Raw genomic sequence first — 115,343 nt, 5'->3', positions numbered from 1 at the left:
CGGACCGAGCGGTTGGCCCGTGAAAGCGATAGCTCTGTCGCTGACACACGTCCTGCTTCTTGCTTTGGCACATTATCGGCAAGTCGCTGTAAATCAGCTTCAGAAGGTATGCCATCAAACAGCGTGAAAGTGGCATCCCATGCTTCTGCAATCACGCGGTCAGAACGCAGTTCATCCGGTAAATCATGGGCGAAAGCGACGAGTGAATAGGTGCGTTTTAGGTTTTTGGCTTGGTAGACTGCTCGGCCTACACCTCGCTCATTCACCTCCCATAAACTGCATTCGAATTGCCAGTTCTCGCGTTTCATGCGACGAAGTAAGGTGCGCATAAAGGATAGGCGGGATTGGTGTGCGCTGCCTATGCGGGAGAGGCGCATGACGGTTTCGAGGGAGCGGTGGAAGCTGTTGGGTTTCCAGTAACATTGTGTTTCGGAATTCAGCATACTTAGACTCCTTAATGTCACGTATTAGACTTGCTTTATAGGTCTATTTCTTAAAAGGTTTTCCGTAGGCTTGGATTGAACCATAGATACCTTTACAGTTTTCTTTTGCTACCTTCACAAGAGAAATGTTTATTTCAGTATTTCCAATGATCACGTCCCCTTTGTTTTTATCGAATGAGTGATTAGATATCCCTATCTCTAACTGATCGGTGCCAAGCCAAGTCAAACACATGCTACTCATAGCACCCGCAGAGCGAAATATAATGTTCTTGCTATCGTCAAAGTCTTCTCCTGTTTCTTGTATGTTTACAAAATCAGTGACGGTTCCTACTGCACCACCTGAACCAACATTGAAGTATCTTGCTGTAAACGTGTTATCAGAATTTGATACTTCGAGGCCTTTTGCTATTTCTTCATTTGAGCAGGATATGAGTAAGAAGGTTATAAAAGGCATATAAAAACAGTAGTTTATATTGAACACTAAAATCTCCTGACTTTCGCTGTAATCAAAACTTACGGATGTAATAATCAGTTACTTCATGCTTAGGGGTGGCTCTTAAATACACTCAATCGAAGCGGCGATAATGTCTAACCGCCCTTTCGTTTTCACGACTGACTGATAATAAAGATTGAACGCAACCTTGGTTTTTCAACTTTTCGGCGATTAACATTTCAGCTTTGTCCGCAACCCCTAAGCCTCTGAATTCAGGAATCACATAGATTAAATGGACGTAACCCGTATTCTCTAAAAACGAGAATGACTTAAATTCCAACTGGCCAATGATCTTTTGTTCGTGCCAGATATGTAGGTAATGCCAGCTTGGGTTATTTAATCGTTGCTGGATTTTTTCTTGGTAGCCGATTACAGACTCTTCATAGCCTTCGTAGGTACCAAAGCTGCAAAAATGGGAGTCGCGACGAAATTCGTAGCATAAATTAAAGTGCCGTTTAAGGTTTACTTGTTTGAAGACGATTTCCATTAACTCCCCATTTAAAGCTTATCAGAAGGCATTCCTGATTAGCGGCAACCGAGGGCTACTTTTGAGGTATTTGATCATAGTGCTCCGGTTCTGAATCAGGAACCTTTGCCATAGCAGCTAAAAATGCATCTTTCCTGCCTTTTTCAGCACGCTTAACCAGATATTCTTCGGTCATCAGTGCAGACATTTTTTCGGCAACAGCTGAAGCAATGAACTGGTTGATTGAAATACCTTCTCTCTTAGAAAGAAGCTTGACCTCTTCATGTAATGAAGTGGCTAGTCTTAAACTTAATATACTCATGATAATAATCCTCTAGTGGTCAGAAACTCATAAGGAGTCATCACTTCAATTCCAAATTTTTCACAACCAACAAAGTCTTTTTTGTTAAAGGTAATAATATATTTGCTCTGTGATTTAACAGCAACTTCAAGTACTAAATCATCTTTGGGGTCTTTCAAAAAAGGCCGCCATAAATAGAATATCTTCTGAATGTTTGATTTACTTAAAAAATAATTCAGGATGTCATTAATGTCTTCTTCTGAGAGGTTCGCGACTAATTCTGTTCTTTTAGCTACAGACTCATATTCAATAAAAAGTGGAACAGATATATTGGCTGTGAAAACACGCTCAGTCAGTAACATCAATAATTTGTATGATGCACCTTTGTTGGACTTGAGTGCGCCAAGTAAAACATTAGTATCGATTGTCACATTTATGTTATCCATTTTGGTATTATATACAATACCAAAATTACTTCAAGGCTACTTGGATGGCTTAAAATTCTCCTCAAAGAACCGATACCAATTATTCCCCATCACCTTATTCACATCCGTCTCATCAAACCCAATCTGCCGCAACCCAGCTTCAATATTCGGAAAGTCCGCATTGCCACCAAACCACTCCGGCATATCCGGGAATCCCGGCGCACTGGCCGAGCCTTCACCATAATCAATCTGCTTAGTCCAACGCCCAACGCGCATCCATTCCACCACAGAATCCGGCTGATCCTGACAAAGATCCGACCCCAATCCGATATGATCCACACCCATTAAATCCGCTGTGCGCGCAATCATTTCGCAGAAGCTTTCCAGCGAACAATCAGTGCTGCCCGCCAAATGATGCGGATACATCGAAAAGCCCAACATACCGCCCGACTCTGCCAAGGCTCGCAACACAGCATCCGACTTATTGCGCAGCGCCGGATGCCAGCTATAAGGATTAGCATGCGTCACAACAATCGGTCGTTCACTAATTTCAGCAGCTTCCAGTGTGGAGCGCTCAGCCGAATGACTCATATCCACCACCAGACCGACGCGATTCATTTCCCGAATCACCTCTCGCCCCATGCGGGTAATACCGGCGTCTTCAGCCTCATAGCAACCGGTCGCGAGTAAGGACTGATTGTTATACGTCAGCTGCATAAACCGTGCGCCGAGTGTGTGTACGATTTCCACCAAACCAATGTCATCTTCAATCGGTGATGGGTTTTGAAAACCAAAGAAAATAGTAGTGCGATTGGTTTGTTTTGCCAGGTCCACATCGGCGGCTGTTTTGCCATGAATAATCAAATTGGAGTGCTTTTCAAACAGTAGATTCCATGCTTCGATATTGGCAACAGTCTCACGGAAATTCTCATGATAAGCGATGGTGACATGAACCGCATCCATGCCTCCCGCGCGCATTTCACGGAAAATTTTCTCACCCCAATTGGCGTATTGCAGGCCGTCGATGCGAAAGTTCATGGCTTACTCCGGCTCACCCGCGCTGATGTAGCTGGTCTTGACGGTGGTGTAGAACTCAGCCGCATATTGACCTTGCTCACGCGGGCCATAACTGGAATCACCACGACCGCCGAATGGGACATGATAGTCGGTGCCTGCCGTTGCCAGATTCACCATCACACAACCGGTCTGCGCATTGTGGCGGAAGTGTGTGGCACGTGCCAGAGAGTTAGTGATAATGCCGGAGGTCAGGCCAAAATTCGTATCATTCACCGTTGCCAGTGCTTCCTCGTACGAGTCCACTTTGATCACACAGGTCATCGGTGCGAATAGCTCCTCGCGGTTCACTCTCATTTGATTGTTAGACCCGATAAACACGGCAGGGGTCATGTAATAGCCTTCGGTATCACGCTCGACACGCTCACCACCACACATCCATTCCGCACCTTCACTTTTAGCCAGCGCGACACTTTCCAGGTTTTGCTGAAGCTGCTCATCACTCACCACCGGGCCAATCTGTGTGCCTTCTTTTAAGGCGTGATCAACCACCATAGCCTGTGCGCCAGCGACTAAACGCTCGACAAACTCATCATGAATCGCGCTGTGAACCACCAAACGGGAAGAGGCCGTACATTTTTGACCTGTGCCACCGAATGCACCACCCAATGCAGCGGCTACCGCGATATCTAAATCACCATCATCCATTACGGCCAAGGCATTCTTAGAACCCATTTCCATTTGCAGCTTGGTGAGATTACCAATTGCCGACACAGCGATGTGCTTGCCGACTTCGACCGAACCGGTAAAGGTAATCGCATCAACCCGTGGGCTTTCAATCAGGCGCTGACCAATGTCACGGCCTGAACCCATCACCAAATTGAATAAACCTTTTGGCAAGCCATTAGCGGTTTGACGGTCGATGATTTCTGCCAATGCAACCGCTGAGGCCGGAACCAAATTCGCAGGCTTCCAGATCACCGCATTACCAAAGGCCAGCGCCGGAGCAATTTTCCACACGGCAGTGGCTGTCGGGAAGTTCCAGGGCGATACAATCGCCACCACACCCACTGGCTCACGCGCCACATGCACTTCAACACCGGCACGAACGGAGTCCGCGGTATCGCCAATTTGACGCAGCACTTCAGCCGCATAATAAGTAAAGAATTGACCCGCGCGGAACACCTCACCTTTACCCTCTGCCAGCGGCTTGCCTTCTTCACGTGCCAGCAAGTGACCCAGCTCAGCGGAACGAGCCATCATCTCTTCACCAATCGCGTGCAGGATGCTCTGGCGCTGCTCTAAACCGACTTTCGCCCATTGCATCTTCGCTTCATGCGCGGCATCCAGCGCCATTTCAAGCTGTGCATGATCCGCTTGAGCATACATACCGATCAGGTCGCTGAGATCAGAAGGATTACGGTTCTCAACTTCTGATGTACCTTTCATCCATTCGCCGGCAATGTAGTTTTGTGTGTTCTGAGTCATAAGCCTTATCTGTTGCTGTATTGGTAAGAATAAATGCAGCATGGACGGTAATTAGGCTTTGTGTCAATCTTAAACTATTGAAGATTATTTCAGATTTAATGAAATTGGCGGTGACTAAATGCTCAATATAAAACCAGAAAACCTACGCACCTTTGTCACTGTGGCAGACTGCGGGACCTTGCAGGAAGCCTCTGAAATACTGGGGCGCACACCCTCGGCGATTTCCATGAGCCTGAAACAACTCAGCGAACAACTGGGCGCTGAACTATTTGAAACCGACCGCAAAGCCAACCTCACCCCAACCGGTCAATTTGTATTGGAAGAAAGCCGTCGCGCATTAAGTAGTTTTGATGAGTCACTAAGTATCATGCAGCGTTACACGCAAGGGAAAATGGGGGTGGTAAAAGTGGCCACCGTGCCTTCCGTTGCCAGTCATTTGCTGCCGGACGTGGTGTCGCGTTTTCAGAAAAAAGCCCCGAATGTGCGTCTGGAGTTGCGCGATACAGACTCGGTAATGGTAGCCACTGCCGTACGAAATGGTAGCGTGGATTGCGGTGTGGCTAGCTTGTCGTTCGCCTCGCAGGACTTGCAGCATCAGTTGCTATTGGAAGAACCATTTGGGCTGGTGTGTCGGCCTGATCATTCCTTGGCTACATCTAAAAAACCGCTGACATGGCAGGCGCTTGAGGATGTGACGTTTATTAGTAATGGCCTTTGTGAGCAGATTCGTGATGAGCAGTTTGTCCGGATAAATAGTAATACCGCGATTCAGGTGCATAACATTGTGACGCTGTTGGGGTTTATTCAGCAGGGTATGGGGGTGACCTTGCTGCCGCGGCTGGCGGTGCCAGATCAGGGGGAGCTGTGCTTTTTGCCGTTGGCGGATAAGGCCGCGGTTAGGCGATTGTATTTTTTAGAGCCTAAGCATCATCGGATTAGCCCGGCGGGGATGGTGTTTAAGGGGGAGGTGGTTGGGAGTTTTATTAGGGAATGAATATAAGTTGTTCTAGTATTTTCATGTTTGCATTTTGATATCACTTGTCATACATTTGATTACATATGGAAAATAAAAGGATGCGATTATGAGTAAAACAGCCATCATCACAACGCGCGTAGAGCCAGAGCTCAAAGCCAATGCTGACCAAATACTTTCTCAGCTAGGCATGACGACCGCTCAAGCCATTAGTATGTTTTTAAAACAAATCGAGCTGAATAGAGGCCTACCTTTCACACCACGTTTGCCGCCACAGACAGCGAATGACCACAAGCCATTTGAAGTCGAAACCTTTAATCTAGGCAGTGACATAATGCCTGATCGAGATGAGTTGTATTCAGAGCGAGGCCAGTAAAGGCATGTATGCCGTTGATACTAACTTGTTGGTCTATGCTCACAATGCTGACTCCGCATTCCATAAGCCCGCAAAAGAGTTTCTTGAGAATATTTTGAATACGCGGGATGACGCCGGTAATTTTCATGTGTGTATACCTGCACAAGTATTGGTTGAGTTCATTAACGTGATTACCTGGTCTCGGTTAGAGTCTCCGCTGCCTTTGCCAGATGCTCTGCGTCTTGTAAAACAGTACCAAAACTCAGGTGTAACAATTTTGCATCCTAAAGCCAGTCAGCTCGACACACTTTTGACGCTGTTTGAGTCAGTGACAACGCGTAAGAAGGTGTTTGATATAGCACTCGTGGCGACGCTTAAAGACAATGGAGTGAACGGTTTATATACGGTTAATACCAAAGATTTTGTCGACTTTGATTTTTTAGATGTGGTTAACCCTCTGGGTTGAATAGTTCAAAATACTAGACACAAACCTTTATAGGATGTCATGACGGATTAGAAAAAATATGAACGCTTCATTGCTAGCTTATGCTCTGAGGAATACAAAGATCAGGACTTTATTGTAATACCCAATGCTAAAATCGAAGGAAGACACAGTGAAGCCTCCAGACAAGTCGATGTACTAATTGACTATCGATTTAACCACGATAAGGAAAGAAGAATTATCGTTGATGCTAAACGATACAATCGGCCCCTAAATGTTAAGGATATTGAATCATTCCATGGAATGATGGAGGACTGTTCTGCTTCGACTGGAATTCTCGTTTGCCCTAAGGGATATACTAACGCTGCTAAAAAAAGAGCTCGGAATTATATAAGGCTTAAGTAACTGTGATAGCCCTTGGTATTGGTTGACTGCAATCGAAGAGGATGAAGATTTAGGTGCTGATAAAAACGCATGTTCTTCAGTCTACTTACTTCTATGTACGCTAACTACCGTACTAGTTGCAGACCATAAACCGTTGAAATAACTCTGAGATTGCTCCATTGGTAAGTTATTCAAATCACAAATCAAACGCTTGCTCCATCCGCCTCTGCTCAGCCCGACTAATCCCAATAGCATCAGCCTTTTGCCTCCACTGACTAACACTTTGCTGAACTTCACTTAAAATCTCTTTAGCTCTTGCTTTTCCGATCCTAAAATAAACAATCACCTCCATCGCCAAATCAAAATCCAAGCGATTATCAAATTCGGTAATATTCAGGTGTAAACCATTAGCAGGAGTAACGGGGTTAAGGTCATAAGCAGGTGATAGCCGCCATCCTTTCTCATCCAATATAAAACCATGATTTCGCAAGTGATCATCGGTATTAGAAACGGCGATACTGAATACGATACGTCGCCAAAGCTGCTCAAGGTCGGCAGGTGCTCGTGAGCCATGCTGACTGATGAACTCAGCCAATTCTATATAGCTGGCTTCATAGTCTCCATCGTAATACCCCAGCTGTGTCATGGCGGAGGTGAAGTGAAGTCTCTGGGAATTCTGACGGTCAAAACGCTTGGTGATAAAGGTATGGTAAGGACTATTAAATCGCTGGATGCGTGACTCAGCCATTTCAATACCTGCGTCCAGAGCTAATTGATAGACTACGTATTCCCATGCACCAATGTCATAGTCATCATAGCGGCTGGGAAATTTAGCAATCCACAATGATTGGTCATCATCTATAACGCAAGCCTTGGGGAGTGCACCGCCAAGCGATGACCCGGGGGAAATCAGCATAAACAACCATTTCAGGTAATCAGGGTCATCTGCTTGTCGGTCATCTTCAACTTTCGATGCGGCATATTCCAGTTCTCGTAATGAGCTCATCGGGGGCGCTGCCAGTTTGTCGTTGTTGTCTAAAAAGTCACCCTCAAGATCTGTTTTAAAGCGAAGCCCGCCCATGCGATATTGGTCATGTACTCCAAGTAGGTAGTCTGTTTCCATTAACACACGTGTTCGACGGCTTTCCAAGTTTGCTATTGCTGCTTCGCGACGTTTCATTAGCAGTCGTCCCCAACGGTCAGGGCATGAATCCAGAAATACGCGAAAGTTATTCTCATTGCTGAACTGACGACCTTCAAATAACTGAAGTTCAGGATCTATCGGTTGTGCGAAAGAGGAGTCCAACCAGCTTGGAGAGTAGGTAAAACTGAAGAGTTCTTTGTTGCGGATGACATTGGAGGTGAGTGTTCCAACAAGCTGAGGTGCGTCAAAGGTTGTGCCATCAGCTACTGCCCAGTCTGCAAACACGTAGATTGTTTTTTCCACCGTTAAGCTCCTTTGTCAGATAGCAGTTTTGCATCCTGAAGCTTCCGCCCAAGTTCATCGTCTAAAGCAACTTGTGTCAGGTCATTCGCAAGTCCTAAAACACCCAGCACACTCAGGTAATGCCCAATAGACACTGTTGGGTCACCATTTTCTATTTTTCGCAGAGTGACGCGACTAATGCCCGTTCGGTCACAGACTAGCTGCTGGGTTAACTGGCGACGTTTACGGGCGAGTTTTATATTTTCACCGAGTACGGTCATTATTTGCTGTTGCTTGGGGAAAATAACGGCTTTGCGGCGTTCTGTTGGATTATTTGTGTTGGACACTATAGTTTCCATTTCCATATAATATGGAAATTATAGTGTTCTTTTTTGATATCTGTGTCAAATTCATTGCTACCAGCTAGCACCTAGGTCTCATCTGAAAAGATGTCTTTTAATCAATACCTTCGCTAACTAGCGGATCAAGATGAAAATAGCTCTCAACCAGCATGTGCACGTTTCGATTACAGTGCTTAAGATCTGTTATCGCTTGTTTGGTCGTTGCTCTAAACATTTTGACATCGGGATCAAAATATAAGTTTGGCGCAATATGGCTAACAGGCTTCTTTGTCATTCTGGTCTACAAAAAATAACTATATACGTAATATATTGTAGACCTTAGGGTGGTTAAGTGAAGCTTCTTTTAGACAGTAGTTTAGCGTCTAGTACACCAAGCACGCTGAGACAGTGACCAATGGATATTGTGGGGTCACCATTTTCGACTTTTCGCAGAGTGACACGACTGATGCCGATGCGGTCACAGACTAGTTGTTGGGATGACTCTGCTGTTCTCACTAGGGCAGGAAATCGCAAGCGATTTCATACGATCATAATGCGGCAGAGCCGCCTCACACACCGTTTGCAAATCATCACTCAAAACAGGCAAGTCTTTCTCAGGGCCAGCAAAGCCTGTCGAGCTATGCACCGCGTTATACCAATGAGCAGCCCAGACACCATCATCCGGATGGCCGCCTTGTGACCAAGCTAACATCGCAGGGTCAAATGGCATTCCAATCGCATCACACAGCTTTGACAACATAGTTTCAGGTTGCTGGCGAATGTCATGACTATCAATAATCACGGCTTTCAAACCACGTGACAACACAGCATCATAGACCTGACTTTGCTGCGCGAATCCGATGTCCTCAAGGGTTGGGTTCTCACGCTTTTGCGAGTAGCTGGCTAACACGCGTGCCGGATGGCGAATCAGAAAAACATGCACCACTTCATCAAACCATGTCTGATCATAATGATCCAGCATGTGATGGGTCATGTGTTTTTGATAGAAATACGGCTCACTGCCAGAAGGGGGTAAAGTACAGTGCTTGGCAACAACTGTGGGGTCTGTTTCTCCAGCATCCAGAATGTCCTCGCGCATGGGATGATTAAGTCCGGTTTGCGCAAGGTAGGCAGCATAAAATGGCTCATCCCACACCGCACAATCAGCGCGTGCGCCAAATGAATACATCATGGCCGTTGATAGGTTTCGGGGGCCAGACCAGCAGGCGATATTCATGGTTGCTTCCTTTGGTGGTCATGCGGTCGCGACCTTAGTCAGCAATATAACTATTGATGGCCAAGGTGCAGGAGTGTCAGGTTTTCAGTAGTTCAAATGATGTTTGTTATTACATCGTTTAAATACGTTTTACCACAAAATGTGCGCGATACACATAGACCCAATACTAAAAAAAGGCACTTTAACCCAATGGCACACCCTGCACCGTAATCCGGTGCATCAACCGCGACTGCCCCTGATAATCCGCTGAAGCATAATGCTGCACCAAACGATTCTCCCAAATCGCTACCGTGCCGGGACTCCAGGTAAAACGACAACAGAATGACGGTTGCACTACGTATTGATAAAGGTATTGCAGCAACGGTTTGGATTCTTCCACAGTCCAGCCTTCAAAGTGCGTGGTAAAAGCATCATTGACGTAAATGGCTTTGCGACCAGTGACCGGATGTTTAATTACCACAGGGTGCAGGGTGGGTTTAGTGATGCCATCGGCTGAGAAGTGTTCATCCAGCACTTGAGCGGCTAGTCCGAAACTCGCATCACTGTGCCAGGCATTGAGGTTTTCCAGTGTGGCTTTCAGGCCTTCTGAGAGGTTGTCGTAGGCTGCGGTTTGAGAAGCAAACAGCGTGTCACCACCGTATTCGGGAATACTCTGTGCCGATAAAATAGACGCCATCGCCGGTGCCGGATCAAAGGACTGATCAGTATGCCAATGCCCACCAATCACGATTTTCTGATCAGGCTTGGTACGCACCTCTGCAATTTGTGGGTAACCTGCCACGGCATTAAAAAAACGGCTGATGTCGATATCGCCCCAGCGTTCGGCAAACTCAATGTGTTGCTCTGGCGTGAGGAACTGATCGCGAAAAAACAGAACGCCGTGTTCATATAAAGCATTTTGGATCTCACCAAAGCTGTAGTCATTGAGGTCAGCCAGTCGGATGTCGCTCACTTCTGCACCGACGTAACCGGATAGTTTTTTTAATGTTAATGAGGTCATACCTTAATCTCTGAAATAGTCATTCGCGTTATTGTTTGCTTTTTACAGTGACACGACCGCTAATACGCTGAATTTGATAAAAAAGATTCAGAAAAAGTTTAGGGGGATTATGTGTCAGTCTGCTTCAGAAAATTAAGGGAGTAACCGGAGTAAAGGATTAAGTGATGCAGGGAAGTTCCGGCTCCGCTCTGTGGCTCAGCAATTCCACACCATCTTCATGGATCAGAATATTTTCCTCATGCACCATGATTTTACCGGGGGAAATAGCCATACTAGGCTCAAGTGTGAGTACCATATTGGGCTTAATAACCGTGTGATCACTGGCCATATGTGACGGCCATTCGGTGAGTTGCATGCCCAATCCATGACCCATGCGCCCTACTCCACCCGCGCCACCGCCCGCCGCTTCAATCACGGATTGCATGGCTTGATAAAGCTCTGAACACGTCGCACCGGGGCGTGCTGCAGCCAGACCGGCTTCGGTTGCTTTATACAAGGTTTTATAGGTTTGTTTGGCTGCATCCGAGGCATGATCAAACGAATAGTTGCGGTCAAAGTCGCAGTAGTAACCGTCGTAAGTAGCACCGGTATCCAGCATGAGAATATCACCGGTTTCAATCGGTTTATCAGACGGAGGTGAAATCACATCGCCATAGCCGCCTTGACCTGCGCCTCCAACCAGATAAGGCACATCGTCAGCACCGTTTTGCAACATCGCGATGCGAAATGCGCGAAACACCTCATCCAAAGGTTGGCCAATATGAAATAGCTCAAGGGCTTGTGAAAACGTCTTTGAGGCAATATTGCAAATATGCCGAATCTTGCTGATCTCAGCTGCAGATTTCACCATACGTAATTTGCGAATCAGTGGTGTGCAATTAACCCAGTGGATGCCGGGTAGTTGCGATTGCAGGCGTTCAAGGTCTTGCAGGGGCATGCGCACAACAGACTCATGACCTTTGGTTAAGCCAATGACCGCTCTGGTGCCGACCATTTCCTGCAGTGTTTTATTGAGTAAAGAAATGCCTTCATCATGCGGTTGAGGTGACGACCAGCAGCGGATATCTTTGATCCATGTATTGCGCATCAGCGCTTCGCCGATGGCCGGAATAACCGCGATGGGCTCGCCATAAGCGGGAATCAGTAAGAACCAGGGGCGGGTGGGACTTTGCCAAAACAGGGTATGAAAACCGGAAAAATAACGCACCTCTGCTTCTGAGTTCAGTAGCAAAAGATTCATGCCCTGCTCTCTCATCAGAAATTGTGCATTTTCTAAACGTTGACGAAACTCATCTTCAGTAAAGCCACGCATCTCCTTCTCCTTTAGTTTTGACTTTTTCCTTAGTTACTCACTTTAAATATTTACTTCAAACACTTACGGTTGCAACCTGCGATTTACGCGCTAGGCTTGCTCTGTGATCAATACCAATACCCGACTTTCTTCGCTGATGCCAAGTTCGGCCCTAATTGAGTCATTTGCTATGGACTGCTGAACAACCGACATCCCTGCGGTGGCTGACGGTGTACTGGCAATGCCGCCTACGGCCAACCAATCGGTGGTTTCCTGTACCTCAGTATCATTAAGCGTGACAAAGAAATCTGCCTCACGTGATAAGCATCCTAAGGCAATATGGGAAGGCTCTTTACAGTCCAAACGCCCCATATTAGAAACAGGGCCTTCACTGACGATTGGCTTACCAGCTTCCACACTGCTCATTACCGCAGGAGCAGCTTCAGGCTCGGCAATTACGATGGTTGGTACATCACCCCAGTATTGGCGAAAATATGCAGTCGCTGCCGCAGCAATGCCACCCACACCCGCTTGTAAAAATATATGCGTTGGAGGTTCGTGATTGCTTAGTTGTTGGCAGGTTTCAGCGGGCACGACTAAATAGCCTTCCATGACTTGCGTGGGGAGTTCGGTATAGCCGGGCCATGAGGAATCTGACAATAATATCCAATCAGATTCATCTGCCTTAGCAGCGGCTGCTGACATGCTGGCTTCGTAATTGTCACCGGCACGAACCACCTCAGCGCCATAGTCTCGTAAGCGAGCCGCAAAGCTTTCCGGGACGGTTTCACTTAAATAAATGACAGCCTTAGCACCGAATACCCGCGCACCTGCTGCGACAGACAAACCGTGATTACCCGCACTGGCACAGACATAAGTCTGCCCTTCGAGCGTTTGGCTTAGTTGTTCCGGTGTAATTGTTTCTCGTGAAACAATCGGAGAGGCATCAATTTTGTTGGCTGCAGCCAATGCGATGACATAAGCGGCACCGAGTGCTTTAAAGCTGCCAAGCCCCATGCGATCACGTTCGTCTTTGATATATAACTGGCTTATCCTCAGGTCATTAGCGAGAGATATGTTATTGAATATATGCAGGGGTGTTTGTTTTGCCACGGGACAGTGCTGCAATAAATCCATGGCTTTAGCGGCGTCGACGCTGACTTGTTGCAATGACATTTCTGCTGTTTGCTCAATGCCTTGTCCGCGCAAGGGATTGCGTAATATTCTCATAAGCGCCTCGTAGTAATCCTCTCCAGATAGTACCCCTCATTGCGAGGAGTACAAACAATGAATTTTTAGGGTATGAGAAAATATTGGCTTAGGTTTCACCATGTTTCGATGGAATCAAACCAATTAAATAAAAAGGCGCACCTGAGACCGGTACGCCTTTGGGGTGATCTAAACGCTTGTCAGAGGTTAACTCTTTTGATTTCCACGAATACCATCACGAATCAATGCTTTAGTTAGTGCCACACACATCAATACCATAACCACAGTGAACGGCAGAGCACCGATAATCATCGCATTTTTCAGCGCATCCAAACCGCCACCTCCTGCGACTAATAGCGTTCCAATTACTGCTGTCATTACTACACCCCAAACGATGCGGTGCTTAATGCCAGTTTCTTGTTCACCGCCAGACATAATCGTATTCATTACCAAAATACCCGAGTCAGCTGATGTGACGAGGAAGGTTAGGATCAGAACCACACACATGATTGTGATGCCAGAGAGTAATGCTGCGTTATCGGCTAGCATGACTTGTAGCGTGGCAAATAGTTTATTGGTGGTCGTCGCAGCGATAATAGAGCCATCGGCGGTCCCACTCATTTCAAGGCTAATTGCAGAGGCTCCGAGAATGGTCATCCATGCGAAACACACCAGAGCAGGTGCAAATACACAACCCACGATGAACTCACGTACTGAGCGACCTTTAGAGATACGCGCTAAGAACAATCCCACGAATGGTGAGAATGCAATCCACCAAGCCCAGTAGAATGTGGTCCAGCCTGCTTGCCAGCCGAATTGACGGCCTTGGGTGCCAGCTTCATAAATACTGGCAGCTAAGGTGTCTGAGTTTTCTAACGCTTTGAATGTTTCAGGTAGCTTTTCCTCAAAGCCAGACAGTGACCCCCAGGCATTAGTTGCACCGCTATAAATAGCGTTTATGTCTGCGGCAGGTAGTGCTTTAACAGCATCCGGCAGAGCCGCTACGAAGTCTGCTTGAGACAAGGTGCCATAGGCGTTAAATGATAGGGAGAAGAAGTGAACGATGTAGTCGATCATGGCACTGCCATAAGTGCTCATGGCAAAACCAAATGATCCGAATACAACAAAAACCGTTAATAAAATCAACGATAATACGAGGTTTAGGTTAGATAGATACTTCACACCACGTCCTACACCAGACACGGCTGAAATAATGGAAAGTACCATAATCATCAATAATGATGAGATCAAACCGACAGTGCTGGGCGTCGGTGCTTTGCCTGAGAGATCCATCAACCAAGCCATATCTGTGATGGCATAGAGCCCGTCAGTTAACTGACTCACACCAAATCCAATAGTAACGGATACCCCCAGAATGGTTGCAACCACACCAAGAATATCAATTATATGGCCCAGAAATCCATTGAGTAACTTACCAAATAAAGGCGTTAATGCCGCACGAATTGTTAGCGGCATTCCGCGAGAATAAGCGTAGTAAGCCAGCGACAACCCTGTGACTACATAGATTGCCCAGGCATGAAAACCATAGTGTAAGAAGGTATAGCGGTAGGCTGAGGTCAATGCTTCCGGTTTATTGGCTTCCACTGCACCGGATAGTACTTCAGGGTTAGAGCCCCATAATCCCATCGGTTCGGCTGTGGCATACACCATTAAGCCAACTCCCAGACCTGCACCAAACATCATGGAGAACCATGAGAAGGTGGAAAATTCCGGCTCGTCATTGTTCATGCCTAACTTACGTTTTCCAATTGAAGGAATCAGCGCCAGTACAATCAGGAAAAAGAAAAAGCCGCCAGCAGCGATGATGTAGAAACCGTTGAAGCCTTTGAGTAGCGAACCGTTCCAGGCCCCGAGTAATTTATTGGCATTTTCAGGCAGTATTAATGCCCAAAGTACCAGTATAACCATTATGCCTTTACTGATAAGCGCAATGGGTATGCTGTTACCCTCATAAAATCCGGAGTCTGATGTTTTGATATCCAGATCCGTAAACGGTGGTTTTATTGACATATCCTATCTCCTATAGAGCCAAGAAGTTGGCACTTTCCTTTTTTTGCTGCTTTTCATCATGGGTGAGTGCTCCTGATTGTGTCAATCTCAAAGGAATGAATGAGGTTTCAATAAAATTGAAGTCTGAGGCTTATGTGAAATAGCCGATATGAGTACTGCATGTGCCCTTGTTCATATGATGTTCGTTTATCATTAGTGAATGACCGACTTAATTCAGAACTCGTCTAATGCATAGTAATAAGCTGCTGGACCTAAGCAATTTACAAACCTTTGTGATGATTGCGGATTCCAATTCGCTCACTGATGCTGCGAAGCGCCTGGGCGTGACGCAATCAGCAGTCTCCCAAAGCCTGAAACAGCTGGAAGCAACCTTAGGAGCGGAATTGGTTGTTCGCCGTACCCAACCTGTTCGGCTGACAGCTGCCGGAAATGTCCTCAACAATGGCGCAGCGAATATCCTCGGACAATTGCATCGATTGAATGCGCAAGCACGTGATGCCGCGAATACCGCTTAGTGCAATGCCGTATCGGCATGGTGAGTTCTTGCTCAGAAGTGTTTAGTGGCAAGTTGATTGAGAAACTCAGTATACAAACCGAACAATTCACTATCCGCAGCGGCACTAGCCCAATACTGCTCGAAGCGTTTATGAATCGGGAAATCGATATCCTGGTTAGTGATGAACCACTGTTGTCGGAGAGTGGAATGCAAAGGTTTAAACTGTTTCGTGATCCAATGATCGCTTTGGTGGAAGAAACAGAGTGTTCTCCAAGCTCATTACCGGCTTTAGGAAAATCATCCCCTCTAACTACTCATGAAATTGCCGAACATAAGCCAATGGTTAAGTTCAGCCGTAACACACATATGGGTGCATACAGCGAAGTAGTACTGCGACGCATGCATTTATTCACACAAGTACAGAACGAAGCTGATGATACTCACACACTCACCAGCTTCGTGAAACAAGGCAATATGTGGGCCATGTTGAGTGCACTAAGTCTTGCACAAGTGCTTGATCGCATGCAGGGTTTACAGCTTGTTGAACTCGATAAAAGCCGTCATTCCAGAGACTTATTCTTGGTTTCACGAGCCGGAGAAATGGGTGAGATTCCTAAACAACTTACTGAGTCCTTCAGGAGCATATTTCTTAAGACAGTATTGCCTCAATTACAGAGACATGCGCCATGGCTTCATGAAAGCCTTTTTGAAATAGCGCCTTCAGCGGATTAACAGTCACCGCTTTCATATACAAATCAAAATATTCCTCCGTCCTAAAATAAGCCCCAATAAACTCCAACATGAGTCTCGCTAATAAGCAGTGCTAAGAATTGACACCACCAATCCAGAGGAAGATGCTTGTAGTTACATGAGTAGCCCTCGTAGTGTGGTGTTTTCTTCAACGAATCAATTCAGCGGAACGCTGTGTGAGTGAAGGAAACACCACACTATGAGGGCGGCACTACAACACAACATCAAGGAAACGAAATGGCAATTCCCACCCACTCCCCTTATGTCATCGTTGGCGCAGGTATCCACGGCTTAAGCACTGCCTATCATCTCGCAATGGAACTAAAAGCCCGCAACAAAGGTTCCGGCGCTGACATCATCATCCTGGATAAATCCGGTATAAGTGCTGGCGCAACGGGTATTGCCTGTGGTGTTATCCGTAACAACTACTTCCAGCCTGCCATGCGCGAACTCATGGCGCACAGTGTATCCGTCTGGGAAAGCGATCCTGAAGCCTACAGCTACCATCCTGTTGGCTATATGCAAATCAGTCCGGAAAGTATGCATGCCGATGTCGGGTCAATCTATGAGCAACAACAAGCAATTGGCTATGACTCCACCTTTATCGAAGGCGAAAAGGATTGTATGGACTATATGCAAAACATCCTGCATGACTGGCAAGCACAAGGCATCACCTCGGTATTGCACGAAAAGAAAGGCGGCTACGCAAACAATACCAAAGCAATGTACGGCTTGGCCAAAAAAGCAGAAGCAGAGGGCGTGCGTATTATCAGCGGTGTGACTGTGACAGGCTTTAATCAGGATGCTGATGGTGCGATAAAATCTGTTGAAACTAATAAAGGAATAGTAGAAACCGATTATGTGGTAGTCGGGGGCGGCCCCTGGGCCAAACAGTTCTGGGAAATGCTGGAACAGCCCAAAACCATCAGCATTAAAAACCCTGAAACCGGCGTTATCACTCACGATATTCCGATGTGGATTTACTGGTCGCTACAGGAAGGCACGTTGGGGGTTGATCCGAATATGCAAGTCACTAACGATGGCAAAATGCCACCTGTGATTCATGTGGATTCTGATGCGCCGCTTTACTCCGATGCAGATGGATCGTTGATTACCGAAGACATGTGGGGAATCTATTACAAACCCGACTTCCATTTCGGTGGTGTACAGGGTGGAGCGGCTCCGTTTATTGTTGATAAACCCGCAGATGAAGTCGCCGTTGATCCCTACGGGCCGATGTCACCTGAATTTATTGTTGGGCCAGAGTTTGCACATATGTGGGTGTCGGCTTTGGCGCATTGTCAGAAACGCTTTTCCGGCACATTGGAGAAATTTTCTAAAGAGCCATCAGGTGGTATTGGCGCGTTTACGCCGGATAGTTTCCCCGTATTTGATGTGTTCAAAAAGAATTGCTATCTGATTGCTGACTCAAATCATGGTTATAAAATGCTGGGGGTAGGTCAGCTGGTGGCGAAGGATATTTGTGGCGATGAATCAGCGTTATTAAAGCCGTTTAGGTTTTCGCGTTATGCCGAAGGCAAGTTGCATCCGGTGTCGAATAGTCCGTTTCCGTGGAGTTAAATTTGACGCCAACAGTACTCGTGTCAATCAACAGGTGCTTGCAGTTGCAACTAAATAGCCCTTAGGACGTGGTGTTTCCTTCGATGAATCATTACGTTGTATGAGTGAAGAAAACACCATGTCTTACAGACGGTAATGCAACCACTTAGTCGATAACCTGTCCAAGGAGTTATAAGCCACTATTTGTAGTGCTTATACCGGACTATTGCCATGAAGTAGTAGTGCGAATGGCGGGGGCTGTCATGGTTGTGATTATCTGTATTGTGGTATTTTTAGGTGTGTTGATCGCGGCCGGGGTTGAGGTTGCGCGTACCTATGATGATAACTTTAAGGACTAATACTTAGTCACCACAGATCGGGTAACTAGTTTATCTCATTGAAAGAGATGATGGTTTTCGTACAGATATAATTCTAATACTACCAGTACATTTTATGAACTCTCTTCGGGTCGTCATGATCATGAGCTCTACCGCAATGTTTTTCATTGCTGGCCAGTGTACTGTTCGCAGGCTATGTTGCAGGCATGTGGTGCAATCATGCCATTCTTGCTATTGTTGGCAGTCCTCAGAAGTATCTGCTGGTTGAATACTTCCACCACCATCAAAGCAAATATAATCGTATGAACTACCTACAACGTCAATCACTTCAAGTCTGCCCTCATCCTGCCGCATTAGATGGTAAAATAACCCTGCCAGGATCCAAATCCATCACCAATCGAGCCTTATTATTGGCCGGTTTAGCAAGTGGTGACAGTCTTCTGTCCGGTGCTTTAAGCAGTGATGACACCAAATATATGGCGGCTGCATTGCGTCAGTTAGGTGTTGATGTCGAACAGACTTCAGCAACTGAGTTTTCGGTGAAAGGCAATGGGCGACTAACCAGTAGCGATGAACCCTTGTTTTTGGGTAATGCGGGAACGGCAACCCGCTTTTTGACGGCAGCAGCTCTGCTGATCGACGGTGAAACGGTTGTTGATGGTGATGAGCACATGCGTGAGCGCCCTATCAGCGGTTTAACCAATACTTTACGTGATATTGGTGTGTCAGTCAGTGATACCAACGGTTGTCCGCCAGTGAAAGTGACCAGCAACGGGCATTTTCCTGCGCAAAAGGTTTTAGTCGATGGCAGTTTGTCCAGCCAGTATATCTCTGCAATTTTGATGGCTGCTGCGTGCAACGACCAGCCGGTTGAGGTTGAAGTAATAGATCCAAATATGGATGCACGCGGTTATATCGATATTACCTTAGCAGTTATGCGAGCCTTCGGTGCACAGGTTGAAGAAACCGCAGCCGGAAAATGGCAAGTGAGTAATACGGGGTATCAGGCTCAAACATATCAGGTAGAACCTGATGCTTCTGCTGCGACCTATTTGTGGGCCGCAGAGCGCCTGACTAAAGGGCGGATAGATTTGGGTGTTAACCCTGAAACACTGACCCAGCCTGATGCTAAAGCCTATGCAGTGATGCAGCAGTTCCCGGATATGCCAGCCGAAGTCAATGGCTCTCAAATGCAGGATGCAATCCCAACTTTGGCGGTGCTGGCAGCGTTTAATAATACGCCAGTGACATTCACGCAGATTGCTAATTTACGAGTGAAAGAGTGTGACCGTATTCATGCGCTGGCGACTGAGTTGAACAAGATTAAACCGGGACTTGCCTCTGAAGAACACAGCAGTTTGACGGTGCATGCTTCGCCGGATTTAGTGGGTCAAAACCTGCCGACTGAAATTCATACCTATGCGGATCATCGAATTGCCATGAGTTTTGCATTGGCTGGTTTGATGATTGATGGCATCACTATTTTAGACCCGGGTTGCGTAGCCAAAACGTATCCTGCGTATTGGCAAGATCTCACTGGACTGGGTGTTGAGCTGGTCTAAGGTGATTTGTTGATTATTTATGCTTGAGTAAAATAGCTCCGCGCCTACTTTAAGTGCAGAGCTAGTTCAACTAAATCAGCTAATCATGACGTGTTGTGGTCATGCGATATCGGGTTCGCGGTGCTGGTGGCGTCACTGCTCCACCGGCAAAACATTGCGCGATAGCCATCCATTGTGTGGCAATATCACCGCTAACGTGTAACTGTGTATCGGCGATATTACGTGTTTGGGTAACCACTTGAGCAAACTCGACGGCATCACCTTCTATTAGTCCTGCTTGATCTGTTTGTTGCTCAAATGTAAGTAGCTTGCCTGACGGTAACGTCAGTTTAAGTCGTGGTCTGGTAGACGGCACTGCCCGCTGATGCGTTTTAAACGACCACGCGAAAGTGTTAACCCCCATTACCACTACATTAGCAATTCGATCATGCGAATCACGTTCTAAGCCAAGTACATCGTAAATAGCCTGAGCATGTGCCCAGGTTTCCATTTGCCTTGCAGTCATGGCAGAGCGTACCGACATTTCCGGCCCGGCCCATTTTACGCGTTGCTTAGGGTCTAGCGTTAACCAGCGTGCTTGCATTGCCCGATAAGTGTCTTGCCATGCGGCCAGTAAATCAGTCCCACGTTCACTGATTTGTTCGTCTTCCGTGGTACGAAAGCCTCGCGACATAATCGACGGTAACACCTCATTTTGCATCTTATCGATAAACTGCTCCGGATCAGTTAGCGATAAATCAACCTGCAGATTCCAGAAGTGTAGATGTGTGAGGATGTTATTGATCGTCCACTGCTCGAATTGGGTTTTACGCTCCCAGTCCTGTGCTTGCAAAGAATCAAGCAGGCTGGAGAGTTCGGCGCATTCGTTAATAAAGTCGCTGGTTTGTTGCATTGTCTTAACTCGATACTGGTTAAACCTCAACTCGCTCACCGAGTTCGGATGAGCGATAAGCAGCATCAATCAATCGCTGATTTCGTACCGAGTTCTCAAGGCTAAACAACTTCGAAGCATCTCCCGTACTAACCGCCTGCGCCAAAGCCTCCCACTGTAGGCGATACTGATTTACATTGGGAAACGTGATTTCCTGTTCCAATGTATGACTTTGGTTAAACACACTTACTCTGGATATATCGTAAAGTCCCGCATTAAATGGTGCGGATAGTTCAATATAACCCTCATCCCCATGAAACCGCATCGCTTGCTTGGCAGCCATGGTCGTGGAGACGTAAAAATTCAAATCAAACCCTTCAAAAGCGGCATGAACATTGGCATAGATGTCAGTATTAAATACCGGATCAAACTCCACGTTTGCGCTCACAGAGTGTGGTTCCTTGCCTGTTGCGATTCGTGTTGTCACGGTAGGATAAACCCCGATATCCGGTAATCCGCCACCACCTAATTCCGCCTGATTACGCATATTGTCAGGGTCACGATTATAATAGCTGAAGACACCCTGCACATTGCGCAGTCGACCAATACGCCCCGTCGCCAGTTGCTCGCGCACAAAGGCCCATTGTGGGTGATAGTGCACCATAAAGGCTTCTGTGATGATGACGCCATTGCGATCACGGGCATCAATGACAGTTTGAATATCGTCGGCTTTCAGGGCCAGCGGTTTCTCAACCAGCACATGTTTGCCAGCATCAGCTGCACGAATCGCCCATTCAATATGTTGAGACGTTGGTAGAGGAATATATACTGCGTCAATATTGTCACTCGCCAGCAGTTCATCATAACTCGCAAAGCTTTGTGGGATTTGAAAGTGCTCAGCCAGTGCCTGAGCGGGGGCCAGTGAGCGACTGGCAATGCCCTGAATACAAACGCCCTCTGCCGCCAGTCCCGCCGGTATTAACTGTTCACGGCCAATTTTTGCAGTCGATAAAATCCCTACCCTAAGCATTTCCATTCTCCATGTTGTTTGATGTGCTGCCTTGTCACGACCAGGCTGAGCCTGCTAATAAATTAGATTACACTATTTTGCCTTTGCCAAAAATACAGTGCACCCAGTAGTGCGACTACCCCAAGAATCAGACCACTAGACTCGCTGATGAGTTGGTAAATGACTTCCCACTGCGAGCCAAAGGCATAACCTAGCCCGCCAAACAGCAACAGCCACGTTGCTTCGCCGGCCAAATCATAAGCCAAAAAGCGCCGGTAAGGATAACCGGTGCTGCCCGCGATTAAGTTGGTTGGAATGGCCAGTGGGGTAATTAAGAACCGTGTGAGATAGATGGCGATGCCACCGCGTTTTTTGAAAGTTGCACGGGCGCTGTGAAAGTTCTCATTATCGCCAAACTTACGTTCCACCCAGCCCTTGGCGTAATGCCCCATGGCATAGCTGATGCTATCGCCTATCACGACTGCCATTAACCCCAGTGCCAATGTGGGAGCCAGATCGATGATGCCTTGGCGGATAAATGCACCGGCCACAATCACCATCAGCGTGCCGGGTAAGGGAATACCCATGCCACCAATCAATAAAGCCAGTGCAAGAATACCAGCGCCATAATTCACCATTCCCGTGAGAAAGTAATCCGAAACGTTGAAATCCATTTGTCAGAGCTTCCCGGGATCGTAGTCAGCGATAGCACGTTGCACGGCTAGTAAAATGGCCTCTAAATCACCGTCGTAATAGTTTTTACGAAGGTAGCGCAGGCTGCGTTTATCGTTGTCTTTAGCAGGGACGTTGATCGCTTGGTACAAGTAGTCCTTGGGGATGTTATGGGTTTTAGAAAGGTAAGGGATGGTCATCCAGCGTTTGAGTTTGACTGGCTCCTCAATATTCGCTTCAATGGTGCGGATGATGAGGTAAGTTTTGACTGCGCGCCCACCGTAATAAACCGTCAGTATCAAACCGATACCGAGAAGTATAATAGCGAGTGCTTTTTTCATTCATCATCCTGCAATAGCTAGCTGTATCTGCCTAGTTTACTGCAAATAGACTACATCAAACAGCATTATGCCGGCCTGATAGCACGTTGTATTAATTGCAGGCACAAAAAAGGGGCAGACCCGAAGGTCTTGCCCCTTATACCTTATGTAAGCTAACCGAAGCCTGCCTCAGCAGTGCTCCCGTTCAGGAAAGCTTATACAGGTGTGATGTTCTCAGCTTGAGGACCTTTCTGGCCTTCAGTCACTGTGAATTCAACTTTTTGACCTTCAGTCAATGTCTTGAAACCTTCACCAGTGATAGAACGGAAGTGAGCAAAAACGTCTGGACCAGACTCTTGCTGAATAAAACCAAAACCTTTAGCTTCGTTGAACCACTTAACGGTTCCAGTTGTTGTATTTGACATAGTATTCCTATTAACTCAATTGTATAAATTTGTCTGCCAGGCAGACGATATGCTGTATGTATTTTTATTGCTGTAAAGCACTTATGGATAACAGGACGAGCTACTAAGAGACAACGAAATGGTACATAAAATAAAACATGAACATGCAAGCAGGGCGAACTATATACGCATTAGGCGGTGAGTCAACGCTTATTTACAGAAAAGATGTGACTGTTTGATTGTCGGGCGTCTGTTTGCCTGTTTGTGGGCACCTGAAGCAGCACGAAACTTGACCTGTATCAACTAAGCGCCACAAATTCCCTAAAACACGACAAACATGCCTGTAAAATTCCACACGCAGGAGTACTCTAAAGTTATGGAAAAAGCTGATGAGGGATAAGCCCATTAGTTGTTATTAACCCAACGACAGTTAGCTGTCAGGAGGAGTACCATGTTAGGTCTTCACGATATTATTGGTATGTGTGAGTGCACAGAAGAGGAGATTCGTGCTGTTGCAATGCACGAGAATATTCCGGATGCAATCGCTACTGAACTGGCGGAATACCTGATCACCAGCGAAGACGGCGTTCCTAAGATTCGTAAGATTATTGTGGAGGACATTCGTATTGCGAAGCGGGCAGGTAATACGGAAAAAGAGATGCAGTTAAATGAGGTTCTCAAGCACTTCATTGCCACTCATCCGGAATACCCTACAACGGGCTGAAAACCGAGGGGTGGCATAACGGGCCACCCTTCCCAGTGCTATACTTGCTACAAATAATTACATAAATAGGCTGGGATCATGCCTCAGTTAAATGAGAATATCCTTTCGTTTGATAGCAAACAAACGGTCAATGAATTGCTTACGGCGTTGCGTACGATTACCCCTGAGTATGTGGTACTAAGACGCAGTTATCCTGAGCAGGAAGTCGTGGAATTCTATGTCTTCCCCACCCCATTCTTGCGCAACAGTATACTCAGTGAAATCGGCTTTCTGAAGCGCCGTGCTTCGTTGGTCAGTGTGATGCCGCAGTTGATTAGCGATCATCAGGCTCCACAATTAAACTCCGACCACCGCCTGCACCTATGGAATGATGTGTACGAGGAAGGCCCGTGGCAATGCGCCTTATACCCGGTCGCCACTTCCTATGAATATGCCATTGGCGTGTGGGAGCCTGATGCTAATGATCAGTATTACTCTCTACCAGAGCCGGCAGTAGAGTATTCAGATATAGACTCGGATGTGCAACTATCCGGCCCAGAGCAAACAGTTGACGAGTTGTTTGAGTTGGATCATGTCAATGCACCAAGACCAACCGCAGAGTCTGTCGATGTTAGCCCTCTTGAAGAGCGTTTTCCGCAGGAATCCCTGACTGAAAGCGAGCTGGAAATAGCTGCAGATGAAGTAGATAGCTTGCTCCAAAACCATACGCTGTTTCCGAATATCGAAGCCTCTAACCTGCATCCTTTTGTTGAGGAATCTGTGCACATCACGGTGTCATTGCAGGCTGAGCAAGTCAGTGAGATTACCGGCTCGGTAAACCTGCCTGATGTCGGTGATGAAGATTACGTTTACGGGCTTAAAGTGCATCTACTGTGCGGTGAGGAGTCTTACTGGGATACGCTGCAATATGCTCAAGGTAAGGGCATGTTGAAAAATGCAGAGTTTCAACTCACTATGCCAGATATGCCGTTGGATCTTGCAGGGAATTATCCTGACCGGCACAAGCTACCGCTTCGCGTTAATTTCTACTTCAAAAGCCGGTGGTGTGGTGAAGGAGAACGTTATCTGGACTTACGTTTGGATGAGCACGTCGAGCCGCTGAGTCGTATTCCACCGCCGCCGCAGAGTGAGTGGCGCAAGCTCATCAAGTTAGAACCCATCAGCGAGGCACCTGATTTGTTAGTGCGTATAGCACATCGTCCGGGCACCACAGCTTATCATTGGACTTGTTTGTCGCCCCATCTGGAGTTTGACACGGCGGATAACTCTGTCATGACATTAACAAGCAGTGCTCAACAATTCGTGAATGATCTGTTTGAGCCGTTTGCCACGGTTGAGCTGGATGAATTAAAGCGGGCGACCTTGAAGGGGGTCTGTGAAGAGATTTATGACAGTACGCCAGAGTGCTTTAAGCAGGCTTATTGGTTGCTATCAGAGGCGGCCAACACCGCACCATTTGAATTCAAAAGCATTCTGTTCATCAGTGATGAGTCTTATGTCCCGTGGGAACTGATGCGCATTACTGATCCGGAACTGGAGGAAGAGGCAGGCATACTGTCAACCAGCCATTCCGTGGGAAGATGGCTGGCCGGTAGCTCTAATCACCTGTCACAACAGATCACGGTCAACCGTTTTGCAGTGAGTGGTTCTGACTATATCGACCAAAAACACATTCCTAACCTACCGCATGTTGATACTGAGCTGGCGCACCTCAGCCAGCGTTATCAGGCTGAAGACATTCCGTTGACCAGCCATGACGTATTAAGCTTTTTGCAAAATGGCAGTGCGCAAGCCATGCACTTTGCCTGTCACGGCATGATGTCGGTTAAAACACCGTATAAGAGTCAGTTATTGATGGAAGATCATCCGCAGTCCATTACACCACCGGCTGTTTCCTCGTATGAAGTCGAGACCGGTTTAGGTGCAGAACATCCGCTGATATTCCTCAATGCTTGTCAGGCTGGTGCGACAGCGGATCAATTATCTTTAGTGTCCGGCTTTCCGGCGGCATTTTTAAAAGCAGGAGCCAGTGCGGTGATTTGTCCGTTATGGACGGTGGATGATGAGCAGGCCAGCATTATTTCAAAACTGTTTTACGGTGCGGCATTTGAGCAGCCCGGTATTACGCTGGGTGAGATTATGCAAAAGATTCACCAACGCTGGGAGTCGGAGCAGCATCTCACTTATCTGGCCTATGTATTGTATGGCGATCCACAGACGCGCGTGACATTTGTACCGGAGATACAGACAGAGACACCAGACAGTCTGGCAGTGGATATTGAATTCGAATAGAAATAGCAAAAAATAGCGGAATTTATGCTAGAGGCAGCGTATTGACTGTGGCATATTTAGAGACCGACATAAACGATTACGAAGTAACTCGCATGGCTAAAGCATTTGGAACAGAATTCATGCCAGAAATGGCAATTAGTTGGTTTAATGGTAGCTCGTGGAGCACACCGGAAATGGTCCCTAGTGATTCATTGCCGTTGCACCCTGCTACGCATGCCTTGCACTATTCAAGTACTTGTTTTGAAGGCTTAAAAGCATTCCGTCAGGAAGATGGTTCGGTGAAAATTTTTCGCATGGATCAAAACATCGCTCGCTTCGCTCAAAGTAGCCGTTTATTGGCATTGCCGGAGATTGATGAGGCAGCAACTCGTCAGATGATTCTGGATGTAGTGGCCAAGTTTAAAGATGACGTTCCGCCTGCGCCGGGTTCTATGTATATCCGCCCGACGCACTTCGGTACTGAGCTTAGCATCGGTAAAGCGGCTGGCGCGTCTGACACCTCAGTACAATTTGTATTATTATCACCCGTGGGTGATTATTTCGCTGGTGGGGCTGCAGCCTTACGCGTCCTGATTGATGATCAAGGCATGCGCTGTGCGCCGCACATGGGTATGATTAAAAGTGGCGGAAACTACGCCAGCGCACTCAACCCAATTATTAAAGCACGCGCTGATTATAATGCTGATCAGATTTTGTTTGCACCGGATGGTAACGTTCAGGAAACCGGCGCGGCTAACTTCCTGTTAATCGACAATAACGAGATTATCACTAAGCCGTTGGATGAATCATTCCTGCACGGCATAACACGTGACTCCATTTTGACCTTGGCGCGAGACAATGGCCTGACTGTGAGTGAGCGCGAACTGCCAGTTAGTGAAGTGCTTGAGCGTTCTCAGAACCCGACGTGTGAAGCTGCTTTGGCCGGAACTGCCGCGGTATTAGCACCTGTGGGCACCTTCATTTATCAGGACAAAGAGTACTCGGTCGGTAGTGGTGAGCTTGGCCCGATGACGCGTCGTTTAAAGAATCAGCTAAATGCAATTCAGTGGGGGCAAGCGGAAGATACACATGGATGGTTGACTGAAGTTTAATGTCAGACCCCCGCGAATATCACATTATCGTTACGGTTGACGGCGCACTAGCCGTCGACTGCCTGCAACAAGAAACCGGTCTTTCCAAGCAAAAGCTCAAACAGATCATGCAAAAAGGCTGCGTGTGGCTGGAGCAATCCAGTGGGCCACGCAAGGGAAAATCAGCACAAGCTGAGGCTGGTCTTGGCAATCCCTATTACGCCAAAATGCTCGCAAATGTTGAGAAGGCTGAAAACACACAGTTTATTCAGCGGCTCAGACGTGCCAAAAAAGCGCTGAAAGTAGGCGACACCCTGCACTTCTACTACGATGAATCCGTATTATCTGCTGAGCCATCCGCCGCGACGTTAATCAGTGATCGTGGTGATTATTCCGTGTGGAATAAACCCTCCGGCATGCTGTCGCAAGGCTCGAAATGGGGCGATCATTGCACCATCTATCGTTGGGCTGAGAAACATCTGATGCCTGAGCGCCCTGCTTTTATTGTGCATCGTTTGGATCGTGCGGCTAGTGGATTGATTTTATTGGCTCATAAAAAAGCCACTGCAACTGCCTTATCCAAACTTTTCGAACAGCGTCAGATTGAAAAGCATTATCGGGTCTGGGTGAACGGTGATTTTCGTCAGGCATTGAGCGAAGGCGAAACGGTTATAACCATGCGTGATGAAATTGATGGTAAGTCCGCTTGTAGTCATGTGGAATATCTTGAGTTTGATGCGGAGAAACAGCGGTCATTGCTGGATGTGAATATCGAAACAGGGCGTAAGCATCAGATACGTAAGCACTTGCTTGCGGTTGGTTATCCTGTGGTGGGAGATCGCTTGTATGGTGAGGGCGAGCATACGGGAGACTTGCAGTTGACGGCTGCTATGCTGAAGTTTGTTTGTCCGGTGTCAGGGGAGACAGTCGAGTTTAGCCTTGATTGCTAGTCCTTAGCGGCCACTTCAATATGTTTCAGTAGTCGGGCACCAATACCACACTTTACCAGGTTGGCCAAAACTTCAGTCCTTGACCAGCAAGTGGCCTGTAAGCCGCATGCAGCAGTTCAGTGATCATCTCTAGGGCACGAATTTCCAGGTCATCTGGGTCCATATGCGCTAATTTGCTCCGAATAGATAAATGGCTCTGTTGTGTTTAACAGTACGGCTTATACCTTTAGCGTTTTCGTTATCTTAGGTCAACTTAGGTTCCGGTTATGAGTTAACTGTTTTAGTTTATGAGTCTAGCAGATTTGTAAGCTGTGTAGGCGACAAGCGGTGTTGCGAAGTCATGCACGAAATACTATATTGATGTTTTGATGATTCATATGGAGACATCAAGATGCGAACTACGTTAACCATTGATGATGCACTTGCAGAGGCACTAAAAAAGAAAGCCTATGAAACCGGTAAGTCCTTTAAGCAAATCGTCAATGAAACACTGCTAAATGGACTGTCGGGCGGCGAACCACAGCAAGCAAAACTCTATCAATTAAAAACCATGCGTATGGGAACGGTATCCGCTGGTTATAACTTAGACAAAGCGCTGGACCTTGCGGATGAGTTAGAAGATATGGCTATTAAAGCAAAACTGGAACTGCGCAAATGATACTGGTGGATGCGAACTTATTGATTTACGCCATCAATGAAGATGCACCGTTTCACCGTGAAGCTAAAGCATGGTGGGAGAATGCGCTGTCGGGTAACAAAGTTGTGGGGATACCTTGGGTAGTCAGCTTGGCTTTTTTACGAATTACTACCAATCCACGCATATTTGCGTCACCTTTATCGCCTGAGCAGGCCATCGCCTATATGGATGAATGGCTTGAGTGCCCATTGACTAAACTGGTGTCACCGGGGGAGCAGCATTGGTATATCCTGCGTAACCTGTTGCTCAACTCTGGTATGGCTGGGAATTTAACCACCGATGCCCATATTGCAGCGTTAGCTTTGGAGCAGGGTTACACCGTGTATTCAGCGGATAATGATTTTAAGCGGTTCGCTGGGATTCGACATGTGAATCCATTGGCGGTTGAGGGCTCTGATCTTATTCATGATGCGGCTGGAAGGTATCGGAAGTAGATGAACTATGTAGTTTAAGACCTTCATCACTTTCCGGCACTTCAAAATACGATGAATCCATAATCCCTAAAACCTAAATGCAGTTCAGGGGTGCTGCGAATTCTCGCCTATGGAGTCAGTAATATTAAGTACTCCCTTAAACTGGAGCAGACGTTTTGTCGATAAGCCAATATATTCGAACAATCAGGTCGTCCAACCTATTCATGTCAATATTTTGCGTATCCTGATTAAAAAGGTGTACCGGTGGAAGATGAGTGAAGCCCTCAGGTAACTCGGTGTCATCAAGTTGTGCCAGCAGAATTTGCTCCGGAAATTGTTTAGCACTCATGCTGAGTTCGTATTTAACCCATTCGCATTCAGATGCTGCTTTACCCCAGAATACAACAACATAGCCTCCCTGCTGAAGCCTGGAAGATACCCCGTGATCAATGGACTCTGTAATATTGTCCCCCGGACTGATGTCTTCATAGTCGATGAACAGGTCGAAATACCTCTCGTCTTTCATTACTCTCAGTATCCGGTCAACTTGCTCCTTGTCGCTTCTCGAATAGGTCGGAAAGACAGGCATATCCATGGGGTTTGATCGGTCACGGGTAAAGAGATTTTTAACTGCATCAAACGAATAGACAGGTTTATTTGTGCGTAATGCATAGTCTTTTTCAAGTGTGACCCATGGCGAGTTAATCGAGTGATCGCCAGTAAGGTAAACTAAAGAGTCACAGCCATCGATCGCTTTCAGTAATTGATTGCTGACCATTTGTTTGGGTGACACGGTGATTTTTGGAAACACAAAAAGGTCGACTGTTGATTTGATACTTGATCTTAGTGCCGACAGTTCCGTCTCATCGCTGTATGAGTGAGAGACAAAGCATTTTCCGTGAGGGTGATCCAATATAATACAAACCGTAAATGCATAAATAATATACTCTTCTAGGGTTTCTTACCACTGCCCAAAAACAACCCCCTCACATCCACCCGAGCCTTCAACTTCACTCCCAACAAATAAAGCCCACCCAATTTCCGGTGCAAAAACAGCGCATCTGCCGGTGGCGTATGCCAATACTCTTGCTCCATACTCAGCTTCATTCCCGCATCTCTGATCCGCTCGGCAATTTGTGCTTGTCCAAAGTCGTACACACCCTCATAAGCCAATGGCTCGCAGGCTGTTTCGAACAAATCAATCACTGCTTCGCGTTGTTCCGGTTTGATGTCTTTTTCAAAGAAGCCAATTTTATCCGCTGCGAGGTGCATGGACTCGCGGTCGCCTTGTGTGCCTGCTGTCATCATTTGGTGATAGGCGTCGGCGATGTCGATGGGGTATTCGCGGGTTGCGCCGAAGTCGAGCAGAATGAGTTTTTTCGTCTCGCTGTCGTAGTGATAATTGGCGAAATTAGGGTCAGTTTGGATTAGTTGGAATTCAAATATCTCACGGAATAATAAAGAAATTAACAATGATACTGCGCGATCACGATCTTCCTGCGGTGCGTGCTCCAGCGTTTCGATGGGGGCGCCACCGACAAATGACATAGCGAGTATATTGCTGGTGGTCAGGTCGTCATAGACTTCCGGCAGAACAAAGTCGGTTTCGTCAGCGAGGAGTTCGCGATAGCGTTTCAGGTAGGTCGCTTCACGCTCGTAGTCAGCTTCGGTATGTAGTTGTTGTTTGGCTTCTTCCAGCAAAGGTTTGAAGTCGAGTGTTTTGGGAATGAAGCCGGAGACACGAAGCAGGGTGGCGACATTATCCACGTCGCTGTCGATGCTCTCCCGCACGTCGGGATATTGCACTTTAAGCGCGAGGTGGCGGCCATCTTTAGTGTGTGCGGAGTGCACTTGTCCGATGGAGGCGGCGGCTACGGGTTCAAAAGAGAATTGTTTAAACTTGAGATTCCAGCCTTTGCCCCAGCCTGCTTCCAGTACCGTATTGAGCTGACTGAGCGGCATGGATTTAGCATCGGAGCGCAAACGCGCCAGTATATCGGTCATTTCTTTGGGGAGCAGGTCGCCAGTGTCCATCGACATAATCTGCCCGACTTTCATGGCCGCTCCACGCAGTTGTGCTAGCTGATCAGCGATGCGTTTAGCATTGCCGGGAGTAAGCAACATGTCACTGGCTTTCGGGCGGTTGCCCTTGGCAATTTGGCGTGCGCCCTCTGCCAGCATACCGCCTGCAACGCCGGTAGCCAGTGAACCGAGTTTGGCAAATCGCGATAGCCTGCCGCTTGGCACTGCTGAGGTATTGTTTTTCTTGCTGTTGTTATCTGATTCGTTAGTGCTCATTGTGTTGCCTTTGTGTGAGATTCATCGCTTTAACGCATCGTTTGATAGTTATTCTCAATTCACGTGCAATATCCGGCCAATAAATTACCACTTGTCGGTTTGCATGAACAATTCTCTGCCTCAGAATCACTACCTAAATAAGCGACGTTATTCCTGCAATGAGTAAGGATCGCTAACCAAAAAAGGTACTCACCGCTAAGAGTGAGATCCTAAGTCTTAGGGCTGCGAAGCAATTCGTGGCCTTAATTTTTTGTCGATACCCTTATCATTACGTCATTTATTATTGCTTGTACGCTGTTCAGACTACTCAGTCAAAACCCTTTATAAACACTAAGTTTTAGTGAGATTTTAATGCGAACAGGCTATGCAGGACGCCCTGTGTATAAACTTGTGCAACTTCCTTAATAAACTTAGGAAAATCAATGTGCGCATCGTCATTGGCAGCGTCTGAAATGGTGCGAATGACTGAAAAAGGCACTTCAAATGCTTCACACACCTGAGCAACAGCAGCCCCTTCCATTTCCACGCAAGCCACGCTAGGCAAGCGTTCCCGCAGGTCTTGTACATCCTGATCGCTGGAAATAAACTGATCGCCGCTGGCAATATCAGAAACAATTACCTGAGGTTTGTGCAAAGAGAATTCATTAATGATTTCTGTGGATAACTTTGTGTGTAAATGTTGAGTAACGAAGTCCTGAGCGGCTTCAAGCAGTTGTGGGCGACGTTGGTGATCACTGTTAATGGTAGCCCTGCCAAGCAGGGGAATCTCATGTCTTTCGATGATTGGGCTGGCGTCCATATCATGCTGGTACAACTGCTCTGCAATCACGATATCACCGACGTTTAAGTTCTGATCCATAGCTCCCGCGACACCGGTAAAAATCACTTCATCGACGTTTAATTTGGCGATTAGGTAGGTGACGGTGCTCGCTGCAGCGACCTTTCCCCAGTGAGAAAACACCACAACCACGTCCTGACCCCATAATAATCCACGGTGATAGCGTCGTTTACCGGCTTCGATAACGGTAACGTCGCTCATTTGAGATACTAAGGAGGCGTTTTCCTCGGCCATTGCGCTTATTATTGCGATAGTCATTGAGTTGTCCTGGTTTGGCTGTTTAATCGATGAGAAGGCGCTGATGTAGCAGTCTGCAAATAATAACAGGAAATCTTGGAGGACAGTTTTATGAGTTTGCAGTCAGGTAATCGGGATTGCCAGCGTCTCTTTAATTGCCTCCATCACTACAATACTGGTGGATTCCTGCACTGCGGGGACTGATAGCAACGATTCTTCTAAAAAAAGCCGATATTGTGCCATATCAGCAAGTCGGGCTTTAATCAGATAGTCAAAGCTACCTGAGACCAGATAACACTCCTGTACTTCGGGGAGCTCTAACACGGCTTCTTTAAACATGGCGAAGGTGTCTTTAGAGGTGCGGTCGAGGCGAAGTTGTACAAAAACAATTAAACCAGCATCCAGCTGCTCGGCATCGACGACGGTGCTGTAGTGCTTTATATAGCCATTTCGCTCCAGTCTGCGTACCCGTTCTATACAAGGAGTCGTGGTCAGCCCAACGCGACGGGCTAGTTCGGCGTAGGTGATGCGACCATCATCCTGCAAGATTCTCAGAATATTTTTGTCGATATTGCTCAGTGTGTCTTTACTAGTTTTCATTTTATTAGCAGTGTATTTTTCTGAGTTTTAATAATACACAGAATAAAACACTAAATTTAGTTAATTTTACAGATATAAAACTAAGCGATTCTCCTTATACTATTGATAAATCTAAACAAACATTTCCAGTCAGACCACAATGAGGAAATCAACATGTTAATCGGCGTACCTAAAGAAATAAAGAATCATGAGTACCGTATCGGTTTAAGTCCTGCTTCGGTTCATGAGTTAGTGAAAAATGGCCATCAGGTGATGGTTGAGAATAACGGTGGCGCAGCCATTGGCTTTGATAATACGCAGTATGAAGCGGCTGGTGCTGAGATTATTGATGACGCTAAAGCAATTTTCGACCGCGCGGATATGATTGTAAAAGTAAAGGAGCCGCAGCCTCAGGAATGCGAAATGTTGCGTCCGGGTCAGTTGCTGTTTACCTATCTGCATCTGGCACCAGACCCAACGCAAACGGAGTTACTGATTAAGTCCGGAGCCAGCTGTGTGGCGTATGAAACGGTGACGGATAACAACGGTGGTTTACCGCTATTGGCACCGATGAGTGAGGTGGCAGGTCGTATGTCGATTCAGGCAGGCGCGCATCACCTGGAGAAAGCACAAGGTGGTTCGGGTGTGTTGCTGGGCGGCGTACCGGGTGTAGCACCGGGTAAAGTGACAGTAATTGGTGGCGGTGTAGTGGGTACTCATGCCGCTGAAATGGCGGTTGGTTTAGGGGCTGATGTGACGATTTTGGATCGCTCGCTGCCTCGTTTACGTCAGTTAGATGAGCAATTCAAAGGTCGTGCTAAATGCGTCTATTCCACTTCCCATGCGATTGAGGCTTGTGTAACCGATGCCGATTTGGTGATTGGTGCGGTACTGATTCCGGGTGCTGCTGCACCAAAACTACTGACGCGCGATATGCTTCCAAAAATGCGTCCCGGATCAGTGGTAGCGGATGTTGCTATCGACCAAGGTGGTTGTTTTGAAACCTCCAAAGCGACCACACATGCCGAGCCAACTTATGTAGTGGATGGCGTGGTGCATTATTGTGTGGCGAATATGCCCGGTGGCGTCGCCAGAACCTCTACGCTGGCACTGAATAACGCCACCTTACCGTTCGCATTGGCACTGGCAAATAAAGGCTTGAAGCAAGCACTGGCCGATGATGCCCATTTGCGTAATGGCCTGAATGTATACAGCGGTATGGTGACCTGTGAAGCGGTGTGTGATGCACTGGGTTACGACTATGTACCAGCTGAGCAAGCCCTACAAGAATGACCCTGCCCCTGTCTTGTCCATAGCGAGCAGGGGTGTTTTACAGTGTGATCTGTACTTTATGTGTTCACTCAGCGGTGGATTCTGGAAAGCTTCCACCGATTGCGACTATCATTGGTCTCATGATAAAAATACTAATGATCTCTGCCTGGTTGCTGCTGGTGCATACCATTGCACTGTTAGCCATCTTTGATACCGACCTGCTTTACCGGATTGACCGTAAGCTGGGAACGGGCTTACTGAATCCGCCTGAAATCACCCAATACCATGAAGACATGTTAGGCAGTCAGCTGCAGCTGGATAGCAGTGTGGAAGCCGGTTCAGTGATTTTTTTGGGCGATAGTCTGACGCAAGGCTTAAATGTCGCCGCGGTGACTCATCCGGCGATTAATTATGGCATTGGCATGGATACCAGCGCCGCTTTGCTGGGGCGGATTGGTCAGTATCAGTCGCTGACCAAGGCATCGGCTATAGTGGTTGAGATTGGCATTAATGACTTAATCCGGACCTCACGCAGTAATGCGCAGATCGTGGAAAATATCCAACAGATTCTAGATAGCCTGCCTGATCAGGTTCCTGTGATAGTGCAGTCGGTTTTTCCTGTAGATGAGCGGTTTGGCATGACCGGATTTAATCAACGAATTCGGACATTGAATGCCGCCATTGCTGATCTGGCGGCGAGCCAGTCGTTTGAATTTCTGGATCTGCATGATGCCTTTGCGGATGAAGATGGGAACCTTAAAGATGAGTTGCATACCGGAGATGGTATCCACCTCAGCGCAGCGGCTTATCAGCAATGGATAAGCTCACTGAAAGAACGCTTGTAGGGGCTGAGCTTGCTAATCTCACGTGATTAAGCGACCTTAAGCTGTCCTGTTCTTTCTGCCCAAGGCTGTTCTTTAATTGGCAGGTGAATCAAGGCTGATAACAGACCAAAGCCTACACCAATCCACCACACCAAGGTGTAATTGTTATACATGTCATACATTGCTCCACCCAGCCATACACCAAGGAATCCACCTAACTGGTGCGAGAAAAAAACGATACCGTAGAGTGTGCCCATATAGCGCAGGCCATAAATCTGAGCGACTAAACCCGAGGTCAATGGTACGGTTGCCAGCCATAAAGCGCCCATTGAAATTGAAAACAGGATGACTGTTTCTGGCGTAATCGGGAATAAAATAAACAAGGCCGCGACAATGGTACGCAGCATATAAATGCCCGCTAACAGATACTTGCGGGAGTAGATATTTCCCAAATACCCTGCCAGCAGCGTGCCACCAATATTGAATAATCCAATCAGCGCAATGGAGATTGCACCGAGCGTTGAGGTTGAGGAAACGCCGAGTGATTTGATAATGCTGCCTGGTGCAATCGCACTACACATTTCTGTGATAAAGGCTGGGAAGTGCGCAGTAATAAAAGCGAGTTGATAACCGCAGGAAAAGAAGCCGAAGAAGATAAAGATAAATGTGGGATCTTTGAGTGCACGTCGTACTACCGTGCCCATTTGTTCATCGGTCTGAGGGTTGGTTTTTGGTGCCGGTGGCACGCGCATCATGGTTAGCGCGAGTAATGAAAGTACGATAAGTCCCGAGAACACCAGAAACACTTGCTGCCAAGGCATATTGTGCAGTAGAAACTGCGCCACCGGTGGCCCGACGATTTGTCCGGCTGAGCCTGCAGCAGTTGCGATACCCAGCGCCATCGAGCGGTTTTTATCAGATGCTGAGCGTCCGACAACCGCAAGAATAACGCCAAATCCCATGCCAGCAATTCCGCAGCCAACGAATATTTCGAGTAACTGATGTTGACCGGGTGTAGTGGCAAAGGAAGAGAGCACAAGTCCTGTCACATAGCAGGCGGCACCAGCAACGATGGCTTTGCGGTCGCCGTACTTTTCAGCGAGCGCACTAAAGAATGGTTGGCTAATTCCCCAAAACAGGTTTTGAATAGCGATAGCAAACGAGAAGGACTCACGTGGCCAGTTAAACTCCTCGGCAATCGGTATCTGGAACAGCCCAAACGTCGCGCGGATGGAGAAACTGACCAGAATAATAATGCAACCCGCGATAAGTACGGGGTTCATTAGTGCGCTGTAAGTACCGTTTTCGGTGGTGGTATTTGCCATGAGGTTAGCCTGTAAAATCTGTGATCTGGCGGCACAATTACCGCACCGCAGATCACATCATAAACTAAGGCTGGTCGCCAGAGATAAAATTTTGGCTAAAACCATTAACGGAATCACAGAAGCCATATTCAAAAGACTGGGGGCAACCTAACAACGAATCTTCTTATTCTCCGGATCATAGAATGTCCCAAGATTCGCCGTCACTTTATACCGCTTCTGCGCCACCTCAATCTCATAGCTCCCTGCATTGATCCAGTCCGCAGTAACACCATCCTCATTCTCAACATAGCCCATGGCCAATGTCGCCCCCAAGGTATGCCCGAACATGCCAGCTGTCGTCCGTCCCACCAACTCACCATCACGCCAAATCGGCTCTTCGTGATAGCAAAGTGGTTCGGGGTCCTCAAACAGGAATTGCACAAGGCGTTTTTTGACGCCCTCCGCTTGTTGCTTGAGCAGCGCCTCTTTACCGATAAACCCATCCGGCTTTTTAAAGCTGACGGCAAAGGTCAGTCCAGCCTCAACAGGCGTGTCGTAATCCGTAATATCATGTCCCCAATGGCGATAGCCTTTCTCCATGCGCAAGGAGTTGAGGGTGTGATAGCCACAGAGCTTGAGGCCGTGGGTAGGGCCGTGTTCCATGATTTTGTCGAATACCGCAGGCGCGAACTCAGTCGGTACATAAAGCTCCCAACCCAACTCGCCCACATACGTCAGACGTGATGCCCGAACCTTTGCATAAGCTAAATCGATCTCACGAGAACTACCGAACGGGAAAGCGGCATGACTCATATCAGCATCGGTTAACTCACTGATCAGTGCTCGCGAGTTAGGCCCCATCAGGGTAATCACGGCATAAGCCGAGGTGACATCAGAGGCATAAGCGCGTGCGTCTGCCGGGATGTTTTTCTTTAGCCAGTCCATATCGCGGGTTTGTGTTTCAACACCGCTGACAATCAGGAATTGGTCTTCTGCAATGCGCGTCACGGTTAAGTCTGCTTCAATGCCTCCGCGCTCGTTTAGCCACTGGGTATACGTGATTTTATCCACTGGTTTATCAATATTATTGGCGCAGATTTGGTTCAGCACTTTGCAGGCATCCGGGCCTTGTAGCAGGTATTTTGAGAATGAGGTTTGATCGAATAATCCCACCGTTTCCCGCACGGCTTTATGCTCCGCAGCGTTGTATTCAAACCAGTTCTGACGGCCAAAGGAGTATTCATATTCCGGTGTGACGCCTTCAGGTGCAAACCAGTTGGCACGTTCCCAACCGGCAGCTTCACCAAAACATGCGCCGTGGGCAGCTAAGCGGTCATGCAGAATGCTTTTGCGCACGTTACGCGCGGTTTCATATTGACGGAATGGGAAGTGGTTGGCGTAGAGTAAGCCTAAGCCTTCTTTGGTGCGGTCAAACAGGTAGTTTTTATTGCCCTGGAATTTGCCATTACGACGAATATCTACATCCCATAAGTCAGTTGGCGCGTGTCCGTTGACGATCCACGACGCCAGCATTTTTCCTGCACCACCAGCGGATTGAATGCCCACCGAGTTAAAGCCTGCGGCGACAAAGAAATTCTTTAGCTCAGGCGCTTCACCTAAGTGGTAACGGTCATCTGGCGTGAAGCTCTCCGGGCCATTAAAGAATACCTGCAAACCGACATCGCCCATGGATGGAATACGGTGCATGGCAGCTTCCAGATAAGGTTCCAGATGCTCGTAATCTTCCGGTAATTCATCAAAACTGAAGTTATCCGGAATACCGTCCATACCCCACGGCTTTGCATTGGGCTCGAAAGTACCGACCAGCATTTTACCGGCATCTTCTTTGTAGTAGTTGAATCCATCAGGATCACGCAGGATAGGCATATTGCGGCCTAGATCACTCATTGGCTCAGTGACTACGTAGAAGTGTTCTGCTGCATGTAGAGGTACGTTAACGCCCGCCAACTTACCAAACTCGCGGGCCCACATACCGGCACAGTTCACTACGTAATCCGCACTGATATTGCCGTGCTCGGTAGCGACACCGGTGACTTTGCCATTCTCTTTGAACACGTCAGTGACTTTGCAGTGTTCAATGATAGTAGCGCCGCCCATTTTTGCGCCTTTAGCCAGCGCTTGTGTGGTGTCGATTGGGTTGGTTTGTCCATCGCCTGGTAGGTATACCGCACCTGTTAGGTCGTCGATATTGAGTAGCGGCCAGTGTTCTTTAGCTTGCTCAGGCTCAATTACTTGTACTTCAAAATCACAGTAACGTGCCATGGATGCGCCATGTTTAAGCTCCTCCATGCGCTCCATTGAAGTAGCGACGGTCAATGATCCATTGCGTTTAAAGCCAGTCGCCTGACCGGTTTCTGCTTCCAGTGATTCGTATAAGCCAGTGCTGTATTTTGCCAGCATACTCATATTGTAAGTGGCGCGAAGCTGTGGCACTAAGCCCGCTGCGTGCCAGGTGGTGCCGCAGGTGAGTGTTTTACGTTCCAGCAACACCACGTCTTTCCAACCGAGCTTGGTGAGGTGATAAGCGATACTACAGCCGATAACGCCACCACCAACGATGACAACTTGGGCATGAGAAGGGAGATTGACTGACATAGCGAATTCCTGTGTTAGATGAGACGACGAATAGCGTGGAGCGGTCATTGATCAGCAGTCACTGGAATGTGATGTTGGGCGCTGAATCACTAAAATGAAAATATATTGATTTTTTTCATTTTTAGCAAACACATTCTGAAATTCTCAATCACTTTGTTATTTTAAGTGGCTCTAAGTGGGGTGGGGTATGGGTTGATAAGTGCAAAAATTAATTATTTATTCGTGGTTTATTGCTTTATTCTTGTTTGGTTTAGCAGAAACTCGCAGGGAGTGTGGTTTTTAATAAACAGCCGGATTGTGAACTAACTGTAATTTCTGATAACTAATCTAGACTAATCACACACATAAGAATCTATTATAAATGGGCAAACACATGGCGTTACACAAGGCACTGCGGTATTTCTTTATTCTATTTGCGTTGGCATTTCTTACCGCTTGTGGCGGCGGAGGAGGCGGTAGCAGCACACCTGCGTTGAAATCTTCGGACATCACTTTAGATGGCAAACCGGTTCAAGGGCTAAATTTCAGCAGTACTGGTGGGACCACAGATAGCGGCGGGACGACTGCATCAGATGGTAAGTTCAGCTATGCAACTGGTAGTCAAATCGCAATCAGTGTGGGTGATATTGCGATTGGAACGGTGAGCGCAGCGGATTTGAGTGATGGCGGTACGCTGACACTGGAATCTTTGCTGGATGATTACAGTGGTACTGATCCTCTGATTACTGACCTCGCGACATTATTGCTTGAGAATACAGACCCATCCAGTGGTGTAGTTGTCGCGCCATCAGAGCTTGCGGCTTTAAATCCGGTGATTACAGCCATTCTCACAGTTAACGGTAAGCCTGCGGTCAATGCGGATTACAGTACGGTTGTTGATTCATCCGTAACCACCAATCGTACAGTGTCATTAACCAGTGGTGCTACCAATAATGCGGGTCGTTTTAGCTATGACTCACTGAGTGTGGTGACGTTTAAGATCGGTAGCATTGAGATTGGTAGTGTCCGGGGGCTTGATATTCCGGATACTGGCACAGTAAGCATTGAGTCACTCATTGCCGGAAATCCTGCAGCAGCCAGCAACCCAACTCTGCAAAATTTACCAACAATACTTGCTGAAGATCAGGGAGGCAGTGTGGCGCGATATACCCTGCCAGATAATCTGGCGTCTTTAGATGAAGTCGCTGCGACGATTCTAACCTTAGGCGGAAAACCTGTTTCAGGCGTTGATTACGTCTCTGGTTCAATGTCTGGTACCACCTCGCAAAACGGTGTTTTCCAACAAGACGGCTCGCAGGATATTAGCTTTCAGGTGGCTGGTTTAGACTTAGGGCCTGTGACCACTGACGAGTTGCCAACCAGTATCGAAGCCTTGGTTGCTGCAAGCACAAGCACTAACCCATTGATACAAAATCTGACTGAGTTGCTGAAGGAACTTAATGACCCTGAAGCCAGTAACCCAATCGCTTCATTTCGCTTATACGATCTGGAGCAGCAATTACTAAAGCCCTCATCGGTGCCGCAAAACCGTGTGCTGGGTATGAATCTGGAAACGCCTCAGGCAGAATCCGATCACATTAATCAGCCATTGATTACCGCCGATATTTTCCGTGTGGCTCGCCCATTTCAGGAGTCTTCATGCCCGGATATTGTGTATACAGCAGCGGGTTGGCCAAAAAGAATTCCGGCGAGTTGTTCGGAGGCTGACACCGCAAACGGCATCAGTAAATATGCTTTTACCCGTATTTTGCAATTTGCACCGGGGTTGTCATTCCCTGAAGGCCGATACACTGTGCTTTATGAGGGTACAGGAAATATTAGTTACAGCGGAATGGGTTGTGATGTCGTGCGCGTCGCAACAAACCATGACACGATTGATGTAAAAGCAGCAAATGCCTGCCCGGATTCCGATGGTTCAGGAGCGGGTGATAATTACAACAATAAGCGTGGACTGGAAGTCAGTATTACTGCGACAGATCCGACTGACCCGGTGCGTAATATCCGTATCATTGCGCCGGGCGGTATCTGTAAAGGTAATCCGTTTGATCGCGTAGCATCAGCGTCGAGTTGTGGCAGCGAGCCATTTGTGTCATTTGTAGAATTACTTAAGCACAACCGTAATGCGATTGTGTTTAACCCTGATTATCTGAAGTTTGCCCGTGATTTCCGTGTATTGCGCATGATGAATATCATGGAAGCATCGCCACGTCGCCCTGAGTCTCAAACTTATGATCCATGTGACGGTTTAACTGAATCAACGACACCGACTTACGAGTCTTGTTTATTAAAAGCAGCGTCATGGAATGACCGCCCTACGATGGATAGCCCTTACTGGGGTGGTTCTTACAAAACCAGCGTTTTGAATCGTCAGGGTGTACCATTGGAGCTAACCATTGCACTGGCTAATCAACTACAGGCGCATCCTTGGTATACCATTCCTCACAATGCGGGTGATGGCTACATGAGCAAATATGCCACCTTGATTGCTGATGAGTTGGATGACAGCTTGGTCGCTCATATTGAGTACAGTAATGAAGTCTGGAATGCCGGCTTCTGGGGACATCATTATGTGCAACAAAAGGGTTACAACGACCCTGTGATTAGTGCGATGGAGGATTACCCTTTCCGCAACACCGATTACTCAGTGCGTACCCGTTACTATGCCAAGCGTGCGACTGAAATGTTTAAGATCTTTGAAGCAGAGTTTGCTGATAACAGCCGTTTGAAGCGTATTCTTGGTGGTCAGCATAAATTCCATTCGCTCGCGCAAAATTTACTGGATTACGAAGACACCAGTGAACATACCGACGCGGTGGCGATTGCGCCTTATTTCCATGGATGCTGGTCGCGTGAATTCGTAAATGGTGCTGGTGATACGGTTGATCATTCCAGTTGTTATAACACTGACACTGTACCGATGACGATGTCTGAAGTGACGTCATTGGAACAGGTGTTTGAAGTCATGGATGGTGACTATGATGATTCCGTGACCGATGCGTCATTACGCGGTGATGCGGATAATGTTGAAGCAACCATTAAGCTGATTCAGCCACAAATTGACGTCGCCAATAGCCACGGTGTTGAGCTATATGCTTATGAAGGTGGTGCGCATTTGACAGTAAATTGGGGTGATACTTTAATCAGTGACGAACGCAAAGAAAGTCTCTGGGATTACTTCGAAGCAGCCAATCGTGATGACCGTATGGGCGCTTACTACACGCGTTTATTAGATGGCTGGAAAGAAGCAGGTGGTAAACAGTTTGTATTGTTCACTGCGCCTCAGTCCTTTAATCGTTATGGCTTCTTTGGAATAAAAGAGCATTTGGGTAAAACGCGTGAAGAGTCGCCTAAGTATGATGCGGCATTGACATTTCAGGAGGCACTATTGGGTTGCTGGCCTGAGTTTGTTGAGGACGGTTGTTAAAGGGCAGTAGCTCAAAAACAGACACAGTGACAGTAAAAGGCCCGAAACATTATGTATTCCGGGCCTTTGTTTTATTCGCAGCCTGCTAACTCAACAAGCTCATCCGTTGTATTATTAACGACAAACAGTTTTGACTGGTAAGCGTTAGAAAAAAATGGGCCGGGGTCGAACGCATCGGTAATTATAAATAGGCGCCCTCTGTCTTCAACAAACTTACTAATCACCCCGCCAGTACTCTCTAGAACAACACCGTTGTCACTTTGTTTGATAGTGTGCTCCCAGTTGCTTGAGGTGAATTGCACACCATCACGAGTACCATCACTGAAAAAGTACTTATAGTAGTCCAGTCCGTTAAAGTAATAAAAACTGCTATTACTCTCATTTTGATATGAATTAGAGCTGGAGTAAGTTGTCGTCGTTTGAATTTTAATTGGCTGACTACCGGTATCTTCACTTATCCTTAAATAAGTATATTTGCGGATTGGGGTAGCCCCATCGGTTGGATTAATGAGATTGAGTACTTCCAAGTGTAGCGCGTCGCCAGCTCCGCCACGATGTTCAGCACCCCAGGTTAGGTTAGTGGCAGCATTGATATATTCACTATCATCAGGAGTGTGGCCATCTTCATAGGTGTAAAAATTACCAGCACCAAGGTCTAATAAAAGATCACCTAAATGAGTTAATTTACCACCATCGTGAGAATATAAATGGCGACCTTCCTGAACAAAGTAAAATGCACCCTGATAACTGGCAAGTGGATTGAATGGTTGGCCTTCAAAACCATTAGCAATTGAAGAGACACGACTGACTGAGCCATTAACTTTCATCCAAAGCACAGATTCGGAATCCGTTCTTTCTGTGTAATAAGCTCGTTCGTCAGTTACCCAACTCGAAATGCGGTTGCCATCCTCATCCGTAAAATATGAGTATTGATAAATAGTGGAGGGGTAACTAACAGGTGCTAAAGGAGATGAGTTGCTCAGTTGTGTATTTGCTTTTGTTCCATCCGTTTCATAAGTATTGTCGCAGAACTCAACCACTGACTTTTCTTTATTTTCAGTGACTTCTACATCTACTCTTGCACTATTGGTTCTGCCTTGATTGTCTACAAACACATACCAGAAACTATCTGTTCCGGAAAAATTAGCCGGAGGGGTGTAGCGAATGATGTCGCCTATAATCCGCGTTTTTCCTCCATTTTGAGACCACTCATTAGTTGCTTCGATTTTTAGCTCATCACCAATATCATTCTCAAGAACCGGAATATTCACGCGTAGGCCATTGTTTGCTACTGCCTCATCAGGTGTCGCGGTTGGCCATGCAGTGCTTGCTTTTTCCGTGAGTGAAACAATCACTTTGGCAGAATTTTTTCGTCCCCACTGATCTTCGAACACGTACCAAAACTCATCTTGCTGCTTACCACGTGCTTCACCGTATTGCTGATAACTGATTTCATTATTTGAACTGATCCATGCCTTTCCTTGGTTAACAGACCACTCGTTGACGCTGATAACTTTCAAATTAGTGCCGATGTCATTATCCAGAACAGGAATTTTTACAACTTCATCATATGTTGCATCAACAGAATCCGTTTTCGCTTCAGGCCAGACACTTGAAACGACTTCAGCAACAACCTTTGCTGCATTTGTTCGTCCCTGATCATCTTTCAGGACATACCAAAATTCATCTGTACCGACGAAATTATTTCGTGGTTTGTAGTTAAGCGATTGTTTGTCTTCACTGAGCGTGATGCTGCCCCATGCAACAGAGGTCGCATTAAAGTCTGATATTTCTAAATTATGACCGATATCGTTATCAAGCACAGGAATGGAGATAGTCCAGTTTTGAACGAGTGATACTTTGTCATCTATGCCTGTTGGCCATGGACTTGCAACTAGCTGGTTTGCCCATAGAGTGATGGCAAGCGTGCAAAGTGATTTTTTGAGGAGTTTCATTGCTATACCTAGTTATTTCATATAACAAGATATTTAGCAGGAATAATAAGACGTAAGCTATGAGGGGAAAATAAGTGGTTGTTATCTCCTGACAAAGAGACAATGTAGTATTTATGCTTGCTCTACCTCAAACCCCACAATATTTCGATTTTCTCGACTAAACTCCACACCAATCAAATGAATAGGTTGATTCAGTGCACGATACTTATCCGCATACTGCTTGTCTTTGATTTGCTGCAAGGCTGTTCCATTCGAAGTGAGTTCGACCACTTTGAACTCAAACAAATAGACCTGATTTTCAAATTTCAAGACCATGTCTAAGCGACCGTGATTGGTTGAGTCTTCGACGACTACATCCAGGCCTAACGCTGCAAAGTAGGAGTAGAACACACTCGCGTAATATCCTTCATAATCCGCAATATCATTTTTGGTATACCATTGGTGTGGAATGCTGGCAAAGAAGGCATGAAACAGCGCTTTAAGTGCTTCTAAAGTTCCCGTTTGTAAAATACGCAACAGACTTAAGCGGTTTTTTAATACCTTGCTTTCATCGCACCCGTAAGCACTTAATAAACTGGTATTTAAGCTACTCTTTACCTCTAAATTGGGATAACCCAAGGTATAAATCCAATGACCCAATAAGGGCTGTTGAGTATCGTGGATCGTCAAATAACCTGTTTGAAATAACAGCGCTTCATTACTGATATGTTCAATATCAAAGGCGGAGAGTAGCGCAGCATCTGACTGTAACGCGGCTAAGTCGGGGCTAAAAAAATGATTTTTAGCGAGATGATCAACTAAAAAAGTAGGTGTGCCTGTTTCAAACCAGTAGCTCTTAAATTCTCGGTTATCGAATAGTTGTAAAATATCAAAGGGGTTGTAAACCCCACCACCAAGCCAATTATAACCGTTGTACCAAGTGCGAACATCCTCTCGATTAAGTCCCGCTAACTCAGGTTTAAAGACGGTATCGATATCATTGTCAGTATAGCCACAGAGTGTTGAGTAGCGATGATCCAGTGTAATGTCTTTTAAGTTATTAAGGCCGGAGAAAAGGCTGACTTTAGAAAACTTACTGACGCCAGTTAAAAAGGTGAACTTAATGTGTGCGTCATTATCTTTGATCGTGCCATAAAATCCGCGCAGGAAGTCACGGTTTTGACGGGCAAGTGCCGGGTCTTGTAGGGCATCTAAGATGGGTTTGTCATATTCATCAACCAGCACTACCACGGGTAAGCCGGTTTGTTGATGCAAATGGCGAATTAAATATTGGAAACGTTCTGGGCAGGTATTATAGCCAGACTGTGAGCCAGCCTGAGTTTCAAGAGTATCCAGTTGCGCCATTAAGTTTTGGTGTAAGTAATTCGGTTCGGTGAAATTCCCGATACCAAAGCTAAAACGTAACACGGGATATTTGACTGCCCAATCCCATTGATCATGTATTGCTAGGCCCTGAAATAGTGGCTCATTGCCTTCAAATAGTTCTTTTAGGGTATCTAAAAATAAACTTTTACCAAAACGACGCGGCCTAGAAAGGAAGTAGTGCGAAGCCCCCTCGATTAATTCCAAAGCCAATGCCGTTTTGTCGACATAATAATAGTCATCACTGCGGATTTTAGCGAAAGATTGGATACCAATAGGTAATTTAAGTCGTTTCATGGTTACCAAAGAATGTGTGACTGAGTGGTTTAGTCTAGCATGAAATGAGACAGTGCTGTTAAAGCGGCATGTTTAAACTATGTTTAAATATCAGTATGATGGCGGCGTAATCACCCAAACAATCACCGCATCTTCCTCACTGGAATTATGACAACGGTGTGGCTCATCCCCAACCAGTGAAAAGCTATCACCTGCCTCCAGTTGAAAGGTATTTTCACCAATCTGCAGTTCCAGAGAGCCTGATTGCAAATAACCCGCTTCCTCACCATCACGACGGCGTGCATCCGGCCCGGTGGTTGCACCGGGTGCAATGGTTGTGAGGATCAGCTGTAGTTGCCCGCTAAGGCGCGGTGACAGGAGTTGTTCGGTAATGCCGGAGCCAGACAGATCCAACGAGCGCCGCAGATTGTGCCGCACAATATAATCCGCCTCCTTGCTATCAGCTTCCTGACTGGCATGAAAAAACCAGCTGATCGACACGCCAAGGGCATCGCTGATCGACTGAAGCATCGACAGCTTCACCTCTGAAACACCGCGCTCGACCTGACTCATATAGCCAACAGACCGACCAATCGTCGTCGCCAATGTGCTTAAGCTAATGCCTTTAGCCTTGCGTAAGTCCCGTATTTGTTGACCGATACGGTGTTTGTCTTCAATCACTTAGCGTTCCAGATATTGCAATTTATCCTTCACGCCGTCCCACTCTGCGGCATCTTCCGGGTGAGGTTTCATTTCACTGATGACGGGCCATTCAGCGGATAAGTCCGCATTAATTTTAATGAAATGTAGTTGATCTTCCGGTAAGTCTTCTTCCGCAAAAATAGCTTCTGCGGGACATTCAGGTACGCATAAGGAGCAATCAATACACTCGTCTGGATCAATCGTCAGGAAGTTGTTACCCTCATGAAAGCAATCCACGGGGCAAACTTCAACACAATCCGTGTACTTGCACTTGATACAGTTATCGGTAACGACAAAGGTCATGAGTTATTTCCAGGTTATTAAATTGATGAAATAGTGTGAACTTTAAGCCCTGTCAGAGGCCACTGATGTGTAACACATTATCCAATTAGTGTATCTGAGGTTGCAAGTGCTGCGTTCACTACTCCATAAAATGAAGAATTATTATAAAGTTATAAGCACCCGGCTACATCGTTTATATGACAAGCTGAAGGTGCGTGCACTACCACGCTTTCAACGATTCCGTCCGCGCCCGCGAGATATTGAAGTTCCTGATGACACAACGGCAGTTGATGGTCCAACGCCCGAAGTGGTTGTCTCGACACCCTCAGAACCCTTTGAAGAAAGCTTGCTCTTGGCTGCAGAGCGCCAATCCAATCCTGATTATTTGCCATTGGGAAACACTCATGAGTTAAGCAGTCCTGCAGGTTTATATCTGCTGTCACAAGCGCGTGATTACATCGTTTACACACCATCCGGATACCGGCTGGATGAGGAGCTGCCACTAGTAATGGTGTTGCATGGTTGCAAACAAACCCATCTGGATATTCGTGCGGCCTCCGGCTTTGATGAGGTAGCGGATCGCGAGCGTTTTATCGTGGTCTATCCCTTTGTGACGCGCTATATCGGCATGCGGAATTTGAATTGCTGGGGATGGTGGCAGCGCTTTCATGTGCGTTCAGGCACGGGTGAAGTAGAGGATTTAAACCGTATTATCGAGCAGGTACAAGGCGAATTTACGGTGGATAAAGAACGTATTCATATCACCGGATTGTCCTCAGGTGCGGCCATGAGTGTGGCGGCATTGGTGGCACATGGCAAGTTGTTTGCCTCCGGCGCGAGTGTCGCGGGTGTTGCTTATGGCGAGTCAGCGCGAGCTGTGCGGATTAATCAATTCTTATCGGTGAAATATCATAGTATTGCCAACACAGTGAGGCGTATGAAAACTCAACTAAAAGGCAAAGGCAAGCTCGCGCCCTTATTGATTATTCAATCGCAAAATGACCAAACCGTTGAGCTGCAATCAGCGCTTAACCTGCGTGACAGCTGGCTTGAGGTCAAGCGTGCCCGCAAAGAGCGTCCTGATCCCATCGCTCATAAAACGCGTGATATCGGCTGGGAATATCGCCTGTATCAACGCGGGAGCACCAGCACACCCGTAGAAACTTTATTGGTAGAAAAGCTGAAGCACGGCTGGATTGGTGGCAACCCGGCTAAATACAGCGAGTCGCGTGGTCCGAATATTTCTGAAATAATATGGCTCTTCTTCAAGCGACACCCACGCTAACCGAGAGCCTGACTATGAATACCTTTCCCACACCATTAATCACTGCCGAACAACTTTCTCATCGCCTTGATACTGACAATCTAGTGGTGCTGGATGCCAGTTATTTTATGCCTGCTATGCAACGTGATGGACGCAGTGAGTGGCAACAACAACGCATAGATAATGCGCAGTATTTTGATTTTGATCAGGAGATTTGTCAGCAAGGGGCCGAGTATCCACACATGATGCCGACCCCTGAGCTGTTTTCAGATGCGGTGCAGGCGTTAGGTGTGAACCAAAACAGTGACGTGGTTGTATACGATTCCTTGGGGATGTTCTCAAGCCCGCGAGCGTGGTGGATGTTCCGCGCAATGGGACATGAGGCGGTAGCGATTTTAGATGGTGGCTTACCCGCATGGCAGTCTGCCGGACTCCCTTTGAATACAGATGCACCGGAGCCGCCAAAAAACGGTAATTTTGTCGCCAGCTATCAACCCGACATGATTTCTGACGTTGATGCTGTCCTGCAAGCATTGGATGATGACTCAGCTGTCGTGCTGGATGCCAGAGCGGCCAGTCGCTTTGATGGTACTGAGGCAGAGCCGCGTGAAGTCTTACGAAGTGGCCATATGCCGGGTGCTAAGAATTTGCCATTTATGGGATTACTGAATAATGGCTTCCTCAAATCCACTGAGAAATTAGCACCATTATTCAGCGAGTTAGCCAATAAAGATCAACGCCTGATTTTCAGCTGTGGCTCTGGTGTGACAGCCTGCCATTTGGCACTTGCCGCGCATGTCTGTGGGTATCCTGACTTGTCTGTTTACGATGGTTCATGGAGTGAATGGGGGGCTCGTGAGGATTTACCACTAGCCACTACCGCTTCAAACGCCTAAGAGAGGCAGACAATGTACGATTACATTATTGTCGGTGGTGGCATTGTGGGTGTTTCCACCGCCTGGCAACTCAAACAACGCCAGCCTGATAAATCTGTTTTGCTGCTGGAAAAAGAAGACGGCTATTCCAAACACCAAACCGGTCACAATAGTGGGGTTATTCACGCAGGTATTTATTACGCCCCCGGTAGTTTAAAAGCCGATTTTTGCCGTCGAGGGGTTGATGCAACCATTGCCTTTTGCGAGCAGTATAACATTCCGTATGACCAATGTGGCAAGTTGCTAGTAGCGACTAATGAACTGGAATACCAGCGCATGCAGGCCCTCTATGAGCGATCTGAGCAGAACGGGCTGGATGTGGAGTGGTTGTCTGAAGAGCAACTCAAACAACGCGAACCCAATATCACCGGCATCGGTGGTTTGCTGGTAAAAACCACTGGTATCGTTAACTATCAGCTAGTGACTGAGAAGATGGTGGAAGCCTTTGTAGCCGCAGGTGGCGAGGCGCGATTGCAGCATGAAGTGATCGGTTTGATGGAAACGCCAGAGCAGATTGATGTGATGGTGAAAATACGGAATCAGTATGCTAGCAGCAACGAGACTCAACTAAGTACGCGTTATTTGATAACTTGCTCGGGCCTGATGGCTGATCGAACTACCAAAATGCTGGGCATTGACACTGACTTTCAGATTATTCCGTTTAGGGGGGAATACTACCAACTCCCTGCGAAGTACAACGGCATAGTCAATCACCTGATCTATCCCATTCCTGATCCGGATTTGCCGTTTTTAGGGGTTCATCTCACCCGCATGATTGATGGTAGTGTGACAGTGGGCCCTAACGCTGTGCAGGGCTGGAAGCGTGAGGGCTATGGCAAGATTAATATTAGCTTGCAGGATATCTGGGATATGGTGCGCTTTCCCGGATTTTGGAAAGTGTTACGGGACAACTGGAAAACCGGTCTGATTGAAACTAAGAATTCTTGGTATAAGCCGGGCTATTTGAGGCAAGTACAGAAGTATTGTCCGCAATTGAAACTGGAAGATTTGCAGCCCTATCCGGCAGGGATTCGGGCGCAGGCGGTAATGAAAGATGGCTCATTAGTGCATGACTTTCTGTTTGCGGAAAGTGCGCGCAGTTTGCATGTGTGTAATGCGCCTTCGCCAGCGGCAACATCAGCGATTCCAATTGGTGAGTATATTTGTGAGCGGGTATTGGGTGAGTAAAGCTATCCTGACAGGCGTCACTATGTAATGCTGATTAGCTTAGTCATTTAGAAAAAATACCCTTGGTGGGATAATAGCGAGTTGCCATGATAAGAATTAACCCGAAAAAATTACTCAATAGCAAATGGACGGCTGTCACGCCTAAAAACCGTGAAAAGCATTTTATTATCACTAAGGTGGAATTTGATGAGGAGGGCTTGGTTGAGTCTTGCATTCTGGAGGCGATTCTATCGAAACGTGCAGAGTCCATAGACTGGACGGAGCTTAAGAATGAGGCGCAGTGGATTCAGGGTTGGCGGTAACGGATTGTAGGGGTTAGGTTTTCTAAACTCTTTATTGAGTTTTAATCAATTGTTGCAGAGCAGCAAAATAGATAATATTTAACCCGTAAGATGATTTCCTCCTCCTCAACCAATCGGAGGTAGTTAACGAAAGCCACTTTGTTAGCTATCTCCCTTTGGTTTTTTAATGCCTGTAATTTATGCGCATTATCTCAGGTTCACACTCTCTCCTCAGTTAAAATTCAAACTTCGTCACCGCTGCATTCAGTTGTTACTCCGATAAGTTACATCGCATTAAGCCAAGCAATGCAAAGACTTTCAAAACATTGGGAATTATTACCAATCATGCAATAATCGATTCGGGCACTCGTACTACCTTTCTTACGTCCGTTTTCACGAAGCGACTATTTATGACCGAATCGAGCACTTCTCCATTACTACGTCTTTCTAAAATGACCCGCACATTCCCCGGTGTGATTGCCAATCAGGATGTCGATCTAACGATTCATGCTGGCGAAATTCACGCACTTCTGGGGGAAAACGGCGCGGGCAAATCCACCTTAGTTAAAATGATCTACGGCATTCTTGCACCTGACTCCGGACAGATCGACTGGCAAGGCAACACGGTGAGTATTCCTAACCCTGCGTTTGCCCGAGAACTAGGCGTGGCAATGGTGTTCCAGCATTTCTCTCTCTTTGACTCCTTGTCAGTGCTTGAAAACATCGCATTGGGCATGGACAGCAAGGTGAATCGCGCCGAGCTTAAATCACGCATTCTGGAAATCTCAAGTCGTTATGGTCTGCCATTAGACCCAGACCGCCACGTTTACACGTTATCGGTGGGTGAAAGGCAACGCATTGAAATCATTCGCTGCCTATTGCAGGAACCGAAACTACTGATTATGGATGAGCCAACCTCGGTGTTAACGCCACAGGAGGTGTCGCGACTGTTTGAAACATTGCGTCGCTTATCCGAAGAGGGGCTGGCAATTTTATATATCAGTCATAAGTTGGATGAAATCAAAGCACTGTGTCATCGGGCGACCATTCTGCGCAATGGTAAGCGTGTAGATGTGGCGGATGTAAACGATGAGAGTACCAGTAGTCTGGCAGCCATGATGATGGGCGAGACACTAGAAACCACTACACCACGCATTGGAAATCAGGCCGGCGAGCTACGCTTGTCTGTGAAAAACCTTAGTCTGGAAGCCGCTGACGAATTCGGCATTCCACTGAAAAATATCAACTTAGACGTGCATTGCGGCGAGATTGTGGGGATCGCTGGTGTGGCGGGTAACGGTCAGGATGAATTGCTAATGGCGCTGAGTGGTGAGTCGGTCAGCACTCAAAGTGATAGTTTATTCATTGATGGCAAAGCCTGCGGACAGCTTGGTCCGAATAAACGTCGTGCGCTGGGTGTGGCGGCTATTCCTGAGCAGCGCTTAGGACATGGTGCAGTACCTGAAATGAGTCTGGTCGATAATACTTTTTTAACTGCTTTTCAGCGTCTTGGCTTGGTCGGTGGTGGCTTTATTAAAAACTCAGTTACCCGGCAATTCACCGAAAAAGTGATTGAGAATTTCAATGTCAAAAGCAACGGCAGCAAAGCGTTTGCTTCCAGCTTGTCTGGCGGTAATTTACAAAAATTCATTGTCGGTCGGGAGATATTGCAAAACCCAGGCTTGCTGATTGTATCCCAGCCAACCTGGGGCGTGGACGCGGGAGCCGCGCAAACCATTCATAAAGCACTGCGGGATTTGGCAGATAGGGGCGCAGCAGTTTTGATTATTTCACAGGATTTAGATGAGTTGATGGCAGGAACTGATCGCATCGGAGCGATTTGTGCTGGTGAGTTATCCGACATCTATGACACGGCGGCGCTGAGTATTGAAGAGGTGGGTCTGCTAATGGCGGGTAGTGCATTGGATGAAAAAAGTCTGGCAACCGGAGGGCTGAATAATGTTTAAGTTAGTTAAGCGCCCTGAACCGTCTCGTCAAATGGTATTAGTATCGCCGCTTTTAGCGTTACTTCTAACCTTATTAGCGGGAATTATCTTATTTTTGTTCATGGGCGTATCGCCTACAGAAGCGCTGTATGCCTTTTTCGTTGAGCCGTTAACCAGTCTTTACGGGTGGGCAGAGCTGGGGGTTAAAGCGACTCCGCTGGTACTGATTGCGGTCACCTTGTCAGTCGGCTTTCGGGCGGGTATCTGGAATATCGGCGCAGAAGGTCAGCTGACTTTGGGTGGGATCTGTGGTGGTGCGGTTGCCCTGTTGTTTTACGAAGTGGAATCGGTTTGGGTGATCCCGCTTATGGTTTTGGCAGGTATCGCAGGCGGTATGTTCTGGGCAGCTATTCCCGCGTTTCTACGTACCCGCTTTAACGCCAATGAAATACTCACCAGTCTTATGCTCACCTACGTGGCGGGTCTGCTGTTGAGTCTGTTAGTTCATGGGGTGATGCGTGACCCTGATGGCTATAATTTTCCGGAGTCCCGCCTGTTTAGCGACTCTGCATTATTACCCATCATCCTAGAAGGGACGCGTTTACATGTCGGTTGGCTGATGGCCTTAGCCGTAGTGGTTGCAGCTTGGATTATGATGGCGCGCACCTTGATTGGTTTTGAAGTCAAAGTATTGGGTCAGGCACCGGCAGCTGGCCGTTATGCCGGTTTTAGTCAGCGCAATATTATTTGGTTTAGCTTGTTGCTAAGCGGTGGTGCAGCCGGACTTGCCGGAATGATTGAAGTGTCTGGCCCGATTGGGCAGGTGCTACCCACCATTTCACCGGGTTACGGATTTACCGCGATTATCGTGGCATTTGTGGGGCGTTTGCATCCGGTTGGTGTGTTGTTAGCGGGACTTTTGTTAGCGCTTTCCTATCTTGGTGGCGAATCCGCCCAGATTTCATTAAATCTGCCATTAGCGGTGACCGGTGTTTTCCAAGGTATGTTGCTATTCTTTTTGCTGGCATGTGATGTGTTAATTCATTATCAGATCGTACGAAAGACGGGTCCCGTCTCTGCAATAGCCGATCAGGATACAACGCAGGCCACCACCAATACTGCAACGGAGAGTAAATAATGGATATCTTAATTCCAACGATTTTAACCATTATCACCGCTGCAACGCCGCTGTTATTTGCCGCTTTAGGCGAGTTGATCACCGAGAAATCTGGTGTGCTGAACCTTGGTGTGGAAGGCATGATTCTGGCAGGTGCTGTGTGTGGTTTTGCAGCGGTACATTTTTCCGGAAGTGCCAGTTTTGGCGTTGTCGCGGGTGCGGCGGCGGGAGCTTTGTTATCGCTGATTTTTGCTGCGTTAGTCTTAGGTTTTCAGGCTAGTCAGGTGGCAACCGGTTTGGCATTAACCATCTTTGGTGTCGGGCTGAGCGCATTGATCGGGCAGGACTTGGTCGGTGTTGCTTATGACGGTTTGCCAAAAGTGGCGATCCCTTTTTTATCAGACTTACCGCTGATTGGCGAAGTGTTTTTCAAGCATGATGTGCTGGTATATGTGTCCTTATTAATGGTGCCTTTGGTGTGGTGGTTTCTGACGTATAGTCGCGCAGGTTTGGTGCTGCGGGCAGTGGGTGATTCGCACGATGCGGCGCATGCGATGGGCTATCCGGTGGTTCGCATTCGTTTGTTTGCTATCTTGTTTGGTGGCGCGATGTCGGGCATTGCGGGGGCTTATTTGTCGCTGGCTTACTCCCCGATGTGGATTGAAAACATGAGTGCAGGGCGTGGCTGGATAGCGCTGGCCTTGGTGGTGTTTGCGACCTGGCGTCCTTGGCGTGTGTTGCTGGGTGCGTATTTGTTTGGTGGTATTTCGATATTGCAGTTACATGCACAGGCGATGGGGATTGGGATTCCGTCGCAGGTGATGTCGATGTTGCCTTATTTGGTGACAATTCTGGTGTTGGTGTTGATTTCGCGGGATCAGAATAAGATTAAGTTGAATTCGCCTGCGTGCATTGGGAAGCCGTTTCATCCTACTTCGTAGGTTTCCGCAAGCCTTGGGTATTTACTTTGCTCATTCAAGCTTCGCTTGAAATGATTTGCCGCAGCAAACACCCAAGGCTTGCTGCATCTTCGAAAGTGCGGATGTATTTGTAAGGTGGTGGCGCTTGAATCGATTCGCTGCACCTAATACCCAACGCTGGTGGCGCTCATATTTAAGGATTGCTGCATTTTGTGTGGGTGAGCATAGTAAACACTCTGGGCGATTCTGCATAGATTGATTCGTCAGACAAAAAAACATAACATCTCCGTTCTCTTCAGGGCGGGGCGAAATTCCCCACCGGCGGTGAATCATTTTTTGACAGCCCGCGAGCGCCTGTTTACGAACAGGGTCAGCAGATCAGGTGTAACTCCTGAGCCGACGGTTAGAGTCCGGATGAAAGAAGATAGGCGAGCCATTCTCTTGTGGACTGGGTGACTCCGTCTGTTCTCCCCTGATCCTTTTTACTTTTTATAAGGATCATTTCGATGAACAATCCAACATCAACGTTTTCACTGTCTGAAAAACGTATCTGTTTTATTCATGCCACTTGGCACTCTGACTTAGTCAATAACCTGAAAAACCATTTTCTTGAGCGTAGCGCGACGTATCAGTTGTCGGCGGATCAGGTTGATATGGTGGCGGTTCCGGGTAGTCTGGAAATTCCTCTGCAAGCTAAACTGCGCTTAAAAACAGGTCGTTACGATGCCGTTGTGGTGGCAGGTTTGGTGACTGACGGCGGAATTTACCGTCATGAGTTTGTGGCTCAGGCGGTCTTAGATTCGATTATGCAGCTGCAGATGGAGTTTGAAACGCCGATTGTTTATGCGGTGCTGACGCCTCATCATTTTCATGATCACGCCGCGCACGAAGGCTTCTTTGCTGAGCATATGAAAGAGAAGGGTGTGGAGACTGCGGAGGCTTTATACAAAACGCTGGCGTGTTGCGACGAAGTTTCACAACTCACTGCTGAATAAAAGGAATTCAATCACAAGCCCAACACATTGATGCTCTTGGGCTTGTGTTAGGTGTGTGGTTCAGGCTGTTTTAGCGACGCGCTGCATATGTCGTTTAAACTTAAAATACACATCAAACACTTCAACGCTATCAGTGGCAGTGTCTTTTACCACAAAGAATGGCGCACGTTCCATTTGATATTCACTGGCCAGTTTCAAGCCTTCTGACTCGGGATCATTGACGTCAGCAACCACTGTCTGGTCGATAAATTGCGCGGTATTATCTTTTTCCAAACGCGCTGCTACGTCGTTACACTTCGGGCACCAATCACCGTTGGCGAGTTTCTTTTTTACAAAGGTTACGTGTGTCATTGTCGGTATTCCTTTTTGTTATTAATGTTCTACGGCCAGTGTGTGTAGTCCACATTCACGGTGGGCTTGTGCTTTGGTGGGGTCGAAGTATTCGGTTTCATTGGGCAGGTCGAATGCATCGATGTACTGCTCCATATCGTCTTGCGTCCAGTCTAGTAGTGGGGCGACTTTGCTTAAGCCAAATGGCCCTGCTGACACATAATCCATTGAGGCGCGGACTTTGGTTTGCTCGCGTCTAACAGCGCTAAACCAAGTGCTGCCTTGGTGTTCCTTCATGGCGCGTTTGAAGGGCTCTAGTTTGAATTGTTCGGTAAAGTCTTCGTGACGTGATTCATTGAGGCCAGGTATTCCACCCATCACGGCTTCTAAGCGTGCTGCTGTGATTCTTGGCGTATAGATTTTGATATTCAGATCTAGCTCTTCGATGGTTGTTTCGGCGAATTCATAGGTTTCAGGTTTATTCAGGCCTGAGTCGATCCACACGACCGGAATATCCGGTTTAACTTGCGTGAGCATGTGCAGCAAGACACTTGAGTAAGGGCCAAAGTTGGTGGTGATAAACGCATTATCATTGGCTTCAAGCGCTTGTTGAATAATTTCCTGAGGCGCTTTTCCCGCAACTAATGAGTCGAGTTGTTTTATATCAATAGCCATAAATCTGCTTCCGGAAACGAATATTAATCGATAAAGCAGATACTACTTAGTTATTTGTATCTATTAAAATGATAATAATAGATGTATAAATCAAATTTAGGCATAGATTAATTTTACTTATTACAAGCTAAAAACAAAGCAAATATCAGCTGTGCCAAGAGCGGAGCGGCAGATATAAATATTGCTTGTAGCTTGAAATAGTAGTCAGAAACAGCGATTAACTTCGAGCGACAACGAACCGTGTTTCAGCACCTTCAGCAGGATTCTCCGGCACCATTCTCGCTAATACTAATGAAATTGCCGCCATCCCCGCGCCTGCGTAAAAAACGATTGAGGGCGAGTGAAGCCAGATCAGCCCAAAACCAATCGGTACAACAATCGCTGCTATGTGGCTGATGGTAAAGGAGATTCCGGCGGTGGGTGCAATATCGGCGGGTGAAGCAATTTTCTGGAAGTAAGTTTTCATGGCGATGGCCATGGCAAAAAACAGGTGATCCAGAATATAGAGTGCCACTGCCCAAGCGGCAGATTCCACGACTGCGTATCCCACGAACACCAGTATTAATCCGATGTATTCGATGGTCAGCGTTCTGCGTTCACCGATATAGCTGATAAGTCGACCGATTTTAGGGGCTATATAAATATTGGCGACCATATTGGCTAGGAACATCAGCGCAATCTGCGAGGCGGTGAATCCGAACTTTTCGACCATCAGGAAGCCAGCGAACACCACGAAAATTTGTCTGCGTGAGCCGCTCATAAACACTAATACGTAATACAGCCAATAGCGTTTGCGTAGGACCAAGTGTTTATTTTGCTCCACTTTAGCGGGGAAGTGCGGGAACTGAGTCCAGGCGAATACAGCCAGCAACATGGTCACTCCGCCACCAATAATATACACGCTCATCATGGATGCACCGGTGTATTCCAGTGCGATATACACCATGCTGTAGGCTAATAAAGAAGACATAGCACCCACTGAAATCAGCTTACCCAGCATTTCGGGGGCTTCTTTTTTATCTAACCACTGTAGCTGTAGTGACTGATTGACGGCTTCAAAATAGTGGAAGCCAATCGACATGATCAACGTGGTAATACACAGCCCCCAGAAGCTGGGTAACATGCCGGTAATCACGACACCAAAGCCCATCACCAGCAAAGCAACAACGGCTAGGGTTTGCTCCCTGAAGATGATCAGCAGGAATATCACCGTAAAGGAGAGGAAGCCCGGGACTTCGCGTAAGCTTTGTAGCGCACCCATGTCAGCGCCGGTAAAAGCTGCTTGCTCAATGGCAAAATTATTGATGAGTGCGGACCAAACGCCAAATGAAAAAGGCATGGCAGCAGCCATGATATAAAGCATGGTTGAGGGTTGGCGCCAGCTACCTGAGCGGAATGTTGCGAGGAGGTTTTTCATAGTCTTCGGCCATTGGGCAAAAAACTATTGTAGGCGAGTTATCGGGTTTTAGGCGTATTATGTTTTCAACAATTACTACTCCATCAGCTGCAAAATCCTTATGTCAGGTTTTACTCATTAAGGACTGCAATGACATAGGCTTATCCAGCATCCAGCCTTGCAAGCGTTCAGCCCCAAGGTTGGTAAATAAATCAATCTGCTGCTGGTGCTCGATACCTTCGACCACAATCCGCATATCAAGGCGTTTGGCAAGCTCAATGATGGTTTCAAGAATGGCGTAGGTGGTCTGCTCACGGTACAGGTCGGTGTAGCTCTTATCGATTTTTAACTCATTAGCTGGCAGTTTCTGTAAGTAAGCGAATGAGGCATAACCCGAACCAAAATCGTCAATGGAAATTTTAAATCCACGTTTCTTAAGGTCTTCAATAGTGCTCAACACACGAGAATAGTCATCGATGAGCAATGATTCGGTAATTTCCAGTGTCACAAACTCGCAGTACTGCGCGAACTGATCACTCAGACTATCGATGTAATGAACCAAGCGATCATCCATCAGATCCTGCGGCGATAAATTAATTGAGACTTCCAGCCCGGGATGCTTCTCGTGGAGTAATGGAAGCTGGTTAAAAACCTCACCAATCACCCATTGAGACAAATCACAAATCCGCTGTGACTGCTCTAGTGTGGTAATGAATTCTTCCGGAGAAATTGTCCCGTATTGCGGGTGGTGCCAGCGTGTCAGTACCTCTACCCCAGATAGTTTTTTATCTCTAGTTCGATACTGAGGCTGCCATAACAGGTAAAACTCATTGTTGTTTAACGACTCGGTAAAGCCATTAACCAGAGTGACACGCTTCTGCTCGTCAAAACCAATTTGCGGGTTGTAGTACTTGAATTTTTTATTATTTTTGATGCCGTAGGATAGCGCGAGCAGGCTGTTTTTCACCACGGTTTCAAAGTCGTTTACATCGTAAATGTAGTCGTGCGCACCGATGACCAGATTAAACTGTAAGCTCTTGTGATGAGACCGTCCAATCGACTCAATGCTCTGCGAGATTTGTTTCTGAAGTTCATGCCGGGTATTTGCATCAAGAGACTTACACAGCAGTGTGAATATATTTTTGTCAGTATGAAATAAAGGAAATGAGCCTAGCTGTTTATCCGCCAATGGAATCAGCAAAGCATTGTGCTGCAAACGCCTCTGTATTTGTAATTTTATTTCACTAATAAAGTGCTTATAAACATCCGAACCAAATGCCACTTCCAGCTTATCGAGCCCTGAGATCCAGATTTGAATCAGGGTTTGTTTGCTGTGTGCACTACTCTCCTCAAAATGTGACTGAAGTGCACGGCCATTTGGAAGATTGGAAACCGAGTTGAAGAAGAGTTCTTTCTTAAAATCATCTTTGCTTTGGCGAACCGCTACAAACAGAATCAATGACACTAATACCACTTCCACAAATGTGGACATGAACAGAATAAAGTCGTTGTGCCAGGCAACATCAATGACGCCTAAACGATTCAGCATATACAGAGTGACAGAAGGGGCTAATGTTATGAGAAGCACTCTCAGAATGCGCTGATGTGTCTGGTCGCTCTTACCAAAGTGTTTTTCACGATAAATGGAATTAAATATGCCGGCAGCCACAGCAATCAGCACCTGTGCGGACAGCATGCGTATCACATACTCGTAAGGCAGAATGAAGGTCAATAGTAGTAGTAAGTAACCACCTGAAATCAAGAGTTTATTGATTCTTGAAATGATGACTGACTCCGCATTGACTTCATTCATTGTGTCGAAGAAGTACACGATCGATAGGTATGCGCCGACTAAGCTAAACGCCGTTAGCTTTTGAAGGATAAATACATCATAGATGCCTAACCAGTTTGATAGATAACCATAATCATTGAGTAAGTAGCTTGTGATACAGGCGACATAGCAAACATGAAACAAAAATGCTTTATTGAGTGTGGACAGATAAATAACGAAGTTATAGAAAGACAACAGCAAAATTAGCAGGAGAAACGTAGTGATCCATTGGGTCTGTTTCTGTACTTCTTGTGATAGTGTGTTGCTGTCAGTAACACGAAATCCTCCGACCACCGGGTTGTCACTGTCTATGCCAAGCAGAATTGAATAGCGTTTGTCAGGCTGTAAATGGATAACCGCATGATTGAGATTACTGACGCCTTTGAGGTGGTGTGGACCCGGTGCAGTTCCCCTGCCAAGCTTAAAGTACTGGGTTGCGCCTCCTTCGGTGGTGACCTCAAGTTGCATATGATCCATAACCTGATGAGTCTGTAGCACGATTTCACGCTCAGTTTGACCTACCGTCCTCAGGGTTGTTTTTATCCACAGCGGGCTGCTCATAAAGCCCCGGCCAAACTGTTTACCACTGAATTTTTCCCACTCATGATCGCCTAAGCGTTTGATATTGCTAAGTGTTAAAGAGCCGGTTGTGTCGACATGATAACGGCTGTGGGGCAGTACCTGAGCGTCAACTTTCTGGTCTAAGTCTAATACTAATTCATTCGCAGACACTAGGGTCGTCAACGAACTGAGTAGTAATAGAATGAGCAGAAACGCTTTATGCATACGGGGAATACTTTATTTCTTATTGTGATAGTCAGTATATGGAGTTTGGTTCAGTCTAGCCTGAAAGGCAGGGAATCCCTATCGCTATTAGATGGATGGGGCAGCTTCTAAGGTGGTAACTGACGAGCTGTCGGTTTGCAGGGCTGTTGATAGACTGAGTAGTCGGGTTTGAGTCTGGGGGGCGTTGTGGTTAGTTTTTTTCTTCAGCTTCCAGCTTTACCACTAATTCATCGAGTAGTTCGTAGAGTAATTCCAGTTTGCCGTAGCCGAAAGTTTCAGTGATATGGGCATATCTGGCCTCTGATTCTGGCGCGATAATTTTCACCAGTCTGATCCCTTCCTTTGCCAGTGAAATAATTGAGCGGCGCTGGTCAATATCTGAGGTTCGGCGACTGATTAATTGTCGTGACTCCAGGTTTTGTACAATCCGGGATAAGCTTGGCATCAGCAGGAAACATTGCTCAGACAAGGCTGACATTTCTAAGCCTTCGGTTTCATACAAAGCCCGCAAAACCCGCCACTGTTGCGGTGACAGGTCATGCTCACGCAAGTGCGGGATGAATTTCTTCATCACCGACTCGCGTGCTTTTAGCAAAGACATTGGTAGTGAGCGTTCAAACTCGCGCATGGATTACAATACCTCGTCTGCGATGCCGTTGCTGAGTTTACCGACACCTTCTACATCAACTTCTACAATGTCACCCGGTGCCAGATATTTCGGTGGATCAAAACGTGCACCGGCACCATTAGGTGTCCCTGTCGCAATGATATCACCGGCCTTCAATTGATAGAACTGTGACAGGTAACTGATGATATAAGCAATAGGGAACATCATGCTAGCCGTTGTGTCATTTTGGCGAACCTCGCCATTAACGGTAGTGGTCACTCGCATATCTTCATAATCTGCGGCTGTAAACTCATCAGCACTTACCATCCAAGGGCCAACAGAACCTGAGTGCACAAAGTTTTTACCCTGCGTCACATTGAATTTTGCATGACGCACCCAGTCACGCAGCGTGCCTTCATTCATAATGGTCAAACCCGCGATATGACTGTAGGCATCTTCTTCTTTAATGCGGCGCCCACCTTTACCAATCACCACTACGATCTCACCTTCATAGTCCAGTTGGTGTGACTCGGGCGGGCGAATCAAAGGCAGATTATGACCAGTTAGTGAATCCGGAGTCCGCATAAATACACTGGGAAATTTGGGTGCTTCCGAGCCATCTTTATATTCTGCATTACGATTCGCATAGTTCACGCCGATGCAGATGATTTTTTCAGGTGTGGTGATCGGAGGGAGGAGTGTGACATCATCCAATGCCAACGTAGCGATGCTTTCATCAATGGTTAGATCATTTAACAGATCCTGCTCAATGGCCGCTTTTAGTGAATCTGCTTTGTTACTTAAATCCGCCACTGTTAACTGGCCATTGCCAGTTTCAACAACCGCTCCCCAACTAACAACATCTGCTTTTTGATAAGTAATGAAACGCATGCTTTTCCATCCTGTAGAGTCTTAAGAATTACGGTCAGATTATAGTTAACGTGTTAAATTGTAAAGTGTTCTATTGTGCAAAGATAACTTACGCATGAGTATTTCAAAGCAGATTATCTCTCTATTTCATGGGGGTTGATTTTACCGAAGTGATAAATTGACGAAAAATACTTAACCTGTTATGTTGTTTTTAAGTAGTTATTTTTTGGGAGACAGCATCATGTCCGATTTGGAACAGAATCAAGCGGTAGCCGCGAAGTATTTGCAGCGTTTTAAAGATAATGTCACCGGGCATTTCATTAATGGAGAAATGCTTATCCCTGAAGGAGCGAAAACCTTCGAAAACCCAACTCCGATTGATAACAGCAGCCTTGGCAGTGTTGTAGAAGGCACAGTTGCTGATATCGATGCAGCCTGTGATGCCGCGCAAGCAGCCTTTGCTGACTGGCGTGATATGCCGGGGGCGGAGCGTAAAAAGGTACTCCACAAGTTCGCTGACAAACTGGTCGATCGTGCTGAAGAAATTGCACTGGTCGAGAGTGCTGACTGTGGTCAACCGTTGCGTTTTATGAAACAGGCCGCAGTGCGTGGCGCAGCTAACTTCCGCTTCTTTGCCGATAAAGCGGTTGAAGCGAAAGACGGCCAAGGCTTGCATCAACCGGAACATACCAACTTTACCGTACGCTCTCCGATTGGTCCGGTGGGTGTAATTACCCCATGGAATACGCCGTTCATGCTATCGACATGGAAGATCGTCCCGGCACTGGCAGCGGGCTGCACCATCGTGCATAAGCCTGCGGAGTTCAGCCCCTTAACCGCGGCAATTCTGGCCGAAGTGAGTGCAGAGGCAGGACTTCCAAAAGGTGTGTGGAATATGGTGAACGGTTTTGGTGAGGTCGTAGGTAAACGCCTGACCGAGCATCCTGCGATTAAAGCCGTGGCCTTTGTGGGTGAGACCACAACGGGTTCTCGCATTATGTCCCAAGGTGCGGCGACACTGAAACGTGTGCATTTAGAGTTAGGTGGTAAGAATCCGGTTATTGTATTTGATGATGCTGATTTTGAGCGCGCCTTAGATGCAGTTGTCTTTATGATTTACAGCCTGAATGGCCAGCGTTGTACTTCTAGTAGTCGCTTGCTGATTCAGTCAGGTATTCGTGACAAGTTCCTTACTGCACTGGAAGCGCGAGTTAAGAATTTACGCGTCGGTAACCCTCTGGATTCAAGCACCGAAGTTGGCCCACTGATTCACCCCACGCATTTTGACAAGGTCATGAGCTATATGGAGTCAGCACGCAGTGAAGGCGCAACGATTGCAGCGGGTGGTGTGCGTCGTGATGACTTAGGCGCGGGCAACTATGTGAGTCCGACCTTATTCACCAATGCAACGAACCAAATGAAGATTGCCCGAGAAGAAATCTTCGGCCCTGTGCTAACCGCGATCTCATTCGATACAGAGGAAGAAGCGATTCAGATAGCCAACGATACGGATTATGGTTTGGCGGGTTACATCTGGACCAATGATCAGGGTCGTGCCATGCGTTTATCGCACAAAATTGAAGCCGGTATGTTGTGGATCAATTCTGAGAATAACCGTAACTTACCGTCACCATTTGGCGGCATAAAAAGCAGTGGTATTGGCCGCGATGGTGGTGACTACAGCTTTGAATTCTATATGGAAACTAAAAATGTCTGTCTGGCACACGGTACGCATCGTGTACCGGTGATGGGGCGTTGATATGAGTCTGTATTTCACACAAAAACTACTCTACGAACTGAATCGTGATCCGTCATTACAAGCGGCATTTTTAGAAGATAAAGAAGCGGTATTGAGTCAGTACCAGCTGGATGATGAAGAGCTGGAAGCTCTACGCAAGCCAGATATTGGCATGTTGTACATTCTCGGTGTGAATGGGCAGATTCTGATGCACTACGCGGCGATGTGTGGCTATGCCTGGCCGGAGTATATTCAGGCAATGCGTGATGCATTGGAGGTTCATGGCAATGTGCGTGCGGGTATCTATGCAACAACGGATGGTAAGGGGGCGATATGAGTTTAGTGTTTGCAGGTGTCTGTAGCCATGGGCCGGGTATCACGGGGCGAGCTGATATGGCAGATCCGGATGATAAGGCCACCTTTTATGCCGCAATGGATGGCATGCGTGAGCAGCTTGAAGCGGCGAAGCCAGACGCTATCATCGTAATTGCCGCTGAGCATTTTGCCAATTTCTTTATGAATAATATGCCGGCGTATTGCATGGGCATGGGTGCAGAATACACCGGTCCGATTGAAGATCCGCAGTGGTTGGGCATTGAGCGCGTCACGGTGCCGGGTAATCCGGATTTATCCCGTCGTATTATTGAAACAGTGATGAATGATGTGGATGTGGCGTATGCGGAGGAGTGGAAGTTTGATCATGGCATCAGTGTGCCGTTGAATTTCCTGACCCCGCGTTATGATCTCGATGTGATTCCGGTCAATATTAATTGTCAGGGGCCACCGTTAACGCCGTTGCACCGAGCATATGCTTTTGGTCAGGCCTTGCGTAAAGCCTGCGATGCCGTCCCTGAGCGTATTGCTATCGTTGGAACCGGCGGTATCTCACATTGGCCTGCGACACCAGACTCCGGAAAGATTAATCGCGAATGGGATGAAAGCTTCCTGAAAGACTGGGCTGCCAATGATAAGGAAGCTCTGTTGCGTTTTACCGATGAAGAAACCTTACGTGATGGCGGCCAGGGTGGTTTTGAAATCCGTACCTTTATTGCTATTTCCGGCGCAACAGAGGGCCTGAAAGCAAACGTAGATTACTACCGTCCTATCCCCATTTTCGCCGTGGGTTGCACGGTGGGAACGGTCGATCTAAATCAGTAGGAGAATGATGTGGCACATTTTGTATTGGAATATTCCGACAATATCGAGAAGGCTGATTTAGCCCTGCAAGAGTTGTTTACGCAATTGCATCAGGCAGCAGATGAGACAGGCTTATTTCCGTTAAAAGGAATTCGCAGTCGCGCTTATGCTTGTCATGATTACCGCATGGCTGATGGCAATCCTGAGCATATGTTTGTGCATCTGGAAGTGAAGCTAGGTGCAGGTCGGACGATGGGAGAGCGCGAAGCGGCAGCTAAATCATTTTTTGAAGTACTTACTCAGCACTTTGCTGGCAGCTTTGAACAACGCGGTGTCGCGATGTCGTTTGAAATGAAAGAGCTGGAGCCGGTGCTTAAGTACAATAAAAACAACATTCAGGACTATCTATGATTACCCTAAGTGATGCAGAGATTCAGGCTGCAGCGGAGGTCTTATACGATGCTGAAGTCAACCGTAAGCAAGCCAATGCACTGACCCTGACACATCCTGATATGACCATGGATGATGCTTATGCTGTGCAGTCGGCTTGGGTGAAAAAAAAGCAGGGTGCTGGCGATAAAACCATTGGCTATAAAATCGGCCTGACCTCGCGCGTGATGCAGCGAGCAATGAAAATCGACGTGCCGGATTATGGAGTATTGCTGGAGTCGATGAATTTTGAAGATGGTTCCGAAATTTGTGCTGCAGACTTCACTGACCCGCGTATTGAAGTTGAGTTGGCCTTTGTGCTGAAAGAGCGTTTATTCGGCGACAATATCAGCATGATGGATGTGCTGAATGCAACGGATTATGTAGTGCCAGCTTTGGAGTTGATAGCTGCACGTAGTCACCGGGTAAACCCTGACAATGGTTATGTTCGCACTGTGTTTGATACCATTTCTGATAATGCAGCCAATGCAGGGATTATCATAGGCGGTCGTCCCATCAAACCTAATGACATGGACTTACGCTGGTGTGGTGCGATTTTATATAAAAATGCCGTGATTGAAGAGACTGGTTTGGCGGCAGCGGTGTTGAATCACCCTGCCAATGGTATTAGTTGGATTGCTAAACGATTTGCACCGCATGGGGTTGGGTTGGAGCCGGGGCAGGTGTTGTTGTCCGGTTCTTTTACGGCGCCGATTCCGGTTAAGGCGGGTGATACGATTCATGCTGATTATGGCCCGCTTGGGAATGTGACGTGTCAGTTTGTGTAGATTTTCTCTGCTAGTGCCGCGCTTTCGCCTGACACAACGTTTACTTCGCCGACTCCCAAGCTCGTAAGGACTGCGTAATCGTTGTGTCAGGCGAAAGCGCTAAACCGGAGCAGTTAAAATACTTGGGTGGACGGTAGTCGTTTGTTTAACAATGTTTCACTATCTTTGAATAATAGTGCTGAATCCGTAATCCGGCCCTGACCAATTAATTTCATGAAAAAGAGCCCAGAAATAATTTATGAAAATCCCTGAAAACACATTCAAAAAAGCCCTACTCGAAGGCAAGCAGCAATACGGCTACTGGTTGGGATTATGCAATCCATTGTCAGCTGAACTATGCGGACACGCCGGATATGACTGGTTATTAGTTGATGGTGAACACGCCCCCAATACACTGAGTTCTACCTTGGCTCAGTTGCAGGCTATTGCTGGTACACCTGCACATCCTGTGGTTCGTATTGCTGAAGGTACTACCTCTGTGATCAAACAATACCTGGATGCCGGAGCGCAAACACTGCTGATTCCGATGGTGGAGACCGCTGAACAGGCGCGAGAGTTAGTGCAGGCTGTGCAATATCCGCCGAAAGGCGTAAGGGGTGTCGGTACCGCATTGGCGCGGGCTTCACGTTGGAATATGGTTGATGACTATTTCGGGACGGTTGACGCTGAGATGTGTTTGTTAGTGCAGGTCGAGTCAGTGACGGCGCTGGAGAATTTGGATGAGATCCTTGCCGTTGATGGGGTGGATGGTGTGTTCATTGGCCCCGCTGATTTAGCAGCGAGCATGGGGCACCTGGGAAATCCCGCACATCCGGAGGTGAAAGCTGCAGTGGAAACGGCTACTCGCAAGATCCGTAAAGCAGGTAAGCCAGCGGGTACTTTAGCCACTAGTAAGGCGGTTTCTAAACACTATGAATCGGTGGGCATGCAGTTTATTGCATTAGGCGTTGATACTATGGCCTTGGCTGCTGCGGCTAAAAATAGCTTAATTAATCATCTGGCTGAGGATGGTGAGAGTAGTATGGTTCCTGAAGGGAATGGTGCTTACTAAGCCTTCACTATTCACTCGGCGGTTGGAGGCGCATGTTGTCTCTCAATAAGACAGGGTCTCTGTCTAATCCAGTTAAAGTAAGAGTAAAACTAAAGGGCTCCGGGTTCATAGTGAATCCGGAGCCGGTTTGCTGGTAGCGTATTAGCTAACGGGGATTAGCAGTTTACCAGTGTGTTATTGCCTGAGCCGCCGTTACAACCATTGTTGCCGACACCACCGTTGATGTAGTCAGAACCTGGTCCACCGTTTAGGCTATCGTAGCTTGGGCCACCGAACATTTTGTCTTTACCTTTACCGCCATACATACGATCTTCACCGTGCTGGCCGTATAAACGGTCATTACCACGGTTACCATTGATAGTATCGTGACCACTACCACCGAAGATTTTGTCGTTTCCGCCGTTACCGTTCAGCGTGTCATTACCCGAACCTCCACAGATAATGTCGTTACCACCACGTCCATCGACACGGTCGTTTCCGCCACCGGCATAGATCACATCAGGACCCGGTGTACCGACAATGTAATCACCACCAGAAGTCCCCCACATGGTGACTGGTCGACCTTGGCAAGTCATGACGCTAAGACGCTTGATAGAGCGCTGATTTTTGATAGTGATAAGTTTCAGCCCCGGAATTGCACGAATCTGATAGTCATCTGCGCTGACTGATTGAAATGTTGCCACTGTTCCGATTGCGCTAACAAGAATGGCTGCTGCTGTTGATTTTAAAGTAATTGATTTCATTGTGTTTTTCCCTAACAAATATTTTTGATTAAAATAAAGAGCAATCAGTGCTCTCAATTTGTACAGCGCAAAAAAGATAGTTAGTGGCTCATTTTTTTTATAAAAAAGTTTAACCTAAGCTGAATGGATCGGTTTGAAAGCTTATATCAAGACAATGATATTAGGATTTTAGGTACTTAAAGACTTATTCTTGTTCTTGCTAATAAAGTGCGCTAATTGATTGATTTACATGCATTATTTTTGAAATCAAAGTAACGATTTAACTTTATCAGCTTGCACTTTACCAAGGGCTGTGCGCGGTAAGGTATCAACAAATTTGACACGTTTGGGATGTTTGAATCGGGCAAGCTGATTATTAAACGAGGCAAGAATTTGTTCGGTTAATTCGTGATCAGTTCTGGGATCAGCGGGGTCACGAACGGCAACTACAACAGCTACTTCGCCCCATTTTTCATCTGGCGCACCCACGATCACCAGTTCCTGAAGACCGGGAAAGTCACGGATCACACGCTCAAGTTCGGCAGCGTAGATGTTTTCACCACCGGAAATAATCACATGTTTGAGTCGGTCAGCGAACCAGTAAAAACCATTTTCATCGCAACGAGCCACATCACCGGAGCGAAACCAGCCATTCACAAGACTGCTGTTGGTCGCCTCGAGGTTGTTCCAATAGTGCTGCAATATATTATGGCCTCGTACCCAAATCTCACCATTGTCACCTTGAGGTACATCATTTCCATCACGATCAACCAGACGTATCTCGCAGTATTGGCCGCATTGACCGATAGAACCTTCACTGTCAAAAGCGTTGTTTTGTCGTTGATAGATCGCCAGAGGGCTTGTTTCCGTTGTCCCGTAAACCTGCAGGAGTGGGATATTTATTTGATGTAAGGCTTTGATCAGGGCGATCGGTACATCAGTAGAACCAATCGACATGGCGCGTAAGTGCTGTAGCTTTTCTTCGTGCCAGTCCGGATGCGCTAACAGCGTTTGTAGAATGGTCGGAACGGTCAGTGTCAGCGTGATGTCGCCACTATTTAATTGTCGTACCGCCTCATTAGGGTCAAACTTTTCCAGTAGCGTGGTGGTTGCACCTAATGCTATGGCTGGCAACATTTGGATATTAAAACCACCCACATGAAACATCGGGAGGAAGCTGAGAATATGGTCGTCAGCACTCATATCATGCATGTGCCAACTCATCTTAGCATTGCACTCAAAGCTGGCTTGGTCGAGCACCGCACCTTTGGGGTGACCACCAGTGCCTGATGTGTAAACGATCATGAGCGGAGTAGCTGCGCCGATATTTTCTGAGTTATCCGCTATCGCAGTTTTTGTGGTTTGAGTGAATTGCTGATGTTGTTTAGCTTCAATCGAAACACCCTGACAATCAGGCGTTGCTGTCAGTAGTGTTGGAATATTCTCAGTAAAATGCTTATCAAAAAATACCACACGTGGTGCACAATCTTTCACGATAAAGCAGATTTCAGGTAAGGCCAGCCGCCAGTTCAGTGGTACTAAGATCAGACCACAACGTGCTGCTGCAAAGAGCAGAACCAACATCTCAGGATTGTTCATGCCATACCAGGCAATCCGGTCACCTTGTTTGAGCTGGTAGGTCTGCTTGAAGCGCAATACTTGTTGCTCAATAGCAAGGTCTAATGCGGCATAAGTCCATGTATGGGACTTCGCGTCCTGAATAAAATGGATGGCTGCTTTATCCGGTGTGTTTGTGGCGTGCTGACTAACCCAGTACTGGATATTCCCTGATGTGTTAGTGGCTATATTCTCTTCAGGGTTATTGCCTGTTTTCTCGCTCACGCCTCGTCTCGCTCTCCGGATTCATACAAAGCACCTTTGCCTAACATCTCGAGACACAGCTCAGAGGTCCAAGGCAACATGAGCGAGCCGCAGCGACTATCGCGGTATAAACGTTCCAGCGGTAAGGAGCGCAGCATCGATTGGCCACCACAGGTGCGGATGGCTAGCTGAGAAATCTCATTGGCATTTTCCATGACGGTGTATTGGGCGGTCCATGCCCGAAGTAAACTGTCTTTGCTGGGTTTGGGGCGCGCCTCAGAAATACACTGAAACCATAGCGCCTTAGTCTGTTCCAGCATCACCCGCATCTGAGCAACCGCGAGTTGTTTGGTGGGATACATGCGACGTTTTATTGGTGGCATGCCTTCGATTTCACCACGTAAATATTTCACCGTGAAGTCATAAGCTGCCTGAGCGATGCCCATATAACTCGGCGTCAATGTCGTAAACATATGCGGCCAGTTTTTGGCGGCGCTGAAGTACACACCACGCGGCATTAATTGCGCATCAAAAGGTACAAATACATTATCAAAAATCAGTGTGCGTGACACTGTGCCACGCATGCCTAATGGATCCCAATCACCCTCAACCGACACACCTTCTGCATCTGCAGGGACGGCGATATACATGGTATTGGCGCGGGAAAGTTCATCCTGCTCACTGCGTATTTCAGTGCATAAAGCGCCGTAATAATTAGCGTAGCCTGACAGTGAAGCGAAGATCTTTTTACCATTAATCAACCAGCCGCCGTCAGTGACTAAAGCGGTGGTGCCAAAGGCTTTTTTACCAGCTGCTGCATCGCCACCTTCTGAGAAAGGCTGGGCATATATAGCCCCATCCTTGATGATGCGCTGGTAATGAAAAGCACGCATAGTTTCATGTGAAACACGTGTTTCCTCATCCATTTCCAGTTGATCGGCCAGTGAGCCTGTCCACAAACAAGAGCTTACGTGCATGTTAAAGGTCAGGGCGGTGGCACCGCAGTAACGACCAATTTCTGAGGCCATGAGCATATAGGTTTTCAGATCAGCTCCACGCCCGCCATGTTCCTCTGGTACACAGACTCCCAGCAAACCTGCTTTATGTAGATCCACATAATTTTCGGCGGGGAAAGTCGCCTCACGATCATAACGAGCCGCCCGATCAGCAAACACCGTTTGGCCTAGCTCGCGTGCTTCACTGCAAAGTTGCGCTTGTTGCTCGGTCAGGTTCCAGAGTTCAGGCTCAAAAATAGGTTTATCAGGTGTTCTGGTCATTATTAAGCCCTGTGTAGAACGAGTTGAGGATTTGGTTGCAGCGTTTGGGTGCTTCTAAATTAATCAAGTGTCCGACTTGTTCCAGCTCATAAAAACAAGCATTGGGAATTTTAGATGCCATTTTGTGCATGGTTTTTGCGGGAGCATTGTTGTCTTCTGAGCCAGCGATCAAGCAACAAGGTTGGCTGATGAGTCCGCTATCGGCGTATCGGTCAAACTGAATCAGGCATTGTAATATGACGCGATAAGCTTCCGGAGTGACCACGCGCATGGTGTCAGAGGCGGCCTGCATCATTGCTTTATCAGCCTGACTCCCCACAATCTGCGGAACAAATTCATCCGCAAGTTCACTCATGGTTTGGCCATCATCCAATGGCTTGAGACGAGCCTCAAGAAAGCGTTGTTTAAAGCTATCATCACGCCCACCAAAAGAGGGGGTAGTGCCTAATAGTGCTAAGGAGGCGACTCTGTCTGGATTGGTCAGTGCCACTTCTTGCGCAATCATTCCGCCAATGGAGTGACCCAGAATATGTGCTTTTTCAATCCCGAGCTCATCCATAAACCCAAGCAGTGCCTGAGTTAATGTTGTAAAGCTTGTGGTTTCCAGTAGTGCCGATTCGCCATAACCCGGCATATTCCAGGCGATAGTTCGATGTGAGTTGCTGAGCGCCTCTAGCTGTGGCAAAAAACTATCCTGACTACCGCCGATACCATGCAGGCAAATGATCGGAATGCCTGTGTGCTGCTCACCGCGTTCGGTATAACTGATTTGATGAATTTGCTTCATAAGCCCAGGCTAACTCGCTTGTCCTCACCCCGCCATATTCGGCAATAACAATGAGATCGCCGGAATCGATGCGATCAGCAATAAACGAATAATATCGGCAATCCAGAACGGGGTAACACCTTTAAAGATGGTTTTGAGTGATACATCCGGCACTACCGCTTTCAGCACGAATACATTCAATCCCACCGGAGGTGTGATTAAGCTGATCTCCGTCACCACAACCACCAAAATACCAAACCAGATCAGGTCAAAACCCATGGCCTGCATCATTGGGTAGAAGATGGGCACGGTCAGCAGAATCATTGACAAGCTTTCCAGCACGGTACCCAGCAGCAGGTATACCAAAATCAGCGCTAAAATAACCATGATAGGGCTGGCATTCATGCTCAGCACCCAATCACGCAACTCATCCGGCAAACCAGCGATATTCACAAAATTGGAAAACATCACCGCACCAATCACCAAAAAGAATAGCATTGAGGTGGTTTTGGCGGTGTTAACCAAAATCTTATACGTGCTGGCAAAGGTCAGCTTACGTTTAAACAGAGCGATCAGGAATGCACCGGTTGCCCCAATGCCCGCAGCCTCGGTTGGGGTAAAGAATCCCGCGTAGATGCCACCCATGACAATGGTGAATAAAGCAGCCACTGACCAGATACCCAAAAAGGCATCGATACGTTCACGACGGGTGCTTTTAGGACCAGCTGGCCCCGCTTCTGGTTTACGTTTGACCGTCGCCCAAACTGCGGCCATATACAGCAAAATACCCAGTAGTCCGGGCAGGATGCCAGCCATAAATAATTTACCAATGTCAGTCTCGGTCAGTATGCCGTAGATAACCAAGATAACACTGGGTGGAATCAGAATACCCAGCGTGCCGCCTGCGGCAATAGAGCCGGTGGCCAAGCTGTCAGAATATTTGTATTTACGCATCGATGGCATGGCGACTTTAGACATGGTCGCAGAGGTAGCCATAGAGCTACCGCACACAGCGGAAAAGAAGCCACAAGCCAATACGGTAGCCAGTGCCAAACCGCCTTTTAAATGCCCCAGAAAAGCATTGGAAGCGCGATAAAGTTTTTCAGAAAGACCGGATTCGGTAATGAAATTCCCCATCAAAATAAACAAAGGAACTACTGATAATCCGTATGATAAGCCGGTGTCAAACGCCACCTGCGGAATCATTTTTAGTGCCGCATCCCAGCCCCGGGGATTCTCAAAGACGTGCAGTTGCACCATTGCAAAGCCGACGACACCCACTGAACCCATCGCAACGGCCAGCGGGATACGCAGAAATATCATTACCAACAGGCAAGCAAAGCCAATTAAACTGTATTCCATAATGTACTAGGCCTGATATTCGTTGTCTTTATTGGTTAAACGGCTGCGACTTGTGAACAACATGACGATCAGCGCCAGTGTTGCTAAGGTGCAGCAAACCGCCATTAGGAAAGTGAGTCCCGCATAGGGAATTTCCAACACAGCCGTTGTGTCGTTGTATTTGTAAGTACGAAACGCAAATTGCCACATCAAATAGCTCAGTAAGCCAATCGCGCCGATATTCACCAGCCCAATTAAGACGCGTTGAAACGACTTAAACCAGTTAGGAATGACTGAATCCAGCAAGTCAACTTCAACATGCCCACCTTCAGCGGTGACCAAAGGTAGCCCTAGAAAAATCAGCGATGCCAGTAAAAACTCAGTGATTTCAAAACCACCAGGTACGGGGTGGTCAAAGCCCCGACCGACTACATCAACAAAGGTCACCATCATCATGGTGAACATCACCAACGCAGCCGTAAAGCCGAGCAAGCGATTGAGCCATTGCCCAATCACTGCTCCGCGTGGCTCGTCAGTAGTAACAGACGATACCTGTGACATCTTTAATCGCTCTCGTACTCAGTAACAATTTTACGCAATTCAGCCAGTGCCGCTGCGCCATCAACGCCTTTCTCCGCCACTTCTTCAACCCACTCTTTTTCAAGATGAGCAGTACGGGCTTTGATGTCAGCAATGAAAGCCTCATCAGCCGTTGTTAGGCTGTTGCCGTTTGCTTTGATAGCATCAATACCAACCTGATCCGCAACATCCCATGCTTTACCAGCAAGCTTAGCAAAAGCCTCACCAGACACCTTGTCGATGGCAGCCTGATCCGCTTCACTTAAACCAGCAAAACGATCTTTGTTCATCACAAGGAAGAAACTGGTGTTATACAAACCACCCGGAATCAGAGTGGTGTGCTTAACTAAGTCTGTAATCTTGAATGAAGGAATAGACTCGGTTGGCAGGAAAGTACCGTCAGCAACACCGTGTGAAAGCAGCTCATAGTTCTTAGACGCAGGTTTTAACAGAGGGGTAGTTTCCAGTGATTTAGCCACTTCACTCACGATACCGCCACCCACACGAATCTTCATGCTCTTAATATCAGCAGCGGACTTGATGTCTTTCTTGCTGTTATGGATTGCGCCGGGGCCGTGCGAGAACACACCCAATAGCTTTACATCTTTATGTTCTTTAGCCTTTGCCAGATGGCTTTGGTGCACTCTCCAATAAGCAACCGAAAGCGCTTCAGCAGAGTCACCCATAAATGGTAATTCAACCGCTTTGGTCATTAAGAAACGACCCGGTGTGTAGCCGTGTACGCTGTACGTGACGTCAGCTGTACCATCACGCGCAAGATCATAATGCACCTTTGGATGCCCTAAGCCTTTTGCCAGAATCTTGATTTCAACGCGACCTTCTGTGGCTTCTTTGACGTTATCAATCCACGGTTGGATCATATTTGCCACGATAGGGTGGCCAGCAGGTAGCCAGGATGACAGCGTCATCTTTGTGCTTTCAGCCATTGCCATTGATGAACTCAAGCCGATAGCCAGACCGGTTGCCATGGTTAGTAATGTACGTTTCATTTCTTCTCCTCGTGTTACGTGTAAGTCTCCAACTGCACCCTAGTGTGCTCGTGCCAGTTATGAATTGTCCATATCTTTTATTGGTAAAAGCATAGATCTGTCAAAAGCCGATTTGCACGCTTAGGTGATACAACGGAGTGCCTCAAGCTTAGCATAATGTATTACACGATTTTCATTTTTGTTAGAAATCATGTATCACATCTGTTTTCATACATTTAGTCAATGATGTAAGATATTTGAATGGATATTCAATAAAAACAGAATTACTATAATCTTATAACCAGACTATCACAATCAGAGGCAGGCAATGGTCAAGACGGATCAGTTTTACATTAATGGCGAATGGGTAAAACCACAACAAGCAGCGGCTGACTTTGGTGTAATCAATCCCGCTACAGAGCAGGTCATTGAGTCCTTAGCAATGGGCGGTGAAGCCGATGCCAATGCCGCAGTGGCAGCTGCTAAAGCAGCCTTTGCCAGCTACTCACAATCTAGCGTTGAAGCGCGCGTAGCCTTATTGGAAAAGCTACTGGCTGCTTATGACCGCCGTTACAATGAAATGGCTGAGCTAATGACTTTGGAAATGGGCGCACCAGTGGATTACAGCCGTGAAGTGCAGGCGGAGTCCGGTCGTGGCCATATCGAGCAAGCCATTAAAGAGCTTCAGAAGTTCAAGTTTGATACGCGTATGGAAGATGACTGCACCTTAATGCGCGAGCCCGTAGGTGTGTGCAGTATGATCACACCGTGGAACTGGCCGATTAATCAGGTCACTATAAAAGTTGCACCGGCACTGGCGGCAGGTTGCACCATGATCTTAAAGCCTAGTGAGTTATCACCGCTGTCAGCCCTGTTATTTGCAGAAATGATCGATGAAGCAGGTTATCCGCCGGGCGTGTTTAACTTGATTAATGGTGATGGCCCAAGCGTAGGCGCACCATTGTCTTCTCATCCTGATGTGGACTGTGTGTCATTTACTGGCTCAACCCGTGCAGGGATTCTAATTGCTTCCGCCGCAGCGCCGACAGTAAAGCGTGTAAGTCAGGAGCTAGGTGGTAAATCACCGAATATTATCCTGCCAGATGCAGATTTAAAAACGGCAGTAGAAGGCGGTGTCGACTTCTGTTTTGGTAATGTTGGCCAGTCTTGTGACGCACCGACTCGTATGCTGGTGCAGCGTGATCAGTATGAAGAAGCCGTTGAAATTGCCCGCCAGTTTGCTTTGGGAGTGAGCGTGGGGGACCCGCAGGAACATGGCACGCACATGGGGCCGGTAATCAGTCAGACACAATTCGACAAAATTCAGGGAATGATTCAAACGGGAATTGATGAAGGTGCACGCCTTGTCGCTGGTGGTGTCGGTAAGCCGATGGGCTTTGAGACTGGCTACTACGTGAAACCGACGGTATTTGCCGATGTGAATAACCAAATGTCGATTGCCCGCGATGAAATCTTTGGTCCCGTGTTGGTGATGATTCCCTATGATACGGTGGATGAGGCGATCGAGATTGCTAATGACACAGTGTATGGCTTGGCTGCCTGTGTATCAGGGACGGACAAAACACAACTGGAATACGTGATTCGTCGTTTGCGCGCCGGTAGCATCAGCGTGAATGGGCATTATCAGGGCTATGTATCGCCATTTGGTGGTTATAAGCAATCTGGTAATGGCCGCGAGGGTGGTGTATTTGGTCTGGAAGAATTCCTCGAAGCTAAGACGGTTGCGTGGGTGTAATACTCAGCTGAGTGCATAACCAATTCTTAAACAACTGAGCCGCCTGTGATAGTGGGCGGTTCTGGTTGTAGCTCAGATAATAGCTATCAACTGTATCCACATAGTTTGAAAATAACGGTACCAAATGTCCGGCACTGACTTCCAGATCCAATAGCTCGTCATACCCCAAACACACCCCACCGCCATGTTTTGTCAATGAAACCGCAGCCGCTGCGGTATCAACCTGATGACGCACACCGGGTATAGCTGATTCACCTTTGAGGCCGACACTGCTCAACCAATCATTCCATTGCTGGTGGTTGCCTAACACATCAATCAATGCGACTTGCTGTAGGTCTTTCGGTTGCTGGACTTGTGCTGCGATTTCTGGTGTACCAAAAGGTCGTAGGCGAGGGTTGACCAAACAAAGTGCGGAATGATCTGTCCAGTCCCCACGGCCATGGCGAATCGTCAAGTCAGTCGACATGCCCGAATAATCATTATCCCAATTGATACTGCTAAGACGCAGCTCAATGCCAGGATTCAGACGATTAAACTCAGGCAGTCGGGGTGTTAACCACAGTAATAAAAAAGCGGTATTTACCTGTAGTGTCAACACGCCATATTTAAGCGGAGAAAAGATGTCGTGAGTGGCGCGTTGCACCAGTTCAAGCGCTTCCTGCACCGCAGGCAGATAAGCCATGCCGCTATTGGTTAGCGTAAGCTTTTTGTGCTGACGATTAAATAGCTGCCGTCCCAAATGATCTTCCAGCAAACGCACTTGCTGACTGACTGCAGATTGCGTCATATTCAACTCATCAGCCGCTGCGGTGAAATTAAGTAGGCGAGCCGCTGAAGCAAAGGTTTTTAACCAGTTTAATGGTGGTAGGGGCGATTGTTTATTTTGCATTAGCTCTACTTATCATGAAGTCTATTATTAGTCATTTAGTAAGGCTTAGCTTATTGCATTACAGTAAACAATATCCATCCCTTCTTATTGAGAGAGTTCGCATGTCAGCCGCCTTTGATTACCACCTCGTTTTACAGTCCGCCTCCAAACTTGATCACGCACTGGAGTTGGTTTGGAGTGACGGTAAAACATCCACCTTCCATTACTTATGGCTGCGGGATAACTGCCCGACAACCCTGCATCCGGATACCAAGGAGCGCACGTTTGATTTACTCAGCGTATCGGCAGACATCGAGCCACTGTCATTTAGTGTGGACAATGACAGACTGATGATTGAGTGGTCAGAGGGTGATCATCACAGTCAGTTCAGTGGTGAGTGGTTGCGCGAGCATGCTTACGCCGGAGACTTACGCCCGGCAAATAAGCCCCGTGCGCGAAGCTGGGATGCGCAATTCTTAAAAGATATGGGGAGTGCGTCTTTTAATGATTTAACTACTGACGATGCAGCGTTATATAGCTGGATGAAACAGTTAGATCAGGATGGCATTATTTTGGTTAAGGACATGCCAGCGACTGAACAAGCATTGGATGATGTGGCACATCGTATTGATTACCAGCGACAAACAAACTTTGGTGTGACCTTTGAGGTGCGCTCAGAACCCAATCCAATCAACCTTGCTTACACAGCATTAGCCTTGCCATTACATACTGATCTACCGAACCAAGAGACGCCTCCGGGCTATCAATTCCTGCATTGCCTGGCCAATGACACACAAGGTGGCGAGTCAGTGTTTGCCGATGGTTTGAGAGTGTTGGAGGATATGCGGGAACAAGCGCCAGAGCATTTTGAGCTGTTAGCCACGGTCGCTATCCCGTTCCGTTTTCATGATGAGACGCATGATATTCAGCATCACCATCCGATGATTAATCTGGATCATCAGGGCAATATTGTCGAGTTGAAATACAATGCACACATCGCCAGTGTTTTTGACCTGCCGGAAGCAGTGATGCATGACTACTATCTAGCGTATCGTGATCTGATGGGGCGTATGCGCCAAGCAAAATACCGCATGCAATATCGCCTAAAAGCTGGAGAGATGGTGGTGTTTGATAATCGTCGGGTGCTGCACGGCCGTACTGAGTTTGAACCAACCGGGCATCGTCATTTGCGTGGGTGTTATGTGGATCGCACGGAGTTCCAAAGCCGTTTGCGAGTATTGGCGAGACAACACGACTAAACAAATTGTAAAGAATGGTTAGTGTTGTGTAAGGATATGTAAAGAGTGACCCGATAAAAGGAGTGGCTGCGCCTAAATGTATGTAAGACGAGTAAGCCACTTGATTAATTTATATCGGAGTCCTATTATTATGTTTAAAAGAATCGCAATTACAGCAGTTGCCGCTTCAGCACTTTTGGTTAGCATGCAAGCCAGTGCCGCTGGTGGTCACCATCACAAACGTGATGCAGGTATCAATAAAGAACAGCACGAGCAGTCTGTTATGATTCAGCAAGGTATTAAGACTTGCCAGATCACACCGGCTGAAGCCCGAACGCTTAAAGCAACTCAAAAGCGTATCGCTGGTTTAGAAAGAAAGTTCAAGTCCAACGGGTATTCACGTTGGGAGCTTCAAACGCTAAAAAACAAGTTACACTCAGCTCGTGTTGAGATTAACCGACTGACTAAGAACCGTAGTAATTGCCGATCTAAGTATCGTTCAAACGGTAACCGACGCGATCATGGTGCTTCTAACCATAACCGTCGCGGTGCAAGCAACCACGGTCACAGTAACTACCGCAGTGCAGGCTCAATCTCAGTGAGCGTACGTAACATTCACTAAGCATTTCCAAACTACTTTCCTAAGAAGTAGTGTTTAAGTAGGCGGCTCTTCGGGGTCGCCGTTTTAATTTCTGACCTGTTGAAAATCACCAAAAAACGGTCTACTATCAGTCCTACAAAACATCAAGAGCAGGGCTGACGTCCTCGCCAACCTGCCTACCTGGGCAAGGTGGTTGCTTAATTGCGATGTGGTCGATCTGACAACCAATCAGGAAAACCTCACCCACGTCAGTTCTCATATTAACCGTTATGGGAGCAACTCATGTTTGAAGCACATTTTAGTCACGCTGAAGATTTTCAAGGTCTTGAGACAACGACATATTCCTGGACCAAAACTTATCACAGAAGGCACTCAGTCAGCTTTCAGCCCTTAAAGATCTGGTTTGCCAAAGGCAAGGTCAATACAAAGGATGGCTCGGTATTGCCCAGAACCTTTGCTTACATTGAATATCAGGATGAGCGCGGGAATAATCGTTATTGTATTTTAACCTTGTCGCCTGAGTTGTCGGTGGCTGAGGCGTTGCAGGAGGCGGTTCGGGTGGATGTTGCGAGGCTGAAGTAATTGTCAGCAGCTTTTAAGGTTTATTGCGATAGATGCTCCGAGAGCTTCATGTAGAGATTGAGTCAGAACCAGTTATGGTGCTATAGTTTTTGTACCTTCAAAGAGTAGTACAAAATAATATGCAATCAATAGCCATCAGAGAACTGCGCAATAACCCTTCCAATCTTACGCATTCATTAGAGCAGAATGAATACGTCTTTATTACTAAGCATGGTAAACCTATTGGTGTTGCGGTTCCGCTTACAAATGAAAACCTTAGCTTTGGTCTAACACGAGCTACGGCCTTGCAGGCGTGGCGTAATGGCGATATTTCATTAGGAAAAATGGCAGAGTTGTTAGAGGTTGGTAAGGAGGAGCTGCGCGGTATTATTGCAGATATGAATCTACCGCTGATTGATACAGACGAGCAAGATGCTGTTGCAGAAGCAATGCAGCTGTTAGGAAACTAATACATGAAGCATCTTATTGTTTCAGACAGTTCGCCGCTGATAGCTATGTTGAACATAGAAAAGTTTGAGTTGCTAAAGCATATCTTTTCTAGCGTGACTATACCGTCAATGGTTGCTCAGGAAATTGAAGAAGGTCTAAGGCCTGATGCGAGTTGGTTTGTGCTTAAAGCTCAGGGCTTCGTCGTGGTTAAACCGATTAAAGATGATGCTCGTTTACTGCTGCTTAGATTGCAATTGGATCCTGGAGAATCAGAAGCTATTCTGCTGGCAGATCAACTTGGTCTGCCGCTACTAATTGATGAAAAAGCGGGTCGGAGAATGGCCAAGGATATGGGGCTGCAAGTACAAGGGCTGGTTGGTGTGTTATATGCACTTAAACAGGCTGGCTATGTATCTGTTCACGAGATGGAGTCGATTGTTAGCGCTTTGGATCAAGTGAAGTTTAGAATGAGTAATTCGCTGCGATCTCTATTACTAAATTAAAAAGTACCAAAGTATGATTCAGAGCGCAGAGTGTGGATTTCTGGTGATGGAAATACGCTCAACGAACGAGAAATAACAATGCGACTAATCGAAAGCAATATCTTCATCTACGCCATCCTGCCGGAGCACAAAGCCCTTCGCGACTGGATCACCAAAAAAGACTTCGCCGCCGCTGAAATCAGCCTGATCGAAGTACTCGGCTATCACAAACTAAAAGACGAAGATGCCCGGGAATTAGAAATGCTATTCAATATGGCCAGAGTATTACCCACGTCCAGCGACATTACCGATAAAGCGATTGCACTTCGTCGTCAGCGCAAAATGGGTCTGGGAGATTCCTTAATCGCCGCAACGGCACTGGATTATAATATCCCACTGGTCACTCGAAATACCTCGGACTACGATTGGATTGAAGGGCTGAACTTGCTGAACCCCATGGATTGATTGTGCTTTTTTCCTCTATCTTTTCCTCAACTTTCTCCCCAAATCAACTGTCCACAAGCCGATAAATCATAACCCTGCAACATGCTGGCTATGGATTGCGCCTGATCCGACTGCAGGCGTTTCAACAGGTCCTGAAACAAATGCCGGAACCAAATACCACGCGTCATTGCGATATCAAACGACTCCCAGCCCATGCTGATAAATTCCAGACCAGATTCCGTGGCGGCTGCGCGAGGCCCTGGTGCTACATCGGCCATACGCATAACGATGAGACCTGCTGCTTCGTGCTCAGAGTGCGCGGTTTGTGAGAGGGTTAAGTCATCGACATTACCGCCCGCTTTGCCCAATACTTCCATTAAAAAACGTTGCGAACCCGCGCCGCTTTGGCGTTGCACCCATCGCCATTGTTGCTTGAATAAGTCTTGTTGATCGTTGATCTGAGTCATGACTTCCGGATGTACCATTAGGCCTTGCTCGCGCTTAAACAGATGCATCAGTGCCCATTGACGATGTTGCCGGTGTTGTTGCAGTAATGCAGGATGGCGAAAGCTGCTTTCATCGCTTGGCCCCCAGTGCATGCAGCAGGCGTCAATGCGGCGAGCTTGAAGTTGTTTGAGCCCCATGCGCGTGCCGGTTGGGGTGTAGTTGACCACGCCGCGCCCATCAATCTCATGGGTGTAGGCAAGGATCAGGCGATAAAGCAAGGGATCGTCACTTCCTGCAATAGTCAGGCGGTCACTGAGCGTGCCACCATTGGCGGATTCGTTAAGCCAGCGATCTACCAGTCCGCGCGGGAACAGCCACTTGCCAGTGACCTTAGTCGCCGGTATCTGCTGCTCTTTCACCAGCTCATAGATTTTCTTCTCATTGAGATGCAAGTACTCAGCTACTTGTCGAACGCTCATATAAGCATCCTGAGTTTCAATCGCCATTCCTTCGCTCCTTGTACAGGCTTTGTTGTAAAGGTTTGCAATATTCGTGCCGGGACAGAGGATGCTGTGATTCTGTGGGTTGTAATGATTATTGGCGTTAGCAGACGGTGAATCATCCTGAGATACCCGCTGTGATCGATGATTCGTAATGGCGTCATAATGTCCCAAATACTATTGCTTTAGAGATATTTTGACTCACTCATAATGAAAGAGAGGTGTGAATTACCGTCAAAGTCATCCTTATCCCGAATGGCACGTTAATTGCTCCATATTTGATTGGGCAGAGACTTAATGAGTGAGTGACTCAGTGCTGCCTGTGTTTGAGAGAGGAGCATGAATGGAACAGCAAACTAGTTTTCCGGTATCTGTGATTCTGGAAAAACGTCCGAGCAGTAGCCAATGGGCCGATGCTTATTGGACAGTGATTGGCTTGATTGTCGGGGAGTCTGAGGCAGACGATAACGCCACGAATAATGACAGCGGTATGACGCTACTGCACAGCCAAAACGATATTGAACAATATCGATACGCCGGCCTCAGCGTGACCTTATATAAGGATGAGTGTGAGAGCTATTACCACAACCTGATGTCGCCAAAGCCCGGTTGTTATGTGATTACCGACAAAGAAGACAGCGAGCAGCCTATCCCGTTTAAAGTCAGCATGAGTTTTGACGAGGCACACTCCTATCAGGAAGGTGGTAAAGAGATCTTCGCAGTTGACATTCCCAATGAGCTTTATCTGTGGATAGAGGCTTATGTGTTGGATAACTATTTCCCTGAGAAAAAGCGCAAGCGCAAGCTCAACGACTGGAAAAAAGGCGGGGGGAATATTCGCGTATGAGTGAACAGGATAAGGAAGGTTTCCTAAGCCGCTGGTCGCGCCGTAAACGTCTGGGGGATCAGGAGGATGAATCTCAATCAGGCGCTGGTTCTGCGGATAAGACTGCAAATAAATCTGTGGATAAAGCGTTGGATAACTCTGGGGGTAACTTTGTAGAAGATACCGCTGAGCCGCATGGTTCTGCGCTTGAGCAGTCTTTAGCTGATGTGAATAACCGTTTTGACGGGAGTGGTACAGAAGCCGTCGATAATCAGTCTCCTGACACGCCAGAGCAAGCCGAAACTCCGGTTGAATTAACTGATGAAGACATGCCCGATATAGACACACTCACTGAGGAGTCGGATTACACGGGGTTTATGTCACCCAAAGTCAGCGAAGAGCTGCGCAAGATTGCACTGCGTAAACTGTTTCAGGGCAGTGATTTTAATATCCGCGATGGCCTTGATGACTACGATGATGATTACACCAAATTCGCTCCACTCGGTAATACCGTCACCAGTGATATGAAGCACATGATGAAGGTTGAAGCCCGTCGCCAACTCGAAAAATCCCAGACCTCACGAGATCAAACCACTATGACCGCAATGACGCCCAAACAAGCCGCATTAGCCAGTTTGCAGAACCATTCTCCCGAGCCAACCGGACAGGTTGAGTATCAATCTAACGGTAAAGTGCTGGTGATTGGTGGAGATGATGCATTGCGCTTTGCCACGGAAATTTCTGAGCCGCTCACTGCGCGTATTGTGCTCACGGCTGACAGTGATTTAGTGACGGATCAGTCCGTGATTATCAAGCAAGACAACCGTGACATGGTGCTGGAGGGCTGGCTGGGTGATTTCAAACTACGTCTGACGGATGAGGCAGGCCAGACGCAAACCTTAGTCGCGGATATGATTGTAGATCTGAATGACACACCGCTGAGTCAGTCAGAAATCCCGGCACCGGGCTATTTCACCATAAGCACCAAAACAACCGCTGCTATTTTAGAAGAAATCACGCCGCTGGAAGGAAGCTTTGCTAAGCCTAAGTTCTTTGCTTATAACAGCGACATTTGTGCACATGGCAGTAGTGGCTTACCGGGTTGTACCAACTGTATTGACGCGTGTCCGACGGATGCCATTATTTCGATAGGTGAAACCATTAGCGTTCAACCGCAGCTGTGTCAGGGTGGTGGAACATGTGCGACAGTTTGTCCAACCGGTGCGATTACTTATAACTATCCGTCGGTTGGTTTTCAGGTTGATCAGATTCGCCGATTGTTAAAAGCATATCGGGATGAGGGTGGTGAAGCGCCGGTATTATTGCTGTATGCCAATGAGACTTCATTAAATACACAGGCGCTGGCGGATAATATCCTGCCGTTTCCGTTAGAGGAGTTGGCGAGTGTCGGCGCGGACTTTTGGTCGGCTGCACTGAGCTTTGGCGCGAGTCAGATTTTATTGCTGGATGATGAGAATACGCCCGCAGTCTCCCGCAAACATCTGCGCCATCAGCTGAGTATTTTAACCACTCAGTTGTCTGGATTGGGTTATCCAGAGGATGCAGTGCGACTGATTCCGGCCTTATCAAGCGATGATACACAATCAGTCGCTGCACTCACCGCGGATTATCAGGAAGCCTTCGGTTCGACAGATCAAGCCATGCCGTATTTCCCGCCAGCCACTCAAGCCGGTATGAATGACAAGCGTCAGCAGTGGTTAATTGCGATGGATCACTTCTATAAGCATGCGCCAGAGCCACAAGACAGTATTCCGTTACCGGCTGGTGCGCCTTTTGGTGTGCTTAAAGTGGATAAAGAAGCCTGCACCTTATGTATGGCTTGCGCCACTGTGTGTCCGGCGAAAGCGCTTAGTGGCGGCACGGACTCGCCGGTTCTGAAATTCCATGCGGTGAACTGTGTGCAGTGTGGGCTGTGTGACACGGCCTGTCCTGAGAATGCGATTGAGCTGCAACCTTTATTCATCAGCAACCGCGAACAGCGCAACCGCACCATGCAGTTAAATGAGGAAAAGCCATTCCACTGTATCGACTGCGGTAAACCCTTTGCCAGTGAAAGTATGATTCTAACCATGCTCGGTAAGCTGGAGGGGCATTATATGTTTCAGGATGAGCGCGCTAAGGATCGTCTGAAAAAGTGCGAGGACTGCCGTGTGGTGGATATCGTTCAGGATGATGTCGCCATGGGTCAACCTGGCCGTGGTGACCAGCGTGATGGGTCGTTTCGTCATTAATTGAAGGATAAAACAGATTATAGCGCCGTATGACTGACTTTTTTCCTGAAAAGTTTGGCCTATGGCTTGCTAACAAATACATGAGTTGAGGAGAGTGAATGACTAACCCAGGCGCACAACCATTAATACCACTAAATGATGAGACCGCATTACATGCACCCGAACAGCAGTATCGGGCAGGTGCATACGCATTGCTGGGCGCGTTACTTAGAGATGTGCCGTCAGCGGATACGCTGGCCTATGCCGCCAGTTTGACGCAAAACAGTAGCGACAAAGACGAGTTGGGTATTTCGATGTCCCTATTGGGCTTGGCAGCAGAGCATTCTGACCCAGCCTCGGTGGACGACGAGTATCACGACTTATTTATTGGCTTAGGGCGCGGTGAGGTGGTGCCTTACGGCTCGTGGTATCTGACGGGTTTTTTAATGGAGAAACCGCTTGGGTTGTTGAGGGATGACCTGATGAGTTTAGGTTATCAGCGTGACCCGTCAGTGAAAGAGCCGGAAGACCATGTGGCAGCGCTTTGCGAGGTGATGTCCATGATGGTTCAGGAAGGTCGCGATACCGCTACTCAGTCACACTTCTTCTCACAACACATGTTGAAATGGTTAGGCCAGTTTTTTGAAGACCTGAGCAATGCCGATTCTGCATCATTTTATCAGGCAGTTGCACGCTTTGGTGCGGCCTTCATTCAATTTGAACAACAGTACTTTGGACTGGAACTTTAGGAGTCAGAGTTTATGAGTAAATCAGACAAGCATGACAGCGAGCGTAGAGCGTTTCTTCGCGGTGGCGCAGCAGTAGGTGCCGCAGCGGGATTAGTCGCAACAGCACCGGCAGTGGCATCAACCGCACCGGAAGTAGAAGCTGAAACAGAAGTTAAGCCTGAGCGTAAAGGCTACCGTGTTACTAAGCACGTTGCTGCTTATTATAAAAACTTAGCCAGCTGATTACAGCGGAGGAAATCGCATGAAACTCGAAAAAATCAGCGCCTCAGCGAAGACTGCGGACGCTAAAGATGATCAATGTAAATTCTCCGGAAGTGGTTGGATGCTCAACCGCCGTGAGTTTTTAAAGAACTCCAGTCTGACTGCCGCTGGTGGTGCCATTTTAGGTACTGGCTTGAGCGCAGGCATGATGCAGAAGGCTGAAGCCGCTACCACTAAGGGTGGTGAAGTTAAAGAAGTTCGCACCATCTGTACTCACTGTTCAGTGGGTTGTGGTGTTATCGCTGAAGTAAAGAGCGGTGTTTGGACCGGGCAAGAGCCTGCGTTTGATCACCCGTTTAACCAAGGTACGCATTGTGCCAAAGGTGCAACGTTGCGTGAGCACGGTCACGGTGAACGTCGTCTGAAATACCCCACCAAATTGGTTGATGGTAAGTGGAAGAAAATCTCTTGGGAGACGGCCATTGAAGAGATTGGCGACAAGCTGCTAAAGATTCGTGAAGAGTCTGGCCCTGACTCGGTATACCTACTCGGTTCTGCTAAGCACAATAATGAGCAGGCTTACTTATTCCGTAAGATGGCAGCGATGTGGGGTACTAATAACGTTGACCATCAGGCGCGTATTTGTCACTCAACTACAGTAGCCGGGGTAGCGAATACCTGGGGTTACGGTGCGATGACTAACTCCTACAATGATATTCATAACTCGAAAGCAATCCTGCTAATCGGCTCTAATCCGACGGAAGCACATCCGGTGTCGATGCAGCATATCTTTAAGGCGAAAGAAGAAAATAATGCACCAATCATTGTTATCGATCCTCGCTTTACCCGTACTGCGGCACATGCTGATCATTTCCTACAGATTCGTCCGGGAACGGACGTACCCATTATCTGGGGCATGATGTACCACATCTTCAAGAACGGCTGGGAAGATAAAGAGTTTATCCGCCAGCGCGTGTTTGGTATGGAAGATGTCAAAGCTGAAGTCATGAAGTGGACACCGGAAGAGGTGGAGCGCGTGACTGGTGTACCAGAGGCGAAAGTCTACGGTGCAGCAAAAGCGATGGCACGTAATCGTCCGGGTACGTTCATATGGTGCATGGGTGGTACGCAGCACACCATTGGTAATAACAATACTCGCGCATACTGCGCATTCCAGTTGGCACTCGGTAACATGGGTGTGTCTGGTGGTGGTGCTAACATCTTCCGTGGTCATGACAACGTTCAGGGCGCAACGGATTTGGGTGTACTGGCTGATACATTGCCGGGCTACTACGGTTTGTCCGCTGGTTCATGGAAGCACTGGGCCAAGGTTTGGGACTTAGACTACGAGTGGATCAAAGGCCGTTTTGATACCGGTAGTTATGAGAAAAAAGGTGATAAAGACGTTCATGTCATGAACACCAAAGGGATTCCGGTTTCTCGTTGGATTGATGGTGTATTAGAAGATAAAGCTAATACTGCACAAAAAGACGCCTTGCGCGCTATGTTCTTCTGGGGACATGCACCGAACTCTCAGACGCGTGGAACTGAGATGAAGACGGCGATGGAAAAACTCGACATGCTGGTTGTTGTTGATCCTTACCCAACCGTTTCAGCGGTTATGCACGATCGTAAAGACGGTGTGTATCTACTGCCTGCTACCACGCAGTTTGAAACTCATGGATCAGTCACCGCATCGAATCGTTCACTGCAGTGGCGTGATCGTGTTATTGAGCCATTGTTCGAGTCCAAGCCTGATCATGTCATTATGCACATGTTGGCGAAGAAGCTTGGCATTGATGGTGAGCTGTTCAAGAACATCGAGATCAAAGATGGCGAGCCTGTTATCGAAGACATTACCCGCGAATTCAATAAAGGGATGTGGACGATTGGTTACACCGGTCAAAGCCCTGAGCGTATGAAGAAGCACCAGCAGAACTGGGGCACATTCGACTACGACACCCTGAAAGCGGAAGGTGGTGCCTGTGACGGTGACACTTACGGCATGCCTTGGCCATGTTGGGGTACGCCAGAGATGAATCACCCCGGTACACCAAACCTGTATGACACCAGTAAGCCGGTTGCTGAGGGTGGGTTAACCTTCCGTGCGCGTTTTGGTGTGGAATATGAAGGGACTAATCTGTTAGCAGAAGATTCCTGGTCAGCAGATTCGGATATCAAAGATGGTTATCCGGAATTCAGCGCAGATATGTTGAAGAAGCTTGGCTGGTGGGATGATCTGACGGATGAAGAAAAGACTGCAGCCGAAGGTAAGAACTGGAAAACGGATCTGTCCGGTGGTATCCAGCGTGTCGCGATTGCACACGGTTGTTCGCCATTTGGTAATGCCAAGGCCCGCGCTAAGGTGTGGACATTCCCAGACCCTGTACCCATTCACCGTGAGCCGCTTTATACCTCTCGTTATGACTTGGTTGAGAAGTATCCGACGTATGAGGATCGTAAATCGTTCTGGCGTTTGCCAACGCGTTATAACTCGATCCAGAGTAAGGATTACTCCAAAGACTTCCCAATCATTATTACCTCCGGTCGATTGGTGGAATATGAGGGTGGTGGTGACGAGACACGTTCAAACCCATGGTTGGCAGAATTGCAGCCTGACATGTTTGTTGAGATGAACCCACGTGATGCTAACGATAACGGCATTCGCGAAGGTGACGATGTGTGGATTGAAAGTCCGGAAGGCGGCAAGATCAAAGTGAAAGCAATGATTACACGTCGTGTTGCAGCGGGTGTTGCATTCTCCCCATTCCACTTCGGTGGACACTTCCAGGGTGAAGATTTACGTCATAAATACCCTGAAGGGGCAGATCCTTATGCCTTGGGAGAGGCGATCAACACAGCCATGACCTACGGTTATGATTCAGTTACTCAAATGCAGGAATCTAAGTGTAGCCTGTGTCGTATTAGCAAAGCTTAAGGAGAATAATCATGGCAAGAATGAAGTTTTATTGCGACGCAGAACGCTGTATTGAATGTAATGCCTGTGTCACTGCGTGTAAAAACGAACACGAGATTCCGGTTGGCGTAAACCGTCGCCGCGTCGTGACGATTAAAGATGGTGAGCCGGGTGAGCGTTCCTTATCCGTTGCTTGTATGCATTGTTCGGATGCACCGTGTGCAGCAGTTTGTCCGGTTGATTGCTTTGAAATCACTGACGAAGGCATCGTCCTACATAACAAAGATACTTGTATCGGTTGTGGCTACTGCTTCTACGCGTGTCCGTTTGGAGCGCCTCAGTTCCCAACGGATGGTGCGTTCTCGTCTCGCGGCAAGATGGATAAATGTACGTTCTGTGCCGGTGGTCCGGAAGAGGAAGACATGAGTCCGGCTGAGTACACCAAGTACGGTACTAATCGTATCGCTGAAGGTAAGTTGCCAATCTGTGCTGAGATGTGTTCAACGCATGCTCTGTTAGCAGGTGATGCCAATGTGGTTGCAGATGTATATCGCGATCGTGTGGTAAACCGAGGTGCAGCAGCGTTCAGTCAGACGCGTTTACAGCAGAAGGCAAACTTCAGACCGAATCCGTCACTCAGTGGTCGGGCAACGGGTGGCAGTGTGCAGCAGTGGACGCCGGACTCATCTAACTAGCTTATACGAGAGTGATCTTTATGCGGATATTGTGGTTAAGCTTGTTATTACTGCTGACCTTTCCGGCGGTGAGTCATGCCGCCGGGCCATCTGTGATTCAGCAAGATCCTGGTGCTGAGTTATGGAATGCGGTACGCGCCCGTGCTCAGGAAGATTCTGATCCGGGGCAGGTGCGTAGCCAGGTAAAGGGAATAGAGTCCACCTCATTGGTAAACATTGGCGGGGAGGAGTGGCGGCACTTTCGTATGGGGCAGTTGATTCCGACTGCTGCTAAGGTGCTGGGCTTTACCATTATTGCTATTCTGCTGTTCCGGCTGATACGGGGTAAAATTCCTATTAAAGCCGGACGCTCTACGCAGAAGATCAAACGCTTCACCACGTTCCAGCGGTATGTTCATTGGATCACTGCTATCCTGTTTGTAGCGTTGGGTATTACCGGAGCAGTGCTGTTGTTTGGGCGATTTATTATCATCCCTTATCTCGGCCCTGAGATTGGTGGCCCGCTGACATTACTCATGAAGCGCATTCATGACTATGCCGGACCTGCCTTTGCCATTGCGTTGGTGGTGCTGACCTTTACCTTTATGAAGGGTAATTTCTTCAAGTGGATCGACTTTAAGTGGGTCTTTAAAGGTGGTGGATTGCTTGGCGGACATGCTCCCGCAGGTCGGTACAATGCTGGTGAAAAAGGCTGGTATTGGATGGCAGTGCTGGTGGGTATTGTCGTAGTAGCCAGTGGTTTAGTGTTGGATTTCACATTTATACTGGACTACACAGACTTCGGTCGAACCCGTGACAATATTACCTTCGCGCATTGGGTGCATAGTATCTCTGCGGTTGGCATTATGGCGGCGTCCTTAGGCCACATCTACATGGGCACGATTGCCATGGAAGGTGCGTTTGAGGTGATGCAAACGGGTGAGTGTGATGCTAACTGGGCCAAGGAACACCATGATCTTTGGTACGAGGAGTTAGTTGAGCAGGGTGTGGTAGTGCCGGTAGAAGAGTTAGCGCCGGTTGCTGATGATGCCTCTGAAAATGACTCTGGTACAGAACAGGTCAAAGCAGTCAGCTAAGTTAAGTCCCAGTGCTCGAAGTATAAAACTGTAAGGTCGATCAGGAAACTGTTCGGCCTTTTTAGTTTTTTAGGTAGTGAGACTTTTTATACGCCTAACCCATTTGACCTAGGTAGCTGCTCTGCCATACTCCGGGCAAGTAGTGTAATATGCTGAACTGATTTAATGATATTTTCATCCATATTAACCGGGTTGTTTCCCTCGCCCTTACTCTGTTATTACTAGACTATGCCTGCTGATATAACTTCGCAAACCAACGCTTACAGTAATTCCGAGATAAGAAAAGGTATCAACGGCTCCGCCAATACCGCATTTGCCTGCGCGCTTATCTCCGCAATCGTATTTTTCGTTGCTTACCTGTCACAGGTTAGCTCAATAGCCGCTGGTACACCCTGGACTTTCAGTGGTGAATGGGTGCCACGCTTAGGCGTCCAGTTGGACTTTCGTGTGGATGGCCTCAGCTTGCTTTTCGGATTGCTGATTAGTGGCATAGGGATATTGGTCTTCCTCTATTCCTACGGGTACTTCAAAGTACACAAAGGCCATGCGCGGCTCCAATGGCTGTTGCTGTCCTTCATGCTAGCCATGCTTGGACTGGTGTCGTCGGACAATATCATCCTGTTGTTTATTTTTTGGGAGTTGACGACGATCACCTCCTTCTTATTAGTGGGTTTCGATCACGAAAACACGCAGGCGCGGCGTTCTGCACTGCAAGCATTATTGGTAACTGGCGGCGGCGGGCTAGCCTTATTGGTTGGACTGATTATGCTGGGGCAGGCTTCCGGCAGTTATTTGTTATCAGAGATCATCGCCTCGGGATCAGCGGTTACTGAGCACGAGCACTATCCTGTCATACTCACGCTTATTTTGTTGGGTGCCTTTACCAAGTCCGCACAATTTCCGTTTCATTTCTGGCTACCTAACGCGATGGCAGCACCTTCGCCGGTTAGTGCTTATCTGCACTCTGCGACCATGGTTAAGGCGGGTATCTATTTAATGATGCGGCTTCAGTCGTCACTCGGTGGTACTGAGGAATGGTTCTATGCCCTGAGTATTGCCGGTGGAATTACCGCGGTTTGGTCATCCATGATGGCGTTACGCCAAACAGATCTGAAACTGATGTTGGCTTGGACGACCGTAATGGCGCTGGGCACGATTACGATGTTTCTTGCATCTAATTTACAGATTGCGGCACTGGCGGCGGTGACCTTCCTGATCGTGCATGCGTTTTATAAATGCGCCTTGTTCCTGGCCATTGGTAATGTGGATAAAAGCACGGGAACACGTGATTTTAACAAGCTGGGATCGCTGGTTCGTTTCATGCCAATCACTGCCTTAGGTGCGGTGCTTGCGGCCTTATCGATGGCAGGCTTTCCACCGTTTCTCGGGTTTATCGGTAAAGAGCTGATCTATGAAGGAACATTAACGATCGCAGACCAACCATGGATAATCGTGGCGGCTGCGGTGGCTGCTAATGCCATGATGGTAGGTATTGCGCTGACGTTTATTTTCCGCGTGTTTTTGGGTGGAGAGTCCACCATCACGCGTGAACCAAAAGAAGTGTATGCCGTAATGTGGGTTGGTCCTGTGGTTTTGGCAATCGCAGGATTATTAACCGGTCTGTTACCCGGTCAGATCACTGAATACGTTATACAACCCGCAGTCAGTAGTGTGATGGCCGCCTCAGCTGAGGTAAAGCTATCTCTATGGCATGGTATTAACGGACCATTGATTCTCAGTATCATCACTGTGGCGGTTGGCATAATGTTGTTCTTTAGCCTAAGCATTGTCAGCCGAATGATTAATAACTTAGTTGAGAAGTTGCCCGTTGTCGGTGATTCAGCCTATGAGTTTTTACTCAATCGCACGCAGTTTGTGGCATCGAAACTCACAAACCGCTTGCAAACAGGCTCATTAAGTCATTATTTGACGATTGTATTCATGGCTTTTGTGGTCTCAGTGGCAGTCACACTGCTTTATCACCCTGTCAGTATGGACTTTGACCGACTTACTCCGGTGACGCCGTTTATTGCGATAGTGGTGTTCCTGATGATTAGTGCTGCATTGGTGCTGACCTTTAGTAACACGCGATTACTCGCAATCTGTGCGCTTGGCGTTGTGGGGAGTGGTGTCGCGGTGCTGTTCCTCGTGTTTGGTGCGATTGATGTTGCGATTACACAGTTGATGGTAGAGACGCTGTTTGTTGTGTTGATTGCGACGGTACTGATTAAACTTCCGCGCTTTCCGGATCAAACGGATCCGGCTAAAACCAGAGGTCTGCGTGATGCTGTCATCGCGATTGCGGCAGGAGTTGTGATGGCCATTATTACGCTTGGTGTATCACTTACTCCTCTGGATCTCACCGTGACGCATTTCTTTGAAGAAAACAGTTTGGCTCAAGCCTACGGTCGCAACATTGTGAATGTCATCCTCGTAGACTTCCGTGCACTGGATACCTTGGGTGAAGTAGCCGTGGTAGCAACAGCAGCATTGGCTGTGATTGCGCTGTTAAAAGTTCGTGTACATGCACAGGGGCCTCGCTAATGAATTCTTTAATATTTAGTACGATTAGCCGCCTGTTGGTGGGACTGATGTTGCTCTTCTCTGTGTTTTTATTATGGCGCGGACACAATGAACCGGGTGGAGGCTTTATCGGTGGATTGGTCGCTGCAGCAGGAATTATCGTTTATGGACTGGCTGAAGGGCCAGGCATGATGCGCAAACTGCTGCGCATTGCCCCGCAAACCTTGGTGTTAATCGGATTGCTAACCAGTGTAGTTTCGGGTCTGTTGCCATTGCTTCAGGATAGTTCGTTTTTAACCGGCATGTGGTTATTTATCGGAGCGACTGAAACAGAGAAGGGTTTAGGCTTGGGTACGCCGCTGATATTCGATATCGGCGTGTATTTAGTGGTTGTTGGTGGTGTGTCAGGTATGGTAATCGCCTTGGAGGAGGAGCTCTGATGGAGATCTTACTGAGTCTTTTAGTGGGCGTTTTAATGTCCGTTAGTGTCTGGATGCTACTGAGCCGTAACCTGGTTAAATTCCTGTTTGGTCTGGTGCTGATCAGTAACGTTGCGAACCTGATTATTTTTAAAGTAGGTGGCCTGACCGTAGGCGCACCAGCACTTATTACCGACGGTGGTAGCGCAGAATATGCGAACTCTTTGCCACAAGCACTGGTGCTAACCGCAATCGTTATCGGCTTTGGACTGGTTTCGTTTACGCTGGTTCTGGCGCATAAGGCGTATCAAGCGATTGGTACTTTAAATGTGGATGAAATGACATTGGCGGAAAAACGCCAAGACCCTGCAGATTCGGAGAAGTCATCATGAACGGGCTGTTGATTGCGTGCCTGCTTGTGCCAATGATGACGGCAGCGCTGAGTTTTATATTGACCAGCGATGTTAAATCACGTGGTGTGATCAGCATCTTTGGTTCGATTGCCTTGCTGATGCTGTCTTTTATATTGTTATATCAGGTAGCCAGCGGTGGACCGGTATCCAACCAAATGGGTGGCTGGCAAGCCCCAATGGGCATCACACTGATCGCGGATATGCTCAGCGCGATACTCATTGTCGTCACTGCGATTGTCTCCTTGTGCGTGAATGTCTATGCCGTGGGTGACATTTCCAGAGACAGGATAGCCGGTGGCTTTTTTACGTTCCTGAATATGCTCATCGTGGGTGTGGTCGGTGCGTTTTTAACGGGTGACTTGTTCAATATGTACGTCTGGTTTGAGGTGATGTTGATATCCTCATTCGCTCTGCTGGTGTTAGGTGGAAACAAGGTACAGCTGGATGGTGCGGTAAAGTACGTTGCTATCAACCTCATCTCTACGGTGCTGCTGTTAACGGCAATTGGTTTGCTATATGGACTGACCGGCACACTGAATATGGCCGACCTGTTTATACGTGTGCCACAAGTTGAAAATCAGGCATTAGTCACGGTTGTGGCAGTGTTGTTTCTGGTTGCCTTTGGTATTAAGGCTGCGGTTTTCCCATTGTATTTTTGGTTACCTGCGTCGTATCACACCTTGCCGATCAGCGTCACCGCGGTGTTTGCTGCACTGATGACAAAAGTCGGAATCTATGCACTGATTCGAACCTTTACGTTAATCTTCCCCGGAGAACACTCAGTGGTCGATACGACCTTGCTCGGATTGGGATTGGTGACGATGATACTTGGCGTATTTGGTGCCATGACGCATAGCGATATACGTCGTATTCTGGCGTTTCATGTCATCGGGTCGATAGGTTTCATGTTGCTAGGACTTGGACTAGGCTCTGCGCTGGCTATGGGAGCTGCGATTTTCTATATGGTGCATGGTATTTTGATCAAAGCACTGTTGTTTATGATTGCCGGCATTGTTGGAAAACTAGGGGGTAGCTTTGAGCTATCACGTCTCGGTGGCTTGTATCAGGAGCGTCCGGGATTCTCTATGGTATTCTTGTTTGCTGCACTGGCTCTTATCGGTATCCCGCCGCTTTCTGGTTTTTGGGCGAAGCTATTGATCCTTGAAGCAGGTCTTCATCATGATGCTGCCATTGTGATTACCTTCGTGATTATCGCCAGCTTACTGACCTTTATCCCGCTCATGCGTATTTGGTTAGAAGCCTTCTGGAAACCACAACCATTAGAGAGTGGGCCAAAAATTGTTGAGTCATTGGACAGTGATATTATTGTTGTCGAGAATGGCAGTGTGAAATCAGCCGTGCCACTGGTAGTGCCTCCAAATCTCTATATCTGGACACCGGTGCTTGGTCTTTCTGCTGTTATGTTAATAATAGGATTAATGCCCGGTAAGATTATCGAACTGTCTGATACAGCGGCGAAGACCTTAATCGATCCTAGCGCGTATATCGACACGGTACTGCCTAATCGGTCAGCTGCTCCAGGCAACTTGAATGAGGTACAGAAATAATGACGCCATTTGCAACAAATCTGATTCTTGCCTTTGTATGGGCCGCTCTGAATGGCGGTATTGGTGTGTCCAGCGTATTGGTCGGCTTTTTGGTTGGTTATGCTGTTTTATTTATTCTTCAGCCGTTGTTTGGTGCGAGTCGCTACTGTAGCTCATTGTTTGACGGAGTGATGCTCGCCTTGTACTTCATTTATGAGTTGATTATCTCCAGCTTAAAAGTAGCCTGGGATGTGCTGACACCAACACACCGAAGCAAACCAGCACTGATTGCTGTGCCTATCGAAGCAAAGACGGATGCAGAAATTACCGTGCTCGCCAACCTTGTATCACTGACGCCGGGATCGCTATCGGTTGATATCAGTGAAGATAAAACACATCTGTTGGTTCATGCCATGTTTGTTGATGACCCTGAAGCATTCAAGCAGGAGCTTCACAAAGGAATGGAACGTCGGGTTTTGGAGGCGATGCGCTAATGGAACTGGCAATAAATATCGCATTAGCACTGACTGCGTTTGGCATTATCGCCGGCTGTATCCGCATGTATAAGGGGCCGACGCCTGCCGACAGAATCGTAGCCTTGGACTTGATCACTATCTTATTGGTTGCCGTGTCATCCCTGTTAGCCCTCCGGCTGGGGAATGCGGCCTATCTTGATCTGGGTCTTGCTTTGGCACTGATCGGGTTCTTAGCGACGGTTGGTTTCGCGCGCTACTTAGAACACAGTAATATTCCCGTGAGTGATGAAGAAGATAGAGCACTGGCCAAAGCTGCTAGGGGTGTTAACACTGCCACATCAGGAGACCAGACTAATGACTGAGATGATCGTAAGTGTACTGATTGTGCTGGGTGGTGGATTTGCAGCCATCGCTGGTCTGGGTCTGCTACGCCTGCCAGATGTACTGATCCGCATGCACGCTACCACTAAAGCCGGAACTTTAGCTGCGGGACTGATTGTACTGGGCGTATCGGTGTATTTTGCTAGCTCGCTGGTGATTACTAAAGCTTTGCTAATTATCGCATTTCTGTTTTTGACTGCACCCGTTGGTGCTCACTTAATTGCCCGTGCTGTCTACCGTCGTAAATTACCATTATGGGATAAAACACTGTTTGATGATGCGGCGATGAAAAGCACTGACAAGGCTAGCGAAAACGCGCTCAGTGACAATGCAGATCAAGGTTTAGATAAATAGCGCAATGGTGTTACAAAGAACGGTGAAACTGGGTAGCGATTAACGCAGCACCACTCGATTACCTGCTTATCGTTTGACAGCAATAATCTCAACAGGCGACATGAGATTGTTTGTAATGTTGTTAATCATATTACTCACTTTATCTGCTGTACCGTCCTGCATCAAAATATGAAGCCCTAGTGGTGATGGCGCTTTATTGGTTTGTGCTCTTGCGCGTACTCGCTTAAAGAAATCGACTGCAAAATCACGCCGGTTCTCTACTTTGGACACATCAAAACCCGCATTCATTAAGCATTCTTTATAGGCTTCTGGCGTTGATAATTGACTGATACCACTATCCGTTGCCCATGGCAGAGGGTAAATAAGTTCACCATCTTGTTGACGCATAACGTCATAAACACCGATAAACGCGCCGGGTTTCAACACTCTATATACCTCCTTAAATAAAGAGACTTTGTCCTCGATATTCATTCCTACATGGAGCATATAACTCCCATCGAAACTATTGTCTTGGTAGGGCATCGCAAGCGCACTGCCTGTATCAAGAGAGACGTAGGAATCAAGGTTCAACCAGCGAGACAATATGCTGCCTGTTTCGATGTACTCGGGTATTAAATCAATGCCTGTAACCTGGTTATTGTATTTAGCGGCAATGTAACGGGCAGCGCCTCCTAAGCCACAACCAACATCCAATAAGTGGCTTTCTTTAGTAATGTTAAGTTGATTGAGTAGGTGGTCTGTTGCAGCACGTCCTCCGACATGAAATTCATCAACTGGAGCGAGGTCTTCAATGGTGACACTCTCAGTGGTTTTTCCAATGGCAGGAAGCGCTGCCTGAATAAAATCGATTAAATTGCCATGTAGATAGTGATCTGACACCTCTTTTTCATACGACATGTGAGTGATCCTCCGGATAATTTGTTTGTGGTTATACTGTCAAAGCGTTGCAATTGTTGTCACGAACTAATTGCTCATCGACCCTGCCAGTTCATATTGAGTTGATACGAAAAAGCCCGATAACTTGCTCAGTCACCGGGCTTTTTTATCTGATGGGATAGAGAATTAAGGTGTCTCTACCTTTGCTTGCGGAGCAACTGCAGCTGCTTCATCATCAGACTTTGTCTCTGTTTTACCTAGCAGGCGTGGCTTTTCAATAAAGAAATACAACACCAAACCGACCACTACCGCAAAGATCGTAGACTTAGGATCAGGCATCGCTAACGTTACCGCAACAATACCTGCCACACCACGCTCAACCGATGTTTTTAACTGCTCCATACCGACCATGATACAAATGTAAGCAGTTAGGATGAGTGTAAGTGATAGAGCAATCGGAAGTACCGGCTTAAACAGTGTCACTAGTGGCAGGATCATCAGTGCAATCAAACCTGTAATCCAGAAGGTACCACCACCACTGTAGATGGATTCCATTGATTTACGACCAATCGCATAACGCTCTGCAACCGTTGCATGGGCTGCTGTCCATAGTGGTCCGGCAAGTCCTGGCCATGGTGCTAACAAGGCATGGATGAAGTTACGAATTGCAGTAACTAAGTGAACACGATCAACACTCATATCGATCTTTTCATCGGTACGTAAATGGTCAATACGCTTTACTAGGGTGAAACCAATAACAATGTCACCAAACGCGATAACATAAGCAATGATCGCTGTTGGGATGGCGATTAAATACGTTTCCAGATTAGGGAAGCCAACATTAAACACTAAGTACTCAGACAGTAGTGCAAAGTTAGGATCAGTCATGCCCCACTCAATCTCAGGTAGTGGATATTCACCCACGATCCAACCGATAATCATCGCCAGAATCATGCCGGGAACCATACCGAAGTTAGCAATTTTACGGGCAATCGGGTGGTTTTCTGTCAGGCGCTTAAACGATACTGAGAATAGAATGTAAGCTGAGATAAAAGCACCCAGAATTAATGAAATAGGCGTGCCATCAATGCGTCCGCCGACTTTCAATTCACCCATTAAGGCCGCAATACCTGCACCAATAATAATTCCTGATTTCAGTGAGTTGGGGATAATCTCTACTAGCTTGGAGCCCAGTCGCGTTGCACCGAGAATAAAGAATATAAGGGCAACTTCAATCTGCAAAGCAAACAGTGCTTGAATCGCTTCAGGGCCAGGCTCAAAGCCTTTTAAATAAACGAGTACTACTGGAATTGCCGGAGTAATCCAGCCAGGAACGAGTGGCACACCAAGTAATGCTGGTAAGGTATATAAAATACCGGCGATAAACGTGAATGCAAGTGCTGCTTCATACGGAATACCGAGTGTGCTTTCTAGCAGGGGAATCATCGCCAAACCGACGACAAACATGATCATGCCTTGAATCATTTCCGCCATTTCCCAGCGGTAATGAACAAAGGGTAGACGAATCTGGAAGGGACCTAGCGGCCAATGGGGCTGCTCTCCGCCCTCTACGCGTTTGATAACTTGCATTACGATTAACTCCTCTCAATGAAGCAAATTTAAACTTGAGGGAGGAGCATAGAGGAGGACTTTTTCTAAATGATTGCTGAAATGTAACGAAATGTAATTGAGTGATTTAACATTGATATGGTAGCGCTATGAATGCTCATCATTGGATTCAAACTATCACGTGATAATCAACGGATGATGAGATACTAGTGTGAATCCCACTCCACACTACTAGCGAACATATACCCAACACCATAGACAGTTTTGATCAAAGCAGGGTCTTTGGGGTCACGCTCAATTTTTTTACGAATACGTGACATGCGAACATCCACACAGCGATCAAAAGCATCCATTTGCTGCTTCATTAGCTGATCCCGTGACAAAATTTGCTGAGGTGAGTGCAAGAATGATAGGAGTAGTTCTGCTTCTGCAGCACTTAATTTCTCTGTGCGGCCATCGGTATTATGCAAGGACAGAGTGGGGACATCGAAGCTCCATCCATCAAAATGAGCTTGTTTGGGGGTATTTTGCTGAGCGCTCTGAGCATTCTCACTGTAACGCCCCATACGCCTGACAATACTATTGGCACGTGCTACCAGTTCTCTGGGTTGAAACGGTTTGCTGACGTAATCATCAGCGCCTAGTTCTAAGCCTAGTACCTTATCGGGCAAGCTATTGCGGCCAGAAAGGATAATGACACCCGTTTCACAGGTATCCATTAGGTCACGGACGATGGTCAAGCCGTTCATGTCGGGCAGGCCTAAATCAATGATACACACATCGGGGATCAAGGAATCAATGGCTTGCTGGGCTTCTTTTCCGGTCTGAAAACTACGCGTGGTGTAACCGTGCAGCTGGAATTCGTTTTCCAGTAACTCGCAGATAGCCACTTCATCATCAACAATGTAAATGGTATGGTGTTTATTGGTCATGAACCTCCTCCCTGATTAATGCATGATGTGCCTGCAAGAGCGCATCATAAAGGGCTTCTTTATCAAACGGTTTCCTTAGCAGAGGAAACGTTAAGACACCCTGTTTACCATCAATCTGTACACTATGAGTATAGCCACTCATCAGTAAGATAATACGACTTTTTCCTTGTGCAGCAAACAGTTCCGCTAATAAAGGACCAGCACTGACGCCTTGCAGGCGCACGTCTGACACTAGTAAATCCAGATGTGGAATATTTTTAATCAGTTGCTCTGCTTCTTGTGCGCTCGACGCTTCAATAATATTCAGTCCAAACGACATGAGTTGCTCTCTTACAACTCGTCTGACGTCTGCATCATCTTCTACCAGCAAAGCTAATTGATTTTTCAACCATTGCGATGAAGCAGGTGCTTTATTTGGCGAAGTGTCATTAGCCTCATAATCAACCGCAGGGAGTAATACATTAATCGCGGCTCCTTCCCCTGTTTTACTATTGATGTGGATGTAACCATTGGATTGTTTAACGAAGCCATACACCATACTCAAACCCAGACCAGAATTATCCAGTTCTGTTTTGGTGGTAAAGAATGGTTCGAATGCCTTCTGTAAGGATTCTTCGTTAAAACCGGAACCTGTATCTGTGACCAGCAGGCATACATAACGCCCTGCCGGCACAGTTTCATCATAGTCATGTTGGGGTTGAGTAAACTCGCACAACGATGACTCCAGAGACAATACACCGCCTTTAGGCATGGCATCACGCGCATTCAGAGCGAGATTGATCAGGGCACTTTCCATTAAGGCTGCATCGACATTGACGGCAAGTGCTTCATCGCTAAAGACCGTTTCAAGAGTGATTGAGGAGGGTAGTGAGCCGCGCAGTAAAACACAGGTATCTGTCAATAGTTGATTCACTTGAACAGTAGTGGGGCGCAGCGGTTGTTTGCGTGCGAAGGCAAGTAAACGATGGGTGATGTTCGTGCCGCGTTGTGATGCTTTGATAGCAGGATCTAAGAAGTTATTCAATTCCTCATTCGATGGGTTGCGATCTTTGAGGAGTGATAGATTGCCTAAAATAATGGAGAGCAAATTATTAAAGTCGTGGGCTAAGCCGCCTGCGAGTTGCCCGACTGCTTTCATGCGCTGTGCATTAGCGTGGGCCTCCAGCATTTCCTCGGTACGACGTTTGACTTGTGAGTCCAATGTGTCGATATTGTTTTCAAGACGCATCACCATGCTGTCAAAGCTATGCGCTAATTTTCCGACTTCATCATCACCCACTAAATTACTACGAGCGGATAAGTCACCCTGTTGTACTTTTTCAGCAGTCATTGATAAATGCTCAAGCGGGCGAGTAATCCGGCCTACAAAGAACAAACCCAATATCCATGAGATAAGCAGGGTGACCGTTGCAAGAGTGAGCAGGCGATTGCTGAGTAACTCCGAGCTACTACTTAATTCATCTAGGTATACGGAAGAGCAGATATACCAGTCGAATCCCGGTAAATAGCGCACCAACGATCGTTTCTCGTAGATGTAGTTACCGGGGTCATCAGGTTTATCCCAGAGGTAATGGAGTTCCTCACCAGTATCCGCTATTGAGATTAATTCATCAGCGATGGGTTGTTTGCTCAAGGGGTTAGTGAGTGTATTAAAGCGTGTCCCGTCAATGTTTATATTGGGATGAATGAGCATGTTTTTCTGTGCATCAAAAATATACAGATAGCCCGTCTTAGCGAGTTTTATTTTTAACAGTGCGTTGCGAAGATCCGGCAACGCTTGTTGCTTCAGGACTTGTACCTCTTTTTCCAAATCATCCAGATACACACCGGAACCAATTACAAAGCCCCATTCCGGATAGTCTTTAATAAAGGAGACTTTGTCCAATCCTTGTTTTTGCTGAGGACGGTTCCATTGGTAGGCGTAAAAGCCTTCCCCTTCCTTGCGAACTTGCTTGAGCAGCTTCTCCAAAACGGGCTTTGCTACGCCATCATCTAAGGGAGACTTGACCCCATAAAAGCGAGGGTCCGGGTGGGATAGCAGCGTGCCTTGGTAGTCAGCAATCCAGATGTAGTTATTCTCATCATACTTAAATTTACGGATGACAGAGAAAACCTTCTCCCGAACTTTAGACGCCGGAATCAGTGCTGCTTCGGCGGACTGAAACTCTGTCTGTATGAAGGCTTCGGTCAGTGAAACTGCGACTTTTAATTTCTGCTGATGGCTTTCTAAGGCTTGCTTACGATAGCCCTCCACATTGCTGTACATGCGACTGGCTAACTCAGTCACATTGTCGAGTACCAAGCGACTGGAGTCTCGCTCGATTTCAAATACCTTTTGCTTAATGAAAGGCACCGAAAACAAGTAGACCACACTGTAAGTAGCAATAGTGATGCCTAGCAGCGTCAATAGAAAGCGACGCGACAGCTTAGGGGTGAGCGGCCAGTTACGCGGCAAGATAGATGTCCTCTGGGGGCGTTACAATTCGATACAATTGGGAAATATTAACGCAACGATCTCTTCGTATCATCCTGACATAGCGCTACAGGAAGTCAAATGACATAGCGATATTTTTTTGAAAGATATGATGTTCAATACAGTTTGAATACCGGAATTGAGAGGAGAAATCTAATGACGGCTAATATATACGATCAGGGACTGGGTCAGGTACCTGCTAATTTTGAAGCGCTAAGCCCGCTGACTTTTCTGGAGCGAGCGGCTTCGGTTAATCCTGATAAAACGGCTGTTGTGCACATTGGCGTACGTCGTAACTGGAAGCAAACTTACGACCGTTGTCGTCAAGCTGCCAGTGCATTGCAAAAGCGTGGTATTGGCAAGGGTGACACTGTATCTATCATGTGTCCTAATCTGCCGGAGCACTTTGAGGCACACTTTGCGGTTCCTATGATTGGTGCCGTATTAAACTCCATTAATACTCGTCTGGATGCCGAAGCAGTTGCGTTTATTTTGCAGCATGCTGAAGCGAAAGTCTTAATCACAGAGCGTGAAATGTCTGCAACGGTTAAGCAGGCACTGGAGATTCTCGACAAGAACATTCTAGTGATCGACATTGATGATCCTTCGTTTGAAGGTGGCGAGTTGCTGGGTGAATTGACCTATGACGAACTGCTGGCGGAAGGTGATGTCAATTTTGCCTGGCAGAACCCTCAGAATGAGTGGGATGCGATCAGCCTAAACTATACCTCTGGAACCACGGGCGACCCTAAAGGCGTTGTGTATCATCATCGTGGTGCCTACCTCAATGCAGTTAGCAATGTCATGTCATGGGGTATGCCTAACCAGGCGACTTACCTTTGGACGTTGCCAATGTTCCATTGTAACGGGTGGTGTTTCCCTTGGACAATTGCTGCAGTAGCCGGTGTGAATGTGTGTTTACGCCATGTGCGCGCTGATGAGATTGTGGCATTAATCAAAGAAGAAAAGGTGGATCACTTCTGTGGTGCGCCGATTGTTCTGAATATGATCAATAGTCTGCCAGAGGCAGAGAAGTCCGGTATTGATCATGCGGTGAAAGTCATGACAGCAGGTGCGCCGCCACCAGCTTCAGTCATTCAGGGCATGGAAGACATGGGCTTTGTGGTCACGCATGTTTACGGACTCACCGAGACTTATGGTCCCTGTGTAGTGTGTGAATGGAATGATGACTGGAATGATCGGACATCTGAAGAAAAAGCCAAATTAAAAGCGCGCCAAGGTGTGCGTGTAACTATGCAGGAAGGTCTGATGGTGGCTGATCCTAAGACGATGGAACCAGTGAAAAAAGACGGCCAAACGATCGGTGAGATTTTTATGCGCGGCAATATCGTCATGAAAGGTTACTTAAAAAATCCACCAACCACGGATGCTGCCTTTGAAGGTGGCTGGTTCCGCTCTGGTGATTTGGCGGTATGGCATGAAGACGACTATATCGAGATCAAAGATCGCTCTAAAGACATTATCATTTCTGGTGGCGAAAACATTTCCAGTGTGGAAGTAGAAGATGTGCTGTACCGACACCCTGCGGTTGGGGATGTTGCGGTTGTCGCGAAAATGGATGAGAAGTGGGGTGAAGTACCTTGTGCCTTTATTAATTTAGCCGAGGGTGCTGAAGTAGCTGATGGCGAGCTAAAGGCATATTGTCGTGAGCATATGGCGCATTTCAAAGTGCCTAAAAAGTTTGTATTTGTGGAGCTACCACGCACTTCAACCGGCAAGGTTCAAAAATTCGTATTACGCGAATGGGCTAATGCTGAATAAATAACTTATTTCAAGGCCCCACTATGTCCTCCGTTAGTAGGCCTCAAGCTTAGGGTGGCCGCTCGGCCACTCATTTTTATGGATTTCGTTTATGAGTTACATTCACCCCTATAAAGACACCGCATTTTGCCTGGAACAAATTGTAGAATTTGATGCACTGTGTGAAAGTGGCGAGTCTGACGCTAATATGGAACTGGCGGTTGCCGTGCTTGATGAAGCCGGTAAGTTCGGTGCCGATATATTGGCCCCCTTGAATAAAACAGGTGATCTGCAAGGCGCCAAGCTGAGTGATTATGGCGTGGAAGCCTCACCTGGTTTTAATGAAGCCTACCAGCAGTTCGCAGAGAATGGTTGGTTATCGCTGGCTGCTACTGAAGACTTTGGTGGCCAAAACATGCCAAACGTATTGAATACGGCGGTTAATGAAGTATGGCACTCAGCCAATATGGCGTTTGCGTTGTGTCCTATGTTGAGTATGGGGGCGATGGAAAGTATCGCACACCATGCTAGCGAGGAACTTCAGAATACATGGCTCCCTAAAATGGTGAGTGGTGAATGGACCGGTACCATGAATCTAACCGAGTCAGATGCAGGATCTGATCTGGCGGCGATCAAGACACAAGCAGTTCCTGAAGGTGACCATTATTTAGTAACCGGGCAGAAAATTTTCATCACCTGGGGCGATCATCAGATGACTGATAATGTCGTTCACCTTGTGTTGGCAAGACTGCCGGATGCTCCTGCCGGGGTTAAAGGTATTTCTTTGTTCATTGTGCCAAAGTTCACACTGGATGGCGCTGGTGAGCCAGCAACACGCAACGCAGTGAATTGCTTGTCGCTGGAGCATAAGCTAGGTATTCACGGAAGCCCAACCTGCGTCATGGAATTTGCCGGGGCTGAAGGTTATTTAGTGGGCGAGCCAAACAAAGGTTTGGTCTATATGTTCACCATGATGAACCATGCGCGTCAGGCGGTTGGTTTGCAAGGATTGTCCATTTCTGAGCGCGCTTATCAATTGGCGCTTGCTTATGCTAAGGACCGTGTGCAGGGCACTCGCCGCGATGGTTCACGAATTCCGATTATTGAATTCCCGGATGTGCGCCGTATGTTGTTGATGATGAAGTCATCCATTGAAGCTATGCGTGGATTGGCATTGGTCGCAGCAGCTGAGTTGGATCGTGCTGCGGGTGCTAGTGGTGAGACACAAAAAGCCCATCACTCCAAACGTTTTGAGTTACTGACGCCTATTGTTAAAGGCTGGCTGACTGAGATGTCGCAGGAGCTTACATCGTTAGGTGTGCAGATTCATGGCGGTATGGGTTACATCGAAGAGACAGGCGCGGCACAGCACTTACGTGATGCACGCATTCTGACGATTTACGAGGGCACCACGGGCATTCAGGCGTTGGATTTAGTGGGTCGTAAAACGCTGATGGATCAAGGAGCCTCATTAAAGCTGTTACTAGATGAAATGCAGGCCACATCAGAGGCGCTTAGCCAGTCGGCTTATCCTGAAAATAGCGTTGTCACAGGCTTTGAACAAGCCCTGAAAGACGGCATGGACGCTTATCAGCATCTGTTAGTCAGTGCTGAGAATGACAAGCACCACGCCGGTAGTGCGAGTACTAACTTCATGATGTTGTTTGGTTACCTTTGCGGTGGCTGGACTATGGTCAAAGGAGCGATGAAAGCACGTGCCATGCTGGATGCGGGTGACGGTGATCAGGACTTCTTGAATGCAAAGCTTCATACCGCGCGTTTTTATTGTGAGCACATGTTGCCACGAACCAAATCTTGTCTTGCGGTAGTGAAGTCAGGAAGCGATGTTGTAATGGCTATGCCAGGCGAGCAGTTTTAAATCTAAAAACTGAATATTTGTCCCGATTCAGAGTGTGCGTTCTAAGTGATGCGATCTGTTTCGGGGCGTAGATCTAGCAAGATAAAGTGATATAAAGTTATGAATAAATTATTAAAAGTCGGTGACAGTGCGCAGTTGCAACGCAAGTTTACCGATGATGATGTACGGCAATATGCTGAACTGTCGACTGATAGAAACCCTATACACCTTGATGAGGCTTACGCTGCTAACACAAAGTTCAAGTCGCGTATTGTTCATGGCATGCTAGTCGGCAGCTTGTTTTCAGCATTGTTAGGGCAGCAATTACCGGGTGAGGGTGCGATTTATATGGCGCAGAATGTGCAGTTTAAAGCGCCGGTATTTCTGGATATGTTGGTGACTGCCAGCGTTGAGATTAAGGAGATTCATCCTACTAAGCCGATTGTTAGTTTCAGCACCAAGTGTGTTGATTCACTGGGCAACCTGCTATTAATCGGTGACGCAGTGATGTTCGTACCTTGGCTGGAGCGTGAAGCGACTACTTGAGGCTACTGCAGCATAGCGCATATACCAAGCGAGCCAAGCAAGCTAAGGATTTCGCTTCAGTGGGTGAAACAACCACCGGCATATTTCACTTTCTTAGAGGGTGTGAGTGATCTGGGGTGATAGTTAATATTTGTGATGTTTAGAGAATACAGAGGGAAATCAGGATGAGTACGAGTGCTGAACGCGAAAGTATGGAATATGATGTTGTGGTGGTCGGCGGCGGCCCTGCAGGTTTAGCAACGACGATTCGTCTGAAGCAGTTAGCTGCTGAGCAAGGTCAGGAAATCTCAGTGTGCCTACTGGAAAAGGGCTCCGAAGTGGGCGCGCATATTCTGTCGGGCGCAGTCATGGAAACACGCGCTCTGGATGAGTTATTTCCAGATTGGAAAGACCGTGGAGCACCGCTTAATACCGCAGTGAGCGGTGATGAAGTTCACCTGTTTACCACTGAGCGTAAATCCATAAAACTGCCTAATTTTATGATTCCACCCAGCATGCATAACGAGGGTAATTATATCGTGAGCCTTGCCAATGTGAGTCGCTGGTTGGGTGAGCAAGCAGAAGCGCTTGAGGTCGAAATTTATCCCGGTTTCCCTGCTGCAGAAATTCTTTATCATGAAGATGGCAGCATTAAAGGTGTCGTTACGCCTGATATGGGCCTTGATGAAGAGGGTGGGAAGAAAGACAGCTACGAGCCGGGTATGGAGCTTCATGCAAAATACACCGTATTTGCGGAAGGCTGTCGTGGTCATTTAGGTAAGGAACTACTCAATAAATTTAAGCTGGGTGCTGATGCTGACCCCCAACATTATGGGATTGGGATTAAAGAGCTGTGGGAAGTGAAGCCTGAAAACCATCAGGAAGGTTTGGTGGTACATGGCTCCGGTTGGCCTCTGGATGATGCAACGGGTGGCTCATTCCTGTATCACATTGAGAACAACCAGGTAGTGGTCGGCTTAATTGTGGATTTGAATTACAGCAATCCACATCTCAGCCCATTCCATGAATTCCAGCGCATGAAACACCATCCGGTCTTTGCCGATGTATTAGCAGGTGGGTCACGGGTATCTTATGGCGCACGAGCCATTACTAAAGGCGGCCTCAATGCCTTGCCGAAAATGTCGATGCCCGGTGGTTTGTTGGTCGGTTGTGATGCCGGAACGTTGAATTTCGCCAAGATTAAAGGCACGCATACGGCCATGAAATCCGGTATGGTGGCTGCTGAAGTGTTGTTTGAGCAGATCAAAAATAATGGGGCAGGTTCTGTAAATCTGACGCAGTTTGATCAGGCTTTCCGTGATTCTTGGGCGGGTCAGGAACTGCATGAGTCGCGTAACTTTGGCCCTGCCATGCACAAATATGGCATGTTGATGGGCGGTGCCTTTAACTATTTGGATCAGAGGTTATTTAAAGGGAAGTTATCTTTCACGCTGCATGATACAAAAGCAGATTACGCCGCAATGAAACCGGCTGCAGATTGCCCGAAAATTGAATACCCAAAGCCGGATGGAAAGCTCAGCTTTGATAAATTATCGTCGGTATTTTTGACCAATACATTTCATGAAGAAAACCAGCCTTGTCATCTTAAGCTGACAGATCCAAGTATTCCGGTGTCTAAAAACTTACCGCTATATGATGCGCCAGAGCAGCGTTATTGCCCTGCAGGTGTGTATGAGATTATTGAGGAAGCAGGAGAAGCAATGCTACAGATCAATAGTCAGAACTGCATTCATTGTAAAACCTGCGATATTAAAGACCCTAGTCAGAATATTACGTGGGTGACACCGGAAGGTGGCGGTGGACCGAGTTATCCGAATATGTAAATTAGCAGATAGGTGGATGCCTAAAACTAAATGATAGGGTGTGGTTAGAAGCTCCGTCCTATCATTTCAAGCCCAACTTTATCAGCCAGTGGGACGGTCAGTTTTGATATCCCTACTAATTGCTGATTGAAGCTGCAGAGAATATTAAATAAGATGGTTACAGCTCACTTCGCACCCACGCATAGAGAGGCAAGACCATGTCCGACTCTTCACCGCAAGCTGCCAGCAAACAACACGCCTTTAGTTATATTCATGGCACGCGCACTTACCACTTCAAAACACTCGCCGAACTCATGGCGAAAGCCACGCCAGCCCGCTCTGGTGATCGGCTCGCCGGTGTCACCGCCCAGTCTGCCGAAGAGCGCGTAATCGCTCAATACGTTTTGGCCGATGTGCCTTTAAAACGATTCCTGCAAGAAGCTTTAATTCCTTATGAGTCCGATGAAGTGACTCGCCTGATTATGGATGAGCATGATGCGGATGCCTTTGCGCCGGTTTCACATCTGACAGTGGGTGACTTTCGTAACTGGCTTTTGAGTGATCAGGCAACGCCAGAGATTCTAACTGCCTTACATCAAGGTATCACACCGGAAATGGCTGCCGCTGTCTCCAAAATCATGCGTAATCAGGATTTAATTCTGGTCGCGCAAAAGTGCCAAGTGACCAGCGCTTTCCGCAATACCATTGGACTTCCCGGACACTTATCAACACGCTTACAACCTAACCATCCAACCGACGATGTCACGGGCATTGCCGCCAGTATTTTGGATGGATTGTTATACGGCAGTGGCGATGCTGTGATTGGCATCAACCCTGCCACGGACAATGTCGCGCAAGCCATTAAGTTAATGAAACTGATGGATGGCGTGATTCAGGAATACGATATTCCCACACAATCTTGTGTGCTGACGCATGTCACGAATACATTGGAAGCGATTGAAAAAGGTGCACCGGTGGATCTGGTATTCCAATCCATTGGCGGCACTGAAGCGACTAATACCAGCTTTGGCTTTAACCTGAAAACACTGGCAGAAGCACAAGATGCGGCTTTGTCTTTAAAACGCGGCACGGTCGGCAATAACGTCATGTATTTTGAAACAGGGCAGGGCAGCTCCTTATCGGCTAATGCGCATCATGGGCTGGATCAGCAAACCTGCGAAGCCCGTGCATACGGTGTTGCTCGTAAATATTCACCGTTATTGGTCAATACAGTCGTGGGATTTATCGGCCCTGAATACCTGTTTGATGGTAAAGAAATTACCCGTGCCGGACTCGAAGATCATTTCTGCGGCAAGTTGCTTGGTCTGCCAATGGGTTGCGACATTTGTTATACCAATCACGCGCAAGCTGACCAGAATGACATGGATAATCTGCTGACCTTGCTAGGTGTTGCGGGTTGCACGTTCATTATGGGTATTCCCGGTTCTGACGACATTATGCTGAATTACCAAACCACGTCATTCCACGATGCGCTTTATGTGCGTCGGGCCTTGGGTGCACGACCTGCGCCAGAGTTCGAAGCATGGCTGACGAAAATGCAGATTTTTCAGGATGCAGAGGGATTCAGGCTCAATGAAAAACTGCCAGCCCCGTTCGCTCGCTCACTGCAATTAGCCCATCAAGGAGGTGAGTCATGAGCGATAAACAAGATCTTGATATCGTCACACCGAATGCATGGGAGTCGCTGCGAACTTTCACCGATGCACGTATAGGACTCGGTCGCACCGGTGTTAGTTTGCCAACTTCAGCCCTATTGGAATTTCAGTTAGCCCATGCCCAAGCGCAAGATGCTGTGCATACCGCGCTGGATACTAAAGCCTTAGAAACACAGCTCGACAGGCTGGTCAGTGAGCATGAGTTGCCTGAAACCTTGCAGTTACATAGTCGTGCGATTGATAGACCGACCTACTTGCAGCGACCGGATTTGGGACGACGTTTGGATGAGCCTTCTGCGGATAAACTACGAAATCAGGTCGCGGATACTTCCAGTGGCTTTGACTTGGCGATTGCGGTTGTCGATGGCCTGTCATCCAAGGCGATTAGTGATAATACCTCGGAATTTCTTGGTGCTCTGTTCAAGGAATTAACACAGGATCAGGATGATTGGCAGATTGCACCACTGACTATCGTGCAGCAGGGGCGTGTAGCAATTGGCGATGAAATCGGTGAATTACTCAATGCTCGTGCTGTACTGGTTTTAGTGGGCGAGCGTCCCGGACTTAGCTCGCCGGATAGCCTTGGTTTGTATCTGACTTGGGCACCAAAAATTGGCCTCACCGATGCCAGACGAAATTGTATTTCTAATGTGCGCAAGTCCGGTTTGAGTCACAGCGATGCCGTGCGTAAAGTGATTTATTTATTGAAGGAAGCGCGTCGTTTGAAGTTGTCTGGCGTAGATTTGAAAGAGCGCTCTGAGGATACGCTAATCGAAGCCGGCGGTGAAAAACGGAATTTCTTACTGCCTTGAAAACACAGTTTGTGACGATTTCTTAGCGATTAATCTGTAGAAGTCCGGATTCAGTCTGAACTTCTACACTTAAATTATCATTGAAGCTTGGCATTCAAATCATCATTTCATTACATCAGCTAACAACTGATAAATCTGCGAAAATGGGGTAACACCAAAACATAGACCTCAGACAATGCCAAACTTCAATCTCAGCCTACACCGCTTCCCAGACACTTCCCCTGACTTTGAAATGATCGCGGACGACCCCGTGTTTGATCCCGCCATTCACCTAGAATTAGGTCAGCCAGAGCATGTGTTAACGCTTAATGAGCTGGGCTATGGCGATGAAATTAAAGGTACCACGCCCACCAATATTGCGGCGACTTCCTGTTTTCGGGTATTGAGTGACGAAGGTGTGGCGGCCATGTACCACGTGTGCAAACAGCTTGAAGCTTTCACAACTTCAAATCCTCGCATCTCCAGAAACACCAGAGGTGGCACTTATCGTTCGCACTTTCTGCGTGATTTTAGTATCAGTGTGGATATTGCGGAGCACATTTCGGCGCTGATGAAAACCCCGTTGCTACCGCATGCGATGTGTCATCAATTATCCCATCTGAACTACCAACCGCTGACGGTCGGCGAGGCTGTTGATAAATGGCATTACGATACCCTGCAGGCGGATTTTGTGATGTTTGTGACGGACCCGAATACGGTGGAAGGTGGCGAGTTTCAGTATTTCAAAGGCACGCGTGATGAAATGGCTGCCATCCATAAAGCCGGTGAGACAATTCCACAAGACAGTGTGATTGCGCCGAGTATGCCGGGCGCGGGTTATGCGGTGATGATGCAGGGAAATTACGTGGTGCATCAGGCCAGAGGCATCACCTCTGAGGGCGAGCGAATCACTTTGGTGAATGGCTATAATTATGCGGATGTGAGCATTCCCGACTTCACGGCTTTGAATCAGTTGGTACATGCTGATCCGGCGAATTACGTGACAGCGGAATACACGCGTCAGATGGCGTTGCGCTGTGCTCAACACTTGCAGCCTTGCATCAATGACACTGATTTTAATGCGGATCGCCAACAGCAAATTCAGCGTCTGCAACGTGCTCGTGCTGAGTTGGATGAGGCAATTGCATTGTTAGAAGACGAGACTGAGGTGTCTTTAAAACACTTCGGAGACTGAGCTTATTAACTCAGATATCAGATATATGAACGGCATATAGCTCTGCAACGTGATCGTAGAAATATAAGGCTGAGACTCTAATTGAGCGATGAACTCGACAGCATTTTCAAAATTCCGCATGAAATCAATCGCACACAAGTATCAATAAGGGTTTTCATGAGCGATATACGTCTATATAGATTGGATACGGTTATTCCAGCCAGATCTTAACTGTCGAACCGTTTCTTGCATAGACTCCCCTTCTTCCTCAGTTAAGCACCCTGCGAGCCTCATCATGTTTTCTTTCCAGGTACTCTGCACTTTGGCTTTTTCTAGGTAAAGGTCTATCCCCTCTCGAATAAGGGTACTTTGCTTCCTGCCTGTGATACGTGCAAGGCGTGATAGTTCTTTTTTCTGATCGTCACGGATAAAAACTTGTGTTTTTTGCATGGTGGCTAGTCTCGCTTCTCCATGAAGTAGCTGGGTGGCTTTCTCGGTTGTACATCTATTTTGGATGGATATTTAAATCTTAGCAAGTATAGCCAGGAGTTACCTGCATTTTGAGAATCGACCATGCTGCTAGCGCTATGTATCAGTAGTGCTGACGTATCTGACTAAGGCCATAGGAAATTACAAATAGGGTATGGAGGTTTTTTTAATAACCTCTAAAAACCGTCAATATAACCCTATTTAGACTTGTTTTTGATGATCAGCAACCCTCTAATTAGGGTGTACCCTAATTATATAAAAGTGATTAACTCAGTAATCAATGCTCCTGCAATAATTCCTCTAATGCTGGACAGTCGCTAAGCTTGTCTTCTTTACAAGCTGACGATAAATCAGTGAGAGCTTTTTTTAATCGACGAATCTCCTTTAATTTTTCATCAAGGACTTTAATTTGTTGTGTCACAATACTGAAAACCTGCTCACAAGAGTTATCCTTGCTCTCAATAAGATTCACCAACGCTTGTACTTCGCTTTGAGCAAAGCCTAATGACTTAGCGCGACGCACAAGGCGCAAATACTGCAAATGTTTATCTGAATAATCCCTGTAACCGTTAGGTTTACGTGCTGATGCAGGAATCAGTCCTATTTTTTCATAGTACCGCACTGTCTCAATGTGGCAGCCTACCGCCTGGGCGAGTTCTCCGATTCTCATATTGACCTCATAGTTACTATGAGGCTTAGGATAGGGGTTATCACCGCTATTGGAAACACGACAATGAATAATAATGCCAAGTGGGCGGCGCTGGGTGGTCTGGGCGCTGCTATCGGTTCAACAGCGTGCTGCATACTCCCGTTGGTCTTGTTTAGCTTAGGAATCAGCGGTGCATGGATAGGCACACTAACCAGCCTGAATCAGTACCAACCTGTGTTTGTTGCTGTCGCACTACTGTGCTTTGCCGTGGGGTTTTACTGGGTCTATTTCAAGCCCAAAGCCCAATGTAAACCTGATAGCTACTGCGCAAAGCCAGCCTCCAATCGTATTGTTAAAGTTGTTTTATGGTTATCACTGGCATTGATTGTTTTAGCACTCGCATTCCCCTTCATAGCCCCTTTGTTTTTAACGTAATGGAATCAATCAAATGAACAGCATGAAATCACTAATTTTTAGTTTTTTAACACTAATACTGCTATCGATGACAAATTTACTCTATGCAAATAATTCAAGTGTTAGCACAGAAAAATCCGTCACGCTGACCGTTGAGAAAATGACTTGTATCAGCTGCCCCTACATCGTCAAAAAGTCACTAACCGAAACAGAAGGCGTTCAAAGCGCAGAGGTCATTTTTGATGAAAAGAAAGCGATTGTTGTGTTTGATGAAAGTAAAACCAGTGTGGAAAAACTGATTGCAGCTACCACCAATGTCGGCTTCCCTTCAGAACTGGTAGAGACTGAGACCAATTGAGTAAGAAATTAATTTATACCGGCGTTATTGGTGCCGTGTTAGCCGCTGCCTGCTGTGTGACGCCTTTATTACCGGTCACACTAACAGCAGTGGGTTTAACTGGCCTGTTGGGCGTGTTGTATAAAGATGCGGTTTTATTACCAGCAATAGGTATTTTCATTTTGATAGCGGGGTATGGGTTATGGCGACAACGACAGCAGCAAAGACAGTAATACCTGATTCGGATATTACTTGTCCTGAGTGTGGGCACACTGAGACTGAGACAATGCCTACTAATGCCTGTCAGTGGTTCTACGACTGCAAGGGTTGCGGTGCTTTGCTCAAACCTAAGGCGGGGGATTGCTGCGTCTATTGCTCTTATGGCACGGTTGCCTGTCCGCCGATACAGGAAGGTGATAACTGCTGTTCGATCGAAGTAATAGACTAAAAAGGTCTGGGCAAAAGTAACATAACGCCGATTATACGAAGCTGGTATCCGTATTTGGATCTGTACTTCAAACAAAAATTGAACGAGACCTTATCTCGATGCGACCCAAAAGAGGCCTGAAAATAATACTATCAGGCCAAGGTCTTACTCAGGAACCGACAATTTATTCTATTCTAGTTATTGATGAATTGACCGTTT

General features: G+C 47.2%; 115 protein-coding genes and 2 riboswitches (1 of these 117 running past the window's edge). Of the genes, 63 read left to right on the top strand and 52 right to left on the bottom strand.

The features are described 5' to 3' along the window. From DKW60_RS00580 to DKW60_RS00550, 7 genes are all read right to left on the bottom strand, one after another. A protein-coding gene (locus DKW60_RS00580; RefSeq protein WP_219988581.1) for a hypothetical protein crosses the window boundary here: on the bottom strand, nucleotides 1-443 show its beginning. 1,369 nt of this gene lie to the left of the window's left edge; 443 of the gene's 1,812 nt are visible here — the first part of the coding sequence; its start codon is at nucleotides 441-443; the stop codon falls past the left edge of the window. Nucleotides 444-486: 43 nt separating this feature from the next. Beyond that, nucleotides 487-924, bottom strand: a complete 438-nt coding sequence (locus tag DKW60_RS00575) for a hypothetical protein (protein WP_146203410.1) — start codon at nucleotides 922-924, stop codon at nucleotides 487-489. Nucleotides 925-1,009: 85 nt separating this feature from the next. Beyond that, nucleotides 1,010-1,423, bottom strand: coding sequence for a GNAT family N-acetyltransferase (locus DKW60_RS00570; protein ID WP_109835716.1), 414 nt, complete (start codon nucleotides 1,421-1,423; stop codon nucleotides 1,010-1,012). 55 nt (nucleotides 1,424-1,478) lie between these two features. Continuing rightward, entirely contained in the window at nucleotides 1,479-1,724 is a 246-nt protein-coding gene (locus DKW60_RS00565) for a toxin-antitoxin system HicB family antitoxin (protein ID WP_109835715.1), read from the bottom strand. Further along, a complete protein-coding gene (locus tag DKW60_RS00560) occupies nucleotides 1,721-2,134 on the bottom strand; it encodes a putative toxin-antitoxin system toxin component, PIN family (protein WP_219988580.1) in 414 nt (137 codons plus the stop codon). Before DKW60_RS00560 ends, DKW60_RS00565 begins: the two co-directional genes overlap by 4 nt. 51 nt (nucleotides 2,135-2,185) lie before the next feature. Then, the gene (locus DKW60_RS00555; protein ID WP_109835713.1) at nucleotides 2,186-3,166 is read right to left on the bottom strand and encodes a membrane dipeptidase; all 981 of its coding nucleotides are present in this window, start codon (nucleotides 3,164-3,166) and stop codon (nucleotides 2,186-2,188) included. Between the two features lie 3 nt (nucleotides 3,167-3,169). Further along, nucleotides 3,170-4,630: an aldehyde dehydrogenase family protein gene (locus DKW60_RS00550; RefSeq protein ID WP_109835712.1), complete on the bottom strand. Its 1,461-nt coding sequence runs from the start codon at nucleotides 4,628-4,630 to the stop codon at nucleotides 3,170-3,172. A 118-nt stretch (nucleotides 4,631-4,748) separates the two neighbouring features. On the opposite strand from DKW60_RS00550, the gene DKW60_RS00545 reads away from it, so the two are divergent. The 4 genes from DKW60_RS00545 (at nucleotide 4,749) to DKW60_RS24610 (ending at nucleotide 6,805) form a co-directional block, all read left to right on the top strand. Then, a complete protein-coding gene (locus DKW60_RS00545; protein WP_109835711.1) occupies nucleotides 4,749-5,624 on the top strand; it encodes a LysR family transcriptional regulator in 876 nt (291 codons plus the stop codon). A gap of 88 nt (nucleotides 5,625-5,712) precedes the next feature. Then, nucleotides 5,713-5,979: a type II toxin-antitoxin system RelB/DinJ family antitoxin gene (locus DKW60_RS00540; RefSeq protein ID WP_109835710.1), complete on the top strand. Its 267-nt coding sequence runs from the start codon at nucleotides 5,713-5,715 to the stop codon at nucleotides 5,977-5,979. Beyond that, the gene (locus DKW60_RS00535) at nucleotides 5,951-6,424 is read left to right on the top strand and encodes a type II toxin-antitoxin system VapC family toxin (RefSeq protein WP_245929521.1); all 474 of its coding nucleotides are present in this window, start codon (nucleotides 5,951-5,953) and stop codon (nucleotides 6,422-6,424) included. The genes DKW60_RS00540 and DKW60_RS00535 overlap by 29 nt, the downstream gene beginning before the upstream one ends. 69 nt (nucleotides 6,425-6,493) lie before the next feature. Further along, nucleotides 6,494-6,805 carry a restriction endonuclease gene (locus tag DKW60_RS24610; RefSeq protein WP_219988583.1) on the top strand — a complete coding sequence of 104 codons (312 nt, stop codon included), beginning with the start codon at nucleotides 6,494-6,496 and terminating at the stop codon, nucleotides 6,803-6,805. A gap of 175 nt (nucleotides 6,806-6,980) precedes the next feature. Here the strand turns inward: DKW60_RS24610 and DKW60_RS00525 are convergent, their stop codons facing one another. The 9 genes from DKW60_RS00525 to DKW60_RS00485 form a co-directional block, all read right to left on the bottom strand. Then, on the bottom strand, nucleotides 6,981-8,231 hold the full coding sequence (locus DKW60_RS00525; protein ID WP_109835708.1) for a type II toxin-antitoxin system HipA family toxin: 1,251 nt from the start codon (nucleotides 8,229-8,231) through the stop codon (nucleotides 6,981-6,983). Between the two features lie 2 nt (nucleotides 8,232-8,233). Beyond that, complete coding sequence (locus tag DKW60_RS00520) at nucleotides 8,234-8,557, bottom strand: helix-turn-helix domain-containing protein (RefSeq protein WP_245929519.1); 324 nt, start codon at nucleotides 8,555-8,557, stop codon at nucleotides 8,234-8,236. A 109-nt stretch (nucleotides 8,558-8,666) separates the two neighbouring features. After that, nucleotides 8,667-8,846 carry a hypothetical protein gene (locus DKW60_RS23915; RefSeq protein ID WP_109835707.1) on the bottom strand — a complete coding sequence of 60 codons (180 nt, stop codon included), beginning with the start codon at nucleotides 8,844-8,846 and terminating at the stop codon, nucleotides 8,667-8,669. A 53-nt stretch (nucleotides 8,847-8,899) separates the two neighbouring features. Next, nucleotides 8,900-9,067 (bottom strand): helix-turn-helix domain-containing protein, encoded by a 168-nt coding sequence (locus DKW60_RS24605; RefSeq protein WP_109835706.1) that lies wholly within the window; start codon nucleotides 9,065-9,067, stop codon nucleotides 8,900-8,902. Beyond that, entirely contained in the window at nucleotides 9,030-9,788 is a 759-nt protein-coding gene (locus DKW60_RS00505) for a sulfotransferase-like domain-containing protein (RefSeq protein WP_109835705.1), read from the bottom strand. The genes DKW60_RS24605 and DKW60_RS00505 overlap by 38 nt, the downstream gene beginning before the upstream one ends. Before the next feature lie 181 nt (nucleotides 9,789-9,969). After that, nucleotides 9,970-10,788 (bottom strand): TauD/TfdA dioxygenase family protein, encoded by an 819-nt coding sequence (locus tag DKW60_RS00500; protein ID WP_109835704.1) that lies wholly within the window; start codon nucleotides 10,786-10,788, stop codon nucleotides 9,970-9,972. Between the two features lie 157 nt (nucleotides 10,789-10,945). Further along, on the bottom strand, nucleotides 10,946-12,100 hold the full coding sequence (locus tag DKW60_RS00495) for a M24 family metallopeptidase (protein ID WP_109835703.1): 1,155 nt from the start codon (nucleotides 12,098-12,100) through the stop codon (nucleotides 10,946-10,948). Between the two features lie 90 nt (nucleotides 12,101-12,190). Beyond that, entirely contained in the window at nucleotides 12,191-13,309 is a 1,119-nt protein-coding gene (locus tag DKW60_RS00490; protein ID WP_109835702.1) for a diaminopropionate ammonia-lyase, read from the bottom strand. A gap of 186 nt (nucleotides 13,310-13,495) precedes the next feature. Continuing rightward, nucleotides 13,496-15,319 (bottom strand): BCCT family transporter, encoded by a 1,824-nt coding sequence (locus DKW60_RS00485; RefSeq protein WP_109835701.1) that lies wholly within the window; start codon nucleotides 15,317-15,319, stop codon nucleotides 13,496-13,498. Nucleotides 15,320-15,546: 227 nt separating this feature from the next. On the opposite strand from DKW60_RS00485, the gene DKW60_RS00480 reads away from it, so the two are divergent. From DKW60_RS00480 to DKW60_RS00465, 4 genes are all read left to right on the top strand, one after another. Beyond that, nucleotides 15,547-15,834 carry a LysR family transcriptional regulator gene (locus DKW60_RS00480; RefSeq protein ID WP_109835700.1) on the top strand — a complete coding sequence of 96 codons (288 nt, stop codon included), beginning with the start codon at nucleotides 15,547-15,549 and terminating at the stop codon, nucleotides 15,832-15,834. Continuing rightward, nucleotides 15,834-16,547 (top strand): LysR family transcriptional regulator substrate-binding protein, encoded by a 714-nt coding sequence (locus DKW60_RS00475; protein WP_181389540.1) that lies wholly within the window; start codon nucleotides 15,834-15,836, stop codon nucleotides 16,545-16,547. Before DKW60_RS00480 ends, DKW60_RS00475 begins: the two co-directional genes overlap by 1 nt. A gap of 255 nt (nucleotides 16,548-16,802) precedes the next feature. After that, entirely contained in the window at nucleotides 16,803-18,146 is a 1,344-nt protein-coding gene (locus DKW60_RS00470) for an NAD(P)/FAD-dependent oxidoreductase (protein ID WP_109835698.1), read from the top strand. Between the two features lie 484 nt (nucleotides 18,147-18,630). Next, on the top strand, nucleotides 18,631-20,025 hold the full coding sequence (locus DKW60_RS00465) for a 3-phosphoshikimate 1-carboxyvinyltransferase (protein WP_245929517.1): 1,395 nt from the start codon (nucleotides 18,631-18,633) through the stop codon (nucleotides 20,023-20,025). Between the two features lie 79 nt (nucleotides 20,026-20,104). Here the strand turns inward: DKW60_RS00465 and DKW60_RS00460 are convergent, their stop codons facing one another. The 5 genes from DKW60_RS00460 to DKW60_RS00440 form a co-directional block, all read right to left on the bottom strand. Then, the gene (locus DKW60_RS00460; RefSeq protein ID WP_109835697.1) at nucleotides 20,105-20,917 is read right to left on the bottom strand and encodes a TIGR03084 family metal-binding protein; all 813 of its coding nucleotides are present in this window, start codon (nucleotides 20,915-20,917) and stop codon (nucleotides 20,105-20,107) included. Nucleotides 20,918-20,936: 19 nt separating this feature from the next. Beyond that, nucleotides 20,937-21,926, bottom strand: a complete 990-nt coding sequence (locus DKW60_RS00455) for a Gfo/Idh/MocA family protein (protein WP_109835696.1) — start codon at nucleotides 21,924-21,926, stop codon at nucleotides 20,937-20,939. 62 nt (nucleotides 21,927-21,988) lie between these two features. Continuing rightward, nucleotides 21,989-22,579, bottom strand: a complete 591-nt coding sequence (locus DKW60_RS00450; protein WP_109835695.1) for a DedA family protein — start codon at nucleotides 22,577-22,579, stop codon at nucleotides 21,989-21,991. Nucleotides 22,580-22,582: 3 nt separating this feature from the next. Continuing rightward, the gene (locus DKW60_RS00445) at nucleotides 22,583-22,918 is read right to left on the bottom strand and encodes a hypothetical protein (protein WP_109835694.1); all 336 of its coding nucleotides are present in this window, start codon (nucleotides 22,916-22,918) and stop codon (nucleotides 22,583-22,585) included. A gap of 194 nt (nucleotides 22,919-23,112) precedes the next feature. Further along, the gene (locus tag DKW60_RS00440; protein ID WP_109835693.1) at nucleotides 23,113-23,322 is read right to left on the bottom strand and encodes a cold-shock protein; all 210 of its coding nucleotides are present in this window, start codon (nucleotides 23,320-23,322) and stop codon (nucleotides 23,113-23,115) included. 430 nt (nucleotides 23,323-23,752) lie between these two features. On the opposite strand from DKW60_RS00440, the gene DKW60_RS00435 reads away from it, so the two are divergent. The 6 genes from DKW60_RS00435 to DKW60_RS00410 all read left to right on the top strand — a co-directional run bounded on the left by DKW60_RS00435 (nucleotide 23,753) and on the right by DKW60_RS00410 (nucleotide 29,468). After that, nucleotides 23,753-24,025 (top strand): hypothetical protein, encoded by a 273-nt coding sequence (locus DKW60_RS00435; RefSeq protein WP_109835692.1) that lies wholly within the window; start codon nucleotides 23,753-23,755, stop codon nucleotides 24,023-24,025. A 78-nt stretch (nucleotides 24,026-24,103) separates the two neighbouring features. Then, nucleotides 24,104-26,317, top strand: a complete 2,214-nt coding sequence (locus DKW60_RS00430) for a CHAT domain-containing protein (protein ID WP_109835691.1) — start codon at nucleotides 24,104-24,106, stop codon at nucleotides 26,315-26,317. 92 nt (nucleotides 26,318-26,409) lie between these two features. Beyond that, entirely contained in the window at nucleotides 26,410-27,408 is a 999-nt protein-coding gene (locus tag DKW60_RS00425; RefSeq protein ID WP_109835690.1) for a branched-chain amino acid aminotransferase, read from the top strand. After that, complete coding sequence (locus tag DKW60_RS00420) at nucleotides 27,408-28,337, top strand: RluA family pseudouridine synthase (protein ID WP_109835689.1); 930 nt, start codon at nucleotides 27,408-27,410, stop codon at nucleotides 28,335-28,337. The genes DKW60_RS00425 and DKW60_RS00420 overlap by 1 nt, the downstream gene beginning before the upstream one ends. A 391-nt stretch (nucleotides 28,338-28,728) precedes the next feature. Next, nucleotides 28,729-28,995 carry a DUF2191 domain-containing protein gene (locus DKW60_RS00415; RefSeq protein ID WP_109835688.1) on the top strand — a complete coding sequence of 89 codons (267 nt, stop codon included), beginning with the start codon at nucleotides 28,729-28,731 and terminating at the stop codon, nucleotides 28,993-28,995. Further along, the gene (locus tag DKW60_RS00410) at nucleotides 28,992-29,468 is read left to right on the top strand and encodes a type II toxin-antitoxin system VapC family toxin (protein ID WP_109835687.1); all 477 of its coding nucleotides are present in this window, start codon (nucleotides 28,992-28,994) and stop codon (nucleotides 29,466-29,468) included. Before DKW60_RS00415 ends, DKW60_RS00410 begins: the two co-directional genes overlap by 4 nt. A 136-nt stretch (nucleotides 29,469-29,604) precedes the next feature. Here the strand turns inward: DKW60_RS00410 and DKW60_RS00405 are convergent, their stop codons facing one another. The 4 genes from DKW60_RS00405 to DKW60_RS00390 form a co-directional block, all read right to left on the bottom strand. Continuing rightward, the gene (locus tag DKW60_RS00405; protein ID WP_146203409.1) at nucleotides 29,605-30,258 is read right to left on the bottom strand and encodes a toll/interleukin-1 receptor domain-containing protein; all 654 of its coding nucleotides are present in this window, start codon (nucleotides 30,256-30,258) and stop codon (nucleotides 29,605-29,607) included. Nucleotides 30,259-30,398: 140 nt separating this feature from the next. Beyond that, nucleotides 30,399-31,745 carry an ABC1 kinase family protein gene (locus DKW60_RS00400; protein WP_109835685.1) on the bottom strand — a complete coding sequence of 449 codons (1,347 nt, stop codon included), beginning with the start codon at nucleotides 31,743-31,745 and terminating at the stop codon, nucleotides 30,399-30,401. Nucleotides 31,746-32,082: 337 nt separating this feature from the next. Next, nucleotides 32,083-32,841, bottom strand: coding sequence for a 5'-methylthioadenosine/adenosylhomocysteine nucleosidase (locus DKW60_RS00395; RefSeq protein ID WP_109835684.1), 759 nt, complete (start codon nucleotides 32,839-32,841; stop codon nucleotides 32,083-32,085). A 102-nt stretch (nucleotides 32,842-32,943) separates the two neighbouring features. Further along, nucleotides 32,944-33,420, bottom strand: coding sequence for an Lrp/AsnC ligand binding domain-containing protein (locus tag DKW60_RS00390; RefSeq protein ID WP_109835683.1), 477 nt, complete (start codon nucleotides 33,418-33,420; stop codon nucleotides 32,944-32,946). A 153-nt stretch (nucleotides 33,421-33,573) separates the two neighbouring features. Here DKW60_RS00390 and ald point away from each other — a divergent pair, with 153 nt between their 5' ends. Further along, nucleotides 33,574-34,692 carry an alanine dehydrogenase gene (ald, locus tag DKW60_RS00385; RefSeq protein ID WP_109835682.1) on the top strand — a complete coding sequence of 373 codons (1,119 nt, stop codon included), beginning with the start codon at nucleotides 33,574-33,576 and terminating at the stop codon, nucleotides 34,690-34,692. A 44-nt stretch (nucleotides 34,693-34,736) separates the two neighbouring features. Next, on the top strand, nucleotides 34,737-35,516 hold the full coding sequence (locus tag DKW60_RS00380; protein WP_219988579.1) for a GDSL-type esterase/lipase family protein: 780 nt from the start codon (nucleotides 34,737-34,739) through the stop codon (nucleotides 35,514-35,516). 26 nt (nucleotides 35,517-35,542) lie between these two features. Here the strand turns inward: DKW60_RS00380 and DKW60_RS00375 are convergent, their stop codons facing one another. Then, entirely contained in the window at nucleotides 35,543-36,820 is a 1,278-nt protein-coding gene (locus DKW60_RS00375; RefSeq protein ID WP_109835680.1) for an MFS transporter, read from the bottom strand. A gap of 147 nt (nucleotides 36,821-36,967) precedes the next feature. Then, nucleotides 36,968-39,415, bottom strand: a complete 2,448-nt coding sequence (locus DKW60_RS00370; protein ID WP_109835679.1) for a GcvT family protein — start codon at nucleotides 39,413-39,415, stop codon at nucleotides 36,968-36,970. A 373-nt stretch (nucleotides 39,416-39,788) separates the two neighbouring features. On the opposite strand from DKW60_RS00370, the gene DKW60_RS00365 reads away from it, so the two are divergent. Beyond that, nucleotides 39,789-42,839 carry a hypothetical protein gene (locus tag DKW60_RS00365; RefSeq protein ID WP_146203407.1) on the top strand — a complete coding sequence of 1,017 codons (3,051 nt, stop codon included), beginning with the start codon at nucleotides 39,789-39,791 and terminating at the stop codon, nucleotides 42,837-42,839. Between the two features lie 71 nt (nucleotides 42,840-42,910). Here DKW60_RS00365 and DKW60_RS00360 read toward each other — a convergent pair whose 3' ends face one another. From DKW60_RS00360 to fdxA, 4 genes are all read right to left on the bottom strand, one after another. Then, nucleotides 42,911-44,794, bottom strand: coding sequence for an Ig-like domain-containing protein (locus DKW60_RS00360; protein WP_109835677.1), 1,884 nt, complete (start codon nucleotides 44,792-44,794; stop codon nucleotides 42,911-42,913). 111 nt (nucleotides 44,795-44,905) lie between these two features. Further along, nucleotides 44,906-46,453, bottom strand: a complete 1,548-nt coding sequence (locus DKW60_RS00355) for an ATP-binding protein (RefSeq protein WP_109835676.1) — start codon at nucleotides 46,451-46,453, stop codon at nucleotides 44,906-44,908. Between the two features lie 90 nt (nucleotides 46,454-46,543). Further along, entirely contained in the window at nucleotides 46,544-47,113 is a 570-nt protein-coding gene (locus DKW60_RS00350; RefSeq protein WP_109835675.1) for a helix-turn-helix domain-containing protein, read from the bottom strand. Further along, the gene (gene fdxA / locus DKW60_RS00345; protein ID WP_109835674.1) at nucleotides 47,114-47,437 is read right to left on the bottom strand and encodes a ferredoxin FdxA; all 324 of its coding nucleotides are present in this window, start codon (nucleotides 47,435-47,437) and stop codon (nucleotides 47,114-47,116) included. 106 nt (nucleotides 47,438-47,543) lie between these two features. Between fdxA and DKW60_RS00340 the strand changes: the two genes are divergently transcribed. The 8 genes from DKW60_RS00340 (at nucleotide 47,544) to DKW60_RS00300 (ending at nucleotide 56,062) form a co-directional block, all read left to right on the top strand. Then, entirely contained in the window at nucleotides 47,544-48,701 is a 1,158-nt protein-coding gene (locus DKW60_RS00340; RefSeq protein WP_146203406.1) for an extracellular catalytic domain type 1 short-chain-length polyhydroxyalkanoate depolymerase, read from the top strand. 14 nt (nucleotides 48,702-48,715) lie between these two features. After that, the gene (gene sseA, locus DKW60_RS00335) at nucleotides 48,716-49,576 is read left to right on the top strand and encodes a 3-mercaptopyruvate sulfurtransferase (RefSeq protein WP_109835672.1); all 861 of its coding nucleotides are present in this window, start codon (nucleotides 48,716-48,718) and stop codon (nucleotides 49,574-49,576) included. Nucleotides 49,577-49,588: 12 nt separating this feature from the next. Next, a complete protein-coding gene (lhgO, locus tag DKW60_RS00330) occupies nucleotides 49,589-50,803 on the top strand; it encodes an L-2-hydroxyglutarate oxidase (protein WP_109835671.1) in 1,215 nt (404 codons plus the stop codon). A gap of 86 nt (nucleotides 50,804-50,889) precedes the next feature. Further along, nucleotides 50,890-51,105, top strand: a complete 216-nt coding sequence (locus DKW60_RS00325) for a TIGR02450 family Trp-rich protein (RefSeq protein WP_109835670.1) — start codon at nucleotides 50,890-50,892, stop codon at nucleotides 51,103-51,105. A 389-nt stretch (nucleotides 51,106-51,494) separates the two neighbouring features. Beyond that, nucleotides 51,495-53,051: an ABC transporter ATP-binding protein gene (locus DKW60_RS00320; protein WP_109835669.1), complete on the top strand. Its 1,557-nt coding sequence runs from the start codon at nucleotides 51,495-51,497 to the stop codon at nucleotides 53,049-53,051. After that, nucleotides 53,044-54,168 carry an ABC transporter permease gene (locus DKW60_RS00315; RefSeq protein WP_109835668.1) on the top strand — a complete coding sequence of 375 codons (1,125 nt, stop codon included), beginning with the start codon at nucleotides 53,044-53,046 and terminating at the stop codon, nucleotides 54,166-54,168. The genes DKW60_RS00320 and DKW60_RS00315 overlap by 8 nt, the downstream gene beginning before the upstream one ends. Continuing rightward, nucleotides 54,168-55,088, top strand: coding sequence for an ABC transporter permease (locus DKW60_RS00310; RefSeq protein ID WP_109835667.1), 921 nt, complete (start codon nucleotides 54,168-54,170; stop codon nucleotides 55,086-55,088). Before DKW60_RS00315 ends, DKW60_RS00310 begins: the two co-directional genes overlap by 1 nt. A gap of 266 nt (nucleotides 55,089-55,354) precedes the next feature. Then, nucleotides 55,355-55,497, top strand: a riboswitch (FMN riboswitch). Nucleotides 55,498-55,573: 76 nt separating this feature from the next. After that, complete coding sequence (locus DKW60_RS00300; protein ID WP_109835665.1) at nucleotides 55,574-56,062, top strand: 6,7-dimethyl-8-ribityllumazine synthase; 489 nt, start codon at nucleotides 55,574-55,576, stop codon at nucleotides 56,060-56,062. A 60-nt stretch (nucleotides 56,063-56,122) separates the two neighbouring features. On the opposite strand, the gene DKW60_RS00295 is transcribed toward DKW60_RS00300, so the two are convergent. From DKW60_RS00295 to DKW60_RS00270, 6 genes are all read right to left on the bottom strand, one after another. After that, the gene (locus DKW60_RS00295) at nucleotides 56,123-56,413 is read right to left on the bottom strand and encodes a hypothetical protein (RefSeq protein ID WP_109835664.1); all 291 of its coding nucleotides are present in this window, start codon (nucleotides 56,411-56,413) and stop codon (nucleotides 56,123-56,125) included. A 21-nt stretch (nucleotides 56,414-56,434) separates the two neighbouring features. Then, nucleotides 56,435-57,067 carry a phosphoadenosine phosphosulfate reductase domain-containing protein gene (locus DKW60_RS00290; RefSeq protein WP_109835663.1) on the bottom strand — a complete coding sequence of 211 codons (633 nt, stop codon included), beginning with the start codon at nucleotides 57,065-57,067 and terminating at the stop codon, nucleotides 56,435-56,437. 217 nt (nucleotides 57,068-57,284) lie between these two features. Next, the gene (locus DKW60_RS00285; protein WP_109835662.1) at nucleotides 57,285-58,484 is read right to left on the bottom strand and encodes an MFS transporter; all 1,200 of its coding nucleotides are present in this window, start codon (nucleotides 58,482-58,484) and stop codon (nucleotides 57,285-57,287) included. A 103-nt stretch (nucleotides 58,485-58,587) separates the two neighbouring features. Continuing rightward, on the bottom strand, nucleotides 58,588-61,080 hold the full coding sequence (locus DKW60_RS00280; RefSeq protein WP_109835661.1) for an EAL domain-containing protein: 2,493 nt from the start codon (nucleotides 61,078-61,080) through the stop codon (nucleotides 58,588-58,590). 190 nt (nucleotides 61,081-61,270) lie between these two features. After that, nucleotides 61,271-61,708: a homoprotocatechuate degradation operon regulator HpaR gene (hpaR, locus tag DKW60_RS00275; protein WP_109835660.1), complete on the bottom strand. Its 438-nt coding sequence runs from the start codon at nucleotides 61,706-61,708 to the stop codon at nucleotides 61,271-61,273. A 3-nt stretch (nucleotides 61,709-61,711) separates the two neighbouring features. Continuing rightward, on the bottom strand, nucleotides 61,712-62,578 hold the full coding sequence (locus DKW60_RS00270) for a fumarylacetoacetate hydrolase family protein (RefSeq protein ID WP_109835659.1): 867 nt from the start codon (nucleotides 62,576-62,578) through the stop codon (nucleotides 61,712-61,714). 220 nt (nucleotides 62,579-62,798) lie between these two features. Between DKW60_RS00270 and hpaE the strand changes: the two genes are divergently transcribed. The 6 genes from hpaE to DKW60_RS00240 all read left to right on the top strand — a co-directional run bounded on the left by hpaE (nucleotide 62,799) and on the right by DKW60_RS00240 (nucleotide 67,700). Further along, nucleotides 62,799-64,316, top strand: a complete 1,518-nt coding sequence (gene hpaE, locus DKW60_RS00265) for a 5-carboxymethyl-2-hydroxymuconate semialdehyde dehydrogenase (protein ID WP_109835658.1) — start codon at nucleotides 62,799-62,801, stop codon at nucleotides 64,314-64,316. Between the two features lies 1 nt (nucleotide 64,317). After that, nucleotides 64,318-64,632: an aromatic ring-opening dioxygenase subunit LigA gene (locus DKW60_RS00260; RefSeq protein WP_109835657.1), complete on the top strand. Its 315-nt coding sequence runs from the start codon at nucleotides 64,318-64,320 to the stop codon at nucleotides 64,630-64,632. Beyond that, complete coding sequence (locus tag DKW60_RS00255; RefSeq protein WP_109835656.1) at nucleotides 64,629-65,453, top strand: DODA-type extradiol aromatic ring-opening family dioxygenase; 825 nt, start codon at nucleotides 64,629-64,631, stop codon at nucleotides 65,451-65,453. Before DKW60_RS00260 ends, DKW60_RS00255 begins: the two co-directional genes overlap by 4 nt. Nucleotides 65,454-65,462: 9 nt before the next feature. Further along, nucleotides 65,463-65,843 carry a 5-carboxymethyl-2-hydroxymuconate Delta-isomerase gene (locus DKW60_RS00250; protein WP_109835655.1) on the top strand — a complete coding sequence of 127 codons (381 nt, stop codon included), beginning with the start codon at nucleotides 65,463-65,465 and terminating at the stop codon, nucleotides 65,841-65,843. Next, complete coding sequence (hpaH, locus tag DKW60_RS00245) at nucleotides 65,840-66,649, top strand: 2-oxo-hept-4-ene-1,7-dioate hydratase (RefSeq protein WP_109835654.1); 810 nt, start codon at nucleotides 65,840-65,842, stop codon at nucleotides 66,647-66,649. The genes DKW60_RS00250 and hpaH overlap by 4 nt, the downstream gene beginning before the upstream one ends. 238 nt (nucleotides 66,650-66,887) lie before the next feature. Next, nucleotides 66,888-67,700 carry an aldolase/citrate lyase family protein gene (locus DKW60_RS00240; RefSeq protein ID WP_109835653.1) on the top strand — a complete coding sequence of 271 codons (813 nt, stop codon included), beginning with the start codon at nucleotides 66,888-66,890 and terminating at the stop codon, nucleotides 67,698-67,700. A 155-nt stretch (nucleotides 67,701-67,855) separates the two neighbouring features. Here DKW60_RS00240 and DKW60_RS00235 read toward each other — a convergent pair whose 3' ends face one another. The 7 genes from DKW60_RS00235 to DKW60_RS00205 all read right to left on the bottom strand — a co-directional run bounded on the left by DKW60_RS00235 (nucleotide 67,856) and on the right by DKW60_RS00205 (nucleotide 75,216). Further along, nucleotides 67,856-68,443 carry a calcium-binding protein gene (locus DKW60_RS00235; RefSeq protein ID WP_109835652.1) on the bottom strand — a complete coding sequence of 196 codons (588 nt, stop codon included), beginning with the start codon at nucleotides 68,441-68,443 and terminating at the stop codon, nucleotides 67,856-67,858. Nucleotides 68,444-68,689: 246 nt separating this feature from the next. Then, nucleotides 68,690-70,264 (bottom strand): class I adenylate-forming enzyme family protein, encoded by a 1,575-nt coding sequence (locus DKW60_RS00230; protein ID WP_109835651.1) that lies wholly within the window; start codon nucleotides 70,262-70,264, stop codon nucleotides 68,690-68,692. After that, on the bottom strand, nucleotides 70,261-71,520 hold the full coding sequence (locus DKW60_RS00225) for an acyl-CoA dehydrogenase family protein (RefSeq protein WP_109835650.1): 1,260 nt from the start codon (nucleotides 71,518-71,520) through the stop codon (nucleotides 70,261-70,263). Before DKW60_RS00225 ends, DKW60_RS00230 begins: the two co-directional genes overlap by 4 nt. Then, a complete protein-coding gene (locus DKW60_RS00220) occupies nucleotides 71,504-72,307 on the bottom strand; it encodes an alpha/beta fold hydrolase (protein ID WP_109835649.1) in 804 nt (267 codons plus the stop codon). The genes DKW60_RS00225 and DKW60_RS00220 overlap by 17 nt, the downstream gene beginning before the upstream one ends. A 24-nt stretch (nucleotides 72,308-72,331) precedes the next feature. After that, nucleotides 72,332-73,648 (bottom strand): TRAP transporter large permease, encoded by a 1,317-nt coding sequence (locus DKW60_RS00215; RefSeq protein ID WP_109835648.1) that lies wholly within the window; start codon nucleotides 73,646-73,648, stop codon nucleotides 72,332-72,334. Between the two features lie 6 nt (nucleotides 73,649-73,654). Further along, nucleotides 73,655-74,188 (bottom strand): TRAP transporter small permease, encoded by a 534-nt coding sequence (locus DKW60_RS00210; RefSeq protein WP_109835647.1) that lies wholly within the window; start codon nucleotides 74,186-74,188, stop codon nucleotides 73,655-73,657. Nucleotides 74,189-74,190: 2 nt separating this feature from the next. After that, on the bottom strand, nucleotides 74,191-75,216 hold the full coding sequence (locus tag DKW60_RS00205) for a TRAP transporter substrate-binding protein (protein WP_109835646.1): 1,026 nt from the start codon (nucleotides 75,214-75,216) through the stop codon (nucleotides 74,191-74,193). 307 nt (nucleotides 75,217-75,523) lie between these two features. Here DKW60_RS00205 and DKW60_RS00200 point away from each other — a divergent pair, with 307 nt between their 5' ends. Then, nucleotides 75,524-76,951, top strand: coding sequence for an aldehyde dehydrogenase family protein (locus DKW60_RS00200; RefSeq protein WP_109835645.1), 1,428 nt, complete (start codon nucleotides 75,524-75,526; stop codon nucleotides 76,949-76,951). On the opposite strand, the gene DKW60_RS00195 is transcribed toward DKW60_RS00200, so the two are convergent. Next, nucleotides 76,929-77,840 (bottom strand): LysR family transcriptional regulator, encoded by a 912-nt coding sequence (locus DKW60_RS00195; protein WP_109835644.1) that lies wholly within the window; start codon nucleotides 77,838-77,840, stop codon nucleotides 76,929-76,931. The genes DKW60_RS00200 and DKW60_RS00195 overlap by 23 nt on opposite strands. A 101-nt stretch (nucleotides 77,841-77,941) precedes the next feature. Between DKW60_RS00195 and DKW60_RS00190 the strand changes: the two genes are divergently transcribed. From DKW60_RS00190 to DKW60_RS00165, 6 genes are all read left to right on the top strand, one after another. Continuing rightward, nucleotides 77,942-79,078: a TauD/TfdA family dioxygenase gene (locus DKW60_RS00190; RefSeq protein ID WP_109835643.1), complete on the top strand. Its 1,137-nt coding sequence runs from the start codon at nucleotides 77,942-77,944 to the stop codon at nucleotides 79,076-79,078. A gap of 130 nt (nucleotides 79,079-79,208) precedes the next feature. Beyond that, nucleotides 79,209-79,679 carry a hypothetical protein gene (locus DKW60_RS00185; RefSeq protein ID WP_109835642.1) on the top strand — a complete coding sequence of 157 codons (471 nt, stop codon included), beginning with the start codon at nucleotides 79,209-79,211 and terminating at the stop codon, nucleotides 79,677-79,679. A gap of 114 nt (nucleotides 79,680-79,793) precedes the next feature. Continuing rightward, a riboswitch (SAM-I-IV-variant riboswitch) is annotated at nucleotides 79,794-79,896 on the top strand. A 44-nt stretch (nucleotides 79,897-79,940) separates the two neighbouring features. Further along, complete coding sequence (locus tag DKW60_RS00180) at nucleotides 79,941-80,240, top strand: hypothetical protein (RefSeq protein WP_109835641.1); 300 nt, start codon at nucleotides 79,941-79,943, stop codon at nucleotides 80,238-80,240. A gap of 119 nt (nucleotides 80,241-80,359) precedes the next feature. Then, entirely contained in the window at nucleotides 80,360-80,689 is a 330-nt protein-coding gene (locus tag DKW60_RS00175; protein ID WP_109835640.1) for a UPF0175 family protein, read from the top strand. Between the two features lie 3 nt (nucleotides 80,690-80,692). After that, nucleotides 80,693-81,172 (top strand): PIN domain-containing protein, encoded by a 480-nt coding sequence (locus DKW60_RS00170; RefSeq protein WP_109835639.1) that lies wholly within the window; start codon nucleotides 80,693-80,695, stop codon nucleotides 81,170-81,172. 78 nt (nucleotides 81,173-81,250) lie between these two features. Continuing rightward, the gene (locus DKW60_RS00165) at nucleotides 81,251-81,616 is read left to right on the top strand and encodes a type II toxin-antitoxin system VapC family toxin (protein ID WP_109835638.1); all 366 of its coding nucleotides are present in this window, start codon (nucleotides 81,251-81,253) and stop codon (nucleotides 81,614-81,616) included. Nucleotides 81,617-81,642: 26 nt separating this feature from the next. Here DKW60_RS00165 and DKW60_RS00160 read toward each other — a convergent pair whose 3' ends face one another. Then, nucleotides 81,643-82,548, bottom strand: coding sequence for a helix-turn-helix transcriptional regulator (locus tag DKW60_RS00160; protein ID WP_109835637.1), 906 nt, complete (start codon nucleotides 82,546-82,548; stop codon nucleotides 81,643-81,645). A gap of 337 nt (nucleotides 82,549-82,885) precedes the next feature. Between DKW60_RS00160 and DKW60_RS00155 the strand changes: the two genes are divergently transcribed. The 14 genes from DKW60_RS00155 (at nucleotide 82,886) to mnhG (ending at nucleotide 97,350) form a co-directional block, all read left to right on the top strand. Further along, nucleotides 82,886-83,389 carry a DUF3305 domain-containing protein gene (locus DKW60_RS00155; RefSeq protein WP_109835636.1) on the top strand — a complete coding sequence of 168 codons (504 nt, stop codon included), beginning with the start codon at nucleotides 82,886-82,888 and terminating at the stop codon, nucleotides 83,387-83,389. Then, nucleotides 83,386-85,620, top strand: coding sequence for a DUF3306 domain-containing protein (locus DKW60_RS00150; RefSeq protein ID WP_109835635.1), 2,235 nt, complete (start codon nucleotides 83,386-83,388; stop codon nucleotides 85,618-85,620). Before DKW60_RS00155 ends, DKW60_RS00150 begins: the two co-directional genes overlap by 4 nt. Before the next feature lie 98 nt (nucleotides 85,621-85,718). After that, a complete protein-coding gene (locus tag DKW60_RS00145) occupies nucleotides 85,719-86,348 on the top strand; it encodes a TorD/DmsD family molecular chaperone (protein WP_109835634.1) in 630 nt (209 codons plus the stop codon). A 12-nt stretch (nucleotides 86,349-86,360) separates the two neighbouring features. Beyond that, nucleotides 86,361-86,570, top strand: coding sequence for a formate dehydrogenase (locus DKW60_RS00140; protein ID WP_109835633.1), 210 nt, complete (start codon nucleotides 86,361-86,363; stop codon nucleotides 86,568-86,570). A 19-nt stretch (nucleotides 86,571-86,589) separates the two neighbouring features. Further along, nucleotides 86,590-89,487: a formate dehydrogenase subunit alpha gene (locus tag DKW60_RS00135; RefSeq protein ID WP_109835632.1), complete on the top strand. Its 2,898-nt coding sequence runs from the start codon at nucleotides 86,590-86,592 to the stop codon at nucleotides 89,485-89,487. Between the two features lie 11 nt (nucleotides 89,488-89,498). After that, nucleotides 89,499-90,161 carry a formate dehydrogenase FDH3 subunit beta gene (gene fdh3B / locus DKW60_RS00130; RefSeq protein ID WP_109835631.1) on the top strand — a complete coding sequence of 221 codons (663 nt, stop codon included), beginning with the start codon at nucleotides 89,499-89,501 and terminating at the stop codon, nucleotides 90,159-90,161. A 20-nt stretch (nucleotides 90,162-90,181) separates the two neighbouring features. Next, complete coding sequence (locus DKW60_RS00125) at nucleotides 90,182-91,237, top strand: formate dehydrogenase subunit gamma (protein WP_109835630.1); 1,056 nt, start codon at nucleotides 90,182-90,184, stop codon at nucleotides 91,235-91,237. Nucleotides 91,238-91,465: 228 nt separating this feature from the next. Next, complete coding sequence (mbhE, locus tag DKW60_RS00120) at nucleotides 91,466-93,781, top strand: hydrogen gas-evolving membrane-bound hydrogenase subunit E (RefSeq protein WP_109835629.1); 2,316 nt, start codon at nucleotides 91,466-91,468, stop codon at nucleotides 93,779-93,781. Further along, a complete protein-coding gene (locus tag DKW60_RS00115) occupies nucleotides 93,781-94,200 on the top strand; it encodes a Na+/H+ antiporter subunit B (protein WP_109835628.1) in 420 nt (139 codons plus the stop codon). Before mbhE ends, DKW60_RS00115 begins: the two co-directional genes overlap by 1 nt. Continuing rightward, on the top strand, nucleotides 94,200-94,571 hold the full coding sequence (locus tag DKW60_RS00110) for an NADH-quinone oxidoreductase subunit K (protein ID WP_109835627.1): 372 nt from the start codon (nucleotides 94,200-94,202) through the stop codon (nucleotides 94,569-94,571). The genes DKW60_RS00115 and DKW60_RS00110 overlap by 1 nt, the downstream gene beginning before the upstream one ends. After that, the gene (locus tag DKW60_RS00105; RefSeq protein WP_109835626.1) at nucleotides 94,568-96,160 is read left to right on the top strand and encodes a Na+/H+ antiporter subunit D; all 1,593 of its coding nucleotides are present in this window, start codon (nucleotides 94,568-94,570) and stop codon (nucleotides 96,158-96,160) included. The genes DKW60_RS00110 and DKW60_RS00105 overlap by 4 nt, the downstream gene beginning before the upstream one ends. Next, nucleotides 96,160-96,633: a Na+/H+ antiporter subunit E gene (locus DKW60_RS00100; RefSeq protein ID WP_109835625.1), complete on the top strand. Its 474-nt coding sequence runs from the start codon at nucleotides 96,160-96,162 to the stop codon at nucleotides 96,631-96,633. Before DKW60_RS00105 ends, DKW60_RS00100 begins: the two co-directional genes overlap by 1 nt. Continuing rightward, nucleotides 96,633-96,977, top strand: coding sequence for an MrpF/PhaF family protein (locus DKW60_RS00095; protein ID WP_109835624.1), 345 nt, complete (start codon nucleotides 96,633-96,635; stop codon nucleotides 96,975-96,977). The genes DKW60_RS00100 and DKW60_RS00095 overlap by 1 nt, the downstream gene beginning before the upstream one ends. After that, nucleotides 96,970-97,350 (top strand): monovalent cation/H(+) antiporter subunit G, encoded by a 381-nt coding sequence (gene mnhG / locus DKW60_RS00090; protein ID WP_219988578.1) that lies wholly within the window; start codon nucleotides 96,970-96,972, stop codon nucleotides 97,348-97,350. Before DKW60_RS00095 ends, mnhG begins: the two co-directional genes overlap by 8 nt. Nucleotides 97,351-97,416: 66 nt before the next feature. Here mnhG and DKW60_RS00085 read toward each other — a convergent pair whose 3' ends face one another. The 4 genes from DKW60_RS00085 to DKW60_RS00070 form a co-directional block, all read right to left on the bottom strand. Further along, on the bottom strand, nucleotides 97,417-98,247 hold the full coding sequence (locus DKW60_RS00085; protein ID WP_109835622.1) for a class I SAM-dependent methyltransferase: 831 nt from the start codon (nucleotides 98,245-98,247) through the stop codon (nucleotides 97,417-97,419). A gap of 165 nt (nucleotides 98,248-98,412) precedes the next feature. After that, complete coding sequence (locus DKW60_RS00080; protein WP_109835621.1) at nucleotides 98,413-99,816, bottom strand: solute carrier family 23 protein; 1,404 nt, start codon at nucleotides 99,814-99,816, stop codon at nucleotides 98,413-98,415. 185 nt (nucleotides 99,817-100,001) lie between these two features. Then, nucleotides 100,002-100,727 carry a response regulator transcription factor gene (locus DKW60_RS00075; protein ID WP_109835620.1) on the bottom strand — a complete coding sequence of 242 codons (726 nt, stop codon included), beginning with the start codon at nucleotides 100,725-100,727 and terminating at the stop codon, nucleotides 100,002-100,004. Continuing rightward, nucleotides 100,717-103,182, bottom strand: a complete 2,466-nt coding sequence (locus DKW60_RS00070) for a cache domain-containing protein (RefSeq protein ID WP_109835619.1) — start codon at nucleotides 103,180-103,182, stop codon at nucleotides 100,717-100,719. Before DKW60_RS00070 ends, DKW60_RS00075 begins: the two co-directional genes overlap by 11 nt. Nucleotides 103,183-103,356: 174 nt before the next feature. Between DKW60_RS00070 and DKW60_RS00065 the strand changes: the two genes are divergently transcribed. The 7 genes from DKW60_RS00065 (at nucleotide 103,357) to DKW60_RS00035 (ending at nucleotide 112,829) form a co-directional block, all read left to right on the top strand. After that, nucleotides 103,357-104,982 carry an acyl-CoA synthetase gene (locus DKW60_RS00065; RefSeq protein WP_109835618.1) on the top strand — a complete coding sequence of 542 codons (1,626 nt, stop codon included), beginning with the start codon at nucleotides 103,357-103,359 and terminating at the stop codon, nucleotides 104,980-104,982. A gap of 91 nt (nucleotides 104,983-105,073) precedes the next feature. Further along, entirely contained in the window at nucleotides 105,074-106,840 is a 1,767-nt protein-coding gene (locus DKW60_RS00060) for an acyl-CoA dehydrogenase family protein (RefSeq protein ID WP_109835617.1), read from the top strand. A gap of 99 nt (nucleotides 106,841-106,939) precedes the next feature. After that, nucleotides 106,940-107,365: a MaoC family dehydratase gene (locus DKW60_RS00055; protein ID WP_109835616.1), complete on the top strand. Its 426-nt coding sequence runs from the start codon at nucleotides 106,940-106,942 to the stop codon at nucleotides 107,363-107,365. A 164-nt stretch (nucleotides 107,366-107,529) separates the two neighbouring features. Further along, the gene (locus tag DKW60_RS00050) at nucleotides 107,530-109,188 is read left to right on the top strand and encodes an electron transfer flavoprotein-ubiquinone oxidoreductase (RefSeq protein WP_245929514.1); all 1,659 of its coding nucleotides are present in this window, start codon (nucleotides 107,530-107,532) and stop codon (nucleotides 109,186-109,188) included. 197 nt (nucleotides 109,189-109,385) lie between these two features. Then, nucleotides 109,386-110,825, top strand: a complete 1,440-nt coding sequence (locus DKW60_RS00045; RefSeq protein WP_109835615.1) for an ethanolamine ammonia-lyase subunit EutB — start codon at nucleotides 109,386-109,388, stop codon at nucleotides 110,823-110,825. Next, nucleotides 110,822-111,655 (top strand): ethanolamine ammonia-lyase subunit EutC, encoded by an 834-nt coding sequence (gene eutC / locus DKW60_RS00040; protein ID WP_109835614.1) that lies wholly within the window; start codon nucleotides 110,822-110,824, stop codon nucleotides 111,653-111,655. The genes DKW60_RS00045 and eutC overlap by 4 nt, the downstream gene beginning before the upstream one ends. A gap of 175 nt (nucleotides 111,656-111,830) precedes the next feature. Next, complete coding sequence (locus tag DKW60_RS00035) at nucleotides 111,831-112,829, top strand: hypothetical protein (protein WP_109835613.1); 999 nt, start codon at nucleotides 111,831-111,833, stop codon at nucleotides 112,827-112,829. Between the two features lie 171 nt (nucleotides 112,830-113,000). Here DKW60_RS00035 and DKW60_RS00030 read toward each other — a convergent pair whose 3' ends face one another. Together DKW60_RS00030 and DKW60_RS00025 are read right to left on the bottom strand one after the other, a co-directional pair. Next, nucleotides 113,001-113,258, bottom strand: coding sequence for a ribbon-helix-helix domain-containing protein (locus DKW60_RS00030; RefSeq protein WP_109835612.1), 258 nt, complete (start codon nucleotides 113,256-113,258; stop codon nucleotides 113,001-113,003). Nucleotides 113,259-113,574: 316 nt separating this feature from the next. Beyond that, entirely contained in the window at nucleotides 113,575-113,967 is a 393-nt protein-coding gene (locus tag DKW60_RS00025) for a MerR family DNA-binding transcriptional regulator (RefSeq protein WP_109835611.1), read from the bottom strand. 63 nt (nucleotides 113,968-114,030) lie between these two features. Between DKW60_RS00025 and DKW60_RS00020 the strand changes: the two genes are divergently transcribed. Genes DKW60_RS00020 through DKW60_RS00005 form a run of 4 tightly spaced genes read left to right on the top strand, consistent with a single transcriptional unit; the run spans nucleotide 114,031 to nucleotide 115,145 of the window. After that, on the top strand, nucleotides 114,031-114,381 hold the full coding sequence (locus tag DKW60_RS00020; protein WP_109835610.1) for a mercuric transporter MerT family protein: 351 nt from the start codon (nucleotides 114,031-114,033) through the stop codon (nucleotides 114,379-114,381). 22 nt (nucleotides 114,382-114,403) lie between these two features. Continuing rightward, on the top strand, nucleotides 114,404-114,718 hold the full coding sequence (locus tag DKW60_RS00015) for a cation transporter (protein WP_109835722.1): 315 nt from the start codon (nucleotides 114,404-114,406) through the stop codon (nucleotides 114,716-114,718). Next, a complete protein-coding gene (gene merF, locus DKW60_RS00010) occupies nucleotides 114,715-114,930 on the top strand; it encodes a mercury resistance system transport protein MerF (RefSeq protein WP_109835609.1) in 216 nt (71 codons plus the stop codon). Before DKW60_RS00015 ends, merF begins: the two co-directional genes overlap by 4 nt. Next, nucleotides 114,900-115,145, top strand: a complete 246-nt coding sequence (locus DKW60_RS00005; protein ID WP_109835608.1) for a GDCCVxC domain-containing (seleno)protein — start codon at nucleotides 114,900-114,902, stop codon at nucleotides 115,143-115,145. Before merF ends, DKW60_RS00005 begins: the two co-directional genes overlap by 31 nt. Nucleotides 115,146-115,343 lie beyond the last annotated feature (198 nt).

The sequence above is a fragment of the Leucothrix pacifica genome, from assembly GCF_003172875.1.
GTDB lineage: Bacteria > Pseudomonadota > Gammaproteobacteria > Thiotrichales > Thiotrichaceae > Leucothrix > Leucothrix pacifica.
Note: the sequence above shows the minus strand (reverse complement) of the source record. Positions and strands in the feature narration are given on the sequence as shown.

Bases quoted from the DNA above. Each gene is read 5' to 3' on its own strand.
- DKW60_RS00450 (WP_109835695.1), bottom strand. From the start codon at position 22,579: ATGGATTTCAACGTTTCGGATTACTTTCTCACGGGAATGGTGAATTAT.
- DKW60_RS00400 (WP_109835685.1), bottom strand. From the start codon at position 31,745: ATGAGCACTAACGAATCAGATAACAACAGCAAGAAAAACAATACCTCA.
- lhgO (WP_109835671.1), top strand. From the start codon at position 49,589: ATGTACGATTACATTATTGTCGGTGGTGGCATTGTGGGTGTTTCCACC.
- DKW60_RS00255 (WP_109835656.1), top strand. From the start codon at position 64,629: ATGAGTTTAGTGTTTGCAGGTGTCTGTAGCCATGGGCCGGGTATCACG.
- DKW60_RS00570 (WP_109835716.1), bottom strand. From the start codon at position 1,423: ATGGAAATCGTCTTCAAACAAGTAAACCTTAAACGGCACTTTAATTTA.
- DKW60_RS00055 (WP_109835616.1), top strand. From the start codon at position 106,940: ATGAATAAATTATTAAAAGTCGGTGACAGTGCGCAGTTGCAACGCAAG.
- DKW60_RS00375 (WP_109835680.1), bottom strand. From the start codon at position 36,820: ATGGCAAATACCACCACCGAAAACGGTACTTACAGCGCACTAATGAAC.
- DKW60_RS00440 (WP_109835693.1), bottom strand. From the start codon at position 23,322: ATGTCAAATACAACAACTGGAACCGTTAAGTGGTTCAACGAAGCTAAA.
- DKW60_RS00015 (WP_109835722.1), top strand. From the start codon at position 114,404: ATGAAATCACTAATTTTTAGTTTTTTAACACTAATACTGCTATCGATG.
- DKW60_RS00565 (WP_109835715.1), bottom strand. From the start codon at position 1,724: ATGAGTATATTAAGTTTAAGACTAGCCACTTCATTACATGAAGAGGTC.
- DKW60_RS00190 (WP_109835643.1), top strand. From the start codon at position 77,942: ATGTCAGCCGCCTTTGATTACCACCTCGTTTTACAGTCCGCCTCCAAA.
- DKW60_RS00220 (WP_109835649.1), bottom strand. From the start codon at position 72,307: ATGAAGCAAATTCATCAAATCAGTTATACCGAACGCGGTGAGCAGCAC.
- eutC (WP_109835614.1), top strand. From the start codon at position 110,822: ATGAGCGATAAACAAGATCTTGATATCGTCACACCGAATGCATGGGAG.
- hpaH (WP_109835654.1), top strand. From the start codon at position 65,840: ATGATTACCCTAAGTGATGCAGAGATTCAGGCTGCAGCGGAGGTCTTA.
- DKW60_RS00065 (WP_109835618.1), top strand. From the start codon at position 103,357: ATGACGGCTAATATATACGATCAGGGACTGGGTCAGGTACCTGCTAAT.
- DKW60_RS00080 (WP_109835621.1), bottom strand. From the start codon at position 99,816: ATGCAAGTTATCAAACGCGTAGAGGGCGGAGAGCAGCCCCATTGGCCG.
- DKW60_RS00470 (WP_109835698.1), top strand. From the start codon at position 16,803: ATGGCAATTCCCACCCACTCCCCTTATGTCATCGTTGGCGCAGGTATC.
- DKW60_RS00295 (WP_109835664.1), bottom strand. From the start codon at position 56,413: ATGACACACGTAACCTTTGTAAAAAAGAAACTCGCCAACGGTGATTGG.
- mnhG (WP_219988578.1), top strand. From the start codon at position 96,970: ATGACTGAGATGATCGTAAGTGTACTGATTGTGCTGGGTGGTGGATTT.
- ald (WP_109835682.1), top strand. From the start codon at position 33,574: ATGTTAATCGGCGTACCTAAAGAAATAAAGAATCATGAGTACCGTATC.
- DKW60_RS00420 (WP_109835689.1), top strand. From the start codon at position 27,408: ATGTCAGACCCCCGCGAATATCACATTATCGTTACGGTTGACGGCGCA.
- DKW60_RS00445 (WP_109835694.1), bottom strand. From the start codon at position 22,918: ATGAAAAAAGCACTCGCTATTATACTTCTCGGTATCGGTTTGATACTG.
- DKW60_RS00115 (WP_109835628.1), top strand. From the start codon at position 93,781: ATGAATTCTTTAATATTTAGTACGATTAGCCGCCTGTTGGTGGGACTG.
- DKW60_RS00050 (WP_245929514.1), top strand. From the start codon at position 107,530: ATGAGTACGAGTGCTGAACGCGAAAGTATGGAATATGATGTTGTGGTG.
- DKW60_RS00140 (WP_109835633.1), top strand. From the start codon at position 86,361: ATGAGTAAATCAGACAAGCATGACAGCGAGCGTAGAGCGTTTCTTCGC.
- DKW60_RS00290 (WP_109835663.1), bottom strand. From the start codon at position 57,067: ATGGCTATTGATATAAAACAACTCGACTCATTAGTTGCGGGAAAAGCG.
- DKW60_RS00135 (WP_109835632.1), top strand. From the start codon at position 86,590: ATGAAACTCGAAAAAATCAGCGCCTCAGCGAAGACTGCGGACGCTAAA.
- DKW60_RS00355 (WP_109835676.1), bottom strand. From the start codon at position 46,453: ATGAAACGACTTAAATTACCTATTGGTATCCAATCTTTCGCTAAAATC.
- DKW60_RS00005 (WP_109835608.1), top strand. From the start codon at position 114,900: ATGGCGACAACGACAGCAGCAAAGACAGTAATACCTGATTCGGATATT.
- fdxA (WP_109835674.1), bottom strand. From the start codon at position 47,437: ATGACCTTTGTCGTTACCGATAACTGTATCAAGTGCAAGTACACGGAT.
- DKW60_RS00410 (WP_109835687.1), top strand. From the start codon at position 28,992: ATGATACTGGTGGATGCGAACTTATTGATTTACGCCATCAATGAAGAT.
- DKW60_RS00435 (WP_109835692.1), top strand. From the start codon at position 23,753: ATGTTAGGTCTTCACGATATTATTGGTATGTGTGAGTGCACAGAAGAG.
- DKW60_RS00370 (WP_109835679.1), bottom strand. From the start codon at position 39,415: ATGTCAGTCAATCTCCCTTCTCATGCCCAAGTTGTCATCGTTGGTGGT.
- hpaE (WP_109835658.1), top strand. From the start codon at position 62,799: ATGTCCGATTTGGAACAGAATCAAGCGGTAGCCGCGAAGTATTTGCAG.
- DKW60_RS00460 (WP_109835697.1), bottom strand. From the start codon at position 20,917: ATGCAACAAACCAGCGACTTTATTAACGAATGCGCCGAACTCTCCAGC.
- DKW60_RS00425 (WP_109835690.1), top strand. From the start codon at position 26,410: ATGGCTAAAGCATTTGGAACAGAATTCATGCCAGAAATGGCAATTAGT.
- DKW60_RS00225 (WP_109835650.1), bottom strand. From the start codon at position 71,520: ATGACCAGAACACCTGATAAACCTATTTTTGAGCCTGAACTCTGGAAC.
- DKW60_RS00360 (WP_109835677.1), bottom strand. From the start codon at position 44,794: ATGAAACTCCTCAAAAAATCACTTTGCACGCTTGCCATCACTCTATGG.
- DKW60_RS00095 (WP_109835624.1), top strand. From the start codon at position 96,633: ATGGAACTGGCAATAAATATCGCATTAGCACTGACTGCGTTTGGCATT.
- DKW60_RS00315 (WP_109835668.1), top strand. From the start codon at position 53,044: ATGTTTAAGTTAGTTAAGCGCCCTGAACCGTCTCGTCAAATGGTATTA.
- DKW60_RS00210 (WP_109835647.1), bottom strand. From the start codon at position 74,188: ATGTCACAGGTATCGTCTGTTACTACTGACGAGCCACGCGGAGCAGTG.
- DKW60_RS00020 (WP_109835610.1), top strand. From the start codon at position 114,031: ATGAATAATAATGCCAAGTGGGCGGCGCTGGGTGGTCTGGGCGCTGCT.
- DKW60_RS00085 (WP_109835622.1), bottom strand. From the start codon at position 98,247: ATGTCGTATGAAAAAGAGGTGTCAGATCACTATCTACATGGCAATTTA.
- DKW60_RS00155 (WP_109835636.1), top strand. From the start codon at position 82,886: ATGGAACAGCAAACTAGTTTTCCGGTATCTGTGATTCTGGAAAAACGT.
- DKW60_RS00300 (WP_109835665.1), top strand. From the start codon at position 55,574: ATGAACAATCCAACATCAACGTTTTCACTGTCTGAAAAACGTATCTGT.
- DKW60_RS00280 (WP_109835661.1), bottom strand. From the start codon at position 61,080: ATGCATAAAGCGTTTCTGCTCATTCTATTACTACTCAGTTCGTTGACG.
- DKW60_RS00105 (WP_109835626.1), top strand. From the start codon at position 94,568: ATGAACGGGCTGTTGATTGCGTGCCTGCTTGTGCCAATGATGACGGCA.
- DKW60_RS00490 (WP_109835702.1), bottom strand. From the start codon at position 13,309: ATGAGAATATTACGCAATCCCTTGCGCGGACAAGGCATTGAGCAAACA.
- mbhE (WP_109835629.1), top strand. From the start codon at position 91,466: ATGCCTGCTGATATAACTTCGCAAACCAACGCTTACAGTAATTCCGAG.
- DKW60_RS00395 (WP_109835684.1), bottom strand. From the start codon at position 32,841: ATGACTATCGCAATAATAAGCGCAATGGCCGAGGAAAACGCCTCCTTA.
- DKW60_RS00415 (WP_109835688.1), top strand. From the start codon at position 28,729: ATGCGAACTACGTTAACCATTGATGATGCACTTGCAGAGGCACTAAAA.
- DKW60_RS00035 (WP_109835613.1), top strand. From the start codon at position 111,831: ATGCCAAACTTCAATCTCAGCCTACACCGCTTCCCAGACACTTCCCCT.
- DKW60_RS00495 (WP_109835703.1), bottom strand. From the start codon at position 12,100: ATGCGTGGCTTTACTGAAGATGAGTTTCGTCAACGTTTAGAAAATGCA.
- DKW60_RS00480 (WP_109835700.1), top strand. From the start codon at position 15,547: ATGCATAGTAATAAGCTGCTGGACCTAAGCAATTTACAAACCTTTGTG.
- DKW60_RS00555 (WP_109835713.1), bottom strand. From the start codon at position 3,166: ATGAACTTTCGCATCGACGGCCTGCAATACGCCAATTGGGGTGAGAAA.
- DKW60_RS23915 (WP_109835707.1), bottom strand. From the start codon at position 8,846: ATGACAAAGAAGCCTGTTAGCCATATTGCGCCAAACTTATATTTTGAT.
- DKW60_RS00145 (WP_109835634.1), top strand. From the start codon at position 85,719: ATGACTAACCCAGGCGCACAACCATTAATACCACTAAATGATGAGACC.
- sseA (WP_109835672.1), top strand. From the start codon at position 48,716: ATGAATACCTTTCCCACACCATTAATCACTGCCGAACAACTTTCTCAT.
- DKW60_RS00205 (WP_109835646.1), bottom strand. From the start codon at position 75,216: ATGAAACGTACATTACTAACCATGGCAACCGGTCTGGCTATCGGCTTG.
- DKW60_RS00260 (WP_109835657.1), top strand. From the start codon at position 64,318: ATGAGTCTGTATTTCACACAAAAACTACTCTACGAACTGAATCGTGAT.
- DKW60_RS00030 (WP_109835612.1), bottom strand. From the start codon at position 113,258: ATGCAAAAAACACAAGTTTTTATCCGTGACGATCAGAAAAAAGAACTA.
- DKW60_RS00160 (WP_109835637.1), bottom strand. From the start codon at position 82,548: ATGGCGATTGAAACTCAGGATGCTTATATGAGCGTTCGACAAGTAGCT.
- DKW60_RS00390 (WP_109835683.1), bottom strand. From the start codon at position 33,420: ATGAAAACTAGTAAAGACACACTGAGCAATATCGACAAAAATATTCTG.
- DKW60_RS00165 (WP_109835638.1), top strand. From the start codon at position 81,251: ATGCGACTAATCGAAAGCAATATCTTCATCTACGCCATCCTGCCGGAG.
- DKW60_RS00270 (WP_109835659.1), bottom strand. From the start codon at position 62,578: ATGCGTTTCATTACTTATCAAAAAGCAGATGTTGTTAGTTGGGGAGCG.
- hpaR (WP_109835660.1), bottom strand. From the start codon at position 61,708: ATGCGCGAGTTTGAACGCTCACTACCAATGTCTTTGCTAAAAGCACGC.
- DKW60_RS00285 (WP_109835662.1), bottom strand. From the start codon at position 58,484: ATGAAAAACCTCCTCGCAACATTCCGCTCAGGTAGCTGGCGCCAACCC.
- DKW60_RS00060 (WP_109835617.1), top strand. From the start codon at position 105,074: ATGAGTTACATTCACCCCTATAAAGACACCGCATTTTGCCTGGAACAA.
- DKW60_RS00310 (WP_109835667.1), top strand. From the start codon at position 54,168: ATGGATATCTTAATTCCAACGATTTTAACCATTATCACCGCTGCAACG.
- DKW60_RS00235 (WP_109835652.1), bottom strand. From the start codon at position 68,443: ATGAAATCAATTACTTTAAAATCAACAGCAGCAGCCATTCTTGTTAGC.
- DKW60_RS00215 (WP_109835648.1), bottom strand. From the start codon at position 73,648: ATGGAATACAGTTTAATTGGCTTTGCTTGCCTGTTGGTAATGATATTT.
- DKW60_RS00170 (WP_109835639.1), top strand. From the start codon at position 80,693: ATGAAGCATCTTATTGTTTCAGACAGTTCGCCGCTGATAGCTATGTTG.
- DKW60_RS00240 (WP_109835653.1), top strand. From the start codon at position 66,888: ATGAAAATCCCTGAAAACACATTCAAAAAAGCCCTACTCGAAGGCAAG.
- DKW60_RS00200 (WP_109835645.1), top strand. From the start codon at position 75,524: ATGGTCAAGACGGATCAGTTTTACATTAATGGCGAATGGGTAAAACCA.
- DKW60_RS00100 (WP_109835625.1), top strand. From the start codon at position 96,160: ATGACGCCATTTGCAACAAATCTGATTCTTGCCTTTGTATGGGCCGCT.
- DKW60_RS00540 (WP_109835710.1), top strand. From the start codon at position 5,713: ATGAGTAAAACAGCCATCATCACAACGCGCGTAGAGCCAGAGCTCAAA.
- DKW60_RS00110 (WP_109835627.1), top strand. From the start codon at position 94,200: ATGGAGATCTTACTGAGTCTTTTAGTGGGCGTTTTAATGTCCGTTAGT.
- DKW60_RS00505 (WP_109835705.1), bottom strand. From the start codon at position 9,788: ATGAATATCGCCTGCTGGTCTGGCCCCCGAAACCTATCAACGGCCATG.
- DKW60_RS00185 (WP_109835642.1), top strand. From the start codon at position 79,209: ATGTTTAAAAGAATCGCAATTACAGCAGTTGCCGCTTCAGCACTTTTG.
- DKW60_RS00045 (WP_109835615.1), top strand. From the start codon at position 109,386: ATGTCCGACTCTTCACCGCAAGCTGCCAGCAAACAACACGCCTTTAGT.
- DKW60_RS00545 (WP_109835711.1), top strand. From the start codon at position 4,749: ATGCTCAATATAAAACCAGAAAACCTACGCACCTTTGTCACTGTGGCA.
- DKW60_RS00500 (WP_109835704.1), bottom strand. From the start codon at position 10,788: ATGACCTCATTAACATTAAAAAAACTATCCGGTTACGTCGGTGCAGAA.
- DKW60_RS00195 (WP_109835644.1), bottom strand. From the start codon at position 77,840: ATGCAAAATAAACAATCGCCCCTACCACCATTAAACTGGTTAAAAACC.
- DKW60_RS00535 (WP_245929521.1), top strand. From the start codon at position 5,951: ATGAGTTGTATTCAGAGCGAGGCCAGTAAAGGCATGTATGCCGTTGAT.
- DKW60_RS00150 (WP_109835635.1), top strand. From the start codon at position 83,386: ATGAGTGAACAGGATAAGGAAGGTTTCCTAAGCCGCTGGTCGCGCCGT.
- DKW60_RS00550 (WP_109835712.1), bottom strand. From the start codon at position 4,630: ATGACTCAGAACACACAAAACTACATTGCCGGCGAATGGATGAAAGGT.
- fdh3B (WP_109835631.1), top strand. From the start codon at position 89,499: ATGGCAAGAATGAAGTTTTATTGCGACGCAGAACGCTGTATTGAATGT.
- DKW60_RS00455 (WP_109835696.1), bottom strand. From the start codon at position 21,926: ATGCTTAGGGTAGGGATTTTATCGACTGCAAAAATTGGCCGTGAACAG.
- DKW60_RS00180 (WP_109835641.1), top strand. From the start codon at position 79,941: ATGTTTGAAGCACATTTTAGTCACGCTGAAGATTTTCAAGGTCTTGAG.
- DKW60_RS00025 (WP_109835611.1), bottom strand. From the start codon at position 113,967: ATGAGAATCGGAGAACTCGCCCAGGCGGTAGGCTGCCACATTGAGACA.
- DKW60_RS00175 (WP_109835640.1), top strand. From the start codon at position 80,360: ATGCAATCAATAGCCATCAGAGAACTGCGCAATAACCCTTCCAATCTT.
- DKW60_RS00075 (WP_109835620.1), bottom strand. From the start codon at position 100,727: ATGACCAATAAACACCATACCATTTACATTGTTGATGATGAAGTGGCT.
- DKW60_RS00365 (WP_146203407.1), top strand. From the start codon at position 39,789: ATGGCGTTACACAAGGCACTGCGGTATTTCTTTATTCTATTTGCGTTG.
- DKW60_RS00125 (WP_109835630.1), top strand. From the start codon at position 90,182: ATGCGGATATTGTGGTTAAGCTTGTTATTACTGCTGACCTTTCCGGCG.
- DKW60_RS00325 (WP_109835670.1), top strand. From the start codon at position 50,890: ATGATAAGAATTAACCCGAAAAAATTACTCAATAGCAAATGGACGGCT.
- DKW60_RS00485 (WP_109835701.1), bottom strand. From the start codon at position 15,319: ATGTCAATAAAACCACCGTTTACGGATCTGGATATCAAAACATCAGAC.
- DKW60_RS00320 (WP_109835669.1), top strand. From the start codon at position 51,495: ATGACCGAATCGAGCACTTCTCCATTACTACGTCTTTCTAAAATGACC.
- DKW60_RS00430 (WP_109835691.1), top strand. From the start codon at position 24,104: ATGCCTCAGTTAAATGAGAATATCCTTTCGTTTGATAGCAAACAAACG.